At 70.8% G+C, this 97,899-nt stretch carries 83 protein-coding genes; 33 read left to right on the forward strand and 50 right to left on the reverse strand.

The window, feature by feature from the left end:
• From KBX26_RS25175 to KBX26_RS25200, 6 genes are all read right to left on the reverse strand, one after another.
• Positions 1–852: non-reducing end alpha-L-arabinofuranosidase family hydrolase (locus KBX26_RS25175; RefSeq protein ID WP_210866559.1), on the reverse strand; the 852-nt coding region annotated here is incomplete at its 3' end.
• A gap of 185 nt (positions 853–1,037) precedes the next feature.
• Positions 1,038–2,120 carry a hypothetical protein gene (locus KBX26_RS25180; protein ID WP_210866560.1) on the reverse strand — a complete coding sequence of 361 codons (1,083 nt, stop codon included), beginning with the start codon at positions 2,118–2,120 and terminating at the stop codon, positions 1,038–1,040.
• A gap of 57 nt (positions 2,121–2,177) precedes the next feature.
• A complete protein-coding gene (locus KBX26_RS25185) occupies positions 2,178–2,621 on the reverse strand; it encodes an OsmC family protein (RefSeq protein ID WP_030328221.1) in 444 nt (147 codons plus the stop codon).
• Positions 2,622–2,646: 25 nt separating this feature from the next.
• Positions 2,647–4,389, reverse strand: coding sequence for a multicopper oxidase family protein (locus KBX26_RS25190; protein WP_030328223.1), 1,743 nt, complete (start codon positions 4,387–4,389; stop codon positions 2,647–2,649).
• The gene (locus tag KBX26_RS25195) at positions 4,386–4,835 is read right to left on the reverse strand and encodes a DUF6220 domain-containing protein (RefSeq protein WP_210866561.1); all 450 of its coding nucleotides are present in this window, start codon (positions 4,833–4,835) and stop codon (positions 4,386–4,388) included. The genes KBX26_RS25190 and KBX26_RS25195 overlap by 4 nt, the downstream gene beginning before the upstream one ends.
• A gap of 10 nt (positions 4,836–4,845) precedes the next feature.
• Complete coding sequence (locus tag KBX26_RS25200) at positions 4,846–5,835, reverse strand: carboxymuconolactone decarboxylase family protein (RefSeq protein WP_030328227.1); 990 nt, start codon at positions 5,833–5,835, stop codon at positions 4,846–4,848.
• A gap of 144 nt (positions 5,836–5,979) precedes the next feature.
• Here KBX26_RS25200 and KBX26_RS25205 point away from each other — a divergent pair, with 144 nt between their 5' ends.
• The 3 genes from KBX26_RS25205 (at position 5,980) to KBX26_RS25215 (ending at position 8,663) form a co-directional block, all read left to right on the forward strand.
• Positions 5,980–7,110 (forward strand): sensor histidine kinase, encoded by a 1,131-nt coding sequence (locus KBX26_RS25205; RefSeq protein ID WP_247675502.1) that lies wholly within the window; start codon positions 5,980–5,982, stop codon positions 7,108–7,110.
• Between the two features lie 70 nt (positions 7,111–7,180).
• A complete protein-coding gene (locus tag KBX26_RS25210) occupies positions 7,181–7,843 on the forward strand; it encodes a response regulator transcription factor (RefSeq protein ID WP_030328231.1) in 663 nt (220 codons plus the stop codon).
• A gap of 106 nt (positions 7,844–7,949) precedes the next feature.
• Positions 7,950–8,663: a hypothetical protein gene (locus KBX26_RS25215; protein WP_030328233.1), complete on the forward strand. Its 714-nt coding sequence runs from the start codon at positions 7,950–7,952 to the stop codon at positions 8,661–8,663.
• A 13-nt stretch (positions 8,664–8,676) separates the two neighbouring features.
• Here the strand turns inward: KBX26_RS25215 and KBX26_RS25220 are convergent, their stop codons facing one another.
• Positions 8,677–9,447 (reverse strand): trans-aconitate 2-methyltransferase, encoded by a 771-nt coding sequence (locus KBX26_RS25220; protein WP_030328235.1) that lies wholly within the window; start codon positions 9,445–9,447, stop codon positions 8,677–8,679.
• A gap of 162 nt (positions 9,448–9,609) precedes the next feature.
• On the opposite strand from KBX26_RS25220, the gene KBX26_RS25225 reads away from it, so the two are divergent.
• Positions 9,610–11,133, forward strand: coding sequence for a gluconokinase (locus KBX26_RS25225; protein ID WP_051708140.1), 1,524 nt, complete (start codon positions 9,610–9,612; stop codon positions 11,131–11,133).
• Here KBX26_RS25225 and KBX26_RS25230 read toward each other — a convergent pair.
• Genes KBX26_RS25230 through KBX26_RS25245 form a run of 4 tightly spaced genes read right to left on the reverse strand, consistent with a single transcriptional unit; the run spans position 11,111 to position 15,223 of the window.
• Entirely contained in the window at positions 11,111–12,001 is an 891-nt protein-coding gene (locus tag KBX26_RS25230; protein WP_156057259.1) for an ABC transporter permease, read from the reverse strand. The genes KBX26_RS25225 and KBX26_RS25230 overlap by 23 nt on opposite strands.
• The gene (locus KBX26_RS25235) at positions 12,001–12,894 is read right to left on the reverse strand and encodes an ABC transporter permease (protein ID WP_030328241.1); all 894 of its coding nucleotides are present in this window, start codon (positions 12,892–12,894) and stop codon (positions 12,001–12,003) included. The genes KBX26_RS25230 and KBX26_RS25235 overlap by 1 nt, the downstream gene beginning before the upstream one ends.
• Entirely contained in the window at positions 12,891–14,006 is a 1,116-nt protein-coding gene (locus KBX26_RS25240; RefSeq protein WP_030328244.1) for an ABC transporter ATP-binding protein, read from the reverse strand. The genes KBX26_RS25235 and KBX26_RS25240 overlap by 4 nt, the downstream gene beginning before the upstream one ends.
• Positions 14,003–15,223 (reverse strand): ABC transporter substrate-binding protein, encoded by a 1,221-nt coding sequence (locus tag KBX26_RS25245; RefSeq protein WP_030328246.1) that lies wholly within the window; start codon positions 15,221–15,223, stop codon positions 14,003–14,005. The genes KBX26_RS25240 and KBX26_RS25245 overlap by 4 nt, the downstream gene beginning before the upstream one ends.
• Before the next feature lie 185 nt (positions 15,224–15,408).
• On the opposite strand from KBX26_RS25245, the gene KBX26_RS25250 reads away from it, so the two are divergent.
• Both KBX26_RS25250 and KBX26_RS25255 read left to right on the forward strand, forming a co-directional pair.
• Positions 15,409–16,491 (forward strand): LacI family DNA-binding transcriptional regulator, encoded by a 1,083-nt coding sequence (locus KBX26_RS25250; protein ID WP_036410772.1) that lies wholly within the window; start codon positions 15,409–15,411, stop codon positions 16,489–16,491.
• 145 nt (positions 16,492–16,636) lie between these two features.
• On the forward strand, positions 16,637–20,110 hold the full coding sequence (locus KBX26_RS25255; protein ID WP_210866562.1) for an alpha-glucuronidase family glycosyl hydrolase: 3,474 nt from the start codon (positions 16,637–16,639) through the stop codon (positions 20,108–20,110).
• A 146-nt stretch (positions 20,111–20,256) separates the two neighbouring features.
• Here the strand turns inward: KBX26_RS25255 and KBX26_RS25260 are convergent, their stop codons facing one another.
• On the reverse strand, positions 20,257–23,256 hold the full coding sequence (locus tag KBX26_RS25260) for a glycoside hydrolase N-terminal domain-containing protein (protein WP_210866563.1): 3,000 nt from the start codon (positions 23,254–23,256) through the stop codon (positions 20,257–20,259).
• A 449-nt stretch (positions 23,257–23,705) separates the two neighbouring features.
• Here KBX26_RS25260 and KBX26_RS25265 point away from each other — a divergent pair, with 449 nt between their 5' ends.
• The 3 genes from KBX26_RS25265 to KBX26_RS25275 all read left to right on the forward strand — a co-directional run bounded on the left by KBX26_RS25265 (position 23,706) and on the right by KBX26_RS25275 (position 26,139).
• On the forward strand, positions 23,706–24,719 hold the full coding sequence (locus KBX26_RS25265; RefSeq protein WP_210866564.1) for a hypothetical protein: 1,014 nt from the start codon (positions 23,706–23,708) through the stop codon (positions 24,717–24,719).
• A gap of 9 nt (positions 24,720–24,728) precedes the next feature.
• On the forward strand, positions 24,729–25,604 hold the full coding sequence (locus KBX26_RS25270; RefSeq protein ID WP_210866565.1) for an alpha/beta fold hydrolase: 876 nt from the start codon (positions 24,729–24,731) through the stop codon (positions 25,602–25,604).
• A gap of 136 nt (positions 25,605–25,740) precedes the next feature.
• Positions 25,741–26,139: a hypothetical protein gene (locus KBX26_RS25275; protein WP_036410719.1), complete on the forward strand. Its 399-nt coding sequence runs from the start codon at positions 25,741–25,743 to the stop codon at positions 26,137–26,139.
• Between the two features lie 11 nt (positions 26,140–26,150).
• Here KBX26_RS25275 and KBX26_RS25280 read toward each other — a convergent pair whose 3' ends face one another.
• From KBX26_RS25280 to KBX26_RS25295, 4 genes are all read right to left on the reverse strand, one after another.
• Positions 26,151–26,534: a hypothetical protein gene (locus tag KBX26_RS25280; protein WP_245233524.1), complete on the reverse strand. Its 384-nt coding sequence runs from the start codon at positions 26,532–26,534 to the stop codon at positions 26,151–26,153.
• A 134-nt stretch (positions 26,535–26,668) separates the two neighbouring features.
• Positions 26,669–27,838, reverse strand: a complete 1,170-nt coding sequence (locus tag KBX26_RS25285; protein ID WP_210866566.1) for a hypothetical protein — start codon at positions 27,836–27,838, stop codon at positions 26,669–26,671.
• Positions 27,835–28,350 carry a SigE family RNA polymerase sigma factor gene (locus KBX26_RS25290; RefSeq protein ID WP_307857901.1) on the reverse strand — a complete coding sequence of 172 codons (516 nt, stop codon included), beginning with the start codon at positions 28,348–28,350 and terminating at the stop codon, positions 27,835–27,837. Before KBX26_RS25290 ends, KBX26_RS25285 begins: the two co-directional genes overlap by 4 nt.
• Before the next feature lie 208 nt (positions 28,351–28,558).
• Complete coding sequence (locus KBX26_RS25295; protein ID WP_210866567.1) at positions 28,559–29,737, reverse strand: MalY/PatB family protein; 1,179 nt, start codon at positions 29,735–29,737, stop codon at positions 28,559–28,561.
• Between the two features lie 285 nt (positions 29,738–30,022).
• On the opposite strand from KBX26_RS25295, the gene KBX26_RS25300 reads away from it, so the two are divergent.
• The 3 genes from KBX26_RS25300 (at position 30,023) to KBX26_RS25310 (ending at position 32,851) form a co-directional block, all read left to right on the forward strand.
• Positions 30,023–31,069, forward strand: coding sequence for an SMP-30/gluconolactonase/LRE family protein (locus KBX26_RS25300; RefSeq protein WP_210866568.1), 1,047 nt, complete (start codon positions 30,023–30,025; stop codon positions 31,067–31,069).
• A gap of 145 nt (positions 31,070–31,214) precedes the next feature.
• On the forward strand, positions 31,215–31,925 hold the full coding sequence (locus KBX26_RS25305; protein WP_210866569.1) for a haloacid dehalogenase-like hydrolase: 711 nt from the start codon (positions 31,215–31,217) through the stop codon (positions 31,923–31,925).
• Complete coding sequence (locus KBX26_RS25310; RefSeq protein ID WP_245233505.1) at positions 31,922–32,851, forward strand: oxygenase MpaB family protein; 930 nt, start codon at positions 31,922–31,924, stop codon at positions 32,849–32,851. The genes KBX26_RS25305 and KBX26_RS25310 overlap by 4 nt, the downstream gene beginning before the upstream one ends.
• A 45-nt stretch (positions 32,852–32,896) precedes the next feature.
• Here KBX26_RS25310 and KBX26_RS25315 read toward each other — a convergent pair whose 3' ends face one another.
• From KBX26_RS25315 to KBX26_RS25330, 4 genes are all read right to left on the reverse strand, one after another.
• Positions 32,897–35,107 carry a glycoside hydrolase family 3 N-terminal domain-containing protein gene (locus KBX26_RS25315; RefSeq protein ID WP_247681053.1) on the reverse strand — a complete coding sequence of 737 codons (2,211 nt, stop codon included), beginning with the start codon at positions 35,105–35,107 and terminating at the stop codon, positions 32,897–32,899.
• A 150-nt stretch (positions 35,108–35,257) separates the two neighbouring features.
• A complete protein-coding gene (locus KBX26_RS25320; protein ID WP_036410721.1) occupies positions 35,258–36,124 on the reverse strand; it encodes a carbohydrate ABC transporter permease in 867 nt (288 codons plus the stop codon).
• Positions 36,121–37,119, reverse strand: a complete 999-nt coding sequence (locus KBX26_RS25325) for a carbohydrate ABC transporter permease (RefSeq protein WP_030328275.1) — start codon at positions 37,117–37,119, stop codon at positions 36,121–36,123. The genes KBX26_RS25320 and KBX26_RS25325 overlap by 4 nt, the downstream gene beginning before the upstream one ends.
• On the reverse strand, positions 37,116–38,300 hold the full coding sequence (locus KBX26_RS25330) for an extracellular solute-binding protein (protein WP_245233506.1): 1,185 nt from the start codon (positions 38,298–38,300) through the stop codon (positions 37,116–37,118). The genes KBX26_RS25325 and KBX26_RS25330 overlap by 4 nt, the downstream gene beginning before the upstream one ends.
• Positions 38,301–38,587: 287 nt before the next feature.
• Between KBX26_RS25330 and KBX26_RS25335 the strand changes: the two genes are divergently transcribed.
• Entirely contained in the window at positions 38,588–39,568 is a 981-nt protein-coding gene (locus tag KBX26_RS25335) for a LacI family DNA-binding transcriptional regulator (protein ID WP_030328278.1), read from the forward strand.
• Positions 39,569–39,658: 90 nt separating this feature from the next.
• Here the strand turns inward: KBX26_RS25335 and KBX26_RS25340 are convergent, their stop codons facing one another.
• Positions 39,659–40,036, reverse strand: a complete 378-nt coding sequence (locus tag KBX26_RS25340; protein ID WP_030328280.1) for a DUF4267 domain-containing protein — start codon at positions 40,034–40,036, stop codon at positions 39,659–39,661.
• A gap of 96 nt (positions 40,037–40,132) precedes the next feature.
• On the opposite strand from KBX26_RS25340, the gene KBX26_RS25345 reads away from it, so the two are divergent.
• The 4 genes from KBX26_RS25345 (at position 40,133) to KBX26_RS25360 (ending at position 45,797) form a co-directional block, all read left to right on the forward strand.
• Positions 40,133–40,726: a TetR/AcrR family transcriptional regulator gene (locus tag KBX26_RS25345; protein WP_036410724.1), complete on the forward strand. Its 594-nt coding sequence runs from the start codon at positions 40,133–40,135 to the stop codon at positions 40,724–40,726.
• 149 nt (positions 40,727–40,875) lie between these two features.
• Positions 40,876–42,723: a glycoside hydrolase family 15 protein gene (locus KBX26_RS25350; RefSeq protein ID WP_030328284.1), complete on the forward strand. Its 1,848-nt coding sequence runs from the start codon at positions 40,876–40,878 to the stop codon at positions 42,721–42,723.
• Between the two features lie 120 nt (positions 42,724–42,843).
• Complete coding sequence (locus KBX26_RS25355; protein ID WP_210862431.1) at positions 42,844–43,395, forward strand: hypothetical protein; 552 nt, start codon at positions 42,844–42,846, stop codon at positions 43,393–43,395.
• Positions 43,396–43,625: 230 nt separating this feature from the next.
• Complete coding sequence (locus KBX26_RS25360) at positions 43,626–45,797, forward strand: UvrD-helicase domain-containing protein (protein WP_210866570.1); 2,172 nt, start codon at positions 43,626–43,628, stop codon at positions 45,795–45,797.
• 155 nt (positions 45,798–45,952) lie between these two features.
• On the opposite strand, the gene KBX26_RS25365 is transcribed toward KBX26_RS25360, so the two are convergent.
• The gene (locus KBX26_RS25365; RefSeq protein WP_210862966.1) at positions 45,953–46,633 is read right to left on the reverse strand and encodes a lytic polysaccharide monooxygenase; all 681 of its coding nucleotides are present in this window, start codon (positions 46,631–46,633) and stop codon (positions 45,953–45,955) included.
• 393 nt (positions 46,634–47,026) lie between these two features.
• Positions 47,027–47,605 (reverse strand): hypothetical protein, encoded by a 579-nt coding sequence (locus KBX26_RS25370; RefSeq protein ID WP_210866571.1) that lies wholly within the window; start codon positions 47,603–47,605, stop codon positions 47,027–47,029.
• Between the two features lie 450 nt (positions 47,606–48,055).
• On the opposite strand from KBX26_RS25370, the gene KBX26_RS25375 reads away from it, so the two are divergent.
• Positions 48,056–49,273, forward strand: coding sequence for a sorbosone dehydrogenase family protein (locus KBX26_RS25375; protein ID WP_210866572.1), 1,218 nt, complete (start codon positions 48,056–48,058; stop codon positions 49,271–49,273).
• 85 nt (positions 49,274–49,358) lie between these two features.
• Here KBX26_RS25375 and KBX26_RS25380 read toward each other — a convergent pair whose 3' ends face one another.
• A complete protein-coding gene (locus KBX26_RS25380) occupies positions 49,359–50,108 on the reverse strand; it encodes an alpha/beta fold hydrolase (RefSeq protein WP_245233507.1) in 750 nt (249 codons plus the stop codon).
• Between the two features lie 218 nt (positions 50,109–50,326).
• Between KBX26_RS25380 and KBX26_RS25385 the strand changes: the two genes are divergently transcribed.
• Positions 50,327–50,926, forward strand: coding sequence for a TetR/AcrR family transcriptional regulator (locus tag KBX26_RS25385; protein ID WP_030328295.1), 600 nt, complete (start codon positions 50,327–50,329; stop codon positions 50,924–50,926).
• 64 nt (positions 50,927–50,990) lie between these two features.
• Here the strand turns inward: KBX26_RS25385 and KBX26_RS25390 are convergent, their stop codons facing one another.
• The 6 genes from KBX26_RS25390 to KBX26_RS25415 all read right to left on the reverse strand — a co-directional run bounded on the left by KBX26_RS25390 (position 50,991) and on the right by KBX26_RS25415 (position 56,699).
• Complete coding sequence (locus tag KBX26_RS25390) at positions 50,991–52,430, reverse strand: NAD(P)/FAD-dependent oxidoreductase (RefSeq protein WP_210859320.1); 1,440 nt, start codon at positions 52,428–52,430, stop codon at positions 50,991–50,993.
• A gap of 1 nt (position 52,431) precedes the next feature.
• A complete protein-coding gene (locus KBX26_RS25395) occupies positions 52,432–52,989 on the reverse strand; it encodes a hypothetical protein (RefSeq protein WP_030328299.1) in 558 nt (185 codons plus the stop codon).
• Positions 52,990–53,057: 68 nt separating this feature from the next.
• Complete coding sequence (locus KBX26_RS25400; protein WP_030328301.1) at positions 53,058–53,357, reverse strand: hypothetical protein; 300 nt, start codon at positions 53,355–53,357, stop codon at positions 53,058–53,060.
• A 188-nt stretch (positions 53,358–53,545) separates the two neighbouring features.
• Positions 53,546–54,721 (reverse strand): GDSL-type esterase/lipase family protein, encoded by a 1,176-nt coding sequence (locus KBX26_RS25405; RefSeq protein ID WP_210866573.1) that lies wholly within the window; start codon positions 54,719–54,721, stop codon positions 53,546–53,548.
• Positions 54,722–54,804: 83 nt separating this feature from the next.
• Positions 54,805–55,374, reverse strand: a complete 570-nt coding sequence (locus tag KBX26_RS25410) for a TetR/AcrR family transcriptional regulator (RefSeq protein WP_210866574.1) — start codon at positions 55,372–55,374, stop codon at positions 54,805–54,807.
• Positions 55,375–55,463: 89 nt separating this feature from the next.
• The gene (locus KBX26_RS25415; RefSeq protein WP_210866575.1) at positions 55,464–56,699 is read right to left on the reverse strand and encodes a low temperature requirement protein A; all 1,236 of its coding nucleotides are present in this window, start codon (positions 56,697–56,699) and stop codon (positions 55,464–55,466) included.
• 236 nt (positions 56,700–56,935) lie between these two features.
• Between KBX26_RS25415 and KBX26_RS25420 the strand changes: the two genes are divergently transcribed.
• Positions 56,936–57,463 carry a cupin domain-containing protein gene (locus KBX26_RS25420; protein WP_030328307.1) on the forward strand — a complete coding sequence of 176 codons (528 nt, stop codon included), beginning with the start codon at positions 56,936–56,938 and terminating at the stop codon, positions 57,461–57,463.
• Positions 57,464–57,467: 4 nt separating this feature from the next.
• Here KBX26_RS25420 and KBX26_RS25425 read toward each other — a convergent pair whose 3' ends face one another.
• The gene (locus tag KBX26_RS25425; protein ID WP_247681054.1) at positions 57,468–57,977 is read right to left on the reverse strand and encodes a hypothetical protein; all 510 of its coding nucleotides are present in this window, start codon (positions 57,975–57,977) and stop codon (positions 57,468–57,470) included.
• Positions 57,974–58,486 carry a DUF1772 domain-containing protein gene (locus tag KBX26_RS25430; protein WP_036410727.1) on the reverse strand — a complete coding sequence of 171 codons (513 nt, stop codon included), beginning with the start codon at positions 58,484–58,486 and terminating at the stop codon, positions 57,974–57,976. The genes KBX26_RS25425 and KBX26_RS25430 overlap by 4 nt, the downstream gene beginning before the upstream one ends.
• A 195-nt stretch (positions 58,487–58,681) precedes the next feature.
• Here KBX26_RS25430 and KBX26_RS25435 point away from each other — a divergent pair, with 195 nt between their 5' ends.
• Together KBX26_RS25435 and KBX26_RS25440 are read left to right on the forward strand one after the other, a co-directional pair.
• Positions 58,682–59,830, forward strand: a complete 1,149-nt coding sequence (locus KBX26_RS25435; protein WP_210866576.1) for a sensor histidine kinase — start codon at positions 58,682–58,684, stop codon at positions 59,828–59,830.
• Positions 59,827–60,489 (forward strand): response regulator transcription factor, encoded by a 663-nt coding sequence (locus KBX26_RS25440; RefSeq protein WP_210866577.1) that lies wholly within the window; start codon positions 59,827–59,829, stop codon positions 60,487–60,489. Before KBX26_RS25435 ends, KBX26_RS25440 begins: the two co-directional genes overlap by 4 nt.
• Before the next feature lie 33 nt (positions 60,490–60,522).
• On the opposite strand, the gene KBX26_RS25445 is transcribed toward KBX26_RS25440, so the two are convergent.
• Positions 60,523–61,455 (reverse strand): helix-turn-helix transcriptional regulator, encoded by a 933-nt coding sequence (locus KBX26_RS25445; protein ID WP_210858259.1) that lies wholly within the window; start codon positions 61,453–61,455, stop codon positions 60,523–60,525.
• 181 nt (positions 61,456–61,636) lie between these two features.
• On the opposite strand from KBX26_RS25445, the gene KBX26_RS25450 reads away from it, so the two are divergent.
• Positions 61,637–62,011 carry a CU044_2847 family protein gene (locus KBX26_RS25450; RefSeq protein ID WP_051708143.1) on the forward strand — a complete coding sequence of 125 codons (375 nt, stop codon included), beginning with the start codon at positions 61,637–61,639 and terminating at the stop codon, positions 62,009–62,011.
• On the opposite strand, the gene KBX26_RS25455 is transcribed toward KBX26_RS25450, so the two are convergent.
• Complete coding sequence (locus KBX26_RS25455) at positions 61,944–63,908, reverse strand: peptide deformylase (protein ID WP_210866578.1); 1,965 nt, start codon at positions 63,906–63,908, stop codon at positions 61,944–61,946. The two genes, KBX26_RS25450 and KBX26_RS25455, sit on opposite strands and share 68 nt — an antisense overlap.
• Positions 63,909–64,008: 100 nt before the next feature.
• On the opposite strand from KBX26_RS25455, the gene KBX26_RS25460 reads away from it, so the two are divergent.
• Positions 64,009–64,722 carry an HAD family phosphatase gene (locus tag KBX26_RS25460; RefSeq protein WP_210866579.1) on the forward strand — a complete coding sequence of 238 codons (714 nt, stop codon included), beginning with the start codon at positions 64,009–64,011 and terminating at the stop codon, positions 64,720–64,722.
• 47 nt (positions 64,723–64,769) lie between these two features.
• Here the strand turns inward: KBX26_RS25460 and KBX26_RS25465 are convergent, their stop codons facing one another.
• From KBX26_RS25465 to KBX26_RS25475, 3 genes are read right to left on the reverse strand one after another with little or no spacing between them, the layout of a single operon-like run.
• Positions 64,770–65,756, reverse strand: coding sequence for a hypothetical protein (locus KBX26_RS25465; protein WP_030328324.1), 987 nt, complete (start codon positions 65,754–65,756; stop codon positions 64,770–64,772).
• A gap of 5 nt (positions 65,757–65,761) precedes the next feature.
• On the reverse strand, positions 65,762–66,772 hold the full coding sequence (locus KBX26_RS25470) for a serine protease (protein WP_030328326.1): 1,011 nt from the start codon (positions 66,770–66,772) through the stop codon (positions 65,762–65,764).
• Complete coding sequence (locus KBX26_RS25475; RefSeq protein WP_210866580.1) at positions 66,769–67,113, reverse strand: CU044_2847 family protein; 345 nt, start codon at positions 67,111–67,113, stop codon at positions 66,769–66,771. The genes KBX26_RS25470 and KBX26_RS25475 overlap by 4 nt, the downstream gene beginning before the upstream one ends.
• 645 nt (positions 67,114–67,758) lie before the next feature.
• On the opposite strand from KBX26_RS25475, the gene KBX26_RS25480 reads away from it, so the two are divergent.
• Entirely contained in the window at positions 67,759–70,215 is a 2,457-nt protein-coding gene (locus KBX26_RS25480) for a hypothetical protein (RefSeq protein WP_210866581.1), read from the forward strand.
• 86 nt (positions 70,216–70,301) lie between these two features.
• On the opposite strand, the gene KBX26_RS25485 is transcribed toward KBX26_RS25480, so the two are convergent.
• The 5 genes from KBX26_RS25485 to KBX26_RS25505 form a co-directional block, all read right to left on the reverse strand.
• Positions 70,302–72,428, reverse strand: a complete 2,127-nt coding sequence (locus KBX26_RS25485) for a radical SAM protein (protein ID WP_051708146.1) — start codon at positions 72,426–72,428, stop codon at positions 70,302–70,304.
• Positions 72,429–72,438: 10 nt separating this feature from the next.
• Positions 72,439–73,836, reverse strand: coding sequence for a TfuA-like protein (locus KBX26_RS25490; protein WP_210866582.1), 1,398 nt, complete (start codon positions 73,834–73,836; stop codon positions 72,439–72,441).
• Positions 73,829–74,995 (reverse strand): YcaO-like family protein, encoded by a 1,167-nt coding sequence (locus KBX26_RS25495; protein WP_210866583.1) that lies wholly within the window; start codon positions 74,993–74,995, stop codon positions 73,829–73,831. The genes KBX26_RS25490 and KBX26_RS25495 overlap by 8 nt, the downstream gene beginning before the upstream one ends.
• 27 nt (positions 74,996–75,022) lie before the next feature.
• A complete protein-coding gene (locus KBX26_RS25500) occupies positions 75,023–75,397 on the reverse strand; it encodes a class IIb bacteriocin, lactobin A/cerein 7B family (protein ID WP_030328340.1) in 375 nt (124 codons plus the stop codon).
• Between the two features lie 147 nt (positions 75,398–75,544).
• Positions 75,545–75,907, reverse strand: a complete 363-nt coding sequence (locus tag KBX26_RS25505; protein ID WP_156057267.1) for a hypothetical protein — start codon at positions 75,905–75,907, stop codon at positions 75,545–75,547.
• Between the two features lie 323 nt (positions 75,908–76,230).
• Between KBX26_RS25505 and KBX26_RS25510 the strand changes: the two genes are divergently transcribed.
• Positions 76,231–77,010, forward strand: coding sequence for a MerR family transcriptional regulator (locus KBX26_RS25510; RefSeq protein ID WP_210866584.1), 780 nt, complete (start codon positions 76,231–76,233; stop codon positions 77,008–77,010).
• An 8-nt stretch (positions 77,011–77,018) separates the two neighbouring features.
• Here KBX26_RS25510 and KBX26_RS25515 read toward each other — a convergent pair whose 3' ends face one another.
• The 7 genes from KBX26_RS25515 to KBX26_RS25545 form a co-directional block, all read right to left on the reverse strand.
• Complete coding sequence (locus KBX26_RS25515) at positions 77,019–80,060, reverse strand: ATP-binding cassette domain-containing protein (RefSeq protein ID WP_210866585.1); 3,042 nt, start codon at positions 80,058–80,060, stop codon at positions 77,019–77,021.
• 24 nt (positions 80,061–80,084) lie between these two features.
• Complete coding sequence (locus KBX26_RS25520) at positions 80,085–82,268, reverse strand: NHLP family bacteriocin export ABC transporter peptidase/permease/ATPase subunit (RefSeq protein WP_210862668.1); 2,184 nt, start codon at positions 82,266–82,268, stop codon at positions 80,085–80,087.
• Positions 82,265–83,074, reverse strand: a complete 810-nt coding sequence (locus tag KBX26_RS25525) for an HlyD family efflux transporter periplasmic adaptor subunit (protein WP_030328351.1) — start codon at positions 83,072–83,074, stop codon at positions 82,265–82,267. Before KBX26_RS25525 ends, KBX26_RS25520 begins: the two co-directional genes overlap by 4 nt.
• The gene (locus KBX26_RS25530) at positions 83,071–84,534 is read right to left on the reverse strand and encodes a SagB family peptide dehydrogenase (protein WP_051708149.1); all 1,464 of its coding nucleotides are present in this window, start codon (positions 84,532–84,534) and stop codon (positions 83,071–83,073) included. Before KBX26_RS25530 ends, KBX26_RS25525 begins: the two co-directional genes overlap by 4 nt.
• An 81-nt stretch (positions 84,535–84,615) precedes the next feature.
• Positions 84,616–86,886 (reverse strand): TOMM precursor leader peptide-binding protein, encoded by a 2,271-nt coding sequence (locus KBX26_RS25535; RefSeq protein ID WP_210866586.1) that lies wholly within the window; start codon positions 86,884–86,886, stop codon positions 84,616–84,618.
• Between the two features lie 146 nt (positions 86,887–87,032).
• Positions 87,033–88,058 carry a hypothetical protein gene (locus KBX26_RS25540; RefSeq protein WP_210866587.1) on the reverse strand — a complete coding sequence of 342 codons (1,026 nt, stop codon included), beginning with the start codon at positions 88,056–88,058 and terminating at the stop codon, positions 87,033–87,035.
• 151 nt (positions 88,059–88,209) lie between these two features.
• A complete protein-coding gene (locus KBX26_RS25545) occupies positions 88,210–91,089 on the reverse strand; it encodes a LuxR family transcriptional regulator (RefSeq protein WP_247681056.1) in 2,880 nt (959 codons plus the stop codon).
• Between the two features lie 742 nt (positions 91,090–91,831).
• On the opposite strand from KBX26_RS25545, the gene KBX26_RS25550 reads away from it, so the two are divergent.
• The 5 genes from KBX26_RS25550 (at position 91,832) to KBX26_RS25570 (ending at position 95,467) form a co-directional block, all read left to right on the forward strand.
• Complete coding sequence (locus KBX26_RS25550; RefSeq protein WP_210866589.1) at positions 91,832–93,136, forward strand: hypothetical protein; 1,305 nt, start codon at positions 91,832–91,834, stop codon at positions 93,134–93,136.
• Positions 93,137–93,419: 283 nt separating this feature from the next.
• Entirely contained in the window at positions 93,420–94,016 is a 597-nt protein-coding gene (locus KBX26_RS25555; RefSeq protein ID WP_210866590.1) for a sulfite oxidase-like oxidoreductase, read from the forward strand.
• Positions 93,986–94,726 carry a ferredoxin reductase gene (locus tag KBX26_RS25560; RefSeq protein ID WP_307857903.1) on the forward strand — a complete coding sequence of 247 codons (741 nt, stop codon included), beginning with the start codon at positions 93,986–93,988 and terminating at the stop codon, positions 94,724–94,726. Before KBX26_RS25555 ends, KBX26_RS25560 begins: the two co-directional genes overlap by 31 nt.
• Positions 94,727–94,728: 2 nt before the next feature.
• Positions 94,729–95,022, forward strand: a complete 294-nt coding sequence (locus tag KBX26_RS25565) for a DUF6510 family protein (protein ID WP_051708151.1) — start codon at positions 94,729–94,731, stop codon at positions 95,020–95,022.
• A 46-nt stretch (positions 95,023–95,068) separates the two neighbouring features.
• On the forward strand, positions 95,069–95,467 hold the full coding sequence (locus KBX26_RS25570; protein WP_210866591.1) for a GNAT family N-acetyltransferase: 399 nt from the start codon (positions 95,069–95,071) through the stop codon (positions 95,465–95,467).
• 49 nt (positions 95,468–95,516) lie between these two features.
• Here KBX26_RS25570 and KBX26_RS25575 read toward each other — a convergent pair whose 3' ends face one another.
• A complete protein-coding gene (locus tag KBX26_RS25575; RefSeq protein WP_210866593.1) occupies positions 95,517–96,434 on the reverse strand; it encodes an NADP-dependent oxidoreductase in 918 nt (305 codons plus the stop codon).
• A 444-nt stretch (positions 96,435–96,878) separates the two neighbouring features.
• On the opposite strand from KBX26_RS25575, the gene msrB reads away from it, so the two are divergent.
• Together msrB and msrA are read left to right on the forward strand one after the other, a co-directional pair.
• Positions 96,879–97,370 carry a peptide-methionine (R)-S-oxide reductase MsrB gene (gene msrB / locus KBX26_RS25580; protein ID WP_210857672.1) on the forward strand — a complete coding sequence of 164 codons (492 nt, stop codon included), beginning with the start codon at positions 96,879–96,881 and terminating at the stop codon, positions 97,368–97,370.
• Positions 97,371–97,411: 41 nt separating this feature from the next.
• Positions 97,412–97,873, forward strand: a complete 462-nt coding sequence (gene msrA / locus KBX26_RS25585) for a peptide-methionine (S)-S-oxide reductase MsrA (RefSeq protein WP_051708179.1) — start codon at positions 97,412–97,414, stop codon at positions 97,871–97,873.
• The last annotated feature ends 26 nt before the right edge of the window (positions 97,874–97,899 follow it).

A 97,899-nucleotide genomic window follows, 5' to 3' on the forward strand; every position in this document is an offset into this window, starting at 1 on the left:
CGACGACCACCCATTCGGGTTCGTCGGATCCGACGACGTCCGGTACGAGAACGCCGGCCCACCCCACTGATACGCCAACACCCAGATGTTGCGCGGCGCGAAGTAGAACAACGACGGCGCCACCGTCGCCGAATTCATCGCGTTCTGACTCGCCGAACCCATCTGCGAGTAATTCGAGAAAAGGCCGAAGTTCATTGAGCCCCACCGGGTCCCGGTGTCGTGGGTGGTGGCGTACACGAGCTGCTGGCCGTTGTAGGGGGCGACGGTGAAGTCCTTCAACGACACCCAACCCGACCTCGGCTGCGCCAACGCACCCGTGGACGACCACCGGTACGTCGAGGGCAGGTCACACGTCTGGGTCGGCGGTGGAGTCGTCGGCGGCGGGTCGGTGGGTGGCGGGGTGGTCGGCGGCGGGGTGGTCGGCGGGGTCGTCGTGCCACCGGTGCAGGTGACGCCGTTGAGAGCGAAGCTCGTCGGGTTGGGGTTGCTGCTCGTCCAGGACCCGTTGAACCCGAACGACACAGTGCCGTTGGTCGGGACCGACCCGTTGTAGCTCACGTTCCTCGCCGTCACCGCTGACCCGCTCTGCGTCAGCGATGTGTTCCAGGCCTGCGTCACCGTCTGCCCGGCACCGTAGGACCAGGTCAACGTCCAGCTGCTCAACGGATCACCCAGGTTGGTGATCGCCACGTTGGCGCCGAAGCCGCCCTGCCACTGCGACGACACGGCGTAGCTCACCGAACAACCCTCGGCCGCAGCGCCGGCCGGCAGCGCGGCGACGACTGTCGACGACACCAGTAAACCGACGCCGGCCACAACCAGACCGGCATTGGTGGCTCTGGATCTGGTCATATTGCACCCTCCTCGCGGGACGGCGGCCTACCCGGTGGTGATGGTCGCTGCTCAGTAACTGAATGTGAGCGTTAACAGGCCGCGTCGGGTATGTTACGGGAGCGCTCCCATACCATCAACAACATCTATGCCTGCTTCTCGTTCACCGCCGACTTTCCCGTTGCGCGGACCCGGAGCGGCGCTCCTCAGCCGACAGTGAGGGTGAGCACCCCGAACTGACCGCTGCGCTGCACGTAGTGCGGCAGATAGAACTTCCACGTCACCGTCAGCTCGCGCCCGGCCCGCATCGAGGCCGGCACCTCGGCGACCATCTCGAACACCGCTGTGCCGCCGGCCGGGATCTGCGTGAGCGGGCGGCAGTTCAGCCGGTACAGCTGGGCCGAGTTCACCGCGTCGTTCGTCGCGTCGCCGAGCGAGAACCGTTCCATCAGGTAGGCCGGGCAGGGGTCCAACGCGAGGGGACCGTCGGTCGGGTTGCCGAGGGTCACCCGGAAGGAGACCCGCGAACCGGCGGCGGCGGTTGGCGGCCCCTGAACAGCGACGGTGAGCTGGTCGAGCGGCGAGGATGGAGGCTTCGACATCGCCACCGGCTCGGTGAACCCACTGGCGGACAACGTCGCCCGGGCGCGAGGGTTGACCCCCTCCCCCTGCGGACAGCCCGGGCGCTCATCGGCGGTGACCGGCGCGCGCAGGGTGCCTCCGTCGTGCGGCAGCTCGATCGCGAGCTCGAACAGCCCGAGGGGCTGGCAGAACGGCCCGGACCAGTCCAGGCGCAGGCTGGCGTGGCCACCGGGCGGCACGGCAACGACCCGGGAGCGGCCCTCCTCGTTGATGCCGTGGGTGTAGAGCATCGGGACCTCGCGGCCGCCGACGAGCATCCTGGTGGGCACCTCGCCCTGCAGCGTGCACTCCTTCTTCGACGCGTTCCGCACGTCCACTTCGCCGATGAGCTTGCCGATGGCGGCGTCGAAGCCGCGAGGCTTCTCACCGCCGGTGCCCGGCCGGGTCCAGCTGGTGAGCCGGCCGGTCAGCTGCTCCGCACGGCACGGCTCGCTGCCGCGGGCCGGCCTCCTCGGCTCGGCGGGGCGGCCGTTGAGGTCCTCGTCGGTGATCTTCAGGTCGGCCCAGGGGACGCTGCCGTCGGCGAGCAGTTCGGTGGGCACCGGCTCCGCCTCCGTCGGGTCCGGCTGCCCCGGCCGGGCGTTCGGCTCGGCGCAGGCCACCGCCGCGGCGAGGACGATCAGCAGTGGCACAAGTAGTCGACGCATCCCGTCACCCTCACACGAACGACCGCACCGGACCTGAGTAGCCGGGCTCAGTGACGATCACTCCGCGGTGGGCGCGGACGACTCGACGATGGACACGGCAGTGCCGAGCTCGACGGTACGGGAGACGGTGCACAACCGGTCGTGCGACTGCTGCAGCGACCGGGGCAGCGCCGCACGGGCCTGGTCGCCGTCCGCGCCCTCCGGAAACGTCACGGTGAACTCGACCCGCAGGTTCTGCATCCGGTTGCCGCCCGCCTCGTCGCGGATCTTGTCACCGGTGACGGCGACGGTGAAACCGGTCGGCTCCGCACGGCGGCTGGTGATGTGGTCCACGTCCACAGCGGTGCAGCCGCCGATGGCGGCCAACAGCAGCTCCACCGGCGTGAAACTGCCGTCCTTACCCGTGCCCAGCGACACCGACCCGCCACGGACGTTCCGCACGACGTAGTTGCCCAGGCTGGAGCGCTCGATCGCCACCGAGCGGAAGGTGTCCTCAGTCATGGCTGAAACCTACCGGCATCCGTGATCAGGAGTACATGAGATGCAGCGTCATCCCGGCATCGGCGTGCGCCAGGTTGTGGCAGTGGTTGGCCCACATCCCGGGGTTGTCGGCCCGGAACGCCACCTTCCACACCTCGCCCGGACGGACGTCGAACGAGTCCAGCCACAGCGGGCTGCCGACCGCCGGCTCGCCGTCGCGGGCCAGCACCAGGACGTGGTGGCCGTGCAGGTGCCACGGGTGCACCACCTGCGACCGGTTGACGATGGTGAACAGCACGACGTCGCCCCGGCGTACGACCTGCGGTGGGATGTCCGGGTCGGCCGCGCCGTTGACGGTGTGGGCGTAGCGCGGCAGCAATCCGCGCAGGTCGAGGCCGCGGTCGAGAACGAGGGTGAACGTCCGGTCGAACCGGGGCCAGGGCACCGCCGCGGTAGCGCCGTAGCCGAGCGGATCGAGCACCGGCCAGGCGCCGGTCGCCGTCGACACCGGGCCGGTCGAGTAGACCGCCCGTCCGTCGACGAACAGCGACACCGGGGTCGCCGGCGCGGTGAAGACCAGGTCGTAGCGGCCCCCGGCGGGGATCAGCACGGCGGTGTCCACCAGCGGTGTCGGGCCCCGCAGGTCGACGCCGTCGATCGCGGCCACCAGGAACGCGGTCCCCGCCAGGGCGTACCGGTGCGTGGTGCTGTCGGTGTTGATCAGCCGCAACCGCACCGGCACGCCGGCCTCCACCCGCTGCACTGTCGGCGCGGGCAGCGGACGCCCCGCCAGGGTGTGCACCGGCACCGTGACGTCGAGGCCGCTGACCGACCCCGGTCGCACCACCAGCACACCGTAGAGACCCATCCGGACGCCGACATCGGAGGCCGAGTGCGTGTGGTACCAGTACGTTCCGGCCTGGTCGGCGCGGAACCGGTAGACGAACTCCTGCCCGGGTCGCACCGCCGCCTGGGTCACCCCGGGCACCCCGTCCTGGTCGTTCGGCACGTCGTACCCGTGCCAGTGCAGCGTGACGCCGCGCCCGATGTCCCGGTTGCGCAGCGTCACCTCCAGGATGTCGCCGACGGTGGCGGTCAACTCCGGTCCGGGTACCTGCGCGTTGAACGCCCACGCCGCCACGTCCCGGCCGCCCGCGTTCACAGTGGCGGTCCCGGCCGTCAGGGTGAACCGTCTGGTGGGTTCGGCGGAGATCCGGGTCGCCGCCGGAAAGCCATGATCGTGCGGTACGGCGGGGGCGGTCTCCGGGGCGACGGTCAGCCCGGTTCCGGTGACCAGCGCCGCGACCGCCACCGCGACCGCCACCCGGGACACCGGCCGCGACGGGCGCGCGCCGAGGGCACGCCCCGAGATCACCGTCGCCGCGACGACCCCGGCGACCGCGAGCAGCCCCGCCCCCGCCGACGCCGGATAACCGTGCAGGACCGTCACGAGCAGGGCGCTGCCCGTGGCGTACCCGGCGAAGAGCAGCGCAAGCGCGACGGCCCGGACGTCACCCCGGGCCCGCAACAGCCGCGGACCGGCGACGGCCACCGCCGCGAGCGACAGGGGGGCGGCGATGAGAACCTTCTCCGCGGCGAACCACCAGCCGGCGCGGGCCAGGGCGGTGATCGTGATCGCGCGGGCGAGCGTCGCGACCAGCGCGACCGCCGCCAGTCCCAGTGCGAGCGGGCGGCGTCGCGCGACGGACGCGGCACCACCACCCAACCAGGCGCCGGCCGCGAGGACCGCGATCACGAGGTCGACCGCGAGCAGCGACCCGGTGCTCACGCCGGCTCCACTTCCCGGGCGGGCACCCCGGCCTCGGCCGGCACCAGGCCGGCCAGCTTCCGGGCCGCCCGGTGGACGCCGACCACGACGTGCACCGCGATGATTCCGTTGAGCGCGTGCAGCCCGCCGATGGTGAGGCCGAGCGGAGTGCTGACGCCCGACGCGTCGGCGAACCCGTTGGCGAGCATGGCGATGAGCGGTTGGAGGACGACGAGGCCGACCGGCAGCACCGCCAGCCCGATGAGCCGTCCCGGCGCCTTCGCCAGCGCGGCGAACAGGACGGTGAGCAGTGTGAGAACCGGGATGACCGCCATGCCGTTGACGCTGTGCAACGCGTACGCGCCGTCGCCGGCCGGTTTCGTGAACCCGCCCACCGCGGCGAAGATGAACTGAAGGGCGAACGCGACGAGCGTCAGCGCGCTGACGACGACGAGAGCCTTGCGCATGGAATACCTCCTAGAGGTGCGCCGAGGCGAGAGCCCGGGCGACATGATCGGTGGCCGTGATCGCCCCGTACGCGACCAGCCGCACGAGGTCGGCGTCGGCCGGGTGGGAGAGCCGCCACAGCGCGACGTCGCCCGGGCTGATCGCGCTGGGAGCGAACGCCGCCAGCAACGCGATCCGCGTCCCGATGCGGTCCGTGCCCGGCACGTCCCGCACCAGGTCGACGGCCCAGTCCGCGGGCCGGGCCGGGAACCGCCCGTCCTCCCAGCGCACGGTCGCCGTGACGGTCTCGCGCGCCACCTCGCCCAGCAGCTCCCCACCACGGTTGGCGGCGTCGCGCAACGACGCGTAGGCGACACCCACCGGGCTGTCCCCCGCCCAGGCCGGCGCCGCCGTCGCGTCGGCGTCGAGCAGCGGGAGGCTCCGGCCGGGTTCCTTCGGCTCCCGGGCCGCCCTGGCGTAGAGCCGGCCTCCGACCGAGCGCACCAGTGGGGAGCGTTGCAGGCCGCCGGGGAGCAGATCGGGGTCGAGCAACGCCGAGACGACCCGGTTGATGAAGTGGAACACCAGCAGGGTGCCGGTGATCTCCACCCGGTACGGGCTGGTCCAGTCGGCGGCTCTGGGACTGCGGCTGGCCTGTGCCCACTCGACGAGCCGGGCGTGTTCCGGCTCGGGTGGCGTCTCACCCCGGGCAACGGCCTCGGCGAGCTTCGACGCGCCCAGCGCGTGCAGCAGCAGCACGTGGGCGTCGACGCAGAACTGACAGCGGTTGGCCCGGGACACGACGGTCGCGACGAGTTCCCGTTCGACCCGGGAAGCGTCGCCGGCGAGCAGCGCCTCCCGCATCAACGCCCAGGTCGCGGCCAGCACCTCCGGCACCGCCGACAGCGCCTGGAAGGTCGGCAACGGCCCGAGGAAGTCGTCGCGCAACTGTTGGTAGACCGCCGCGGTGAGGCCGGTGGCCGCCCTCGTCGGCGTGGGGGTGAAGAAGCGGTATGTCATGGGCTCGATGCTTGTTGCGGCAGACCGGGAAAGCGTCGTTCCGGCGCAGACACTTGCCGGGTCGCCGATACCGCGTCCGTGGTACGCGGCAGGTACCACGCTCGCGGGATGCTGCACCGGCGGCGGCCGTTCTACAGTGCGACAATGCGCCGCGACCTCCCGTACGCCCTCGGCGGTCTCGCCCTCGGCGTCCTCCTGCTCGGCAACGCCGCGCTCACCCCGGACGCCGCGACGGTCGAGGTGCTCGACGTCGCCCTGGTCCTGGCCATGGCGGTGGCCCTGGCGGCGTGCCGGCGCTACCCGGTGGTGGCGCTGGGCGTGGTCACCGTCGCCATGCTGGCCGTTCACCTCCGGGTGCACCCCGGGGTGTCCGCCGCGTTCCCCGTTCTCGGCGCGGTGTACCTCGCCGCCTGGCAGGGGCACCGGTCGGCCGCCGTCCTGGCCAGCGTCGTCTTCCTCGGTGGCTTCCTGGCCCGCGACGTCTCGGTGGCACCGCCCGGCCAGCCGGGGCAGGTGATCCTCGAACGGACGGCCCTGCTGTTCGGCTGGTTCGTGGCCGCCAACGTCGCCGGGCTCGTCGGACGGCAGCGTCGGGCGTACCTGGAGCAGGTCGAGCAGCGGGCGGTCGAAGCCGAACGCACCCGCGAGGAGATGGCGTTGCGGCGTGCCGGGGAGGAGCGGCTGCGCATCGCCCGCGACCTGCACGACTCGCTGACCCACAGCATCTCGGTGATCAAGGTGCAGGCCGGGATCGCCGTGCACCTGGCCCGCAAACACGGCGAGGCGCCGTCGGCCGCCCTGCTGGCGATCCAGGAGGCCAGCGGCGCTGCCATGCGGGAACTCCGGACCACCCTCGACGTCCTGCGCGCGCCCACCGACGCCGATCGCGTCGGGCTGGCCCGGGTGGACGAGCTGGCCCAGCGGACCCGGGCGGTCGGCGTACCGGTGCAGGTGACCGTCACCGGTCAGCGCGGGGACCTGCCCGACGAGGTCGACCAGGCCGGATACCGGGTCATCCAGGAGGCACTGACCAACGTGGCCCGCCACGCCGGCCCCGCGACCGCGCACATCCAGGTGGAGTACGCCCCGGCGGGGCTCACCGTCGCGGTCACCGACGACGGTCGGGCGTCACCGGGCCAGCCGCTGACCCCGGGCGTGGGTCTGCGGGGCATGCGGGAGCGGGTCAGCGCACTGGGCGGCACCCTGCGGGCCGCCGCGCACGACGACCACGGGTTCACCGTGCGGGCCACCTTCCCGTTGGACGGCCCGCGGTGACCGGCCGATCGAGCCAGGCCCGAGCGAGCCGGGCCGGAGCGCGCGGCACCCGCCGGCCGCCGGGGCCGCGATGATCAGGGTGCTGCTCGCCGACGACCAGGCGCTGATGCGAGCCGGCTTCCGGGCACTGCTCGACGCCGAGGACCACCTGGAGGTCGTCGGCGAGGCGACCGACGGCAGCTCGGCCGTCCACCTGTCGCGACGCCTGCGCCCGGACGTCGTCCTGATGGACGTGCAGATGCCCGGTCTCGACGGCATCGAGGCCACCCGGCGCATCGCCGCCGATCCCGACCTCGCCGGCATCCGGGTTCTCATCCTGACCAACTACGGGCTCGACTCCTACGTCTTCGCCGCCCTGCGGGCGGGCGCCAGCGGCTTCCTCCTCAAGGACGCCGACCCCGCCGACCTGCTGCACGCCGTCGCCGTCGTCGCGCGCGGGGACGCGCTGCTCGCGCCGACCGTCACCCGCACGCTGATCAGTGAGTTCGTGGCCGGCCCACCGCCGGCCGAGCCGACGGCCGGCCGCGACGTGCTGACCGCCCGGGAGCAGGAGATCGTCGAGCTGGTCGCCCGTGGGTTGACCAACGACGAGATCGCCGCGCGCATGGTGATCAGTCCGCTGACCGCCAAGACACACGTCAACCGGGCGATGACGAAGCTGCACTGCCGCGACCGGGCCCAACTGGTCGTGTGGGCGTACGAGTCAGGGCTGATCACGCCCCGTCGCCGGTGAGCGCCGCCCCGGACAGCGGAGTCGATCAACCCCCTTGGCGACACCGGGAAGAGGCGACGCACTAGCATTGCCGCCGTCCGCGACGGCTCTGCTGAATCGAGGCGACATGCGTTGGCTCCGTCGGTTGCTGGGCGGTAGGCGGGTCCAGCTCGACCCGGGACGCCAGCAGGCGCTGCTGCACGACGTCCAGTCCCGGTACGGCTCCCACGCGCGGATCCGGTTCAACGACCAGGTCGAGGCGCTCACCGGTTCGCTGGACAGCGACGACGGCCTGGTGGTGGCGACCCGGATCGTGAGTCAGGTAGCCGACGAGGCCCATGTGGACCTGCAGGCCCAGGCCCAGGAGATCCACCGGCGGACGGGCCGGCGGCTGCTGGTGCACCGCCGCAACTACCGGCCGCTGTGGAAGGAGGCCGGCCCGGCCCTGCGCTGGCCGCTGTTCGCGCTGCCGTGCGGCTTCCACCCGTACGCGCAGGTGGCGGCCGCCGTCACGGTGGTCGGCAGCCGGGCGCCCCGGCTCGACCGGGTGACCGACCCGAACCCGTTGCTGACCCGCGTGTTCGAGGTGCTCGACCTCACCACCTCCGGCTGGGAGTACGGCCGGGTGCGGGTGGACACCGACGCCGCCGCCCTGGCCGATCGACTGATCTCCAGCGCCGGGCGGGTCCTGGTGGCCATGGACGACCCGCCGCGACTGCCACCTGCCGTCCGTGAGCTGATGCGTCGCAACAACACCGTCGCCGTGCACGATCCGGCCGGTCCACGGACGGTCGGCGGGATCAACCTGGGTGCGCGGATGCGCGAGGAGTTCCTGGTCTGACCGCCCGGTGGTGCTACCGCTCGGTGCGTCGACGCGCGAGGTGCACGACGATGTCGGCGCTGAGCTCGACAGTCTCGGGCAGGATCTGCTCGATCTGGCGGAAGAGCCGCCCCTGCGCCTCGCTCGGCAGTTCGAGGTACGCCGAGACCGTCGACAGGTAGCCGACGTAGTCGCGCGCGCTCATCGTCAGACGCCGCTCGATCACGCTCTGCTGGACATCGGTGAACCATTCGGAGCGGCGCAGTTCGGTGCCCGGCCACTGCATGGCCTCTTCCGGGGGCGTGCCGTCGGGAGACGGGATCTCGTCGCTGTCCCGGAACGGTGCCCGGACGGCGCGGACGGCGTCCGCCACGGCCGGGTCGGTCAGCTGGACCGGTCCGCCGAACGAGGCGAACACGCCGCCCGGTTCCAGCAGCGCCGCCATCCGCGACCAGCGACCCGCCGGTCTCGTCCAGTGCAGTGCCGCCGCCACGTAGACCAGGTCGTACCTCGCCGCGCCCGGCCGTAGGTCCTCGAACGCGGCGGGTACGGTCCGAACGTCGGCGGGCACGTGCTGGCGCAGCTCGGCGAGCATGGCCCCGTCCGGCTCGGTCGCGGTGACAGTGACCTCCCGGGCGGTGAACAGCCGGGTCGCCTTGCCGGTGCCGGCACCGATCTCCAGGGCCGTTCGGATCGGCCGACCCGCGTACGTCGACACCAGGTCGACAAGCTCGACGGGGTACCCCGGTCGGTACCGCTCGTACCGTTTCGCCACCATCCCGAAGCTCAGCGCCCGAGCAGACATGCCGACGATCCTGTCACGACCCGTGTCGGCGGTGCCCGGTCTTTCCGAGCCCGACCCTTCCGAGCCCGACCCTTCCGAGCCCGACCGGCGGCTGCCACCGCCGTGACGACAACTGCGCGCAACCGCTTGCCGGCCCGCGCAGCGCCGCTCGACCATGTGCGGATGCAGCCGGAGCGTCGGGTGATCGTCGGAGTCGACGTGGGCACCACCGCCGCGCGGGCGGTCGCGTTCACGTTGGACGGCACCGCCCGACACGTCGCTACCCGGGCGTACCCGGTGGTGGAGCCGGTGCCCGGCTGGCGGGTACAGGAGCCGGACGTGCTCGTGGCGGCCACCCTGGCGGCCACCTCCGCGTGCGTGGCCGGCACCGCCGGGGCGGAGGTGGTCGCCCTCGCGCTGAGTTCCGCCAGGTACGGCCTCATCGGGTTGGACGCGGCGATGACGCCGGTGACACCGCTGCTGACCGGGCGTGACACGCGGTCGGCGGAGGCGGCCCGCGAACTGCTGTCGTCCGGTCAGAGCCGGGAGCTGCACCGGTCGACAGGTACGCCGGTGCACCCGAGAAACCCGCTCTGCAAGCTCCTGTGGTTCGCCCGGCACGAGCCGTACCTCTGCACGGCGACCCGGTGGTGGGTCGGCCTCAAGGACTATGTGGTCCATCGGCTCACCGGGATGTTGGTGACCGAGTTGTCCTCGGCATCCGGCACCGGGATGTTCGACGTGCACCGTCGGGCGTGGAGTTCCGCGGTCCTCGACCTCGCCGGAGTGTCCGAGAGCCAACTGCCTCCGGTGCTGCCCACCACGGCGGTGCTGCGGCTGTCGCCGGCGGCCGGGCGCGCGGTCGGTCTGCCGCCGGGCACACCCGTCGTGGTGGGTGCGGGTGACGGTCCGTTGCGGAGCCTGGGCGCGGCGGCGACCGAGCACACCGTCGGCGGCCTGACGCTCGGGGCCACCGGGGCGCTGCGGACCGTCGTCAGGGCACCCCGCACCGACGCGGCCGAGACCTTCTCCTGTGCGGCGCTGACCGAGGACGCGTGGGTCGTCCGCGGGTCGGTCGGCAACGGCGGCAACGTGGTGCGGTGGGCGGCACGGGTTCTCGGCGACGACAACGCCACCCCCGCGCTGCTGGATCTCGCCGCGCGGATCGCACCGGGCAGCGACGGAGTCGTGATGCTGCCGTACCTGTGGGCCGACCCGGCCGCGCCGGAGGGCTGCGCGCCGCCCGGCGCGTTCCTGGGGCTGCGCGGCGAGCACTCACGCGCTCACCTGGTCCGGGCCGCCGTGGAGGGCGTCTGCCTGCAACTCGGCGGTGTCCGTGACCGGCTGGCCGAGCTGACGCCGATCGGCAGCGTACGGCTGACCGGGGGCGCCTTCCGGTCTCCGCTGTGGCGCGAGGTGATGGCGGCGGTCCTGGACTGCCCCGTCCAGGTGGCGGGCGCGGCCGACCAGGTCACCCTCGGCGCGGCGGCGCTCGGGCTCTTCGCGATCGGCCACACCGCCGACCTCCAGGCGGCGGTCACCCAGCTCGACCCGGGGGCCGGCGGCGACCGCGTCACTGTCGACCCGGCGCTCGCCACGGCCTACCGCGGTCTGCGGACCAGGCTGCCCACGCTCGTCACGGTGGCGGGTCGTCTGGGTGAGATCCTCGACGCCGGCACCGGGCTCAGTGCTCCGGCTCGTCCTTGACCTGCGCCACGAGCTGGGTCGGGTTCACGTAGCGCAGTGCGACGACGAGCAGGACCAGCATCATCGAGGTGTAGATGACCGCCATGGCGTCGACCGACTGCTGGGCCCGGATCCCGGACGCGGACATCGAGTAGTACAGCGCCACCACCAGGGTCTGCGAGTCGGGCCCGGCGGTCAGGAAGGTCAGCTCGAACATCCCCACGGTCCGGACCAGCACGAGGATCGCGGAGGCGAGGATGCCCGGCACCAGCAGCGGAGTGAGGACCCGGAGGAACACCGTGCGCAGGCCGGCGCCGCACATGCGCGCGGCGCTCTCGATCCGCGGGTCGATCTGCTCGATGAACGGGGTCATGGTCAGGATGACGAACGGCACCGACGGTACGAGGTTGGCCAACACCACCCCGGACAGGTGCCCGGCCAGGCCGAACTTGTAGAGGACTGTCGCCAGCGGGATGCCGTACGTGATCGGGGGCATCAGGATGGGCAGCAGGAACACCAGGAAGATCAGCCGCTTGCCCGGGAACGAGCGTCGCGCGAGGGCATAGGCGGCCGGCACGCCGATCAGCAGCGAGAGGCCCACGACGAGAACGGAGACCTCCAGGGTCACGACGATGACCTGGAGCAGCGCGAACTCGTCCCAGGCCCGGACGTACCAGTCGGTGGTGTAGCCGTCCGGGAGCCAGGTGTCGAACCATCGCCTGCCGAACGAGCTGACCAGCACGGACGCCACGACGCCCAGCAGGTTGAGGAAGAAGAAGATGACGACGCCCCACACGATCCAGGCGGCCGGCCGCGCGGCGATGCGCCGCCGCCGGTCGGTGCTGGTGGCGGGGGGCCGCGCCGGTGGGGCCTGGGTGGTCGTTGCCATCAGCCCTTGCCTCCGGTGGAGCCGGTGTAGAAGCGGCTGCGGGCGGCGAGCACCACAGCGATGACGACCAGCTCGACGAAGCCCATGATCATGGCGATCGCCGACGCGTACGGATAGTCGTACTGCTCGTACGCGGCCTGGTAGGCGGCGAGGGAGATGACCCGGGTCTCACCGGCCGGGTTGCCGACCAGAACCGCCGACGGGAACACGCTGAACGCCAGGACGAACGTCAGGCAGAAGGTCGTGGCCAGGCCGGGCATCAGCAGCGGCAGGGTGATCCGGGTGAACCGGTGACGCCAGTCCGCGCCCAGCGTCGCGGCGGCCCGTTCCAGGGTCGGGTCGATGCCGGACAGGTACGAGAGCACCAGCAGGAACGCGAACGGAAAGCCGGTGATCACCAGCGAGAGGAACACACCCCAGTAGTTGTGGGTCAGCCGCACCGGCTCGTCGACGAGGTTGGTGGCCAGCAGGACACGGTTGAACCAGCCGGTCGGGCCGAGGAAGTTCAACAACCCCTGGGCGGTGAGGACGGTGCCGAGCGTGATCGGCACGACCAGCAGGGTGGTGACCAACCGCTTGCCCCGGAACCGGCCGCGCATCCGGTAGGCGATCGGCACCGCGGCGAGCACGTTCAGGAGCGCGGCGGGCAACGCGATCCGCAGTGTGATGCCGATCGTTCCCCGCTCGTAGGAGTCGGAGAAGAACCGGGCGTAGTCGCTGAACGGCCCGCCGGTGGTCGGCTGGAACGAGAGCGTCAGCCCGTAGAAGAACGGGTAGAGGAACAGGGCGATGACGAAGACCAGCGCCGGGACCAGCAACCAGAGCTGACGGTCGACGCCCCGCTCGGCGAGGCGGTGCTGCCAGTGCGTCAGCGGCCGCCCGGACCGGCTCACCGCGTCGCCCCCGAGGCCTGCGGGACGCGGTTGGTCTGCGCCGCCGCCGCGTCGGCGGGATAGACGAGCAGCCGCTGCGGGTCGACCCCGAGCCTGACCTGGTCGCCCGGGGCGATCCGCCGCTCGGTGCGCAGGTGCAGCAGCAGCCCGGTGTCGGTGCGGGCCTCGGCCGCCAACTCGCGGCCCTGATACTCCACCACCTCGACGGTCGCCGACAGGGCGTTGTGGGCCTCGCCGGGCCCGTCGACGCGGATGTCCTCGGGGCGCACCGCGAGCACTGCCTCCGCCTCGGCCTGGACGTCGCCCACCACCTCGCCGAGCAGACGGTGCCCGGACGACTCGACGGTGGCCCGCGCGCCGTCCCGCCGCTCCACCCGCCCCCGCCACAGGTTGCGGTAGCCCATGAAGTCGGCGACGTGCCAGTTCGCCGGTCGGGTGTGCAGCTCGCGCGGCGAGCCGATCTGCTGCACCCGCCCCTCCCGCAGCACCACCAGCCGGTCGGCCAGGGAGAGCGCCTCCTCCTGGTCGTGGGTCACGTAGACGGTGGTGAGCCCCAGCGACTGGTGCAGCCGGCGGATCTCGGTCCGCATCTCCAGGCGCAGCTTCGCGTCGAGGTTGCTCAGCGGCTCGTCCATCAGCACCAGGGACGGCTCGAACACGACGGCGCGGGCGATGGCGACGCGCTGCTGCTGTCCACCCGAGAGCTGACCGGGCAGTTTGTCGACGTGGTCCTCCAGTCGCACCAGCCGCACCGCCTCGTCCGTACGCCGGCGCGTCTCCTCCTTGGGCAGCCGCCGCATACGCAGCCCGAAGGCGATGTTCGCCCGGACGGTCAGGTGCGGGAAGAGGGCGTAGCTCTGGAACACCATGCCGAAGCCGCGCCGCTCCGGCGGCAGTGTGTCGATGCGGCGCTCGTCCTGCCAGATGCTCCCCGCCGTCAACGGCAGCAGCCCGGCCAGGCAGTTCAACGCCGTCGACTTGCCACAGCCGGACGGGCCGAGCAGGGCGATGAACTCCCCCGCCCCGATCGTCAGGTCCAGCTCGGTGAGCGCGGCCTGGCCGCCGAACCGTCGGGACACCCCGTCCAGCCGCAGCTGGGAGAAGGCGCTCATCCCTGCTTGACCTTCCCGCCGCCGATCTCACGGTCCCAGCGGCTGAACGCCGCCACCAGGCTCTTCGCGTCGAGCGGAACCTCGGTCGGGTTTCCGGCGATCAGCGCGTCGTACTCCGGGCGACCGAACTCCCGGATCGCGTCCTGACTCTTCTGCGGGGCCGAGGAGAGCTGGACCTCCTTGATCGCCGGGCCCGGGTAGAAGTAACCCTCGTCGTACGCCTTCGCCTGCTGTTCGGGGGTGAGCATGAACGCCAACAGGGCCAGCACCGCGGCCTGGGTGTCGGTCGACACGCCCTTGGGCATGACGGCGTAGTGCGCGTCGGTGACCCAGTGGAAGCCGTCGATCGGGGTGATCCTGGCCTCCTTGGGCACGGTGCCGAGCACCCGCGGGTTGATGTCCCAACCGGTCGTGCTGACGATGAGGTGCGCGGTGCCGTTGGCGAGGTTCTTCATCGTCTCTGTGGTGCCGGACGGGTAGTAGTCGACGTACTGGCCCAGCTCCTTGAGGAAGGCCCACGTCTTGTCCCATCCCGCGGTGGGGTCCTTGGGGTTCGAGTCGCCCAGGATGTAGGGCAGCCCCATCAGGAAGGTCCGGCCTGGGCCCGAGTTGGCCGGGCGGGCGTACTGGAATTTCCTGGGGTTGGCCTTGGCCCAGGCGAGCAGCGCGTCCGCGCTGGTGGGTGGCGTCGGAAGGCGCGACGGCAGGTATTCGAGCAGCGGGCCGGACGGGTAGTAGGTGACGGTGACCCCCGCGTTGCCGGCGAGCTGCTGCATCGCGGCGGCCGGTGCCAGGTAGTCGCGCATGCCGCCGAGGCGGTCCTGGAAGGTCGGCAACACGTCGATCCAGAGCCCCTGCTCGATCCCGGCGGCCAGGCCGTCGACGCCGGTCAGCACGAGACCGATGTCCACCCGGTCCGCCCCCTGCTGGGCCTTGATCTTTCCGGCCAGCTCGGGTGCCGGTGCCTTCGAATACGTCACCCGGGAGATCACGTCGGGGTTCTTCGAGACGAACTCGTCGATCATCCCCTGGGTCAACTGGAGGTTGCCCGCCACGTCCAGGACGTTGAGGGTGACGGCCTTGCCGGGCCGCTGTGGCACCTCGCCAGTGGTGTCGCCGGTGGTGTCACCGGGAGCCTCGGGTGCTCCACACCCGACCGCGCCCACCAGCAGCGACGATGCCGTGACCAGGAGAGCGCCGCGCCGCGTCATACCCATGAGCCGTTCCCTCCGCCAGGTGTCATCGGTGCTGATTGATTCAGCCGGCGCGCCACGGCGGCAACGGGTTGCCATGTATTGCCTCGTGCGAATGCGATCGGGCGGCCGGATTGTTGCGGGGGCATTGCCGAGTATTCACGGCCGCCATACCATGATCACTGCGCGTAGCCGGGAGGAGCATGCAGATGCCCGACCACACCAGGCCGCCGGAAAAGAGAGTCACGATCTACGACGTCGCTGCCGAGGCGGACGTCTCACCCTCGACGGTGTCCCGCGCGTTCTCGCGACCGAGTCGCGTCAACTCCGAGACCGCCGATCGGATCCGACGGGTCGCCGAGCGGTTGGGCTACCGGACCAACCCCCTCGCCCGCGCCCTCACCACGTCCCGCACGCGGATGATCGCGCTGGTCATCGCCGACATCACCAACCCGGTGTACGCGGAGATCGTGCGCGGCGCGCAGGAGGCGGCGACCGACGGCGAGTACACCACAGTGCTGATCGACGCCCAGGAGTCCGACCGGTTGGAACGGGCGGCTGTCGAACGCACCATGTCGACTGTCGACGGCATCGTGCTGGCCAGCAGCCGGATGTCCGACTCGGCCATCCGGATGGTCGCCAAACAGCGGCCGGTGGTGGTCCTCAACCGCGCTCTCGCCGACGTGCCGTGCGTCGTCACCGACGACCCCCGTGGGGTGCGGCGGGCCGCCGAGCACCTCGGCGAGCTGGGGCACGATCACATCACCTACGTCGCGGGGCCGCAGGCGTCCTGGCCCAACGGCATCCGCTGGCGTTCGCTGCTCGAGGCGGGCATGGAGCTGGAGATCAAGGTCCGTCAGATCGGGCCGTTCAGCCCCACCATGGCCGGCGGTGAGCGGGCCGCGCGGGAGCTGTGCGCCCGCCCGGCGACGGCGGTCCTCGCCTTCAACGACCAGATGGCCATCGGGATCATCCGTGGCCTCAGCCGGATGGGCGTCAACGTTCCGGGTGACGTCAGCGTCGTGGGTTTCGACAACATCCTCGCCGCCGACATCGTCACGCCCGGGCTCACCACCGTCGCGGCGCCGCTCTACGCGGAGGGCTCGGCCGCGACCCGGCACCTGCTCACGATGATCGCGGGGGCACCCGGGCATACCGGCCGGCCGATGGTCCTGCCGGTACGCCTCGTGGTCCGCGACTCGACGGCCACGCGTAACCCGGGCCCGGGTCGCGCCCGCCGGCAGTGGGCGCGGAACCGGTCCGCACCGGACCCGGCGGCCCACCGGCCGTGAGGCCGCCCGGCCCACGACAAGAAACGACAACTCGTTGCCGAGGCGCGGCGGCGGCGACCAGGATCGACGCGCATCCATCCGTCAACGTCGGGCGCTCGCGGGACGGGCGCGACGGCGCCCCCAGCGGACGAACGAGGAGATGGCGATGATCCGAGGCTCGACGCCCAGGTTACGACGGACCTTCATCGTGCTGGGCACGGTGCTCGCCACCGTCGCGGCCACCCTCACTGTCACCTCGACACCGGTCGCCGCGACACCGGTCACCGCGGTCGCGTCGCCCGACGACTACAACGGCTCTGACCTGTGGCTGCGGTACGTGCCGGTCGACGACGCGAAGTTGCTGCGCGACTACCGCCGCGCGGCCACGGCGATCGTGGTCGAGAACGCCGACGCCACGAAGGTGCACCGGCACACCACGGACCTGGCCATGGCACCCGGTTCCGCCGAGAAGCTCGTCGAGACCACGCTGGGCGCCGCTCGGGACGAGCTGGTACGCGGCCTGAACGGGCTGCTCGACCAGTCGACACCGACGCTGCCGGCCGACAACGGCACGGTCCCGGACGGCGCGGTGGTGGTGGGCACACCGGCGAGCTCACCGCTGGTGGGCCGCACCATCGCGACCCGCGACCTGGCCACTGTGGGCGACGAGGGCTACCTTGTCCGCTCGGTGTCGAAGGGCGGGGCACGGTTCACCGTCATCGCCGGCAACACCGACCTCGGCGCGCTGTACGGCACGTTCGCCTTCCTCCGGCTCCTCCAGACCCGGAAACCGATCGACCACCTCCGGGTCGCGGAGTCACCGAAGATCAAGCACCGGTTGCTGAACAACTGGGAGACCGAGCGTCTCTACGCGGGCAACAACGCCTCCGGGCTGGGCGGGCTGAACGGGGAGAGCGGGGCGATCTTCAACTTCGCCGCGACCGGTGCCAGCGCCGGCCGGAACCTGCCCGTCATCCTCGACCGCTACCTCGTCATGGCCCGGGCGCTGGCGTCACTGGGCATCAACGGCATCACCATCAACAACGTCAACGCCGACAACGCGTACCTGACGAGCGCCCGCATCGCGCAGGAGGCGGCCCTCGCCGACGCGTTGCGGCCGTACGGCATCAGGTTGGGCCTGTCGATCCGGTACACCGCGCCCACCGACAGCCGGTTCGCGCCGGACACGCTGACCAACAGCCAGCTCGACCCGTACGGTGCGGATTTCCGGGGCTGGTGGCACCGCCGGGCCCAGCAGATCCAGGCCGCGATCCCGGACTTCATGGGACTCACCGTCAAGGCCAACTCCGAGGGCCAGCCGGGGCCACAGGACTTCGGGTACGACCACGGTGACGGTGCCAACGCCATCGCCGCCGCGGTGGCGCCACTCGGGATGACTGTGCACTGGCGGACGTTCGTCTACAACGCCGACGTCGACAACGACCGGCTCAAGCGGGCCTACCTGGAGTTCGGGCCGATCGACGACGAGGTCCAGCCGGACGGCAGCCGGGGACGCTTCGCCGACAACGTGTTCCTGCAGACCAAGAACGGGCCACTGGACTTCCAGGCCCGCGAGCCCATCCACCCGATGTTCGGCCGGATGGAGAACACCAACCAGGCCCTGGAACTCCAGATCACGCAGGAGTACACCGGCCAGAACTGGATGCTGGCCTACCTCGGTCCGATGTACGAGGAGATCCTCAAGACCGACACGTACGCGACCGACGCGAACGGCAAGCTGCTCAAGGAGCGGCGGGTCGGCGACATCGTCGACGGGACCGCGCAGCATCACTCGGACACCGCCATCGTGGGTGTCGCGAACCTCGGCAACGCCGACAACCTGACCGGGCACCACTTCGCCCAGGCGAACCTCTTCGCCTTCGGACGTCAGGCCTGGGACTGGACGCTCGACTCGGCGGACATCGCGACCGACTGGACGCGGATGACCTGGAGCAACGACCGGCGTGTCGTCGACACCATCCGGAAGATGATGATGGGCTCGTGGGAGTCGCTGGTCAGCTACCAGACGCCGCTGGGCATCGGCCACCAGTTCGCCGAGGGCGCCCACTACCGTCCCGACCCCGCCGACTGGGCGGGCCGCGACGACTGGAGCCCGGTCTACTACAACAAGGCCGACAGCGTCGGTCTGGGCTTCGACCGCTCCCCCACCGGCAGCAACCTGGCCGCCCAGTACTTCCCCCGCTTGCAGCAGCGCTACGGCACCATCGACTCGATCCCGGAGAACCTGCTGATGTGGTTCCACCACGTGCCGTGGGGCCATCGGATGGACAGCGGGCGGACGTTCTGGGCAGAGCTGGTCTACCGCTACCAGATGGGCGTGCAGTACGTGACCTGGATGCGGGAGACCTGGGACGCACTCCAGCCCGACATCGACGCGCGCCGGTTCGCCGAGGTGCGTGCCAAGCTGGCGGTCCACGAGGCGGACGCCGCCGACTGGCGGGACACCTCGGTGAACTACTGGAAGGAGTTCAGCGGGCGGGACATCCCGGTCGACGACGCGCCACTGTCGGCGACGATCGTCGTGAACGGGAAGACGTTCGGCGGCTTCAACCTCTCGGACGCCTCGTACACCATCCCGCTGCCGGCCGGGGCCTCGCCGACCATCACGAAGGTGCGGACCGCCGACCGCAAGGCCCGTTACGAGATCATCTCCCAGGCGGCCGGCGTACCCGGGCAGGCGGTCGTCAAGGTCACGACCGAGAGTTTCTTCGGGCCTCTCGTGAAGAACTACGTCTTCAACCTGGTGCCCGACACCACGCTGACGGCGCTGCGCGTCGACGGCAGGCGCCTGACGTCCTTCGCGCCGACGGTGCTGCGCTACAACGCCCTCACGCCGGCCGGCGCCACGACAGTGCCGACGGTCACCGCCAGCGCCGCCGACCCCGCCGCCTCGGTCGCGGTGGAGCAGGCGGCCAACGCCACCGGGCAGGCCCGGGTCACCGTCACGAACGGCGCGGCGTCGTCGGTCTACACGGTGGACCTGAACACCACCCTCACCGGCAGCGACGAGTTCGAGTCGACCCCGCTCGGCCCGCAGTGGCAGTGGGTCCGGCCGGACGAGAGCAGGCAACGACTGGCCGACGGGTCCCTGGTCGTCACCGCCCAGCAGGGCGACCTCCAGGGCAACGTCAACACCGCCAGGAACCTGGCCCTGCAGGACGTCGACGGCGACTGGACGGCCGAGTCCCGGGTGGTCTTCTCCCGTCCCCTCGCCGGCAACAACGAGCAGGGCGGTGTTCTCGGGTACGCGGACGACAACAACTACGTGAAGCTCGCCTGGGAGATGGGCAACGCGACTGCGGCCATCAACAAGACCCGGATCGTCTTCCTGCGCGAGCAGAACGGCACGGCGTCGACGCTGGAGATCACCGGTGCGGACGCCCAGCGCATCGTCGGGGCCGACGGGGCCATCTGGCTGCGCCTGACCAAGGTCGGGGACCGCTACCGCGCCTACTACTCCAGCGACGGGAGCGTCTACCGCTACATCGGCTCGCAGACGCTGAACGTCGAGCCGACGAAGGCCGGGCTGCTGGCCTTCAACCGGGCCGGCACCTCCACCGACCTCGACGTCGCCTTCGACTACTTCCGCATCGAGAGCCACGGGGAACGCGCCCGCTGACCGTGCGCTCCGGCTGGCCCGGCATGTCGATGTGCTGATGAGCGGCATACCGCATCCACCCCGACAGCGCCCCCGAAATCCGTGACCGGGCCCGTCCCAGCTGGGACGGACCCGGTCACGCTCCCCCGAGGCTGCGGCCCCTGCCGTCAGCCCCCGATCGCGATGGCGAAGATGTGCATGGTCGGCACGTTCGTCGCCGGTCGGGCGCTGATGTTGGGCAACACGACCGAGGCCACCGCCTTGTTCTGCAACCCGACACCGACGTAGTAGATGCACGCGGCGGTGTTCTGGCGGACGTTGTTGGGCCGGTTCTGGTACGCGGACACGATGGCCGCCGTTCCCCCGGAGTGCGGCCCGCCGTACCAGTCGGGCGAGCTGAGCGTGAACGTCTGGCGGGTGCCGTCGGCGTAGACCACGGTGCCGGTGCCGGACACCGAGCCGTAGGTGCCGGTGAGCAGGAAGCCCAGCGTGCTGCCGGTGCCGCTGATGCCGATGGTCTGGCCCGAGGCGATGGCGTTGTCGGAGGCCCCGGAACTGACGTTGGGCCAGCGGAAGGTGACCCCGTTGCGGCTGATCGTGCCTCCCGGGCTGGCACCGGCCTGCGCCAGCGCCTGCGCGGAGAGCGACGCCCCGCCGCCGTCGAAGTTGCCGACGTTGGTGTTGCTGTCGCTGGTGATGCCGACGTTGCTGAAGCTCTGCTCCAACGTCGGTGTGGTGGCCCCGGAGCTGGTGACCCGGTAGGTGCGCCCGGCCTGCACGGTGACCTCGATCAGGTCGGACTCGATCCGGGTGGTGCGGGCCGCCGTACCGTCGGCGGTGTCGACGACAGTGACGGTGCCGGTCAGGATCCGGGAGCGCAGGCGGACGGTGCCGGCCCGGTCCGGTCGGACGAGGATCTCGGTGGCCTGACCGCTCGCCCAGGTGATGCCGACCGTGTGCCCGCCCCGACCGCGCAGGCCGGTCACCCGCCCGCTCGGCCAGGCCGGCGGCAGCGCGGGCAGGATGTGCAGCTCGCCGATGTGGCTCTGCAGCAGCATCTCGGCGATGCCCGCGGTGGCCCCGAAGTTGCCGTCGATCTGGAAGGGCGGGTGCAGGTCGAACATGTTGGGCGCGAGTCGCGCGGTGGTGGCGAGGTAGCGGATCAGGTCGTGGGCCCGCTTGCCCTCCTCCATCCGAGCCCAGAAGTTGATTTTCCAGGCCAGCGACCAGCCCGTGCCGTCGTCGCCGCGCAGGGCGAGGGTCCGCCGGGCCGCCTCGAACAGCTGCGGGGTGCCGCGCTTGGTGATCTGGTTGCTCGGGGCCAGCCCGTACAGGTGCGAGATGTGCCGGTGGTTGGGCTCGGTCTCCACCCAGTCGTAGAGCCACTCCATGATGTTGCCCCGCGACCCGACCTTCATCGGCGGGAGCCGGTCCCGGGTGGCACGAACCTGGGCGCGGAACGTGCTGTCCACGTTGAGGATCTCGCTCGCCCGGGCGCAGGCGTCGAACAGGTCCCGCAGGATCTGGTTGTCCATGGTGGGGCCGGCGCAGACGCTGGCGTTCGAGTGGTGGCTCAGCTCCGGCGAGTTCGACGGGTTGGTCACCAGGTAGCCGAGGGTCGGCTCGGTGACCAGGGTGTTGAGGAAGAACTGTGCCGCGCCCTTCATGGCCGGGTAGTTCGTCCGCAGGAACTCGATGTCGCCGTTGAACAGGTAGTGGTCCCAGATCAACGTGGACAGCCAGGCCCCACCGGTCTGCCACATGCCCCAGAACGCGCCGTCCACCACGGCGGTGGCCCGCCAGGCGTCGGTGTTGTGGTGGGTGACCCAGCCACTGGCGGCGCCGTACTGCACCTGGGCGGTCCGCGCTCCGGCGACCGCAAGGTCTCTGACCATGTCGAAGACCGGGTTGTGACACTCGGCCAGGTTGGTGGTGTTGGCCGGCCAGTAGTTCATCGGCAGGTTGGCGTTGATCGTGTACTTCGAGTCCCACGCCGGGGCCAGTGAGTCGTTCCAGATGCCCTGGAGGTTCGCCGGCTGGGTGCCGGGCCGCGACGACGAGATCAGCAGGTACCGGCCGTACTGGAACAGCAGCGTGGAGAACTGCGGGTCGTTGACGCTGTTGTGCTGGGCGATCCTGACATCCGTCGTCTGGTCGGCAGCGGACGTGCGCCCCAGATCCAGGGTGACCCGGCCGAACAGCGCCTGATAGTCGGCGACGTGCCGGCTGCGCAACTGGTCGTAGCTGCTGGCCCGCGCGGCGGTGAGGCGCTGCCGGGCGATGCCCTGGTAGTCGCCGCCGACATTGCGGTAGTTGACGTAGCTGGAGCCGATGGAGATCAGCAGGACCACGCTGTTGGCGTTGGTCACCCGCAGGGTGCCGCCGGAGCTGGACACGCTGCCGCCGCTGACTGTCGCGTTGGCCAGGGCGAGGAAGCGGACCTGGCCGGTGATGCCCTCCATGTTCCCGGAGATGCCGTCCAGGCCGATCGTGGTGCCGTCCGGGCTGGACACGGTGGTGCGCTGCGGGCTGTCGAAGGTGGCGGTGAAGCTGATCGAGCCGCTGCGGTCGGCGGTCAGTCGCATCGCGATGACCTGATCCGGCGCGCTGGCGAACACCTCCCGCTGGTGACGAACGCCGTTGAGCACGTACGTCGTCGTGACGGTGGCGGTGGTGAGGTCGAGCGTCCGGTCGTACTGGGACGCTCCGCTGGCGGATCCGAAGGCCAGCCGGAGGTTACCGACGGTCTGGTAGGCCAGCTGACCGCCGGGGTTGCCCATCATGGTCTGGTTGATCAGATCCTGGGCCTGGGTCCACTGGTTGGCGTTGACCAGCCGCCGGATCTCCGCGATCGCGCCCGCGCCTCTGGTGTTGCTGGGATCATGCGGGCCGCCGGCCCAGACGGTGTCCTCGTTGAGCTGAAGGCGCTCGGTGTCGACGTTGCCGAAGACCATGGCGCCGAGTCGGCCGTTGCCGATCGGCAACGCCCGCAGCCAGTCGGTGCCGGCCCCCTCGTCGTACCAGAGCGCGAGGTCACCGGCGGCCAGCACCTGCGGCGGCGCCACCGAGTCCGCACGTGCCACGGCGGTCCAGGGCACCGGCAGGAGAGCGCCACCCGCGCCGGCCGCGCCGATCTTGAGGGCTTGCCGTCGGGTCAGGTCTGACATCGATCCTCCAAACGGTGACCAGTCCGGCCACCCCGAAGCGTGACAACTGTGGGACTCGACATGGGGATCCGCTTGGTGGGGCCAACCGGGACCCTGCCTGAGCAGGCCGACGCCCGGCAGTGACGCGCCAGACATCTGATGTGTTTCGGGAAGGTTACTCCGGGGCCACAGAATAGGCAACGGTCGATCAATGCGTGGACACCGCGCCCCTGTGCCCGGTCAGCAAGATGCACGGGAGGGTGAGCAGCGAGGCAGCGAGGCGGCAGCGCCGGGCAATGGGCCACGATGCTGCCGCCGACGACCCACCCGGGAGGACATACATCAGATGTACGGCGATCCGGCTGCGCCCCGCGCCAAGCACCGGCACCGCCCAGCGTTCTCGCCTCCACAATCGGGTTGTTCTCCGCCGGATCACGGGTGACCATGGGCGGCATGGCAGGAGGACGGCGGTGAGATCGCCCCTCCAAGGCGGACTACCGCCGGGCGGCGCGGTGGTGGTCGGGGCCGTCGTGCGGATCGCCTGCGACGAGTCGGGATTCTCGGGTACGAACCTGCTGCACTCGACCGCCCCGGTGATCACGCACGCGAGCGTCGACCTGGCCGCCGACGAGGCGGTCGCGATCATCACCGCCCTACGGTCCGGGTTCCGGTTCGCGCCGCACGAGCTCAAGTCCGGCCGGTTCCTGCGCGGCTCCGGCGCGCAGGAGGCACTGGAGTGGTTCCTGGCGACGCTGGCCGGCCGCGCGCACGTCCACCTCATCGACAAGGAGTTCTTCCTCGTCACCCGGATCGTGGACTTCCTGCTGACCGAGCCGTCGTACGCGGCAGGCACCTGCCTGGCTCGCGAGCACCATCCGGCCGCTCTCGCCCTGTACGCGGCCGGGCGCTCGACCGGAAGCGACTGGACTGCCTTCCTGTCGGCGTTCGTCGATCTGGTCCGCATGAAGCGGCGGCTTCCGGTCGACCAGACGGTGCGGCGGTTCTTCCAGGCCCGGGACGCGCTGCGGCGACACGGCCTCGGCACGGTGGCCGACGCCGTCCTCGGCGGGCTCCGCCCGAACCAGGTGCGGACCGTGGTGGCCAGGCTCGACGCCGACGACCGCACGGTCCCTCCCCCGCTGGAGCCGCTGCTGCCGGCGCTGGCCGAAACGGTCCTTTCCTGGAGCGGCGGCCAGCGGCAGGTGCTGGTGACCCACGACGAGCAGAGTGCCCTGACGGCCGACCGGCTGACCCGGCTTCAGCGGGTGTTGGCCGCCAACGGCGACGCGTCGGCGGCCGGCGGCAACCGGGCTGCCGCGTTGCCGACCGGGGTGTCACCCCTGGCGGGGCTGGTGATGGTCGACTCCCGCGACGACCCGCGCGTCCAGGTCGCGGACCTCCTCGCGGGAGTGGCCCGGCGGATGCCCGGCATCATCGACGACGCGCTCCGCCAGCCGCCGCCAATTTCCCCTGGCCGGCCGTAGTCTCATCGGATGCAGGACATCCAGACACACACCCTGGACATTCCCGGCGTCGACCTGGTCTACGACGTCCGCGGCCCGCTACCTCCCACCGGCGTCCATCGTGCGCTGCTCCTGATCGGCCAGCCGATGACGGCGGAGGGCTTCACCGCCCTCGCCCCGCACTTCACGGACCGCACGGTCCTCACCTACGACCCGCGTGGCCTGGGCCGCAGCGTCCGCACTGACGGTCGGTCCGACCACACGCCGCAGCAGCAGGCGGCCGACCTGCACGCGCTCGTCGAGGCGCTCGACGTCGGTCCGGTCGACCTCTTCGCCAGCAGCGGCGGCGCGGTGACCGCCCTCGAACTGGTCGCCACCCATCCCGGCGACGTCGCCACCCTGGTGGCGCACGAACCGCCGATCAACGCCGTGCTCCCCGACGCCACGGCCGCCGAGCGCGCCCGGGCCGGCTTCTACGAGGCGTACCAGGCGAAGGGCTCGGGCGCGGGGATGGCCGCGTTCATCGCGATGACCTCCTGGCAGGGCGAGTTCACCGACGCCTACTTCGCCCAGCCCACCCCTGACCCTGCGATGTTCGGCATGACCGCCGACGACGACGGCAGCCGCGACGATCCGCTGCTGTCGCAGAACTCGTGGGCGATCACCGACTACCGGCCCGACGCGGAGGTGCTCACCGCCGCGCCCACCCGGATCGTGGTCGCGGTCGGCGAAGAGTCGGCCGGGACGTACACCGCGCGCACCGCACTGGGCCTCGCGGCGCTGCTCGGCCAGGAGGCCGTGGTGTTCCCGAGTCACCACGGCGGGTTCCTCGGCGGCGAGTTCGGCTACGCGGGCAAACCCGAGGAGTTCGCCGCGCGGCTGCGGGAGGTGCTGGACGCCGGCTGACACCGCCCAGACCCGGCACGGACGCGCCTGATGTTCTGACCTCGTGCCGGTGGCCGGGGCAGCCGTATGGTGGACGCAGAGACGACGATCCGCCGTCTTCGATGAGACACCACCTGCGGCGGTCGAGGAGAGCATCATGATCGGTGTGGTGAGCGTCGGGGCCGTCGTGGGCGTCCTGCTCGTCGGTCTCGTGGTCCTGCTCCGCAGGCCGGCCGACACCCGGTCGGTGCTCCGCTGGTCGGCCCTGGCGATCACCGTGCTGGTGGCCGCCGCGTTGGCTCCGTTCACAGTGGATGACTCGGGCGCCGCGGCCGGTTATCTGCTCGGCGTCCCCGTCGTCGCGGCGGTGCTGCCCGTCCTCGCGCAGCGGTTCGGTCGGCTGACAGTGGCCGCCGACCTGGTGGCCGCGCTCGTCATCACCGGCTGGGGGCTGCTGCTCGGGCTGGGCATCGGTGGCGCGTTCCTCCCAGCGGTGGCGCTTCTGCTCGCCAGCGCCGTGGTCACCAGGGCACCGCGACCGTCCACCATCGCCTGAGCCGGTGAGCCTCAGCCGTCCGGGGTGAACAGTCCCTGGACGCCGACGACGATCGCGATGAGGCCGAAGATCGCGAGCAACAGCCGGACTCCGGTGGCGCCGTCCGACTGCCCGTCGCGCGGCGTCGGCCGACCGGTCAGCCGGCTCCACAGCAGGGCGAGCCCCACCCCGATGCCCACCACCTCGAAGTGGAACACCCGGGGCCCGGAGACCAGGTGGACGATGAGGTAGTAGCCGCCGGTCACCAACGCCACGACGCCGACCACCCACGCGATCGGGGCGGCCCGACCGGCGAGGCGGCCCAGGTCGTCGCCGACCCGCGGCAGCAGCCGCAGCAGCGCCACGGCGAGCAGGAAGCCACCGACGATGTTGGCGAGGTCGAGCAGCAGCGCCATAATCACGAGGAGTCTCCGTCGATCGGGTGATCAGCCGGGTGGGAGCGTACCCACGGGCCCGGTCGGTTGAAACGACCCGGAGGCACGCTCCCCGGCAGTCCCCCACCGTGCGGTGAACGGGGCCGCTCGATCCGTCAACGTCCGCAGCGCCACACCAGCGGCCGGTACGCCTGGTTCTCGTAGACGGCCCCGACCACCGTCAGACCGTCGTCGCTGATCCCCTCCGCCGTGTACGTGCCCGGCTCGGTCGCGCGGACCTCGGGTCGGCCCGGCAGCCGGCGGGAGGTGCCGTCCGGGGCGACGATCAGCGGCGCGCCGTCGCCGATGAGCACCTCACCCTCGCCGGAGATGCCGCTCGCCCCGGGGAAGGGCAACAGGCTCACCGCCGCGGTGGTGAGGTTCCACCGCACCGGCAGCATCTGCACGGCGCCGCCGTTGCTGCCGCCCGGAACCATCCCGATCGCCCACTCACCCCGCGCCGATTCGACCGACGCCCGGGGGTAGCCCTCGGGCACCGCCAGCGCCGCACCGACACCCTGCGGCGTCCACCGGTAGGGCTGCTGGTCCAGCTCGCCGACGATCGTGCCGTCGTCGGTGATCCCGGTCGCGGTCGACCCCCGCTGGCCGATCAGCCGGTACGTCTGGGGCTGCGCCGTCGACCACCGCACGGCCTGGTGCGAGTCGTCCGACCTGCGGGCCGTCCCGACGATGTCACCCCGGGCGTTGACCGCGTGCACGAGCACCGCGTCAAAGCCGGGCGGGGTGGCCAGGGGACGCAGCTTCCCGTCCCGGTACACCCAGCCGGTGCCGTCGCCGTCGGTGCCCACCACATGGCCGCTGGCGTTGACCGCTGCCGCGTGCCGCGCGGTCTTCGGCAGGACGACCGGCCTGCCGTCGGTCCACAGCACAACCCGCCCGTCCTCCTGCCCGGTGCCGATGTCGCCGACGACGTACCGCCCGGTGGGGTCGACTCCGACGGCCACCGCGACCGGACCGTCGATCGGCTGCGACAACCACGACGCCTGGCAGGTGACTGGCGGGCGGGGGGCGGCCGACCCGGTAGCGGCCGGCGACACCGCGAGTGCCGGCGTGGTCGGCGCCGGCGAGCTGGCGGTCCCGCCGACCTGAACGGCACCCACGACACCGACCCCGGCCAGCACCGTCAGGGCGGCGACTCCGGCGACGCGGCGCCGCTGGCGGCGGCGCCGGCCGTCGCGGACGGCCCGGCTCACGTCGACCCGCGGCTCGGGAACCGACACCGACCGCAGCAGCGCGGCGAACCGCTGATCGTCCACGGTGGTCATCTCGGACTCCTCACTGACATCTCGGCGACGTCGAGCACCTGGCGAACAGCCGCCAGAGCCCGGGCCGTCTGCGCCTTCACGTTGCCTTCGGAGCAGCCCATCGCGGCGGCCGTGTCGGCCAGCGACAGGTCGCACAGGAACCGCAGGACCAGCACTGTGCGCTGGCCGCGCGGCAGACGGGCGAGCGCCGCGAGCAGGCTGTCCCGCTCGGCCAGGTCGTCATGCGGGGTCGCCGGTGAGCGCTCCGGCACCGGCGCAGACCCCAACAACCGGACCTTCGCCCAGCTCAGGCGCTTCTCATCGACGAGCTTGTGCACCAGCATCCGATGGACGTACGCGTCGACGTTGTCGGCCCGGCTGACCCGGCGCCAGTTCACGTAGAGCGACGTGATCGTCTGCTGCACCACGTCGTCGGCCAGATGGGCGTCACCGCACATCAGGAACGCGGTCCGATGCAGGCGCGGCAGTCGCGCGGAGACGTACTCCACGAACTCACCCTCGGCATCCACCATCAAGGCTCCCTCCTCCGCAAGCTCGACGGGGCCGGACGACCATCAGGTTGCGTCCCCCGCGAAGTACGGTCGGAAGGCGGACCACTCGGCCGGGCCGGGGGTGTCCCGGCCCGGCGGAACGCGGATCAGTGGGTCGGCCGGCCAGTGCGGTGGTAAGCCTGCGGGCCCCGCTGGCCCGTAGAGCGACCTACCGACATCCGTGCCGGTCTCAGCCGACGACGCCGGCCATCCGGCGTACCGCCTCGGTGATGAGCTCCGGCGCGGTGGCCAGGTTCAGTCGGACGTGCCCATCACCGCCGGTGCCGAACGCCAACCCGGAGTTGAGCGCCACCCGGGCACTGTCGAGGAACACGGTGGCCGGGTCGTCGCCGAGGCCCAGCGCCCGGCAGTCGAGCCAGGCCAGGTAGGTGCCCTGACCGGGTTGGTAGCGGACGGCCGGCAGGTGCTCGGCGAGCAGGTCGGCAAGCAGCCGACGGTTGTCGTCCAGGCCGGTCAGCAGGGAATCGAGCCATTCGCCGCCGTCGCGGAAGGCCGCGGTGTGGGCGATCACGCCGAGGTGGCTGGTGCTGACGCTGACCCCGAACGGGACGCGAGCGAGGTCCCCGGCCGCGGCCGGGCCGGCGACGAGGAGCCCGCCGCGCAGGCCGGACAGGTTCCATCCCTTGGAGGCGGACATCAGCGACAGGCCGTTCTCCGCGCCGGGCACCGAGAGGTACGGCACGAACCGCGCTCCGCCGGCCACCACCGGCGCGTGGATCTCGTCGGCGACCACCCGCACCCCGTGCCGCTCGGCGAGGTCGGCGACGGCGGTCAACTCGGCCGCGGTGTGCACGACGCCGGTCGGGTTGTGCGGGCTGCACAGCAGGTACGCCGCCGGCCGTCCACCGGCGCGGGCCCGCCGGAACGCTTCCTCCAGCGTGCCGAGGTCGATCCGCAGGGTCTCGCCGAGCGGCGCCTCCACGATCCGGCGGTCGGCGTGCGCCACGGACTCGTAGAACGGCGGGTAGACCGGGCAGTTGACGACCACCGCGTCCCCCGGTTCGGTGACCAGGCGTAGCGCCTCGACGACGCCGTGCATCACGTCGGGCACCAGTGCGGTGCGCTCCACGGCCAGCCCGTCCCAGCCCCACCGCCGCCGAGCGAACTCCGCCAACGCCTGCGGGTACGCCGTGCCGGCGGTGTAGCCGGTGTCGCCGCGCGCGACGGCGTCGGTGATCGCCAGTGCGACCGGCTCGGCCAGGGGCACGTCCATCTCGGCCACCCAGAGCGGCAGCACGTCGTCGGGGTGTTCCCGCCACTTGAGGCTGGTCCGCTGCCGGAGCTGGTCGATCGTGAGCTGACGGAGCGGATTGGCTGCGGTTCGGGCACCACTGAGCAGGCCGGTCATGGCCCAACCCTATTGCGCCACGTCCCGGCCCGGTGTCCGGACCACCGCCGGACACTCCACTGTGGTCCGCTCGGAACTATTCCACGGCCACCTTTTCGCATTGACCAGCGCCTTTGTCTACAAACCGGATCCGCTTCGAAATATCTGACGACAAAACCGCTGCGGACCACTGCTTCATGATTTAGGCTCCCGAATATTCACGTCGACGGCCCCGTCCTCACGCCGTGCCAGCCCCCGACCTTGCACGCCGGCCATCGCCACCCTCGACGCCGATTGGAGTGTTCGATGACCTGGCGTCCCACCCTTGCCGCGCTGGCTGGCCTGTGCCTCGCGGTCACCACCACCACAGTGCCCGCCGGTGCTGCCGTCCACGCCGCGCAGGCCAGCGCGCACGCCGCACTCGCCGGTCCGCCCGGCGCACCGCCCGGGGCCTGCCCAACCGGCGTCAGTTACGGTCCGCCGCTGCCGGCGAGCACCGTGACGGCTCCGCGGATCCGGGGCGGGTTCACCTTCCTCGAAGGGCCGGTCTGGGTCGCTGACGGTGGCTACCTGCTGATGTCCGACATGACCGCCGGCACCGGGCCGTACAACGTCCAGCCGTCGACGATCCGCCGGTTCACCCCGCCGGCGACCTTCGACACGTTCATCGCCAACGCCGGCAGCAACGGGCTCGCGCTCACCGCCGACGCCCAGGAGCTCGTCGCGGCCACCCACGACCAGCGCAGCGTCTCCGCGTACCGGCTGAGCGACCGGACCCGCAGCACCGTCGCGGCCAACTACCAGGGCCGGGCGTTCAACTCGCCGAACGACGTCGCGGTCCGATCGGACGGCGTCGTCTACTTCACCGACCCGAACTTCCAGCGCGGCAACCGGCCCGACCAGATGAGCGGGCGCACCAGCGTCTTCCGCGTCTCCGGCGGGCAGGTGTCGCTGGTGGACGACACGTTGCGCCAACCCAACGGGATCTCGCTGTCGCCGGACGGGAGCGCACTGTACGTGGGCGCCTACGCCGAGAACAAGATCTACAAGTACGTCGTCCAGCCCGATGGCAGCGTCGGCGCCCGCAGCGTCTTCGTGAACTACATCGGCGGTCCGGACGGCGGCACCATCGACTGCGCCGGCAACGTCTACTGGACCTCGGGTCGGGACTCGCTGGTGCACGTCTACTCCCCGGCCGGCACCCCGCTCGGCACGATCCGGCCCGGTAACACCGGCACGACAAACGTCGCGTTCGGCGGTCCCGACCGGCAGACCCTCTTCATCACGTCGGCCCCGTGGGGCGACTCCGGGCTGTACAGCGTGCGACTCAACATTCCCGGATATCCGTACTGAGCGTCGCTGGCGGGTTCACCGTCGAGTGCCGGGCGGTCGGACACCGCCGCCGACGCCGGCCGCCCGTACACTCGACTGATGGCGAACCGCCGGTGGCACAGTGGTCGGTAGTGCGACAGGGGCGTCGACCGCCGGCACGGTGATCGTGGACTTTGACGGTGTGCTGCTGCGCGGCGACGCATTCGGCCTGTTCCTGCGCCGCACTGCTTTCGCCGGCGCCCGGCTGCCGCTCGCCGTCGCGCTACTGGTCCTCCTCGCGCCCGTCGCCGCCGTTCCCGCGGCGCGTCCGTGGGCGGCGCGGTGGGTGAGCCGGATCGGCTTGTCGGGCCGCAACGCCGACGAGTTGACCGCAGAGCTCGCACGCTTCGGCGCGGACCTCGGCGAAGAGCCGGGGCGGATCATCGGGCCCGGCCTGCGCACTGTCCGGTCCCACCTCGACGCGGGCGACCGGGTCATCGTGGTGACCGCCTGCGAGCACACCCTGGCGCGCGCGGTGCTCGACGTGATCGGCCTCGCCGAGGTCGAGCTCGTGGCCTCGCGCATTCGCGGGCCGAAGCTGATCGTGCACAACCACGGGTCGGCCAAGGTAACGCAGCTCGCCGCCCACGGGGTGACGCCACCGTGGCGGGTGGCCTACAGCGACTCGCTGTCGGATCTCCCCATCCTCAGCGCCGCGCAGCAGCCGGTGCTGGTCAACGCGAACGCCCGGCAGACCGCCCGGGCACGGCGGCTACTCGGCGCCCGGCTGGCCACCGTCACCTGGACGGGTGCTCACCTCCCGGAGGAGGAACCGGCACCGGGAGGGGCCCCGAACCGCCGGTCACCAGGGCCGACCATGGGAGACGCCCACCGATGAGAGGCCGCTACGACAACCTGACCCGTACCCGTGCTCTCGATCCGGAGCGCGACTACCTGGACATCTACCAGACGATGCTGCGCCACGAGTTCCCGTGGGACATGAAGCTCGGGCTCAACCTCGCCTTCAACCGGTCCTTCTCCGTCCCCGCCATCGCCACTGTGCACGCCGCCACCGGTGAGCTGACCGAACGCACCCAGAAGCGGATCGACGACACCGGCCTGCTGATGTACGAGATGGTGCTCAACGGCTTCGAGCAGCCCCGGGGCCGTGACGCGTTGCGGCGCGTCAACCAGATCCACCGCCCGTACGACATCAGCAACGACGACTTCCGCTACGTCCTCGGCTGCCTGGTCGTGATCCCCACCCGGTGGTTGCAGGCGTACGGTTGGCGCCCGCCCTGCTGCCACGAACGGCACGCCACGTACCTGTTCTACCGGGAACTCGGCCGACGGATGGGCATCACCGACATCCCCGCGTCGTACGACGAGTTCGAGACCTGGTTCGACGCGCACGACGCGGCTCACCTGCAACCCAACGACGACGCGGCGGCCATCGAACGGGCCACCCGCATGCTGATGCTCGCCCGGCTCCCCCGGATGCTCGCGCCGCTGGGAGACGCACTGGTCAGTGCCCTGTACGACGCGCCGCTGCGGCGCGCGACGCGGGTGGACACGCCGGCCTGGCCGGTCCGGGCGGGGTTGCACCTGGCCCTGAAGACGCGCTCACTGTCGCAGCGGTGGTTCGGCGCGCCACGGGCGACGGCCTTGTTCGCCGACGGCATCCGGGCCAGGAGCTACCCCGACGGGTACGAGATCAGCCAGCTCGGCCCGCGGCACGACCGCCGCGACGGCGGGGTCGCCGGCACCGGCGTGACCGAACCGGCCGGGCGAGATCGGCGAAGCCGCGAGCCGGCACCCGAGTGACCGCGGTCCGCCGGCCGACCTGGAGGGACGGCCGGCGGACCGGTCTCAGCGGATGGTGGTGACGGTCCAGCGTGGGGAGGCGTTGGTGACCGGGACGGTGTCACCGACCAGTGTGGTCACCGCCTGGGTGTCGCGCTGCACGCTGGTGCCGACCCAGAGCTCGACCTCGCCGGGCTCCACGACCCGGGTGTACGTGCGGTCGGAGAAGGCCAGACGGGTGGTGGGGACGGTCAGCTCGACAGTGACGGACTGACCCGGCTCCAAGTGGACCCGCTGGTAGCCGAGCAGCTGCGCCAACGGCCTGGTCACCGAGGCGACCACGTCGCGACCGTAGAGCTGGACCACGTCGTCGCCGGCGACAGCGCCGGTGTTCGTCACCCGCACGCTCACCCCGATCGCCCCGTCGGTCGGCACCGTGCCGGACACGGTGAGATCGGTGTGCGCGAACGTCGTGTAGGACAGCCCGTGGCCGAACGGCGCCACGGGTATCGCCGGCAGGCTGGTCACCTCGTTGCCCTGACCGAGGGTGGGGTGCAGGTACGAGTAGGGCTGCGCCCCGGCCGGCCCGGGCATGGTGATCGGCAGCTTGCCCGACGGGTTGACCCGCCCGGAGAGCACTCCCGCGATCGCCCCGGCGCCCTCCTCGCCCGGGAAGAACGCCTGCACCACCGCCGCGCAGCGCGTCAGCGCCCAACCGATCGTGTACGGCCGCCCGGTGAGCAGCACCAGGACCACCGGCGTGCCGGTGGCCAGCACCGCCTCGACCAGTTCGCGCTGGACGCCGGGCAGTTCCAGGTCGTCCCGGTCGCACCCTTCGCCGACCGTGCCGCGTCCGAAGAGGCCGGCGTGGTCGCCGACGACCAGGACGGCGACGTCCGCGGCGGACGCCGTGGCGACCGCCTCGTCGAAGCCGGACCGGTCGTCACTGTCCACGTCGCAGCCCCGGGCCCAGGTGACGAGGTCGTCGCCGAACTCGACCCGCACGGCGTCGAGCACTGTCGGCACCTCAATGCCGGTCTCCACGCCGGGATGCTGGACGAGGACGTGGTTGAGGAACGAGTAGCACCCGAAGAGCGCACTCTGCCGATCGGCGTTGGGGCCGATGACGGCCATCCGCCGACCCGCCGGCAGTGGCAGCGCGTCCCGGTTGGCGACCAGCACGATCGATTCCTCGGCGAGCCGGCGGGCGATCGACCGGTGCTCGGGTGAGTCGAGGTCGATAGCCTGCGGCGGCTCGTCGCTGAAGGTCGCGTCGAGCAGGCCCAGGTCCAGCTTCTGGCGCAGCACCCGCAGCACCGCGCGATCGATGATCGCCTCGTCGATCCTGCCGGTCCGTACCGACTCCCGCAGGGTCAGATAGGCGTCGCCGGTCGGCAGCTCGACGTCGAGACCGGCCGTCAACGCCTGCCCGGCCGCCTCCGCGTGGTCGCTCGCCACGTGATGCAGCAGGTTCAGGAACGCGACCCCGTAGTAGTCGGCGACCACGGTGCCGTCGAAGCCCCACTGGTCGCGCAGGATGCCGGTCAGCATCGTCGGGTCGGCGGCGACGGGCACCCCGTCGATGTCGGTGTAGGAGTGCATGACGCTCCGCGCGTCGCCGTCGATGATCGCCATCTCGAACGGCAGCATCAGCACGTCGGCCAGTTCCCGTCGGCCGGCGTGCACCGGGGCGAAGTTGCGCCCGGCGCGCGAGGCGGAGTAGCCGACGAAGTGCTTGAGGGTGGCGTGCACCCCCTGCGACTGCAGGCCGCGCACGTACGACGTGCCGATGGTGCCGACCAGGTACGGGTCTTCAGCGATGCACTCGTCCACCCGACCCCAGCGGGGGTCGCGGATCACGTCGAGCACCGGGGAGAGCCCCTGGTGGACGCCGAGAGTCCGCATCGAGGCGCCGATCGCCGCGGCCATCTCGGTGACCAGTTCGGGGTTGAACGCGGCACCCCAGGCCAGCGGGGTGGGGAAGGTGGCGGCCTTCCACACCGACAGCCCGGTGAGACACTCCTCGTGGACGATTGCCGGGATGCCCAGCCGGGTCCCGGTGACCAGGTCCCGCTGGAACTTCCACAGCCAGGACGCGCGTTGCGCCGGATCCTGGGGACGGGTGCCGTAGGCGCGGGTGAGATGACCGAGCCCGTGCCGGGAGAAGTCCTCAAGCTTGGAGTTGTCGCCGAACTCCCCCTGCAGTGGTGCGACCGCCTCGCCGTCCTCCTTCTCCCAGAAGCCGACGAGCTGGGCGATCTTCTCCTCGATCGTCATCCGGCCGAGGAGGTCGTGGAGGCGATCCCCTCCGTCGCGCCCGCCCTGTCGGCTGTGGTTCGGATCTGCCTGAGCCGGCGCCGGCCCGCCCACCACCTCGTGGACCTCAGTCATGCTGTGCCTCTCTGGTTGTGCTCGTACCGCTGCCGCTCAGCCCTTGACCGCACCTTGCAGGCCACCGACGATCTGCTTCTCCGCGAGCGTGAAGAACAGCAGTGCCGGCAGCATCGCCAGCGAGGTGAAGGCGAGGACGCCTGCCGTGTCGGTGGTGTACTGGCTGGAGAAGTTCTGCACGCCCAGCGGCAGGGTGTGCAGGTCGACGTCGCTGAGGACGAGCAGCGGCAGCAGGAACGAGTTCCAGCTCGCCACGAACGCCAGCACGCCAACGGTGACGAGCGCGGGCCGCGACAGCGGCATCGCGACACGCCAGAGGAAACCGAGCCGACTCGCACCGTCGATGGCGGCGGCGTCCTCCAGCTCTCTCGGGATGGCCGAGAGGAAGGGACGCAGGATCACGATCGTCAGTGGTAGCGAGAAGGCGACCTGCGGCAGGATCACCGCGTAGTAGGAGTTGATCAGGTTCAGGTCCCGCAGCATGAGGTAGAGCGGCAGGATCGCCGCCCCGGCCGGAAACAGCAGACCGAGGGTGAAGAAGGTGTAGAGCCCCTCCCGCCCGCGGAAGCGGTAGCGGGCGAGCACGAACGCGGCGGCCAGGCCGAACACGACCACGGCCAGCGTGGTGCCGAGGGCGATGACTGCACTGTTGAACGCCTGCCGCCAGAAGTTGCTCTGGGTCAGCACCCGGGCGTAGTTGTCCCAGACGAACGGGTCGGGCAGGCCGGCCGGGTCCGCGACGATCTGCGGGGTGGTGCGAAAACCGCCGATGACCACGTAGATGACCGGGGCGATCGACACCGCAGCGATCGCGAGGGCTATCGCGTAGGTGAGCGGCGTGCCCCAGGAAATCTGACGACGCCCGTTGGACTGGGGGAGAACGCTGTTCACGGCCATCGTCACTTCGCCCTTCCGGTGATGGCGCCCTCGATGTCGCGGCGGAGCAGGAACCGCTGGAACAGCAGCGCCGCCACGAAGGAGATGACGAATAGGATTACCGCCACGGCGTTGCCGTAGCCCCACAGCCGGGCGAAGAAGCCGTTGTCGACCATGTAGGTCGCCATGGTGGCCGATGCGCCGAGGGACCGCACCGCGGGCACCGAGGTCACCCAGATCATGTCGAAGATCTGCAGTGAACCGATCATGGACAGGAACATCCAGATCCGGATCGTCGGGCCGAGCAGCGGGATCGTGACGTGCCGTTGGATCTGCCACCAGCTCGCGCCGTCGATGGACGCCGCCTCGGTCAGCTCGTCGGGCACATTGGACAGACCGGCGAGGAGCAGGATGATGGCGAAGCCGACGTACTTCCAGGTGAGGACGGCCAGCAGGGTCCAGATGACCACGTCCAGGTCCGCGAGCCAGGCCTGCACCAGCCCGCCCATGCCCAGGGACCGCAGCAGCGCGTCAACGGTGCCGTCGCCGGTCAGGAGCAGTTTCCACATGATGCCGACGGTGACTTCGGCGAGCACGTACGGCACGAACACCAGCAGGCGGAACACGGCGCGCCCACGGAAGCGACGGTTGAGCAGCAGGGCGACGCCCAGGGCGATCGGGCCCTGGATCAGCAGCGACCCGAACACGATGATGGCGTTGTTGCGCAACGCGTCGAGGAAGATCGGATCCTGGAAGGCGAGGGTGTAGTTCCTCAGGCCGACGAACTCGGTGGGCGGCCCGACCCCGCGCCAGCGGAACAGGCTGTAGTAGACCGCGAAGCCCATCGGCACCAGCACGAACATCACGTAGATGAGGATCGCTGGCGTGGTGAGGCCGATGATCTCGTACCACTTGCGGCGGTTGTCGGCGCGGCGGGCGGACGCGCGCCCAGCCTGGCGGGGGCCCGCCGGCGACGCGGAAGCGCCGCCGGCGGGCATACGGATCTGGTTGGCGGAGGTCACTTGCTTGCGGCCGCCTTCATCGCCGAGACGACCTTCTCAGGCGTCCCGTTGCCGGCGAAGATGGCGACGACCGCGTCGTTCATCGCGGTCCCGACGGTGCTGCCGTAGGCCGTGTCCAACCAGAGCTGGACGTAGCTCGATCCGGAGGTGGCCTGCAGGATGGACGTCAGCGCGGGATCCTTCACGGCGCCCTCCGCACCCTTGGCCACCGGCAGGCCGGTGCCGGTCTCGGCATAGCCCTTCTGCACCTCGGGGCTCACGATGTACTTGAGGAACTCGACGCACTCGGCGGGCGCGTTCTTGGAGCAGGAGAACCCGTCGCCACCACCGAGGGCCGCCTTCGGGTCACCCGGCGAACCGGAGATCGCCGGCACCGGGAACCAGCCGAGGAACGAGGCGAGCTTGGTCTTGTCCGTGGCGACGGTGTCCAGCGTGCCGCGGTTCCAGTCACCCATCAGCTCCATCGCGGCCTTGCCGTTGGCGAGCATGCCGTTGGCGCTGGTCGGGTCGTTCTGGCCCGGCGTGGCGATGAAGTTGGGCTGGAACGGCTTGGTGTCGATGAACGCCTTCAGGTCCTGGCCGGCCTTCACGAAGCACGGATCGTCGAAGGTCTTCTCCGCGGCCGCCTTCTTGAGGGTGTCGACCGAGCAGGCGCGCAGCGCCATGTTGTACCACCAGTGCGCGGCCGGCCACTTGTCACCGGCACCCACGGCGATCGGAACGACGTTGATCGCCTTGAGCTTGGTGACAGCTGCGTTGAGCTCCTCGAACGTGGTCGGCGGAGCCGAGATGCCCGCCTGCGCGAACATGTCCTTGTTGTACCAGATGCCCTCGATGCCCATCCGGAACGGCAGGCCGTACTGCTTGCCCTTCACCTGCCAGATCTCTGCGGCGCTGCCGATGTTGGCGACCTCGGCCTTGACCTGGTCGGTGACCTCCTTGAGGTAGTCGGCCTCCACCTGCTCGGTCATCTCACCGCCGCCCCAGGTCATGAAGATGTCCGGCGGGTCGCTGCTCAGCAGCGCGGCGGGGATCCTGGTGCGCTGCAGCTGGTTGGTCTCGATCGCCTCAATCTCGATCTTGACCGTGGGGTGGAGTGCGGAGAAGTCCTTGGCGACCTTCTCCCAGTAGGTCTTGCCGGGCCCGTCCTGCGAGGCGTTGTGCCACCAGGTCAGGGTCACCGGGTCCTTGTAGAGCTCCCCCTGAGGGGCTGCCTCTTCGCCGCCGCCGCTGCACCCGGCGGCAACGAGAACACCTGTCATCAACAGTGCCAGGACGGCACTTCTACGTCGCTTAGTTGCCATCGATGTCTCCTCGACTACTCAGTCGCGGTACTCGGCCTGCGGCGAAGTTTTACAGTCATGTAACTTGATGTCAATCGGTATCGATAACGTTTTCGAATCGGCGGCGACACCTCGTCGACTGCGGCCCTATCATCATCGACGTGGTGTTTCAGCAGCGCGTCAAGATGTCCGATGTCGCACGCACTGCCGGCGTCTCGGTCGCGACCGTATCGAAGGTCGTCAATGGCAGATACGGCGTGGCCCGAGCGACGGTGGAGCGCGTCCAGCAGGTCATCCACGACCTCGGCTACGAGGCGAGCCTGGGGGCGCAGAGCCTGCGCAGCCACCGGACCAACGTGCTCGGCATCCTGTTGGCCGAGTTCGAGCCGTTCTCGACCGAGCTTCTCAAGGGCGCGTCCCAGGAGGTCGCGGGCAGTGGGTACCAGCTACTGGCCTACTCCAGCGGGGACGGCGAGGGCGCGGCAGTCGGATGGGAGCGGCGCTCGCTCGCCCGGCTCTCCGGCACTCTCATCGACGGCGCCGTGATCGTCACGCCGACAGTGGTCGAGACCGAGAACAACTTCCACGTCGTGGCCGTCGACCCGCACACCGGTCCGTCCCACCTACCCACCGTCGACTCGGACAACTTCGCCGGTGCGGTGCTGGCGACCAACTACCTGCTCTCCCTCGGCCACACCCGGATCGGGCACATCAGCGGACGCACCGACCTGATGTCGGCGCAGCTGCGCGAGGCCGGCTTTCGCAGTGCGATGGCCGAAGCCGGCGTGCCGGTGGACGAGCGGCTCGTCCGCCCCGGTGGGTTCCGGATCGAGACCGCGGCCGGCCCGGCCGCGGAGCTTCTCGGCCTCGCGGACCGGCCGACCGCGATCTTCGCGGGTAACGACCTCTCGGCGATATCCACGATGGCCGTGGCCCGCGACATGGGCCTGTGCGTGCCCGACGACCTCTCGGTGATCGGCTTCGACAACGTGCCGGAGTCGGCGCTCGTCAACCCGCCGCTGACGACCATCATGCAGCCGCTGCAGCGGATGGGCGCCGAGGCGTTGCGCCTGCTCGTCGACCTGATCGCCGGCGTCGAGCGCGACACCCACATCCGGCTCCCGACGGAGCTGGTCATCCGCTCCTCCTGCCGCCCGCACCGCTGACGCCCAGTCGGCCAGACGGCCGGCGCTTCGTCCTGCGCCACGCGGGGGGCGAGCCGGCGCGGGGCGCGCGGACCCGTCGCCAGGCAGTGGTCAGGCGACGAGCAGAAGAACGCTGACCGCCAGCATCACCACGGCCGTGGCCCCGTGGACGCCGAAGACGATCGCCTTGGGGCCGTTGCTGCGCCACACGATCAGGGCGTCGCCGACAGGTATGCCGGCGGCGGCCAGCATGAACCAGCCCAGCAGCTCGGGTGTCGCTCCCGCCACCAGGATGAAGACGAAGAGCCCGGACGCTATGTCACGCACGGCCTTGACGGTCAGCCATGCCTGGAAGCTGCGGTCCTCGGTGGGCGTGCCGGGGATGCCGAAGCCGACTGCGGCCTGTGGCGCCCAGAAGGCGCGCACCCCGATGACGATGATGCCCGCGCCGATCAGGCCGGCGAGCACGGTGGCGATGGTGGTGAGCATGAGCATCTCCTCCTGGACGGATATCTAGCGTCGCTAGATTCGATAGCGAAGATAGTTTGCCTTCGGCAGGATGTCTAGCGTTGCTAGAATTCGCTCATGTCCGCCATCAGCGAGCGCCGTGAACGTGAACGCGCGCACCGCCACCAGCTGATCATCACGGCCGCGCGGGAGCTCGCCGAGACCGAAGGCTGGGAGGCGGTGACGACACGACGGCTGGCGGACCGGGTCGAGTACAGCCAGCCGGTGCTGTACAGCCACTTCAACGGCAAGGACGCCATCGTCAGCGCCGTCGCCCTGGACGGGTTCGGCGAACTCGCCACCCACCTGCGCCGCGCACGGCAGGCCGCCCCCGGGCCCGCGCACGCCCTGCGCGCCGTCTGCCGCGCCTACCTTGACTTCGCGACCGAACGCCCCGCCCTCTACCAGGCCATGTTCATCCTGCCCACCGAACTGACGTTCGCGAGCGCCGAGACACCGGCCCCGCTGCGAGCCTGCTTCGACGAGTTCGTCAGCTGCTTTCCCCCGGCCAACGAGCGCCGCGAGCTGTTCGCCGAAGTCCTCTGGGGCGCCCTGCACGGCATCGCCGTCCTGTCGGAGAGCGGTCGCATCCCCCCAGCCGGCCAGGAGGAACGAATCGACCTCCTCGTCACCAGGTTCGCCGACTCCCCGGCGAGCCCGGGCACTCCGTAAGAGCCTGCGCTCCGATGATCGTCACGGGCCGCCCGGACGGCCGGCGCACGCCGGCGCACGCGACAGGGTGGCAGAACGTGAATCTCACCTAAGTCGACAATCTTTTCCCTAGGTTCGATGCGCAGGACGCCGCCGAACCGGGGAGAGACGTGGACAGCTATCCGGCGATCGAGGATCACGGGCTCATCGGCGATCTGCAGACCGCCGCGCTGGTGACGTGTGACGGAACTGTCGACTGGTTCTGCGCGCCGCGATTCGACTCGCCGAGCATCTTCGCCGCGCTGCTGGACAAGGAGAAGGGCGGCTACTTCCAGATCGCGCCGCACGACGTGCGGTACGTGACCAAGCAGCTCTACCTCCCCGGCACGCCCATCCTGATCACCCGGTTCATCAGCGCCGACGGTGTGGCCGAGGTGATGGACTTCATGCCGGTCACCGGCGAGCGGGTCACCGACGCGCACCGCCTGGTCCGCCTCGTCACCATGGTCCGGGGCAGCATGCGCTTCCGGGTGGAGTGCCGACCGCGGTTCAACTACGCCCGCGACGAGCATCAACTGGAGCGCCACCACGACGGCTACGTCTTCCGCAGCCGGTCGGCGACGTTGACGTTCAACCCGGTCGACCCCGTGCGGCGGTTGATCTCCGAGCAGGGTGACATCCACCTTGAGGGCGGCGACCTGGTCGCGTACGGCACGCTGAACGAAGGTGACACGGGAGGGGTGGTCCTGGAGACGGGCGGCAGCGAACCGCGCATTTTCCCGCCCGAAGAGATCCAGGGGATGTTCGAGTGGACCCAGGACTACTGGCGGCGCTGGCTCGAGCGTTCCCGCTACACCGGCCGCTGGCGGGAGATGGTCGAGCGCTCGGCCATCACGCTGAAACTCATGACGTACGCGCCGACCGGCGCGATGATCGCCGCGCCCACCGCCGCGCTGCCCGAGCTGGTCGGCGGAACCCGTAACTGGGACTACCGCTACACCTGGGTACGCGACACGTCCTTCTCCGTGCACGCGCTGCTCGGCCTCGGCTTCACCGAGGAGGTCAGCCGGTACATGAACTGGCTGGACGAGCGGATCCGCGAGGCCGGCGACCACCAGGATCCACTGAAGATCATGTATCGGGTGGACGGATCCTCCGACCTGCACGAGGAGGTGCTGGACCATCTGGAGGGCTACCGCGGATCACGCCCGGTGCGGATCGGCAACGGCGCCGCCGACCAGCTCCAGCTCGACATCCACGGCGAGGCGCTCTACGCCATGCACCTCGCCGACGAGCAGGGCATCCGTGTCTCGCACCAGGTGTGGAAGAGCACCGTCCGGCTGGTCGACTGGCTCTGCCGCAACTGGGACCAGCCCGACGCCGGCATCTGGGAGAGCCGGCACCATCCCCGCAACTACACCTTCGGCCGGGTGATGTCCTGGGTGGCACTGGACCGGGCGATCCGACTGGCCACCCGCACCGGCCGCCCCGGGGACATGGCCTGCTGGACCGAACAACGCAACCGCATCTACGACCAGGTCATGGCCCGCGGATACCACCGGGGCCGGGGCACGTTCGTGCAGGCGTACGACGAAAGCGTGCTGGACGCGGCGCTGCTCGCCATGCCGGCGGTCGGTTTCGTGACGCCGAGCGACCCCCTGTGGCAGTCCACCCTGCTGGCGATCGAACGCGAGCTGGTCTCCGACAGCCTGGTCCACCGGTACGACCCGGTCCACTCCCCCGACGGCCTCCCCGGCCACGAGGGCACCTTCAACATGTGCACCTTCTGGTACGTCGAGGCGCTGGCCCGTTCCGGCCGCCTCGACGACGCCCGACTCACCTTCGAGAAGATGTTCACCTTCAGCAACCACCTCGGCCTCTATGCCGAGGAGATCGCCGCCACCGGGGAGCAGATCGGCAACTATCCGCAGGCGTTCAGCCACCTCTCCCTGATCAACTCCGCGCTGACCCTCAACGACCTGCTCGACACCGAGGCTGACGCCCGCCGCCGCCGGTAGCGCCGGTCGCCCGTCACCCCGCGTGCGAGCCCACCTCGGGAAGGGCTTGACGCGCCCACGTCCATCGCGCATCGTCGATACATATCGACCATCTCGAATGTGTTCACGCGGGGAGACCTGATGAAAGCCTTCGTCACCACCGCAGTGGCCGCGGCCCTGCTCCTGACCACGGGCAGCGCATCCCACGGCCAGCCGGTCGCCGACCCGCCCTGCGCCGGGCAGATCCACCCGAACCCGGGGTTCGAGCGCGGCGCGACAGGCTGGAGCGCCGGCCCCCGCATCGTCGTCTTCGGCGACGCGACCCGGCCCGCACACACCGGGCGCGGGTACGCCACCTTCGCGGGGCTGGACGTGACGCGCAGCGACCTGCTGCGTACCACCGTCACCGTGCCGGCCAACTGCGACCTGACGGTCAGCTTCTGGGTGCGGACCACCACCACGGAGATCAGCCGGGGCGACTACCTGAACGTCGGAATGGCGGTCACCGGAATACCGCCGAAGACGAGGTTCTCGCTGGCCTTCGACGGCGGGGCGCTGTGGCGGCAGTACACCATGTCGAGTGGGACGGCGACGACCGAGCGCACCGCGACGGTCAGCTTCCTCGGCAGCGAGACGGCCGGCAACGGCGTCACCGCCTTCGACGTCGACGACGTGACCTTCACGTTGGGCTGACCACAGCGGCGAACGCTGATCGACTCACCTCGCTCGGGCGGGCCAGTCCACCGTCTCCAGAGCGGGGTGGTTATTGACGGAGGCCACCTGAGCCCCGGGACCCGCAAGGGATTGAGATTCCCGTCTCTGCGGGCGGAGTTCCTGGGCGGTGATGGCCATCGACTCTATGCTTGCCGCCGAATGCACGGCGGCCCGTCCGGGCCGAGGGGGACCGATACGGGGATTCGCGAATGCGCCGCAAGTCTGCTCCGAGCAACAGCACCGCCGGCGTCAACGACGAGACGCCGGACGGCCACCTGACCGCCGCCGCAGAGGGTGCCGCGCTGCGATCCGCGGTCGCCGAGGAACAGACGTTTCTGGACCTGGCCACGGCCCGGCGGGACAGGCTGGCCGACCACCTGCGGGTCGAGCTTTCGACAGCGGCAGTGGACCCGATGGAGCAGGCCCGGCAGCGCATGCTCCGCCAACAGTACGACGAGCTACGGCGAGCAGAGGACGGGCTGGTCTTCGGTCGCCTCGACAGCCTTGACGGCACGGTGCGGCACGTCGGCCGGATCGGTCTCCGCGACGAGGGCGAGGGCGGTGAGCCACTGCTGGTGGACTGGCGCGCCCCGGCGGCTCGGCCGTTCTACACCGCGACGGCCGGCGACCCACAGGGTCAGGCACGGCGCCGGCACATCCGCACCACGGGATCAACAGTCGTCGGCGTGGACGACGAGCCGCTGGACGGGAGCATGACCGGCGAACTCGTCGGCGAAGGCGCCCTCCTGGCTGCTCTCGACCAGCGGCGCACGGGCCGTATGTCGACGGCGATCTCCACACTGCAACGGGAACAGGACGACATCATCCGGGCTGAGGCGACCGGCCCGCTGATCGTTCAGGGTGGCCCCGGCACGGGCAAGACGGTGGTTGCCCTGCACCGCGTCGCGTACCTGCTGTTCACGTACCGGAAGATGGCCGAACAGGCGGTCCTGGTCCTGGGCCCCTCGCCGCGGTTCCTCCAGTACATCGCCCAGGTGCTGCCCGCGCTCGGTGAGACCGCCGTCGTCTCGGCGACCTGCGACACCCTGCTGGCCGACGTCCAGGTGGGTCGCGACGAGAGCCGGCTTCTCGCCGAGATCAAGGGCCGCGCGCTCTGGCAGGCCACGCTCGAAAGCTACGTCGCGTCACTACTCCCCCGGCCCCGCGAGCTGACGTTGCGCTGGGATGGCGAGTTCTACGTCATCGCGGCCGCGACGGTGGCACAGGCGCTCGCCTCGGCGACACAGGGACGCCCGTACCACCGCGCCCGCGCGGCGTTCGCCGAGCAGGTGCATCACCTCCTCGCCGATGTCGTCGCCGAGCAGCGCGAGGCGCTGATGGACGAGATGGAGGAGGGCTTCGAGGACATCCTCGCCCGCGTCGACAAGAGCATGGAGCATGACCACCACGCCCCCCGGACGTCCACCGGCAGCGACGTCGACGGGCTGCTCTCCGAGGAGGAGGTCGAGCATCTGCGGTCCCGCATCGCCGAGAACGCCGCTGTCGCCCGGTTCATCGAGGCATGGTGGCCCACCCTCGATGCCGAGACCCTGCTGGCTGGTCTGCTGACCGATCCCGCCCTGCTGGCCCGGTTCGCCCCACAGCTGTCCCCCGAGGAGATCGCCGCCGTCTCGGCCGAGCCGGCCGGATGGGCACCAAGCGACATCCCTCTGCTCGACGCCCTCGCTGAACTGCTCGGCGAGGTCGACACCCCGCAACCGCAGGGCGAGTTCGTCGCCGACCGCGCCCGGCGACAGCGTGGCTGGGTGTACGGCCACGTCGTCGTCGACGAGGCGCAGGAGCTGTCCGAGATGCAGTGGCAGATGGTTCTGCGGCGGTGCCCCAGCCGCTCCATCACCGCCGTGGGCGACATCGACCAGGCCGAGGCAGCGCACCGGCACACCAGTTGGGCACAAGCGGTGCGGGCCGTCTTCGGAGACCGCTGGACCGCTGCCGAACTCACCATCTGCTACCGGACCCCGCGCGAGGTCATGGACCTCACCGGACCGGTCCTGGCGAAGGCTGGCAGCCACGGCACGCCACCCCGAGCGGTCCGCTCCTCCGGCATCGCCCCCTGGGAACTCACGATCACACCTGCCGAGCTCTCCGGTGCCGTCGTCGAGGCAGTGCGGCGGTTGCGGCAACGGTGGCAGGGCGGCACTGTCGGCGTCATCGCCCCAGCGGACCGCGTCGCCGAACTCCTCGCCGTGGTCAGCGATGTGCCGGTGCTCACCGCAACCCAGTCCAAGGGATTGGAATGGGACGCGACGCTACTGGTCGACCCGCAGGGCATCGCCGCTGAACCGCGCGGCTGGAACGGCCTGTACGTCGCGCTCACCCGGTGCACCCAGGAACTCGGCCAACTGGTCCTCACGCCGTAGTCGCCCGCGCCGCCGATCTGCGGCTGAACACCGGCCGGGTCGACGTCTTCACGCCGCACGTTCGATCGTCGGCGCCGGACTCTGGCCCAGGAACAATCCGGCCCAGGACGTCACCGTCCTGGGCCGGATTGTGTTGCGGTTGCCGATCTCGCCGATCAGGTGATGTTGATGTCGCTGCACCACATGTAGGCCTGGTCCAGGTGCGACGCCTGCCAGATCACGAACAGCACGTGGCTTCCGGAGCGCCCGGAGGCCGAAACGTTGAACGAGATGTTCTGCGCTGGCGCGTAGCGCCCGGTCGTCGCGATCAGGTCGAGATTGCCCCACCCGACCTTCTGGGTGCTCGGGTTGAACCCCTGCTTGGTGATGTAGACCCGGAAGAAGTCAGCACCGTGGCTGGCCTGGTCGTACAGCTGGACCGTGAAGTTGGAGCTGACGTTGGTCGCCTTCCACGCTCCGGGCTGGTTCACCGAGTCGTTCCGGGAGAGGCCGTTGCTGCACAGTTGCCCGTCCGGGGTACGGGCCTGGTACTGGCCGCCGAGGCCGTCCCGCAGCTGGCTCATCCAGTTCCACATGGTGTCGGGGTTGGCCTGGAACGCCCGCCAGCACATCGGGTCCTGCTGCTGCATGGCTGGGTTCATGTGCTGGTTGCCCCAGGTCTTCCAGCACTGATAGGCCCGGCTGGCCGGGTTGATGATGGTGCCGTGGGCCTGGGCCGCGCCGGTCCAGGGCAGTGTGCCGACCACCATGGCGAACAGCAGGACGACCGCCCGGATGGACTGACGGACGGGTGACCGAGATCGCCCACCGGATTGATCGGGCTTGTGTGAACGCACTGTTCATCCTCCGCTCTTCGGTACGAGAGATCACAATGGGAACGCTCCCAAACCAACTGTTACATCCGTGACCGTAAATATCAATACGGATCCATAAATGGTCGAATGTGGATCAAGCCGGCGGGGCCCACCGGTCGGGCACGCTGAAGGACAAGCCGCCCACCAGGGCCGGATCACCGCCACCCGCCGTGCACTGTGGCACTGACCGCTGACCCGACGACGCGCCAACGACGGTCCGGCACACCGAGATCCGCAGCACCGTCGAACGGATCGCGCGTGACGGCGCCCCCTCGGCTCGCCGCTACCGCAGGACCCGCGAAGGAGACATCCAGCCGCAGGTTCGGAACCGGCGGCCCCGCGGGTACGACCACCCCGCCCGACCGTCCGGCATGGTCACAGCCCGGCCGCGGCGTCGTACCGGCGGCGCTGCTCGGCCATCTCCGATTCGGTGAGCGCCTCCTTGAGCGCCACCTCCTCGTACTTGTCCGGGAACATCTCCCGCAGCCGGTCGACGAACATGACGTCGGCGGTCGCCTCGACCACCTGGATCCCGGGAGGCTGGGTGGACATGTCCATGATCACGGGCCCGGCCAGCTTGACCGCCACGTCCCAGGGCCGCTTCTGCTCGGCGACGCCGCAGAGGTGGAAGCCGTACACCGTGCGCACGTCGGCGAGCGCCGTGACGTCGGACGGCTCGTAGCCGTAGACGCGGACCCCGCAGATCACCGGCGGCTTCTCCGTGGTGGCCGCCTGCTGGGCACCGTGCCCCGCGTGGTTGTGCTGCCCTGGGTCCGCCTGTTCGAGCGTGGTACGCATCCGGGCCGTGATCTGCCCCTGCAGATCCACCGGCTCCGTCGTCGACTCGGCCCGGTTGACCAGTACGACCGCGCCGATCGACACCGCCAGCACGATCACCGCCACCCACACGAAGCGGTTCCGGTACCAGCCCGCGAAACTCTCTCGGGAAATCATGATTGCTTCTCACCTCGTCGCCGCTTCTGGTGCGCTGGCAGACCACATCGGACGCCCCTGGCAGGTCAGACGTCGAGCACGTCAACCGCCGGGGACAGGGACCGGAGATGGGCACGGGCGGGCGAGGGGTGCCTGCCCGGCACGTGCCCGTCGACAGGGAGATGGCCCGGCGATGCGCCATGCGAGCGCCCGCCAAAGCGACGCCCTGCTGGCACTGCGATGCTCCCGTGCTGGCCGCTCCCAGCGCGGTTGCCCCCGCGCTGCGGCGATATGAGCCATTCCAACACGTCTGATCCGCTCGTGCAACATCGACGGTATTCAACGTGGACTCGTCCGGCCACCCAGCCCGAGGCGGCGCGAGCACGGGCTTGAGATTGGTGCGAATCGATGTATCGTGGGAACGCTCCCAGATTGCGTCCCGTACCTCCACCCTGCTTGAGGAGCTGAAACATGTCGCGACGGCGTCGTCGCCCGGCCACCATGCTGGCCGGGCTGCTCATTCTGGCCCTGTGTGCGTTGTTGTTACCACCGGCGCCCGTAGCCGGCGCGGCCGGCCCATCCCGCACCCGCGCGGTGCCCCTCGCCGAGCTGACCGTGGTCTCCGAACAGGTGGCCTTCGGTCTGCAACGGCCAATCGCGATCACCGGGCTGCCGGACGGCCGGATGCTGATCGCGGAGAAGAACGGCACCGTCCGCGCCTATCACCCCGACACGGGCCTGGCGGCCGAGCCGGTGCTCGACCTGACCTCCCGGATCGACACCTCGGACAACGAGCGCGGCCTGCTCGGCATCACGCCGGCACCGAACTTCGCGCGGACCGGAATCCTCTACGTGGCCTACACGAGCCTGCCGGCCGGGGCGTTGACCCTGGCGCGAGTGCCCATCGGGGCCCCTGACCGGGTGCAGGTGCTGCTCACCCAGGAGCACGCCGAATACGGCAACCACAACGGCGGACAGGTGGCGTTCGACCGCGACGGCTACCTCTACTGGTCCCTCGGCGACGGCGGTCACGCGAACGACCCGTTCAAGTCCGGTCAGAACCTCGGCACCCTGCTCGGCAAGATCGTGCGGATCGACGTCAACCGCGCCTGCGGCGGGAAGCCGTACTGCGTGCCCTCCGACAACCCGTTCGTCCGCACGCCAGGTGCACGGCCGGAGATCTGGGTCTTCGGGCTACGCAACCCGTGGCGGTTCTCCATCGACCCGGTCGACAACTCGCTGTGGATCGGTGATGTCGGCCAGGGCCTGGTCGAGGAGATCAACCACATCCGGCCGTGGCAGCGTGGGGCGAACCTCGGCTGGTCCTGCCGAGAGGGCACTCCGGTCTTCGACCAGACGCAGTGCCGGCCGGGCACGCGGTACACCGACCCGGTCTTCGAGTACGAGCACTACCTCACGGAGAACTGTTCGGTGACCGGCGGCGTGGTGTACCGAGGGTCCGCCACCCCGGAGGCGCGGGGTGTCTACGTGGCGAGCGACTACTGCTCGACCCTCGCGTTCGCCGTGCGTCCCAAGCCCACCGGCGGGTACGAGTCCGCGACGATCGGCAACTTCCCCATCCAACCCACCGCGATCGGCACCGACGTGAACGGCGAACTGTACGTGCTCAGTGACCTTCCCGGCTGGCTGAGCCGGGTGCGGTTCGAGCGGGTCCAGCCAGCCCGCTGACGGCAGGGCGTGGTCGGCGGTCCCTGAGTGGCACGGGCGCGGACGGCGTCGGTATCCGGCAACTGGCTACCGACGCCGTCCACCCCTAACTCATGGTGGCGCGGGCGGCGCTGTCGATGAGGTCGGCGACCGCGCCGGGTCGGGAGACCGCCACAGCGTGGGAGGCGGCGATCTCCACCGTCGTGGACCCCGCCCGATCGGCGAGAAAACGCTGCAGGTCCGGCGGGATGCCCTGATCCTCGGTGGTGACCATGGTCCACGAGGGGATGGTCTTCCAGGCGGCCCTGGTGACGCTCTCCTCCTGGGCGCTCGCCGAGGCCGGTCGCTGCGTCGCCGCCATGATCTCGGCGGTGCCGCGGTCGACGTCGGCGGCGAACACCTCCGGGAACTTGTCCTGCAGGATGTACTGATCCATTGTCGTGCCGCCCCCGTCGGCGGGGATCTCGACCATCGCGATGCTCGTTGCGAGCTGACTTCCGGGGTACTTGCCGAGCAACCCGATCACACTCTCGCCCACCTCCGGGCTCACGCTGGCGACGTACACCAGAGCCTTGACGTTGGCGGCACCGTCCGCGGCCTCGGTCATGACCAGCCCGCCGTAGGAATGGGCGGCCATCACGACCGGACCGGGCAAGCTGTCCAGGAGAGCCCGAACGTACGCGGCGTCCTTCTGCACACCGCGCAGCGGGTTGGCGACGGCGATGACCGGATAGCCCCGACGCTTGAGGTCGGCGATCACCCCGTTCCAACTCGACGAGCCGGCGAATGCCCCGTGGACCAGCACCACTGTCGGCATCCCCGCACCCTGGGCAGACATGTCAGGAGCAATGCTCATCTGGGATTCCTTTCGAGGTGCCTCGCCGTTCGCCAGGGCTGGCGCGAAGAGCCGAATCGACCGGGCCGCGCGCATCAGCCGCGCATCCCGGATCCGGCGGATTGCCGCATTCAGAATCCAGCATTGTCTGGCCACTGTCGCCGAGATCGAGGAATTGAGCGGCGGCGGTCTACACGTCACGCGGCGCGACCGAACGTTCTATTCGCTAAGATGGGTGGATGACGCGCGAAGAACCCGAGGCCCGGCCCTCTGAGGCACGACTCAGGCTGCTCCGCACGGCGACCAGGATCTTCTACACGGAGGGCATCCACTCCGTCGGCGTCGACCGGATCATCGCCGAGGCGAAGGTGACCAGGGCCACCTTCTATCGACATTTTCCCAGCAAGGACGACCTCATTCTGGCCTATCTGCGTGAGGTGCAGCAGATGGAGCGCGGCATGGTGGACGAGGCTCTCGCCGCCAACCGGTCGCCGGTCGATCCGCTGCTGGCCATCGCCGGTTCCATCGCGCAGAACATCCAGTCCCCCGGGTTCCGGGGGTGCGCGTTCCTGAACGCCGCGGCGGAATATCCCGACGCGAACCATCCCGTGCACCAGGAACTCATGGCCCACCGGCAGTGGTTCCTGGACACCATCACCATGCTCATGGCGCAGGTCGACAAAGAAACGGCGGATCCTGCGGCGCGTCACTTCGTCATGCTCCGCGACGGCGCCATGGCGGCCGGATGCCTCTCCGACCCGACGATGGTGTCCGAGACGTTCCTGAGTGGCATCCAAGGGCTCCTCAGGATCAACGCGCAGCGTCAGGCGGCACGGTAGCCGCCAAGAGTCCGCCGCGGTCGTGCGCGGCCGGTGACGGCGCGCACGACCGCGACGGCTCAGCTCAGCGGCCGTACGCCTCCAGCAGGCGCAGCCAGACCTCGCTGACGGTCGGGTACGCGGGCACGGCGTGCCACAGCCGGTCCAGTGGGACCTCGCCGACGATGGCGATCGTCGCGGCATGCAGCAGTTCCGCGACGTCCGGGCCGACGAGGGTGAAGCCGACGATCACCCGCCGCTCCTCGTCCACGACCATGCGGGCGTGCCCCTGGTAGCCCTCGGCATGCAGCGTGGACCCGGCGACGGCGGCCAGGTCGTAGTCGACGACCCGGATCCGCAGCCCGGCCGCCTTGGCGGCGGCTGCGGTCAGCCCCACCGACGCGACCTCCGGGTCGGTGAAGACGACCTGCGGCACGGCGCGCGCGTCGGCCGTGGCGACGTGCCGACCCCACGGGCGGTCGTCCACCGCCTCGCCGGTGGCCCGCGCCACGATGACGTCACCCACCGCGCGAGCCTGGTACTTGCCCTGGTGGGTCAGCAGCACCCGCCGGTTGACGTCGCCGGCCGCGTACAGCCACCCGTCGCCGATCAACGCCCCGGCGTCGTCGAGCACCCGCAGGGTGTCGTCGACAGTGAGCCAGGCACCCGGCTTCAGGCCGATCCGGTCGAGGCCGACGTCCTGGGTGTTCGGCGTACGGCCGATCGCGACGAGGACCTCGTCGGCGTCGACCTGTTCGCCGTCGGTGAGCGTGATGTGCACGGTGCCGTCGCCGTCGCGGCTCACCGACGCGGCCTCGGCAGCCAGACGCACCGACACGCCGGCTTCCCGCAGGGACTGCGCGACCTGCTCGCCGACGAACGGCTCCGCCCGCGTGAGCAGTCCGTCCCGGGCGAGCACCGTCACCGCCGAGCCGAGGCCCGCGTACGCGGTCGCCATCTCCGTGGCCACCACGCCACCACCGATGATGGCGAGCCGCCCGGGCACCTGGCTCGCGGCGGCTGCCTCCCGGCTGGTCCACGGTGCCGCCTCGCCCAGACCGGAGACGTCCGGCAGCAGGGCGCTACTGCCGGTCGCGATGACCACAGCGTGTCGGGCGGTGAGCAAGGTCGGGGCGGTGTCCGCGCCGGTCACCTCGACGGTCCGGTCGGAGCTGATCCGTCCCTGGCCGCGATACAGCGTGATCCCCGCCGAGTTGAGCCAGGACACCTGCCCGTCGTCCGTCCAGTGCGACACGATGGAGTCCCGGCGGCGCAGCACGGCCGCCGCGTCCAGTTCGCCGGTCACCGCCTCGCGCGCACCCGGCAGCTGGCGGGCCGCCCGCAGCGCGGTCTGGCTGCGCAGCAACGCCTTGGTCGGCATGCAGGCCCAGTAGGAGCATTCGCCACCCACCAGTTCCCGCTCGACGATCGCGGCGGTCAGGCCGCCCTGCACGACGCGGTCGGCGACGTTCTCCCCCACCGGTCCCGCGCCGATGACAACGACGTCGTAGGTGGCGCTCTCCATGTCAGTTGCCCTTCGCGGTGCGGCCGAGGCGGATGGCTGCGATGAGGAAGAAGATGGCGCCGGGGATGGCGTAGCCGATCGCGTTGGTCAGGGCCGGGTTGTCCGCCGAGGCCGCCGCGATGAACGATCCACCGGCGAGTACGGAGAGACCACCGCTGATGATCATCGGCCACTGGCCGCCCATCTTACGGCGGGTGACACCGACGATCAGCTGCACCAGCCCGGCCACGACCGCCCAGGCACCCCAGACCCGCAGGACCGCCGGGACGCCGGACGTACCGGCGATGCCCAGGCCGACCGCGGCGAGCAGGCTGATCGCGACGTTCACGTACAGCAGGGTGGGCGATCCGGTGGCCCGCGACGCGCGGACGTCGACGATGGCGGCGGCCACGTCGAACAGCGGGTAGAGCACGAGCAGCGTGGCGGTGAGGGGGTTGAGGTGCTTCGCGAGGGGGAAGGTCACGGCAGCCCAGACGATGGCGAAGGCGAAGCGGCCGAAGTACAACCGCCGCAGGGCGGCGGCCGTCGTCGAGATGCCGGGAACGGCAACGGTGGTCATGTCATCCTCTCGAGGATTCCGGAGCGAACTGACGTTCAGCGGGGTGCGGGGCCCCTGGAGGGGCGGGGCTACTCGACGTCCGAGAACAGCCCCGTGATCTCCACCTGAGCGCCCTGGAGCCCACCGAAGACGGCGCCGGCGGCGGGCGTCGCGACCGCGGCGGAGGCGTCCTCGTAGCTGGCGAAGTAGAGGTCGAGCGTCCGGTACGCGGGGGTGGGCGTGCCGTCCTCCTTCGGCCACACCTTGGCCGACTCGACCCGCTGAAGCTTCGGGAACGTCTCCGCGGCCCGGCGTACGTCGGCGTAGACCTTCTCGAACTCGTCCGGGTTGGCGGGATTCCCGATGATCAGAGTGATCTTGGTGGGCATGGCGCTCTCCTTCGGTCACCGCCGCACAGTCAACTGCCGCTAGGCGGAACGAACGTTCTGTCTCTGGGAACGGTAGCGAACGGCACCCCGATCGTCAAGACCGATCGTTCTGTTCACCCAGAGTCGACCCGCGTCCGGGCCGGCACGTCGCGGGCCTGGGCCGGCTGCTGTCCGCGTACTCGAAGGGTTTATCGGGTCTTCGTGGCGAAGGGCCCGCCGTCGCCGAACGCGAGCCGCGCGAAGTTCTCCGCGATGCGGCGATGTCCGGCACCGTCGGGGTGGACCTCGTCGGGGAGGGGAAATTCGGCGTAGTCGGCCTCGCCGTAGAGGTCACGTCCGTCGAGGTAGTGCAGGTTCGGGTCGTCGACGGCCCGCTGTTGGACGATCCTGGCGAGTTCGTCCCGGATGATGGTGAGGGTCAGCCGCCCGGCGCTGCGTTCGGCCGGATCTCCGGTGGCCGTGAACCGCAGCCTCCCGCCGTCGAGGTCCGGTGCGAGAGGGCCGGGCGTGTCTTCCTGGACCGGGCACAGGATGGCGGACACGACCAGCAGTGGCGTGCTCGGGTGCCCCTCCCGGATGGTGTCGAGGAAACCGTGGACCGCGGGGGTGAAGGCGCGCAGCCGCATCGCGTCGCTGTTGACGATGTTGATGCCGATCTTGACGCTGATCAGGTCCGCCGGAATGTCCCGCATGGCGCGGGCGGTGAACGGGTCGAGCAGCGCGCTCCCCCCGAACCCCAGGTTGACCAGCTCCACGCCGCCCGCTGCGGCGGCCAGCGCCGGCCAGATGGCGCTGGGACGACCGGCGTTCGAGCCGTGGCTGATGGAACTGCCGTGGTGCAGCCACGTCCTGCGTCGGCTGGGCGGGCTCTGCTCGACGGGCGCGTCGGTGCGCAGCGCGATCAACTCGGTGATCTCCGTGTGCGGGAGCCAGATCTCGACGTCCTTCTCACCTGCGGGCAGATCGGCGAAGCGAGCGGTGCCGGCCGGTCCTTCGGCGAGCACCGACGTCTGGGTGAACATGTCGGTGACGGTCCGGACGTTGCCGCCGGACACCGAGGCCTGCGCGGCCAGACGGCCGTCGATCAGCAGGTCGTAGACGCCGTCCGCGGGCGGCGGGAAGCCCTGGTAGACCCGTTTGGTGGGCAGCGTGTCCAGTTCGATGGCGGTGGCCCGGGTCCGGAAGACCAGTCGCACACCGGAGGGCTGGGCCTCGGCCATGGCCAACTGGTCGTCGGGGATCTGCCGGCGCGCCCGCGCGGTCAGCCGATGCGGCAGCAGACCGCGCGTGGTCGTCTCCAGGTCGACGACGCCGCGCAGCAGGTCCGCAGTGATCGGGGTGGTCCATCGATGATCGGTGGTCATTGCCTCAAGCCTTTCGAGGGATGTCGGTGTTCGTCGGCGCGCCGCGCCGCGAACCACGCGCGGACGGGCGGCCCTTCACCCCGTCAGGAACCGCTGCGGCTGCGCAGCAGCGCGTCGAGTGAATCCACGATCCAGTCCCAGGATTCCCGCTCGTCGGGGGCGCTGTGCGCGAAACCGCCGGCCAGTTCCAAGCTGACGAAGCCGTGGAAGACGCTGCCCAGCAGGCGGACCGCGTGCGTCGCGTCCGGCTCGTTCAACCCGTAGCCCCGCAGGATCGCCCGGGCCATCTGCGCGTGCCGGACGCCGGCGCTCACGGCTGCCGTCTTCGGATCGAGCCGGAGCCGAGCGGCGGCATAACGGCCCGGGTGTTCCCTGGCGTAGTCGCGGTAGGCCTCGGCGAACGCGGCCAGGGCATCCCGGCCGGCACGACCGGCGACGGCATCGGCCACCCGGTCGGCGAGTTCGTCCAGCGCGAACAGCGCGATGCGGACCCTGAGGTCATGTGAGTTCTTCAGGTGCGAGTACAGGCTGGGGAGCTTGACGCCGCACCGCCGGGCGAGCGCCGAGACGGTGACCTCGTCGAAGCCGACCTCGTCGGCCAGCTCCGCCCCCGCTCGGGTCAGACGCTCCGGCGTGAGCCCTCGCTTCTCCATGACCCCTCCCCCAGCTGCCTAGCACTATCAGGTTATTGCCTAATAGTACTAGGACAGCTGCCGGGGCCCGGCGGGGGCCCGCTGCCGCGTCACGCCTCGGAATCGCCGACGTCGGGCTTCTCCCCTCCGGTCGGTGACCCGGGAGCCTCCATCGGTCGCCCCCGCCGCCACCACGCGTCGACAAGCGCGACCAGGGCCAGCACCCCGGCCACCACGCTCAGCCCGACCATCGGCGCCCAGTGGGCCAGCGCCGGCGTGCACAGCAGCAGAGCGACCAGTCCGATCGGCTGGGACCGGGACACCCTCCCGAAGATCTCGTACTCCAACCGGACACGGGAGACGAGGAAGAGCATCGGACCGCCGACCACGAACGGCAGCCAACTGGGCCTCGGCCGCCCGAACGGATCATCGATCACCAACTCGTAGCCGACCGCCGTGACGAGCACGCTGAGCACGAGCAACAGGTGCGTCCGTTCCAACGCCGTGCCCAGCCGAGCGGGCATGGCCACCCGGTCCAACGCATCGGTCAGGAGCAGACCCGCGCAGTGGAAATAGATTCGCCAGAGCAGCGCGCTGGTCGCGAACGCGACAGCGAAGGCGGCTGCCCGGTCCGCCGCATAGTCCGTGCCACTGAAAACCACGCCGATGACCAGAATCGACTCACCGAGTGCGATGAGGAACATCTGCTGATACCGGTCAGCGAGGTGCGTCCCGGCGATCCGCCACCGGGCCACCTTCGAGGCCCCGAGCCAGGGCAGCGGCCAACCCAGGGCCCACGCGACGTAGTCGACAGCGACAGCGGCAACCCACAGCGGCAGGCGGAGGTCGTCCGGACCCAGCGCGCCGGCCAACCACAGTGGCGCGCTCGCCGATGCCCACACGGCAAGCCGGAACGGCACCAGCCGTCGCGGATGGCCACGCAGCGCGGCGGCGATCACCAACGGCCGCACCACCATCACCAACAGGTACGCGGCAGCGAACGGCAGCGCCCGCTCCTCCATCGCCCTCGGCAACGTCACCGCCATGATCAGACCGGCGAACATGGTGCCGACCACGACGGCCTGAATGACCGGTTGCTCCGGTTCGTAACGGCTGGTGATCCAGGCGGTGTGCGACCAGATCAGCCAGAGCGCCAGAAAGAGCAGGAGCGTCCGCCCGAACCCCAGCACCAGCGTCCAGCCGGTGTCCTCGCCGAGTCCGGCGAACCGTTGCGAGACCCGGGTGAGGGCCACCACGAACGCCAGATCGAAGAACAGCTCCAGGAACGTCGCACGGCCCGAACTCGTCGGCGGACGCAGCAGCCCGGCACCCCGCCCCGCCGCCATCGACCGCCTCCATCCGCCCCTGGTCGCACCAACGACGCGGCAGCGGAAGGAGTTGCGTCAGCGGACGCGCACCGGATTGGCCTCACCCCCGACAATCGAACGAGCCGTCGCCGCGAGGCCGGTTCATCACCTCGTGAGGAGAGAAGTCCCCGGATCCGGGGTAAGGGCCAGGCAGCGCGGCGACGAGGGAACACGCGCCGTTCACCTCGCGCAGCCACACCAGGAGGGACAGCCGCATGACCGACCGCAACCGGGCCACCCCGACCATCCCGGACGACGATCCGAACCGAACGCTGACGGTGGCCGACCCCGACGACCCCGCGACCACCTACCTCTCCCTCGCCGGAGGCACCTACGCCATGCTGGTCACCGGCGAGCAGACCCACGGGCAGTACTGCCTGATCGACATGCGGATCCCCGACGGCGGAGGACCGCCACCGCACCGCCACGACTTCGAGGAGATGTTCACCATCCTCGAAGGCGAGATCGAGTTCACCTTCCGCGGGGAGAGGCACCTCGTCCGCGCCGGTTCCACAGTGAACATCCCGGCCAACGCGCCGCACAACTTCCGCAACAGCTCCGGCGCGCCCGCCCGCATGTTGTGCGTCTGCACCCCTGCGGGACAGGACGAATACTTCCTCCGCGTCGGCGACGTGGTTGCCGGTAAAGACGCACCGCCGCCGCAGCTCACCGATGACGAGCTGGCAGAGCGCCGGCGACGCGCGGCCGACCTGGCTCCCGAATACCGCACCGAGATGCTCTGACCGGTCAGCAGTGCGGTGGCCGAGTCCCCCGCGCGTCGTCCGGCCCGCCCCACGTCTGCTCGACCGGCTGCTCGGCGGCTCGCCGCGACCCCATGACGAAGCGACTCAGCGCCGCCGCCACCGCCCCGGCCACCACCCCGGTGAGCACCCCGGTGACGAGACTGGAGAACACCGCCGCCACCCGAAGGATCGCTTCCTGCGCCCGAGGGTCGACGGTGCCGAGTCTCGGCTCGGTCGCGCCGAACGCCTCGTCCCACAGCACCTGGTGACCAACCGCGAGAAGAACACCGTGGACCGCCCCGATCACCACCACCGTCAGGAACGGACGCGGCGGACGCCGCCACAGCACGACGGCCACCCAACAGATCAGGGGTACGACCGCGAGCAGCACGGCGGCTGGCCGCCCTCCCTCCACGACGCGCAGGTCGTGCAGGATCACCCGCGGTACGGCCAACGCGGCGAGCCCGACCAGGGCCGGCCACGAGAACCCGAGAGTACGCCGCGCGGCGCTCATCGCTCGCCCCGTACCGGTGCCGTCTCCCGGGCGAAACGCAGCAGGGCGGTGAACGCCAGCGCGGAGGTCACCGCGCCACCGGCGAGGCGTACCCAGTGGCCGGCGACGAACTCCTCGGCGACCTGGCGCAGATACTCCGGGGAGTGCGTGCCGACCGGGTCGACGAACATGATCTCGTTGCGCGGCCAGAAGAACACCACGGAGAACAGGAACTCGCAGGCGATGAAGACCACCGCGGCTGCCGCGACGTACCACCGCAGTCGCCGATTGCGCCAGGTGAGGGCGGTCGCGGCGAGGCTGGTCAGCACGACCGAGGCGCCCAGCGGTGGGAAGTAGTCGCTCGGGCCGCCGGCGACCAGGAACTCGCGGGCCCGGTCCAGCGAGGCGGGCGCGTCACCGAAGATGTTCGGGTAGAGCATCACGGTCTCGGCCGCGACCCCACCAAAGGACATCATCGCCGCCCAGACGAGCACGATGAGCACGATCCACGTCAGCTTGATACGGGACACAGCGGCACTTCTCCGTCATTTCCGGGCCCTGGTGGGCACGATCGGTGATGTCGCCCTCGACGCTAGGTCGCCGACTCGGCACCGTCTGCCGCGCAGCCGCGCGAGCTGGCATCGCTTCTCGACGTACCTGGCGGGGTGGGGGTGTTGCCTGCGGACGGCAGCGGCGCGGGTCCGCACCGACTTAGGCTCACGGACGTGCCGGCCACCTCACCCACCCGAACCGAGGCGCTGCTCGCTGTCGCCATCCTGAGCCTGGTGACGGCGGCGGTGGTGACCGAGGACGCGTCCGCCGCCCAGGCGGCGTTGGCCGGCGGATTCGGGGCCGGGTGGGCCACCCTGCTGCTGGTGGCCCGGCGTTGGACGGTTCCGGCGCTGCTGGCGACCGCAGCCGGCATCCTCGGCTACTACGCGCTGGAGCTGCCGCCGGTCGGCGTGGCCGCCCCGGCCGCCGCCATCCTCTACCTGGCCGCCCAGCGGGGTCGGGTGCAGCCGGCCGCCGCTGTCGGCGGGGGCCTGCTGGCCGTCTCGGTGGCCGCCCGGCTCATCGAGGGAGACGACATCTCCGTCGTGATCGGTGCTGGTCTCGGCTCCGAGGCGGCCCTGATGCTCGCCGTCATCGCTCTCGGTGACGCCGTGCGCAACCGGCGTTCGCTACGGGCCGCGTTGGCCCGGCAGGCCGCCTCGGCGGCCGAGGAACGCCGTCGGGAGGCCGCCCGGCAGGTCGAGGCCGAGCGGCTGCGCATCGCCCGGGAGGTGCACGACACGCTCGGACACACGATGTCGGTGGTCACCCTGCAGTCGGCGGTGGCCCGGGAGGCCCTTGCCGATGCCGAGCCCGGACAGGCCGAGGCCGCTCTGGCCGCGATCCACGCGGTGAGTGGCAGCGCCATGGCCGAGCTGCGGGCCACGCTGGGCACGCTGCGCCGCGAACCCGGACCGCGCGAGCCGGCCCCCGGTCTCACCCAGTTGGGCCCGCTCGTCGAGGGCGTGCGCAGTGGTGGGCTGGCGGTCGAGCTGCGTCTCGACGGTCCTGTCGACGCCCTGCCCACGGTGGTCGGCAGCACCGTCTACCGGATCGTGCAGGAGGCCCTGACCAATGTGCTGCGCCACGCCCACGCCACCCGCGCCACGGTGACGATCCGGGCCACCCCGGCCCGGCTGTCGGCGGAGGTCGTCGACGACGGCCGGGGATCTCCCGGCGCCGCCGGGGTGGAGACGGGTCAGGGGCTGCGCGGCATGTCGGAGCGGGTTGCCCTGCTCGGCGGAACCTTCGCCGCCGGCGAGACCGCCGAGGGCGGCTTCCGCGTCTCGGTCCACCTACCGCTGGCCGGGGTCCCCGCATGAGCGACGTACGCGTCGTCCTCGTCGATGACCAGCACCTGGTGCGCACCGGGCTCCGCGCGTTGCTGGAACGCGCCGCGGACATCACCGTGGTCGGCGAAGCCGGCGACGGCCGAGTGGGCCTGGCGGTCGTTCGCGAGCACCGGCCCGACGTGGTGCTGATGGACGTCCGGATGCCCGGCGGCGACGGTATCGAGGCAACCCGGCGCATCCTCACCGACCCGACGCTGGCCGACGTCCGGGTGGTCATGTTGACCACCTTCGACGACGACGAGTACCTCTTCGAGGCCATTCGCGCCGGCGCGGCCGGCTTCCTGCTCAAGGACACCCCGCCCGACGCCCTGCGGGACGCGGTCCGCGTGGTGGCCGGCGGGGACGCGCTGCTGTCACCGGCGGTGACCCGGCGGGTGATCGCCGCGGCGGCCCGCACCCCCGTCGCGGACCCGGCCCGGCTGACCGGGCTCACCGGGCGGGAACGCGACGTGCTGGCACAGGTCGGCACCGGCCGGTCGAATGTGGAGATCGGGGCGGCCCTGCACCTCAGCCCGGACACCGCCCGCACCTACGTGAGTCGCCTGCTGCACAAGCTGAACGCCCGTGACCGCGCCCAGCTCGTGGTCATCGCGTACGAGAGCGGGTTGGTCCGCCCCGGCGAGGGCTGACCCCGCGCATTGCGCGCGGGCGCGTCGCTCCGGTCACCGCAGACTCAGATCGGGGTAGCGCCAGTTCAGCCGGTACTGGGCGCGTAGTCGGGGCCGGGGCACCTCCCACTCGTACTCGACCAGACCGTCGCGCTCTCGGGAAGACGGAGTCACGTCGGTCGTCACATCGGTGGTGAAGGATGTCTCGCTGCCCCAGACCGCAGGATGGCTGGAGGAGGGGAACGAGAGCCTGATGTTCAGTCGCCGCGTGGGCAGCCGGATGTCGCGCTGGAGCCAGTCGCCGAACTTCCACTCCGGCACCCGGTAGGCGTAGTGGATCAACGTGCGCTGACCAGGATAGAGCGGGTAGGGAACCCCGTCGCTGCCGAACAGAAGAACGATCTTCAGGAAGGCGTTTCGGCTGCGGGTGACCTTCCACTTCATGGGTTCCGGCTGGTCGACGCCGATCGAGGCCCGGAAGTCGACCTCGTCGGTGCTGAGCGGATGGCGGGCGTGAAACGCCATGGATCGTTCGGGGTCGTCGGGGAACCGGTCGATGTCGATCTGCACCGTGTGCCGGGTGATCGGCTCGGTGCCGACGCTGTGCAGGTGCCGCCAGATCCGGCACTCGTACCAGCCGTCGACGAGGGCGAGGGAGGCCAACTCTTCCTCGATCACCAGGTGCGGGCCAGCCGGCGGCGCGATCGCGGTAGGAGCGGGAGCCAGGCTCAGACCACGCTGCCGTCTGGTGCCGGCGAAGACGACGTACCGCTGCCACACGCGGTTCCCGGTCTCCAACACCGCCTCGACACGGCGGGCGAACTCCTCTGTGGGCTGATGCCGCCCGCTCTCCATGTGGCTGACGTACGAGGGGTCGAACCCGATCCGGCCGGCGAGCGTCTTCTTGGACATCGCGCGGTAGCGGCGCCAGTACGCGAGCTCCCGGACGAACGCCGCAGCGGCCTCGTCCTGAGCGGAGGTGTCCATCGCCCGTCCCCCCATCGAGCTCAAGTCTGACCAACGCGGTGCGTCCGCGCCAGCACCGTGGACCGGGATCGCCCCCGGCGCACCGGCCGCGACCCGTTCGCCTTCCGCTGACGGGCGATCAACTGCTACACATTGCTCAGACGACAGACACGGTTCGTGACATCAAACCCGGGGAGAGTGCATGAGCACTGTGCTGCTCAAGGTTCCGGTCGCCGAGGGTAGCGATGAATACGTGGAGGTGGAGGTGGACCGCCGCGACCTCGCGGGGATCGAACTCGCCGCGGCGGACGACGGCCGGGGCCAGTGGGCGGCGACCACGTTGACCGCGTCGCTGGAGAGGGTGCTGCCCGCGTTGCGTACCGTCATCGGCCGGCTGCGGTCGGCGGCGGCGCCGGATGAGATCTCCGTCGAACTCGGCCTGGCCATCGGCGGAGAGACCGGTCTCATCTTCACCAAGGGAACCACCGAGGCGACGTTCACCGTGAACGTCACCTGGCGGCGGAGTGAGCCCCTGGCTGCTGCCACCTCAACTGCGTCGGGGGCACCGGCGCGGTGAACGCGCCCTCCTCCCGCAGCCGACGGTAACGGGGGACGTCGACAGGCTCCTCGCCCTCGGGCATGCGGTCAGCGTCGGTGTAGACCTTGCCGTTCAGGTGGTCGATCTCGTGAGCGACGCTGCGGGCGAGCCCTCCCGTGAGTACGACGTCTCGCAGGTCGCCCGCTGCGGTCCGATGGCGTACGCGAAGACCGTAGGGCCGTTGAACGATGCCGCGGACGTCGAAGAAGCTCAGGCATCCCTCGTAGTCGCGGACCTCCTCGTCGGTCCGCTCCAGCACGCTCGGGTTGATCAGCTCGATGTAGTCCCGTGAACCTGGCACCTTGACGATCGCGATGGCGTAGGCCATGCCGAGCTGAGGGGCGGCGATCCCCATACTCACCTCGGGCTTGAACGAGTGGTACCGGTTGACCCATCCGGCGACGCGGCGCAGGTGCGCGAGCACCCGCCCGGCCAGTAGCCGGTCGCTCGGTGAGTCGAAGTTGATCTCCCGCGTCTTGACCGGCAGCTCCGACGCCCGTCGCCCGCGTGCCGCGCCCCGCAGCTGCCTGATGCCGAACTGCCGAAGGACGCTCGGCGCGTCGGCGCAGACACTGCTGTCCGGGATGCGCTTCCAGAAGAACCAGTCCAGCCGGATGCGACGCTCCTCGGCGAGGTCGTCCTCCTCTGCGGTTCGGTCCCAGGAGTAGATGGTGTGGTCATCCTCGACCCGTATCTGGACGTCCGGCAACGGTTCGAGGTCCGTCTCCGACGGCAGCGAGGTCACGCCCCAGCACTCCGGCTCCAACTCGGTCGGCAGGTGCGCCTCCACCGACAGCCGGTCGGTGTTCGGCTTGATGTTGCGCTTGTACCACTGCCCCCAGATCTCGTCACTGACGCGGTACGTGTACTCGACGACAACCTGCTGCCCCGGGGTCAGCAGTTTCGACGCCGGAAAACAGAGGTCGAAGTTGATCTCCTCGTGCCGCACCTTTGTCGGCTTGGCATCCATCGGATGGGATTCACCGTCGAAAACGCACCAGGCCCGTAGGCCGATGTCACGAACAGGGTCGTCAACACTGAGTGGGTGCTGCGCGTGGTGGCGCAGATTACGAACGGCCTCGTCGTTGAGAAAGCGCTGCACTGACACTTTCATCTCGTACTTCGCGCGCGGGGCGGTGCCGCCGTGGTGCAGCACACGCCGTTGGCGCAGGGTGTATTGCGTGCCGTCGTAATGGACCTCGCCGTGGTCGTGTATCAGCACCAGACCGGGTCGCGCGGTGGCGACCGCTGCCAACGCTCGCTCCAGCAAGGCGCCGTCGAGCACGAGCACCTCGGCCGAGTCGTCGGTGGTGATCGCCTGGAGCATGCCGAACACCGCGGAGGTGGCGGGATCCCAGACCGGCCCTCCGCTGAACCCGCGCTGAACCCGAAAGACCCGGTGCACCACCTCGTCGACCTGCAACCGGTGTCTGCCGACCGCGCCGAGCAACCGGCCCTGCACATGCCTGCCCAGGTCACGCCCCTGGCCGGGCCCCCACATCTGCACCGGCACGTTGTAACGGTCCTTCAGGTCCGCCCGGATGCGAAGCGGTTCCGCGCCACTGCCGGCAAGGCCCTCGCCGAGCCTGAGCACCGCGACGTCAGCGACGTCGAAGTCGTCACCGGTCGGCAACCACGCCACCACCTCGGCGCTGCGTTCGATCCAACTGTTCGACGCCCCCAGCAGAGCGAAATGCAGCGAGACGCGGCTGTTCTTCGGAACTCTTTCCACCTGTCGGGCGGGACGGCCCAGCGCCACATTCACCACGTGCGCGCAGGTCAGCATCAACCGCTCCCCGACCAGGAAGGCAAGTCCGACGGGGTCGGCCTTCGCCCGGTCGAGAACGAAGGCGATCGCTTGCTCGACCCGGTACATCAGCACATCCTCCGTCGGGAAAGCGGTTCGCCGATCGTATCGGCCAGCATCCTGGCCCAGCCAGGATGGCGCGTTGATTCGTGGCCTACCGAGGAGCAGCATGACCGGCATGGATGAGTGGGCAGTGCTGTTCGACCTCGACGGCACCCTGGTCGATACCGCGCCAATCTGGCGGTCCGCTTTCGTAGCCCTGATCGACGGGCGACAGCCCGTTCCGGCGGGGGCGACAGACGGCCTGCTCGGCCTCACCGCGCTGGAGGCCATCACGACGATCCACCGCCGGATCGGCTGGTCCGGGTGGGACCCGGCGGCAGATGTGGCGGAGGTCGAGGCGGCGGTGCGGCAGCTCTACCGTGACCGGGCGACGAGCTGGCAGGCCGACGGCGTACGCCTGATCACGGCGCTGCGGGCGGACGGTGTGCCCGTCGGGCTCGTCACGTCGAGCAGCCGGTACATCCTCGACGCTCTGCTTGGTCATCCCGGTGCTCCCCGCTTCGACGTGGTGGTCTGCGGCGACGACGTGAAGCGGACGAAGCCCGCCCCCGACCCGTACCTGTTGGCGGCACGGCGGCTGGGTCTGCCGCCCGGCCGTTGCGCCGTCGTCGAGGACTCCCCCACGGGTGTTGCCAGCGCGGTCGCCGCCGGATGCCCGGTGGTGCTGGTCGGTGACCAGGGGCAGCTCGGGGCGGTCCAGGTGCCGAGCCTCGGTCAGCTCACCGTGTCCGCGCTGCGTCAGGTGGTGTCTCCCGCGACCCACGGCGCATCGGGCGATGCCCACACGACACCGGGACCAGCGCGCCACCGGCACGGCTGACCCCAGCGTCGTCGCCCTTCGTGGTCACCGCGCCGACGTCGTCGGCGTCACTCCGGGCCGAGCGGTGGCAGCGGCGGGAGGCTGCTGGGCATGCTCGTCTGCCCCGAGATGCCGCCGTTGTGACGGCGTAGGTATTCCCGAAGGGTATGGATCATGCCCTCGGTGGTCGAGCCCGAGACACCCTCGATGTGGAGCTGGTCGGTGGCGGAGATACCCATCACCAGCTCGATGGCGGGTCGTCCGGCGACCATGAGCCGCAGCGTCTGCCTGCCGGTCACGTGCACGATGCTCCCGGTGGCGGTGGCGATCGGGATCGCCGTCGGGTTCTGCGGCATCGGCTGGCCGGGGGGCGGCGCCTGGTTCGCCGGCGGGAGGAAGAAGTTCACCCGGTCACTGGCGGTCTCCAGGCCGTCCACACTCTGCAGGTGGTATTCCTTCGTCGCGTCGCTGACCGTCGCGCCGGTCCGCATGTCGAGGATGGACTCGTAGGTCAGGAGCCGATAGTTCGACAGGTAGACCACCAGGATCTTGTAGAGCGAGGCGCGCAGGACGCCGTCAGCACCACGAGCGATCTGGTACGGGATCTCCGGCGGCAGACCGTGGAAGACCAGGAGGTTCTCGCCCCACTTGAGGGTGACTTCGCCCGGGTGCCGGTTCAACCGCCGACGACCGGCGTCCGCCGCGTAGTTCTCACCCTCCTGCAGCCAGCCGTCCATCTGGCTGTCGGTGGCGCGAGGATAGGCCGCGGCGACCGCCGAGTTGTAGGCCGAGTACGTCCCGGCGAGCTTGATCCCACCGAAGACGACGGCGGCACCACCGCCGAGGATGCCCAGGCAGCCAAGGCATGCCAGACCAGCCAGGCCGCTGTCGGCGGAGGCACCGACGAGCGACAACAGGCCGACGACCAGGAGCAGGCCGCCGCCGCCGAGCGCGATCAGGGCCCCGACGTACGAGGGCTTCTGCGGCACCAGGTTGAAGTACTTGTGTACCAACTCTTGCCGGGTGGGGTTCTGCGTCGTGTGGTTCTGCGTCATGCCACTCATCCCATGGATCGCCGATAGAGGTTGCGCCAGGTCAGACACTCCGTCGCCGGGACGTGGCTGACGATTTCGATCGCGTGGCCGGTCGACACGTGGCTTGTGGCCGGGTCGTAGTGGCCGTCGCGACCTGACACCGGCAGGCTGCGCAGGCCGTAGTAGTCCTCACGGACCAGCGCCAGGAGCGCCTTCGCGTGTGCCGAGCCCGGGTCGAGGCGGCACGCCTCGCCCAGCAGCCGCTCGATGCCGTCGATGACCTCGCCGGAGTGGTTCGCCGGGCGGACACCTTGGAGCAGCACGAGTGCCCAGTAGTAGTACAGATCCGAGCTGCGGCGGTGCCTGCTGTGCAGATCGGGGAGGCGGTCGAGAGCCGCGGTGTAGCGCCGGGCGTCGAGGGACCGCAGCACGGCGACGTGGTCGGGGTCTCCGGCGAGCGGGTCGGCGAGCACAGCGGCGAGCCACGGCGCGCTCCCGACGATGGTGTCGTTGGGAATGATCCAGGCGGATCGCTCCGCGAGCGACCTGTCCGCGCTGACGACCATGCCGACGACGAGTCCCGTGGCAGCGTCCGTGGCGGCACCGCCACTGAACCCGGGCTCGACCCATGCCGTGTGGCCGTGGACGGCGTCGATCTGGAGCCATTCGCCGGTGCGACTCGGGCCTGAGACGCGCGCCTGACTGCGGCGGCCTTCCTGGCCGCGGTCCGGAAGCCCGAAGAGGTCGAGGATCGTTCCCGGAGCGGGTCGGGTTGCCGGCCCCATCGGCGCGACGGCGTCCGCCGGATGACCAGTGATGTCGATCGTGGCAACGTCCGGAACCGGGTTGACGCCGCTGTCAAAGGCACTGGGCACGTCCACCGCACGGATGCCGGGCAGCGAGGCGACCCGGCACTGCCGTTGGCCGGGTGCGATGAGGTGGGCGCAGGTGAGCGCGCGGGTCGGAGTGACGGCGAAGCCGCACCCCGTGCTGGCGCCGGTCACCTCCAAGCGCCACGCCTCATCCACACCGGTCATGGCGTGCGGGTGTCCGTGGAGTCGTCGCGGCGCCAGAGCAGCTCAACCGAGATGTTGCCCTCCACCGCGGAACGGGCGATCACCGCGCCCACCTCGGTCGTCAACTTCACCCCGAATCCGATCTTGATCTCGTCGGGGCTGGACGCTCTGCGCAGGTCGGCGAGGACGGCTTCGGCCGCATCGCGGATATGGGTCAGATTCGCCTCGAAGAATTCCCGCGCCTCCCGGACGCCATTCACCCGCCTGCCGGCGGGAGTCGAGCCCCGGCGCTCCTCCTCCACCTCGACAATGACCGAGGTGCCGTCACGGACAACAAATCTGACAAGTTCGGTTTCCGGCATCGTTCCCCCCAGGATTGGGCTCGACCATACCAAGATGGACAGTCGGCAAAGACATCCGAACGTTCACCGTCAATCAACGCACGGTTGTCGCGTCCGAGCCGAGTTACCACATCGGACGGATGGGTGGTAGGAGCTTCACCCGACGCTTCGGGCATGACGTACGCCGATCGACGATGGTGGCCTGGACGGCCCTTGTGGACGACGAAGCCCAGCTCGGCCCGGATGTCTCCGGCGTCTGTCCTCAGTGACCGGCCGAGGCGCCCGATGGGAAGATGACGCCTTCCGCCAGGCCGGCATCGCGCTGCTCCGGTACGCCAATCAATACGTCGGCCAACCGATTTCCGCTCAGCTCGCCGGGGCCGATGTTCGTGTGTCTTGTTTACGACAGAGGCATTCCGTCGTGCGAGAAGAACGCGACGATGTCGCGGCCGTTGTTGACACCGTCCGGGAAGAGCGGAAGCAGATACCGCAGCTGTCGCGGCGGCACGACGGAAGCCCACGGACCTCGCTGCGCCGGCACACGGACGTGTCTGCCATCGGATCCTCGCAGCGATTCGGCGAACAGTGACCTCGGCCAGCGCCACGAGGTTGACGTGCCCCGACCCCCCGCAGCTTCCTTGATCATCCCTGGCATCATTCGCTCTCGTGTCAGCAGCGATCACGTTCAGCGCCGAGCACGGCCTGTGGATGCTCCCCCATGGGCAGCGCCGAGTCGACTTCGCGACGTGGGTGAGAGCACGGTTCACCGAGTTCGTCGAAATCGAGCTGCTGCGCCACGGCGGCGGGAGTCGGGACGAGTGGATCGACGTCGTCGTGGCGCTCGTCCCCCGACCGGACAACGACTACAACCCCAAGGCGATCTCGATCGCCCAGCCGATCACGTACGGCGGGTCGTACCGGGACCGGCACATGGCCTTCCTGTACGACGCCGACCAGCGCTTCGTCGGAGGAGACCGCTTCCACGATCTGGCGGAGTGGGCGCAGCCGGCGGAGATCGGTTGCCATGCCCAGGTGAAGGCCGGTCGGTCCGAGGGCGAGTTGCAGCTGTGGGTGCCCGGACCCGAGGAGGCGCTCGTGCTCATAGACGACTTCCTGAGCCGTGGCGGGACCCCGGCGGGTCGTGCAACGGACCGCACTCTCGTCACGTCCGTGCTGGCCGCGCAGGCAAGGGAGCACGTTCCGCCGGCACGGGTCGAGCAGGCCGTGCTGCTCGAAGCGCAAGCCGAGGGCCACGTACGCCAGTGGCGGACCACACCCGCCGACGTCTCCCCCACACCGCTGCACGTACAGCAACGGTCCGTGTTCGGCAACCACCTGGTCTACGTCGTCAACCAGGCCGGAGGCCGCCTCGGGCAGCTCAAGCACGGGGTGCTGTTCCTCGACGACGAGCGCCACCGGCGGACGGCTCTGGACGCGCTCGAACGCGCGGGCATTCCCCAACACAATGCGGTTGTCGGGGACTGGTTTCCCGACGCGGTGCTGGTGCACCGGGGTGCGCGGTGGCTTCTCACGCCGCGTGGCACCGGTCCTTCAATGGGCTGGTACGACCCCGGGACCGAGGTTCTTCACGTCCACGCCGACGCGTACCGGGAGCCCGCCGAGATCCTCCTGCGGCGGCACGGCATCCTCCCCGTCGCCACTCGCTGGGCCGCACCCGATCCCGAGCAGTTTCTCCGTCACCTCGGTGTCACCGACCGGTACGCGACCGAGTCACGCCGCGCGTCGGACCTGGCCGAGCAGCAGGTGTGGCGGATGTGGGCCCGGCACCGGAACGTGTTTCCCAACGGGCTGGGCGAGCTGTCGCCCCTGCGGTGGACCGACGAGAAGCAAGACCGGATCTTCGCTGAGAACGACACCTACTGGCTCCACCACGACAGCTACTACCTGCGTGACCTGGAGTCCCTGTTCGGTCCGCACGACCACGGCGAGTACCAGCACGGTCAGCAGCCCGTTCCCTGTCGCCTCTGCGGCCGAGACGCACTGACCGCAACTCGTCGCGACGAGCCGGGAGCCCGGCCGCTCGCGTACTGCTCCGGGTGCGCCCGGAAGGCGGTGAAGGGGTTCCTGGTCGACCGGGGCGCGGACGAGTCGTGGGAACCACTGGCCCTGTGGTGCCTGCAGCAGCTCGCCGTGGAGTTGGGCGGCCCGCCCAGCCAGGCGCAGATCCCCCGGTTGGTGTCGACTGTGGAACCGGCCGCCACCGATCGCGCCATGCTCGTCCGTATGCACGTCCCCCGGGCCCGGGTCCGCCGTGCGGCCGCCAGCGCCGAGCAGCGCGCTCCGCTCATCTGGGCGGACTGGCTGAAGCGGGCGGGGCTGCTCGGAGACGGTGTGCAGTTGGCCCGTGGCACCGTCACCGTCGCCTCGGACGGCCACCTGTGCCGGTCCCTCCTGGAGCGGCACATCGACGACTTCCTGACCGTGAACGGCATCGCCCACGAGGTCGAGCCCTACTGGCCCTATGATCCCGACCTCAACACCACGGGCCTGCGGGCCGACTGGCTGCTCGACGACGGCACCTACGTCGAGGCCTGGGGTCTCCCGGACGAGCCGGCCTACGCGCACAAGATGACGCGGAAGATCGAACTCGCGGCCCGCACGGGAATCCGCCTCGTCGGGGTGACCTCGGCGGACCTCGGCAACCTGCACGACGTCTTCTCGTCGTGGATCATCGGTGAGGCACGGCCGGTGCCGAATGTCCTGGTCGGCGGGCCAACCGATCCACGGCTCCAGCGGCCCAGGAAGCCCGGTTCACCCGCACCCCGCACCACCAACCCCGACGCGAACGCCGCGACACGTGCCGCACGGCTTGAGCGCTGCCGGCGAGCGGTCGCCCTTCAGGAGGAGGGGATGAGCCGCGCCGCGATCTGTGAGGAGCTGGGGATGGGACCGGATGCGGTGAAGGCCCTTCTGCGGGACGGGAAGTTCTACGCGACCCCCGACTCCGATCCCCCACGCCGTCAACTGGCCCTCGACGCCTACCAGGCCCGGAGCAGCGGCATGACCAAGGACCAGTTCCGGCAGGCGCGGGCTCTCGCGCCTCCGAAGGCGCACGAGTGCTGGAAGGACGCCGACGTTCTGTTCGAGCGCCACGCGGGCTGACGCGTGCGGGGGCCGAGCGGGTGGGCAGGCCGGGCCGCCACCCGCAGCCGGTGTCCAGCCGGACGACGACCGGCCGGGCGGTCAGCTCACCGCGCCGGCTCGGCGGGGAGCCGATGCCGGCGGATCAGCCGCTGCCCGATGAAGGTGCGCCAGACCCGGTCCGCGACTGTCGGTTCGACGATCCAGAGCCGACGCTGCGCCTCGGCGAGGGTGAGCGGCGCGCTGAAGAGGTCCAGGAACAGCCGGCTGCTGCGGTTGAGTGCGAACACCTGACCGTCGATCCGGCGGAACAGGTGCCGGTCGGCCGGCAGCTCGCCGGGGACGCCGTCCTGCTCGTCGGAGCGGATCCGCCGGTACGCCTCCCAGACCTGTTCGTCGTCGCGGTCGACGAAGGAGCCGTTGGCGAGGAACTCGGTCTGGTCGTCGGTGTCGTGCCGGACCCGGTCGTTGGCGAGGACGCCACGCACCGCAGTGCCGTACCGGTCGTGGTAGAAGAACGTGTGCGGGGTGTCGGTGCTGCCCAGCCACGGGCGGTGGTAGTGCCCCGGGTTCAGGCCCGCCTTGGCCTGGGCGACCTCGGCCTGGGCCGCCTCGGTCACCGGCTCGTCGTACTTGAGCATCCGGACGATGTCGGAGCCTTCCACCGGCCGCACGTTGGTGATGCCGAACCGTTCGGGTTCCTTGGCGACGATGGCGCCCGGGGTCAGCATGAAGTCACCGAGCCCGCCGAGGGTCCACAGGTCCGGGTTGTCGCGCAGGAAGGTGACGCTGTCCAGCGCCTCTTCGCGGGTCTCGGTGGGGAAACCGGTGAAGCCCATCATCTGCACGCCGATGTTGGCCTTGGTCATCGCGGTCATGGTGCGGCGTACCTGTTCGGGTTTGGTGCCCTTGTCGATCAGGTCGAGGATGCGTTGGTTACCGGACTCGAAGCCGACCGAGATGGCCACGCAGCCGCTGCGCCGCAGCAGTTCGCAGCGCTCGTCGGACCAGTACTTCTCCAGCCGGATCTCAGCGCCCCAGCGGAAGTCCAGCCCTCGCTCGACGACCTGCTCGGCGAAGCGCAGGATGGTCGCGGGGGCGAGCACGTCGACCGAGAAGTAGATGAACTTGGCGAACTTCGACAACTCGGTGACGTCCGCGACCATGGTGGCCACCGTGTCCTGCCGCCATGGGCTGGTGGGGCCGTCGGTGTTCAGTCCGTAGTCGCAGAACGTGCACTTGTTCCAGTAGCAGCCCCGGGTCGGCGAGTAGTAGACGAACCGCTCCGGGCTGAGGTAGAGGTCCCAGGGCAGGCCGGAGAAGTCCGGCACCGGCACCTGCGCCAGGCGTTCGTAGCGCAGCGGCAGGTGACGTTGGCGGCCGTACTTGGGGTGCAGCCGGACGTTGGGGTGCCCGGCCGGCAGGGTGCCGGCCGCCACCGCGTCCAGGATCTCCGTGTACGCGCTCTCCCCCTCGCCGACCACTATCGCGTCGAAGTCGGCGAGCACCTGGAAGACGTACTCGGGTTTGCTGGCGCACTTCCAGACGTCGGAGATCTCCGTGCCCCCCGCGATGAGGAAGACGTCCGGGCAGGCCTGCCGGACGAGTCGGGCGATCCACAGCGCGAACGGCAGCTGCCACTGGTAGGTGGCGCTGATGCCGATCACCTGGTGCCCGCCCGCGGCGAGCCGGGGAATCAGCACGTCCTCGTAGTACGGCAGGAAGGGCCGGTTGAGCCGGGCGAGCAGCGCCTCGTCGGTCAGCGCGGCCACCGAACCGATCGAGATCATCGGCGGTGGGTGAAGCCGGAAGCCGGCGTGGAACTGCCCGGGAAACCCGACCGAGCCGAGCGCGTCCATCCAGGAGATCACGCCCTCGACGGCGTCCTGGTAGTGCCGGTAGTCGTAGAACAGGGTCGGATCCTGCAGCACGCCGATCGACCGACGCAGCCGCTCCGGATCCGGGTCGGGCAGGCCGAGCTGGTTGGCCCGGGCCATCAGCGCGTCCGGGCCGCTGAGGTCGTCGATCGAGAGCCGGGACAGTTCCCGCCGCAGCCAGTCGTACGCCGACGGGGTGTACGAGTGGTGGAACGCCTCGATGTTGGCGTCGATGATCTCCGCCGGCTGGTGCCCCTGGGCCCGGGCGTACGAGTCGAGGTAGTTCAGGGAGTGGTATCCCGAGGTGGGATCGGTCAGCGGGGGGTAGATCAGTGCCGCCTTCACCGTGCCGCTCATCGACGCCTCCTCAGCCGACCCGGGCCGCTGGACCGGCCAGGGTGCCCTCCTGCGCCCGCGTGCCCACGGTGGGCAGTCGCGGGGAACCGAACGCCTTGACGTACGCGACCAACGGTTCGGCGGCGTACCGGAACGCCGCGAGGTCGACGAAGCCCCGGTCCCACGCCGCCGCTTCCAGCTCGTCGACGGCACAGCCCCACAGCCGGGCGAAGCACGCGTCGACGATCTCGGTGCGGAAGTGCAGCCGCCCACCCGGGCGGCGACGCCCCGTGGTCCGCGGGACGAGCGTCTCGTTCAGCGACGCCGCGGTTGCCGCGACCTGCCGCGCCGCGGTGAGCAACGCGGGGGTACGCAGCGGCGCCGCGACCATCCACAGCGCCAGGCTGCGGTATGGCGTGGTGCCGAACGCGCGCACCAGCACCCGCAGCACCGCCTCGCGGTCGTCGAGATCCCGTTCCCGGTCGGTCAACCAGTCCCACCCGCTCGCCGGGGCACCGGTCAGCCCGCGTCGGCGGGCCACCTCGCTGGCGCGTTCCTCGACCGCCGGGTCGGTGATGTCGACCTCGGCCAGCCCGGCCAGCACTCCCCGCCGGTGCCAGGTCGGCGACTCGGGATGCAGCAGCATCAGTACCGCGGCGGCCTCCCGGTCGCTGGTCCAGTGACCGCCGACCGATTCGCCGGCGAACCGGGAGCGCCAGCTGTCGAGAAAGCGGGTGTGCAGGTTGTCGATCGGTTGGTCGCCGGGGTGCGCCGGGCACAACTCGGGGGCGTTGTCCGCCGCCATCGACAGCAGCAGCCGCGCGTCGGCGCCCTTGGCGTCGCTGGGGTCCTGCCGGTGCCATGTGAGGAACCGGTCCACCACGTCTTTCGCCTCGGGTGGCGCGCTGCGCTCCAGCGCCCGGTACGACCGTCGGCGGAAGGGCAGGTCCCGGCCGATGTTCAGCAGCAGCACCGCCTCGGTGTCGCTGAGCACGCCCGCCGCGACGGCGCGGCGCAGCGCGACCCGGATGTTCACCAGCGGAACGCTCAGGGCGCGGTGGCCGTCCTCGGCGGGGCCGTGCACCACGGCCACCTCGTCGTCGCCCGTGACGACCCCGCCGCGGTAGAGCTGGAAGACCTCGCCCACGCCACGCATGCCGAACGGCCACAGCTCGGCGGCGCGCAGTGCGCCCATGCTGGCCGCGCCGGCCACTGTCACGCCACGGTCGAGCAGGTCGAGGATCTCCCGGTGGCGGACCGGCGGGTGTTGCAGGAAGAACCCGTCGATGACGAGGACCCGGTCGCCGGGGGCGACGTCCAGGCGGAGCAGGTCGCCGTGCGCGACGGGGGGCAGCACCACCGCGTCGGGCAGCAGCCGACCGACCTCGTCGGCGGGCAGGCTCGGGCCGATGAAGACGACGTCAGTCACGGGGCACCCCCGGTCGGGTACTCAGCGCCCGCTCGTCGAACATCCGCAGGCCGGGGGCGAACACCTTGCTCACCGCGATGCCGATGTCGTCGTGGGTCAGGTCGACGCTGAACGGCTCGACGCCGGTGACCCGCTGCACCCGGGACGCCAGCTCGCGCAGCACCTGGGTCACGTCCCCGGCCGGTGGTGGATTCCGGCGGACCGGCCGGACTGGCCGGTCGACGGTGGGCGGCGGCACCGGCGGCGCGCCGACATCGTGGTACGCGGTGGCGTCGATGTCGTCGCGGGCTCCGGAGACCATGACGAGGCGCGACTGTGCCGCCTCCGCCATGGCTCGACCGACGGCGATCTCCGGGTCCACGTGGCAGCCGAAGCCGCCGAAGGTGACCGGCAGGTCCTCCGACCAGATCGAGGCGGCGTAGCAGGGCACGTCGACGGCGTTGGTGATGTCGCAGACCTCCACCCAGCAACCGGCGCGTACCAGCGCGTCGTGCACCGTGCGGGTCATCGCGTTGGTGGCGGTGCCCGGGTCGGCGTAGGTGCGCTCGGCCAGCGGCGCGGTGCAGTACGGGGCGATGCAGTCGCGTTCGACGACCTCCAGCAGGGCGTGCAGGCTGGCCTCGGCGAAGGTGTTCCCGGTGGCCAGCCCGTTGCTGCTGGGGGTGAACAGGGCGCGGTCCCAGCCACGCCGGATGGTGAAGTCCAGTTCGATGGTGGCGCGCGGCACCAGGCAGTGCGCCCCGGTCACCAGCCCACGGCCGGCCACCCAGTCGAGTTCGACGGCGGGGGTCACTGGTGACCGTTCCGCCAGGTGCAGCCACCGGACGTCGTAGGGCAGGTCGAGCGCCTCGGCCGGGGACCGGACGACGGTCCCCGGCCGGAGGTTCTCGGCATGCCAGGACTCGATGCTCTCCATGACCGCGCTGACCCGGGCCTGCATCGCCGTGGCGCCGGTGCCGACGCTCACCGCCATGGTGGCTCCCACCGGCCGGTAGGCGACGTGCACCGGTAGGCCGATCTCGTCGAGCCGGGTGATGTCGGCGACCCGGGTGATCCGGAACCGGTCGAGCAGGTGTCCGACCCGCTCCCAGGTCTGCTCCACGGTGGCCGTCCGGTAGGTGCCGGATCGGAAGGCGATGGTCTCGGTCGTGTCAGTCATCGAGGCTCCCGGCGGGGGGTGGGGAACTCAGAGGATGAGGACGGCGATGATGTTGACGTTGTTGTCGGCGATGGGGGCCACGCCGCCGGCGACCGTCTCCAGCTCGGCCTCGGTGAGCTCGTTGAGGTCGACCAGCGGCACCTCGGGCACGTGCAGGATGTGCAGGCCGGGCGTGCCGGCCCAGTCGGCGACGATCTGGTCCTTGGTGTAGAGGGTGGCGGGCTGGGCGCGGTCGACCTCGACCCGGGCGCCGGGGGTGACCGGCAGGCCGGCCGCGGTCGCGTAGCCGGTCGGGTCGGCGAGCAGGCGCTGCAGTTCCTCGTCGCTGCGCCACACTGCGGTGACCAGTTCCGAGTATTTGGTCACGAACCTCGCGCCATATTCCTGTTCGTCGTTGCTCATCGTTCGGTCCTTTCCTCGGGTGGCTGCAAGACGGGGTGTGATCGTCGTGGCGAGAACGCTACGAAGATCGAGCTTCGACAATCAATGTTTCTCGGCTGTCTGCCATCAGAATCTGCCGTGGCGGAGAATGGGCGGCAGACTTCGGTGTCAGGTGCAGCAGCACGGGCAGCAGCAGGCGCAACTGGGGTCCAGGCCGGCGACGACGCTGTCCAGTTCGTCCTCGGCCAATTCCGCCTGAGCCACCGGCAGCAGCGACGGCACGAAGAGCACGAACGTGCCGGTGCTGCCGGCCTGTTGCCAGGACTCGACCTGCACCTCCAGGTCCGGATCGGCGTCGGTGATGTCCCGGACGACCCGGACCTGCACGTCCTCGGACAGTTGGAGCCCGTAGCCGGCGAGGAAGCCGCGCGGGTCGCGGTCGAGCGCCTGCTCCTTGGCCGGGTCGGCCCAGACGTCGGCGACCAGCCGGCTGTACGCGGCCACGAAGACCGCTCGATCGACAGGTGTCACACCCTGCTCCCTTCGATGGTCGGCCGCCGATGGCGGCGACAGGCAGCGCGGGAGGGTCCGGGCCGCCGGTTTCGCTTCATCGTGGGTCACCGGTGGATCCGGTCGGCTCAGCGAGCGGGAATTTCACCGAATGTGGCCGCGAAAAGGTCGCGCTGCGGCGAAAGCCGGGTAATTGGGAATCAGCGAGTTGCGGCGGATGGTGATCCTAATGATTGTCACCACTGTGGACAAGTAGTAATTCCTCGCCTTTCACCCGCCCGGTGCCCGCACTTACGCTGCGAGCGGCGGACCGCCCAGCGTGACAGCGGTTCGACGGGGTTGCCGTGTTCCGTCACCGAGTGCTGCCGGAGGCCACCGTGACCATCGACGAGCTGACGACGACGTCCGGCGCTCCGGTCGGGTACAGCGTGGAGGAGCTGGCCCGCAAGGTGGGGATGTCGCCGCGCAACATCCGAGCCCACCAGGCCCGGCGGCTGCTGCCCCCGCCGGTGCGCCGCGGTCGGGCCGCGCTCTACGACGACACCCACGTCCGCCGGCTGGACGCGATCCTGGCCCTGCAACGACAGGGTTTCAACCTGGTGTCCATCGAGGCGATGCTCGGGGTCCGGGCCAGTGACGACGCGCCCGACGGGCTCACCGCGATGCTGCAACGGCTGACCGCCGACCGTCCCGCGTTGGCCCACGCGTTGACCCGGCACGGCGTGATCGGCCGGACCACCGACGGCACCGTCCGCACCGTCCGGCCGCGTCCGCTGCGCGCCGCCCTGGACCTGCACCGGGTACGGGTGGGCACGGTACCGGCACTGCAGACCCTCAGCGAGGTGCTGGACAGCCTCCGACCGGTCGCCGACGAGCTGGTCGCCGCCGTCACCGCCCGGCTGCTGACCCTCGCTCCGGAGCTGGTACGCAGCGACGCCCGGTCGTCCTGGGCCGATCTCGACCGGGAGACCCTGTTGCTCACCCAGGGCGTGGTCAACGTGCTCACCGAGGCGTTCCGACTGGCGGTGGAGAACCAGTCGGAGGCACACATCGCCGAACTGCTGGAGAACCACCTCGACGCGGACGTGTGCCTGGAGGACAGCACCGTCATCGACAACGGCTGACCGGACCGTCAGCCGGTCGCGGGCTGACCGTCCGCCTGTCGGCTCTCCGGCACCGCGGGGGAGCGTTCCGGTTCGGTGAGCAGTTGCCGCCGCGCCAACCGGTGGAACAGCCCGTCCTTGTCGCCCATCAACTCGTCGAAGGTGCCCCGCTGGACGATCCGCCCCGCTTCGAGGACCACTATGGTGTCCGCCGCGCGGACCGTGGACAACCGGTGGGCGATGACCACCCGGGTCGCGGCCAGCGCCGCGGTGCTGCGGCTGACCACCTCCTGGGTGCGGTTGTCGAGGGCGCTCGTCGCCTCGTCGAGGAAGATGATCCGGGGTAGCGGGGCCAGCGCGCGGGCGATCAGCACCCGCTGACGTTGCCCGACGGAGAGCGTCCCGCCGCCGAACGGCACCATCGTGCTCATCCCCATCGGCAGCGCCTCCAGGTCGTCGGCGAGGCCGGCCATTCGCGCCGCCTCCCAGACCTGGTCGAGTCCGAAGCTGCCGGCGCCGCAGATGTTGTCGCGTACCGAACCGGCGAAGAGCTGACCGTCCTGCAGGACCACTCCACACTGCCTGCGGACCGCGTGCACGTCGAGTTCGGAGAGGTCCTGCCCGTCGTAGAGCACGGCGCCCTGCTGCTGGCGTTCAAAACCGAGCAGTAACCGCAGCAGTGTGGACTTCCCGCAGCCGCTCGGCCCGACGATGGCGACGAACTCACCCGGGCGGATGTGCAGGTCGATGTCGACGAGCACCGGCGGCTCGTCCGGCTGGTAGGCGAAGGTGAGCCGGCGCAGCGCGATCTCGCCGCGCAACTCGCCCGGGTCCACCCGGTCCGGCCGCGCCTCGGGGTCAGCGCGCAGGATCTCCCGCAGGCTGCCCAGCCGGGGCACCGCCGCGATCACTTCGACCCCGGCCGACACCAGCACCAGCAGCCCGCCCAGCAGCATCGCGAAGCCGACGTTGAGGATGAAGAAGTCGGCCGGCGCGACCCGGCCGGCGAGCGGCCCCATCAGCACGGCGAACAGGACCAGTTGACCGGCGACCGGCAGCACGGTGCCGAAGGCGACCAGGCCCGCCTGACTCTGCCGGACCCGTTGCAGCGCCGCTCGGGCCGTCGCGGCCACCTCCGACCAGCGCGCGTGGGCACGGGTTTCGGCGGCCGCCAGTTTGATCTTGACGATGCCGCCGAGCAGTTGGTTGGTCATCGCCGCCGCCCGGTGCTCGGCCGGCAGCGCGGACCGTTGCTGGTGGACGATCAACACGGCGAACCCGCCGAAGGTCAGCATGGTGACGGCGACGATCCCCGCTGCCCAGAGCCCGAGCACCGGCTCGACCACCAGGAGCATTCCGAGGGTCACCGCGACTGTCGCCGCCGCCGTGACGAGCTGCGGCAGCAACGCGCTCAACGCCTCACCGACGAACGAGATCCCCAGCATCGAGTTGGCGATCTCGCCGCTGCTGCGACCGGCGAAGAACCGGGCCGGTAGCCGCATCAGCCGGTCCCAGATCGCCAGCTGCGCCCCCGACTGCATCCGGCCGTCCAACCGCAGCAGACGCAGGTTCTGCACCACACCCACCAGCCCCGCGACCACCGCGGCGCTGAGCATCAGCGCGAGGAAACCGACAAGGCCGGTCACCTCGCCCTGCCGGGCCAGTTGACCGAGCACCTCGCCGGTGGCCAGCGGCACGCCCAGGCCCAGCACCGCCACGCAGGTGGCGGCGAACACCAGTCCCCGTACGTCGCCGGACGCACCGACCAGCCCGGCCCGAAGCAGGTGGCGCATCCGAGCGGTCGACGGCAGCGGCGCCTGCACCTCGGTGGCCTCCGCGGCGAACGTGGCGGCCACCGTCGCGTCGACCGGGCCGTACGCCCTGGTGTCCGGGTCGACGTGGTGGTAGCGGCCACGGCGGAACACCAGCGGCACCGCGACCGCGCGCTGCGGGTCGTCGCCGGGCCGCCACCCCACCAGCGGCCCCAGGTCCCGCCGCCACCACCGCTCCGGCAGCCGCACCTCCCGCAGGAACAGGCTGGACGCGCGGGTCACCGCGTGCACCGCCGCCCGGTCGTCCAGCGGCGCACGGCTGCGGTCGGCCGGCTCGTTGATCGGGCTGCCCATCCCCTCGGTGACCACCCGGAGCACCGAGGCCGCCCGTCCGTACCGGTCGAAGCCGGCCTCGCCGTCGGGAAGCGGAACCACACCGCCCGCACCGCCGGCGCCGATCACCCCGATCGACCGGCGGGCCGCCGCGGCGAGCACCGCGGCGTCGGCCTCCCGACGCCGATGCACGGCACCCAGCACCGCCGCGTCGGCCTCCTCGATCCGGATCTCCACCATTCGCAGCAACCGGGCCACATGCTGGTCCACCGCCGACCGGAGCTGACCGTTGACCAGCAGGTCCCAGCTGCCGTGGCTCTCCACCGCGCACGCCGACTCGGCCACCACCCAGTCCCGCTCGGCGACCAGCAGCAGCTCCCGCTCCCCCGACATCTCCGCCGGACCACCGTCGTTGCGTCGCAGTTGCCCACCGGCGCTGCGCAGCCACCACGCCCCGCCGGTGGAGGTGACAGCACTCCCCTGCGCCAACGAAATGATCTCGCGTCCCTGGAGGGTGGACGCCTGCCGGGGCGCCTGCCCGCGACGCAGCGCGTCAGCGACGGCGACCAGCACCAGATCCACCGCCGCCACCAGCTCCGTCGCGGCGACCCGCGCCCGCAGCGACGCCCCCTCGTCCGCCACCCGGCCGAGGCGAACATGCCGTTCCAGCACCGACAGGTGACGTCGGGACAACCCGCGCAGCTCCGTTCCGGGCAACGGCACCAGGATCAACTGCCACGCACCGATCGCGGTGGACGTCGGCACCAGGCCACCCGCCGGCAGCCGGGCCACGTGGTGCCGACGCGAGGGGCTCATCCCGGCCCGGCGTACCGCGAAGAGGTCGGCCTCACCGCCGGTGATCAGCCAGCCCGCCGCCGGGCCGTCCAGGCGACACACCTGGCGTACGCCGTCCGAGCAGAAAGCGCTCAGGCCACCGGCCGGGGCATCCTCCACCGCGCCACTCATCAGCGTCTCCTCGGATCGTCGTGGTCAGTGGTCGCGGACGAGGCGCGCGTACGCCCCGTCCTGGGCGACGAGCTGCTCGTGGGTGCCGCGCTCCACTTCCCGGCCGCCGTCCAGCACGACGATCAGGTCGCAGTCGCGGACCGTGGACAGGCGGTGGGCCACGATCAGGCAGGTGGCCCCGCGCCGACGCAGGTGCAGGTCGATCCGGCGTTCGGTCTCGGCGTCCAGCGCGCTGGTGGCCTCGTCCAGCACCAGCACCCGGGGGTTGCGCACGAGCGCTCGGGCGATCTCCAGCCGCTGCCGCTGCCCACCCGAGAAGTTGCGGGCGTTCTCCCGCACCGGGCTGCCGAGACCACCTGGGCGGGCCGCAACCTCGTCGTAGAGGCACGCGTCGGTCAGCGCGGTGACGACGTCGTCGTCGGCGACAGTGAGGTCCCACATGGTGACGTTGTCCCGCACCGTCCCCTCGAACAGGCGTTGGTCCTGGTCCACCATGGCGACGGTGGCCGCCCAGAGACCGTCGTCGGCGGCGGCCCGCTCCAGACCGTCCACCGTGACCCGCCCGGTCCAGGGCCGGTAGAGCCCGGCGACCAGCCTGCCGACCGTCGACTTGCCGCTGCCCGACCGCCCGACGAGCGCCACCCGGGCGCCCGGCGGCAGGTCCAGGCTGAAGTTCTCCAGCAGTGGACGGCCCAACGGGTTGTAGCCGAAGGTGACCCCGTCGATGCGCAGGTGCCCCTCCATCGGGGCCACCGGACCGGCGGGTCGGTCCTGGACCGTGGGCAGTGGGTAGCGCTCCACGTCACGCAGCCGGTTGAGGTCGGCGCTCATGTCCTGCAACCGGGAACCCAGCGCGGTCAGATTGCCCAGCGGGCGGTTCATCGCCGCCGCCAGGCTCTGCATGCCGACCAGCACACCGACGCTCATCGACTCGGCCACCACCTGCCGGCTGCCCAACCCCAACAGCACCGCCGTGGTCGCCGAGGCGAGCAGCGCCGGCAGGACCGAGAGCACCGCGGTGGGCACCCCCAGCCGTTGCTGACGGGTGGCGACGGTGGCATGGCGCGCGGCGAACCGGGCCACCGCCCGTTCCTCCTCGCCGCCGGCCTTCACCGTTTCGATCATCTGAACCGTGGTGTACACGGTGGTGACCAGCTTGCTGCGGTCCGCCTGCAGGCCGACGACGGCGGTGGACCGGGTCGAGGCGACGTAGCGCAGCACGCTGACGTTCAGCCCGGCGAGGACCACCGCGCACAGTCCGAGCAGCAGGTCGTACTGGCAGAGCAGAGCCCCGTACGCCAGCACCAGGCCGGTGTCCACCACGGTGGTGGCCGTCCGGCGGGTGAGCACCTCGGCGACCACCTCGTTGCCGCGGACCCGCTGGCTGAGGTCGGCGGCCTGCCGCTGGTCGAAGAAGGTCGGCGGCAGCCGCAGCAGATGTCGGAAGAACCTGGCGGCGCTGGCGAGGGCGAGCGCCGTCTCCGCGCGTACGGTCAGGCGTTGCTGCAGCAGGCTGGCCAGGAAGGTCAGCACGGTGGCCACCGCCACCGCCGCCACCAGGCCGGCGAAGGCGGCCCGATCCTCCTGCAGCAGCACCCGGTCGACGAAGACCTTGGCCATCACCGGGATGGTCAGACCGACCACGGCGATCAGCAGGCCCAGCAGCAGCATCTGCGCGATCGCCGAACCCGGGCCGCGCCACCGCTGCGCCAGCGCCCGCACCAGCCGGTAGCGGGTGCCGCCGGGCTGGAACTGCGGGCCAGGCTCCATGGTGAGCACGATGCCGGTGAAGGCGCCGTCGAACTCCTCCCAGCTCACCGCGCGGGGGCCGGTGGCCGGATCGTTGATGTGGACCTTACGGCCGAGCCCTTCCAGCACCACGAAGTGCTCGAACCGCCAGAACAGCACCGCCGGCAGCGCCACGGTGGCCAAGCCGGCCAGGTCCATCTGGAAACCCTTGGCCACCATCCCGTACCGGCGGGCCCCCTTGAGCACGGTGGCCGCGGTGGAGCCGTCCCGGCTGACCCCGCACACCCGGCGCAGCTCCTCCAGGGGCACGTGCCGACCGTGGTGCGCGAGCAGGATTCCCAGCGCGGCGGCACCGCACTCCACCGCCTCCATCTGGATCAGGGCGGGCGTGCGGACCCGGCGACGCCGGATCCTGGGCAGCTGCGGTGTGCCGCTGGCGGCTGTCGTCGGCGCGCTCATCGCCGCAGCAACCAGTCGATCGGGTGCTCCCGGTCCACTGTGAACCAGGCGGTGACCTCGCTGGCCGAGTTGAGCTGGAACGGCGGTGGGGACTTGGTCCAGCGCAGGCCGCCCGGGGCCGCCGGGTCCGGTTCCAGGGCCACCGTCACCCGTACCACGCTGCCGCGGGCGAGCAGTCGCCGGACGTCCGGCCCGGTGCCCAGAAAGGCGCGCAGCGAGGCCTCGGTCTCCGGGAAGGCACCGACAGTGGTGACCTGGCCGGCCAGGGTGCCGAACACGTTGCGCGGCGCGGCCGCGGCGGCCACCTCGACGGAGACGCCGGGTTGCAGCAGCGGCGCGGCGACGGCGGGGGCGTAGACGACGGCCTGCAACGCGTCCCCGGCGGCGTCGAGCCGTTCCAGGTCGGCCAGGTGAGTCCCGGGGGTGACGATCTCGCCTTCGGAGACCAGCCAGGCGACGACGTACGCGTCACCCGGCGCCGTCTCCACCCGTACCTTGCCGTCGGCCGTGCGCAGGCTGTAGAGAGGCGTGCCCTTCGGCACCCGCTGGTGCGGTGCCGCCCACACCTTGGTCACCTGGCCGGCGTCGAGCGCGTCGAGCGCGGAGATCCCGTTCGAGTGGATCAGCACCCCGGCCGCCTCGACGGTCCGGGGCACCACAGTGCGTACCGACCAGACACCCGCGGCGACCACGACGATGACCAGAGCGGTGGTGGCCAGCCAGTTCGGCACCGTGGTCAGCCGGACCGCCCGGTCCAGTTGCTCGGGCGCCTCCAACTGGCGCAGCGCCTGCCGCCGGAACTTCATGGCCGGCCCTCCCCGGCGGCCGGGCCGGTGGCGCGACGCGAGCCGAGCAGGAAGTCGGCCACGCTGGGCTCGACCAGCGGGTCGAGCCCGGACAGCTCGGCGAAGGCCTGCGAGTCCCCGGCGCCGAGGGCGCACGGCGCCAGCCCCATGGCGGTGGCGACGAGATACATCTGCTGGGTCAGCACACCCGCGTCCTTGAGAATCATGGCGTAGCTCATCCCTTCGTACTTCCACATGAGCCGCTGCACGCGGGCGGTGACGACCAGGACCGTCTGCGGCGGCCGGGGCAGGGCCCCGGACGCCCGGGCGTACGCCAGCAGCCGGTCGGCGGCCGTCCCCCAGGCGGCGACCGGCTCCAGCCGGTGCCCCACCGGGTCGTAGTGGTAGAGCCCGGGATCGAGCCCGGCGCAGCGCGCCACCAGCGGATAGATCTCCAGTTCGTAGACGCCCCCACCACCCGGGTAGGGCCGGTGGCCGACCTCCTGCCCGCCGGCCTCGCCGACGGCGGTGGTGTGCTGCGACCGGTACAGGAACTCCGCCAGCCGTTCCAGCGGCAGCGGTGCCGCGTCGTCGTGTTCGCGCACGCTGCGCCGGTCCGCGACGACCTGACTGAACGAGGGTTCCTCCTTGGCGATCGTCGCCAGGTCCGGCAGCGGCAGCTCGACCGCCCGACTCCCGTCGTACGGGCGGCGCAGCGGTTGCGGGGTGAAGCGCTCCCGCATCCGGTAGGTGCCGCCCACCGGCAGCGCGTGCCGGCCGGCGCGGGAGCGGTGGTGCAGCCGCAGCTCCTCCGGCGACCAGTAGGCCAGCGGCGCCTCGTCGCATTCCGCCTCGAACTCGGCGTCGGTGACCAGGACCCGGGCGGTGGTCAACTCGTCGAGCACCCGGCCGGCGACATCCGGCGGCACGCCGAGCGTACGGGCCACCACGTCGGGTCCGACGCCCGGCGCGGCGGCGGCCAGCACCGCGCCGAGGGCGGCGTCGGCGCAGCCGACGACGAGGGTGCTCAGCGCCGACGCGGCCACCAGCATGTCCCGGTCGTGCTGGAGGGTGGCGAAGCGGGAGAGCCGGTAGCGGACCCCCGGGGTGTGCGGGCGCGTCTCCGGCAGACTGCCCCGGCCCAGGCCGGTGGGCACCAGGTCGAGCAGCGGCCGATCGTCGACCTGGACGCGGCGCTCCAACCAGGAGTGGGCGAGCAACCGGCGCAGCAGCAGCTGCGCGGGCAACACCCGGTTCTCCCCCTCCAGGCCGCTGATCAGCCGACCGACCTCGACGTCGTTGACCCAGTCGGCGGCGAGCCGCAGCAGCAGCGCCCGCCGGCCCATGCCCGGTTGCTCCAGGCTGAGCTGGAAACGGGTCTGCCGCAGCGTCAGCGCGCCGTCCGCACCGATCCGCAGCTCCGCGTCACGGCGCAGCCGGTACGACTCCTGTATCGGCGGACCGCCGACGGAGCCGCTCATGACGGTCGCCGACCGACCGGGTCCATGACGGTGGTCATCCCCACATCCTTCCCGCGGTCCCGGTGGGCCCGGGATCACCGGCTAGAAGAAGACGTTCAGCGGATTGGCCGACGTCTCGTCGACGGCCAGTGGGCTCCGGGCAAGGTGGGCCGGCACGTCCCACAGCCGGCCGGGACCGAGTCGACGCCAGAAGTGCCGCAGGCCCGGAACGACGACTTTCACCACCGCCAGATCGACGTCCGGTCGGGACTGGTCGACGACGATCACCTCCAGGCCGGCCTGCTCGGCCCGGCGTACGCACCACCGCACGTCGTCCCCGACGTCGCCGGTGGTCAGCGGCGGGTGGTCCGCCGCGGTGCGCGGCGGCCGGCTGGGATCCGGGGCCAGCCACTGCTGCTCGGCCACCCGTACGGTGCCGAACCAGCGCGCGGTGTCCGGGTCGTCGACGCCGTACCGGTTGCGCCCGGGGCCGGCGACGGCGGGCAGGAACTGGTTCACCTCGGTCAGCGCCCGGGTCAGCGCGACCCGCGCGTCCAGGTGCGCGCCGAAGCCGACCAGGACGTCCTCCGGCCCCCGGTCGACGCGACGGGACACCGCCGCGAACGTGGGTACGCCCAGGTCGGCGGTCAGGTCGAGGGCCCACAGTTCGCGGCCGAGGGCGGTGGCGTGATGGTCGACGCAGGCGGCCGTCCACGGGTCGGCGAACGAGGTCAGGTCCACCCCGGGCATCCGGGAGCGGTGGTACCACCACAGGGCCACGCTGTCTCGCTCCACGAGTTCGCAGAAGCCCTGCAGGATCGCGTCGGACAGGTTGCCGCCGGCCGCGCAGCCGTTCGAGTCGGCCGAGCACACCCCCAGCCCGGTCAGCTCCGGATGCCCGTACCAGCAGTGCGCTGCGGGCAGCTCGCGCGGTGTCTGACGGGTCAGCGACCAACCCGTGGTCCAGTCCAGCTCCACCTCGTCGGGCAGCGGGCGGGGAACACGGTGCAGGTGCCCCAGGTCGCGGTTGAGCCGCTCCCGGTCGGCGTACTGGCGTTCCGAGAACAGCAGCAGCTCCCGCAGGTGCACCGCGCGTTCCGGGCCGAGCTGCCGGTAGGTCGCCCGGTGTACGGGCCGGTCGCCGCGCCACACCCCGCAGTAGCGCTCCACCGCCTCCCCGAGCGCGCTCATCCGGGCCTGCAGGTCGGTCCGGCCCTTGCCGCCGCTCTGCCCGCGCAGGTTGCGGCGCAACGCGGCGAGCTGGCGGGGCTGGGCGAAGTTGTGCCCGGCCGAGTAGGTGTGGGTGACGCCGTTGTCGGTCGCCTCCAGCGGGGTCAGCCGGCTGACCACGCCCAGGTACCGGCTGACGTGGTGGACGAGCGCGGCGTACGCCTCGGCGGGTTGCCCGGTGCGGGAGTCGACGGTCCGGCTGGGCTGGGCGCCGCTCGGTGGCAGGTCGATCCGCGCATCGGCCTTGCGGACGAGGTCCGGGTCGCCGCAGGCGGGGCACTGCGGCTGGCGTACCAGTTGGTGGCTCTCCGTGCTCAGGTCCCGGGTGTCCAGGGCGACCATCCGGCCGGTGAGGCGGGGCGACGCGCCCCGGACGGCGAGCACCGCGAGTTCGGCGGCGAGCAGCCCGGCCGCCATGGTGGCCAGACCGGGCAGGACCGCACGGCCGGGCTGCGGCAGCGGACCGGCCAGGTCCTGCCCGTCGAGGAAGGCGTTCACCTGCTCGTTCTCCTGCCAGCGTTGCCGCAGGCAGGCCCAGCAGCCGGTGCGGCCCGGCACGAGGTGCGGGCCGAGGAAGACGACGTTGCCGTGTGGCCGGGCCAGGGTCCACGCGCGACCGGCGGCGAGGTGCCGGTCGTTGATCAGCGCCAGCCGCGGGTCGAGCATCGACGACGGCAGCACCAACACCTGGTCGGTGGCCGCGCCGGGGTCCGGCGCGTCCGGCCCGACGACCGTCGGGGCGAGCCCGAGGGCGCGCAGGGCGTCGGCGGTCTCGGCCACCCGGGGCGCGCCCAGGTCCACGATGGTGACCGCTCCCCCGGCCATCCACCGTCGTGCGGCGTCGGGCGGGACACCCCGGGCGTCCCAGCCTGCGGCCTCGGCCGGCGTGGTGTGCGTCGGACCGGACACCAGCAGGCCGTGGTCGCGCAGCCGGGCGAGGGCCGCGGCGACGGCGGCGACCGGGTGCCGGGTGGCCAACCGGGCCACCACGTCGGCCAGCGGCGCGGCACCGTCGAGCTGGTCCGCCAGGTCCGCGGCGACCGGGTCGTCGATGAGCAGGCTGCGGGTCTCCCCCAGCACCACCAGCGGGCCGTCGGGCAGCCGCACCGGCACGTAGTCCGTTCGGAAGCGCGGACGCCACATCTGGGTTCCTCCCGGGCCTGGTGACCGGACCGAGCGGGGCCCGCTCTGATCACGGCTGCTGCCATCGTCGCGGTCCGGCGCGCCCCGATCCGAGCGATGCCACCGGTTTCTGCCGTCGCCGGTGCCGTGGCAGCGGGGCGGCGGGGTCAGCCGGCGGTGACTGTCAACGCGGTGTCGTTGAGCCCCAGCACCGAGGTGCCGACGGTCTGCGCCGGCACGAGCAGCGCGAAGGTCTCCACCCGGGAGACCCGGATCGACTTTCCGCTGACCGCCGTGCGATGACCGGTGGCGATCAGGTCCGGGCTCTGCGGCTCCAGTCGGACGGTCGCCGGGCCGCCCGGCGCCGGACGCAGCGTGTCGGTGGCGTGGATCGTCAGAAAGGTGAGCGTGCCGGTCGGCACGGCGACCGCGCAGTCGGACCACTCGGCCCGGTCCATCGTCCGTCGCACCGCCCCGCCGACACCGGCGAGCTGCTGCCCGTACACCTCCCAACCGCCGGCGAACTGGCCGTCGAGCAGCGGACTCGACGCGACGAGGGAACGGTTGCCCGTCGTGGACCCGATGCTGCGGGCGAACACCTCGGCGGCGAGGGCCCGGCGACTGGTCTCGTCCAGGGCGGCGCCGCCCGCGGTGGCCGGTCGGCCGTCAAGGCTGCGGGCCACCACCAGCGAGGGTTGGGTGACCTGAACGTTGTGGCTGAGCTTCCACTGGCCATCGGCACCGCGCACGAACTGGCTCACATCGGTGGGAGCCAGCTCCGATCCGGTCAGCCGCAGCGTGGCGGTGGCGAGGAAACAGGACGGTTCGCCGGGTGGCACCGCGAAGGCCGGGTTGATGTGCTGAAAGGACGGTTGCGGACGCTGGTTGTACTCGGCCCGCCGCACCGCGGCGATGCTGAGGTCCAGCGAGGGCGACACCTCCTGGGTCCGCAGCGCCTCGACGTCACCGGCCACCGAGGCGGCCGAGTCTGCCTGGTCGAAGGCGGTGAGCACCAGCGCGGCCCGGTCCCGACCGAACGCGGCCGAGCCGTGGGGCGCCGGGGTGGCCGCGTCCACCGGCTCGCCACCACAGCCGGTCAGCACCAGCAGCGCCACCGTGGCGGCGGCGAACGGGATCGCCGGCACCGGCGCGGCGAGGGTACGCGGGTTCCTGACGGACCTTCTGCGCAGCATCTCGTCCTCCATCCACCACCGGCGCACGGGAATCGCACCGGATGCAGTCGAGTATGTGAGCGGCTGTCGGGCTACGACGGCGGCGGCGCTGCCTCGTGCTGCCCGGCCTGTCGACGTTGCACGAAACGACGTCATCCGGCCCGGGTCGTGGTCACCGATCGGTGTCATCGAGCCGAGCGACCCAGGCGACCAGAGCCGATCGGGAGGCGACGCCCGCCTTGCGGTAGATGCGGGTCAGGTGCGCCTCCACCGTGCGGGGGCTGATGTTCAGCTGCCGACCGATCAGTCGGCTGGTGGCCCCGGTCGCCGCCAGCCGGGCGATGTGCCACTCCCGGTCGGTCAGGGCGGCGACCTCGCGCGGACCGACCGGACGGGCCAGTCGCAGGCCGACCCGTTCCGTTGCGCACCACCCGGCCAGTTCCAACGCCCGGCGGCGGGCCCGCGCCGCCAGGCCGGTCTGGTCGGCGGCTTCCGCCGCCCGGGCCAGGGAGGCCAGCGCAAGGCTGCGCCGCAGCACCATGCCGCCGGTACGGAACAGGTCGGCAGCGGTCTGCAGGTGCGGCAACGCCGCCCGGAACTCGCCGCGGGCGAGCAGCACCTCGCCGTACGCCGACTCGGCGAAGCCCCGCTGCCCACGCAGACCCACCTGGTCCGCCTCGGCCATTGCCAGCCGCGCCTGCCGCTCGGCGTCGGCCATCTCGCCGGCGGCGAGCGCGGCGGCGCACAGCAGTTCGTACCACCGGGGCCGCAGGGACGTCTGGAGCCGGCTGAGTCGGCTGTCGCCGCCGGCCGAGAGCACCAGCTCGGCACAGGTCGCCGGATCACCCGACAGCAGCGCCGCGGTCGCCAACGCCGTCGCGGCGGTACGACCACACCAGGTGCTGAGGTCGGTGGCGATGCCGACGGCGCTTCGGGCCAGCGCCACCGCCCGGTCGTCGTCCCGAAGCCCACCCCGCCACGCCGTCGCCTCGGCCTCGAACGCCAGGGCGAAGCTCAGCAGGTGGTGACTGCCGATGCGCCGGGCAACGATGCCGGCCTCGGTGGCCAGTGCGATGGCGGTGGTCAGCTGCCCGCCGTGGTAGGCCACCTGGCTACGTCCGAGCAGCAGCTGGCACAGCCCGTCGTCGCGGTGCGAGGCGCGGACGAGCGTCAGCCCGCGGTCGAGGTGTCGTGCGGCATCGGCCTGCCGTTCGAGGTACAGCTCGCTCAGACCGAGCGCGGTGAAGCAGTCGGGGTGGTCGCGCATGTCCCGGTCCGGCAGCGCGTCGACGATCCGGGCACCGGCATCGAGCAGGCCCCGGGCGTCGTCGAGCGCGCCGTCGTGGGCGGCGGCCAGACTGCTGACGGCCAGCAGGCTGGCCCGGTCCGCTCCGGAACCGCCGAGGTCTCCACTGAGCATGTCGGGCAGCCCGGTCACGGGGTGCCCGGCCAGGATGCCGGCGACGCCGATCTCGGTGGCGAGTCGGTAACCGCCGGCGGGTCCGGCACCGGCTGGCAGGGCGGCCAGTTCCCGCCGACTGATGGCCGCCGCCTCCGCATAGTTGCCGAGCAGACGTTCCACCCGCGCCCAGAGAGCCACCGCCCGCGCCCGCCGCCCGTCCGCGTCGACGGGGAACAGCGGCACGATCTCCTGGAGCAGGGCCCTGCTCTCGGCCAGATCGCCCGCCTCCCCGGTGATCTGGGCCAGCGCGAGCGACACGTCCTGACGACGTTGGGTGAGCCCGGCCGTCGGCCGTAACGCACACAGCGCCAGCCGCAGCCAGCGGATGGCCAGGTCCGGCGTCTCGCGCCGGACCTCCTGCGCGGCCCGGCAGAGCACGGTGACGCAGCGGTCGACCCAGCCACCGTTCGGCAGGGAGAGCAGGCGTTCCGCGTAGCGGGCCCGGTCCGTTGGTGGCGCGCCCAGTTCGACGAGCGCGGTGAGCGCGCGCACACACGCCTTCACCTGCCACGCCGGGTCGGTGTCCTGAGCGACCGCCATCCGCAGCACCGGGTGTCGGAAGGCGAACCGTCCCGTTCCGGGTACGCGGCGGATCAGGTCCAGCCGGGCCAACCGCCAGCTGGCCTCGACCGCCACTGGCGGCGGGACCTGCGCGACCTCGGCGAGCAGGTCCGTGGTGAAGGGCGCGTCGACGATCGCCCCGGCCCGCAGGCAGGTCAGCTCGACGGGGGGCAGGTCCACCCACTCGCGGCGCAGCACGGCCACCGCCGCGTCGGCCAGCCGGGCGCCCTGTGCTTCCCGGATCGGGTCCGCGCTGGTCGAGGTGGGGCCGCTGGGCAGCACCGCGAGGTAACCGGGGTTGCCACCGCTCAGGTCGTACCGGGCGCGCAGCTCCACCTGGTCGACGTGGGGGTGCAGGAGCCCGACCTCGGCGACGCTGAGCGGGTGCAGTTCGATCCGATCGTGTGACGTCGGTTCCGCGTCGGCGTGCTCGGCGGGAACCGGTGGCCCGAAAGGCATCGGCGTCGCCATCTGCCGCGGTCGGTAGACCAGGACGAGCAGCAGCGGGGCGGGCACCGGGTATCGCAGCAGGTGGGCGATCAGACCGGTGGAGGAGGCATCCGCCCAGTGCAGGTCGTCGAGGACCAGCACGAGACCGTCCCGGGCGGCCAGACCGATCAGCCGGCGGGCCAGCTGGTACGTCCGGAACCGCCGGGCGTCCGACGCCCGCGCCGGCGCGGCCGGCACCGCCGCGACCGACTCCGCCCAGGTCGCCTCGGTGGGCTGCCCGGCACGCACCTCGTGGCGAAGTGACTGCCCCTCGGTGAAGGCGTGTCGGAACACGTGGAACGGAACTCCTCGTTCGTCCGGCGAACAGGTCCCGACGGCCCAGGGGATGGTGGGCCCGCACCGCTGCAGAGCCTCGTGGACGAACCGGGTCTTGCCGATGCCCGGCTCTCCGACCACCTCGCACACCATTTGCCACCGTCGGCTCAGCACAGTCGCCTGGGCTCTCCCGATACGCGCCAACTGTGGTCGCCGCCCAACGAAGCGCGGGCTCAATGATGCGCTTTCCAGCCCAGGTGTCATCACGCAGACCAGACGCCTTCCGGCACACTCAAGGGGAATTGATCGCACTATACCGAAGCACCGCCGAATGTCGAAACATACCGATGCCAGCCACTCCCATTCCAACAGTTGGCGTCGCGGTGCAGGTTCTTTCCGACATCACCTCACAAGCCGCAGAAAAGGACCGGTGGCCAGAAGCGCGGAACAATATCCCGGAAACCCCTACATCGCCCGCGACCTGCCGGTCTCGGGCTACGACCGTCAACGACCCGCGACGGCTGCCGGACTGCGCTGTGACCACCCGGGCACCTGGTCAATCCCGCGTACGGCCACGTCTAATCTGATATCACCACGATCATGGCCGGCTATGGTGAATCACCCTAAGCGGTCATATTCCTGCCTTCGCCTTCACCCTGACGCCCGTCCCACTTGGTGAACCATCGGCGCGGGTTCCCACTGCGGACAAATGGCCGCAATGCCGCGCCCAGAATTGACCGGCGGTCGTCGGCGTTCAACATGCGATCCGCAACATGCAGACGCGGCACGAACGGAGGGAAAGTCGCAGGCGATCCCGCCCACGAAAAACGCACCGCGCACCTCTTCACTGCGCCACCTTCACCGCCGCTGAACGAACTGGCCACCGGACGGGCGGCGGTACGACATCCTCCGATCCCGAGATCATCGAGACGAGCGGACCATGGTGAGGCCGACGACGCCGGCGGTAGCGTGAGGCCAATCCGTGCCACGCCTCAAGGAGCCGACGGTGGACAACGCCATCCAACTGATCAGCGACGGCGATGGCCTGGCGGTCATCGGGCATCCGGCGGCTGTCGATCGTTTCCTCACCGCGGAGCGACTGCCGTCGAAAGACCTCGGGCTGCAGCGACTCAGCTCCACCCTCCGTACCGGATCCACCATCGCCAAGGGCGGCGCCGAGATCGCCGACCATTCCGGCCGCTGGGTCCGGTTGACCGCGGAGTCCGCCGAGGCGATGAAGAAGTACAACCTCATGACGGGCTCGGAGAGCGGTGTCAGCCGGGCCGTACTGACCGACCACGGCAAGATCACCGGTCTGCTCGAAGTGGTTCGGACCCCCAGCGCGATGCTGACCAACCCGGCGATCCTGACCGGCGCCGCCGGACTCATGGCGCAGCTCGCGATGCAACAGACCATGGAGGAGATCACCGACTATCTCGCCGTGATCGACGCGAAGGTCGACGCCGTGCTGCGCGCGCAGACCGACGCCGTGGTGGCGGACATGATCGGGGTGGAGTTCGTCATCGACGAAGCCCTGACCATCCGCGAGCAGGTGGGCCGGGTCTCCGAGGTCACCTGGTCGAAGGTGCAGGCCACGCCGGTGCCGCTGGCCCGGACCCAGGTGTACGCGTTGCGGCAGCTCGACGCCATCGCCGAGAAGCTGGAGACCCAGACCAAGGTTGGCGACCTGGCCAAGACGGCCAAGGAGGCCGAGAGCAAGGTTCAGGAGTGGCTCGCCGTTTTGGCCCGCTGCTTCCAACTCCAGGACGCGGTCGCCGTGCTCGAACTCGACCGAGTGCTGGACACGTCCCCGGGAGAGCTGGAGGAGCATCGCGTCGCCATCCGGGCCGCCCGCCGCAACCGCCTCGACCTCATCTCGCGCAGCACCTCGCGCCTGTTGTCCCGGATGGACGCTGCCGCCGGCACCGCCAACGCGAAGGTGCTGCTGAACCCGAGCACATCCCGTGCCGTGGTGCACTCGACCAACCACGTGGCGACCACCGTCGTCGACTTTCACGGGCGGCTCGGCCTCGAACGCGACCGACGGTCGTGGGATGCCAGGCGGTGGCTGGACGCCGCCGTGGAAGTGCGTGACAAGGTCCTCGAAACGGGGACCGAGGTACGCGACAAGGTCCTCGACACCGGAACCGGGATGGGAGAGAAGGTTCTGGAGACCGGGGCGGAGGGTGTGGGCGTCGCCAGCCGGTTCGGTGTGGCGGCCTTCGGCCGGGCCAGGTCGATGATGGGCAGGGCCTCCGGCGAGATCGCCGAGCGGGCGCAGCGCCAGTTGGGCAGCAGAGAGGAATCCTGATCGGCCGGCGTCGTCCCTGGTGCGAGCATTCCGCGCACCCCCGCCGCCGCTTGACTTCTTCTGCCGACCGGCCGCGAGCACATGGACGGTCTGGTCCATCAAGTCGCCAGTGCGGCGAGGCCCGTCGGACCACCTGCGCCGCCGTGTCGGACGGCAATCGCTGCTGGGCGCACTCGCCGACGGTGAGCAACGTTTGCCGCCAGCCAGCACATCGGCTTACCATGGACGAGATGGTCCAATTACTGATGTCGCGATCATGCGGCCGCTGCTCTGGGAGGGGCGCATGGCAGTGATTTCACGCGGTTTCGGTGGCCGCCGACGCGACGACACCGATCTTCCGCCCGGCCAGTACCGCACTGACGACTTTCCGGTGCTGTCGGCGGGGCCCACGCCCCGCATCGGGCTCGACACGTGGGAGCTCGCCGTCATCACCGAGATCGGCGAGCGGAGCACGTGGTCATGGGCGGAGTTCACCGCCCTTCCTGCCGACGAGACAACCGTCGACATCCACTGCGTCACGCACTGGTCGAAGCTCGGCACGCGCTGGCGGGGCGTCTCGGTGGACACGTTGCTGGCCGATGTCGAATCCTCGGCCGAGTACGTCGTCGCCCACTCCTACGGCGGCTACACCACGAACATTCCGCTTGAGGACCTTCTCGACGGCCAGGCCTGGGTGGCGTACGAGTTCGACGGCGAGCCGCTGACTGCGGTGCACGGCGGTCCGGCCCGCCTCCTCGTTCCGCACCTGTACTTCTGGAAGAGCGCGAAGTGGCTGCGCGCCCTGGAACTACGTCACGACGATGAGCCTGGGTTCTGGGAGACGGCCGGCTACCACAACTACGGTGACCCGTGGCGCGAGCAACGCTACCTGGCGGACTGACCTGGCGGCCGGCGACCGTCGCGGGCACCAGGGCGGAGACCGCGACGGCGCGGACGGTGGTCCTCGACGTCGACGGCTGGGTGGGTCACGTGCCGGGCCAGCACGTCGACGTCCGGTTGACGGCTCCCGACGGTTACACGGCGCAGCGCAGCTACTCGATCTCATCCGCCCCGCTGGCCGACCGGTTTGAGGTGACAGTTCAGACGGTGGCCGACGGTGAGGTCTCGCCGTACCTCGTCGATGCCGCGGAACCGGGTGACCAGCTTGAGATCCGTGGGCCGCTCGGCGGCTGGTTCGTGCGCCGACCCACCGATCCGCGCCCGGCGTTGTTGATCGGCGGCGGATCCGGCGTGGCGCCGCTGATGTCGATGGTGCGGGCGGCGACGGCTCCGACCAGGCTGCTCTACTCGACCCGGTCCCCGTCGGACGCGCTGTTCACGGCTGATCTCGCGAGTGCAGAAGCCGCAGGAGGCGGTCTTGTCGCCGTCACCCACGTCTACACCCGGGTGGCGCCCGCCGGCTGGCCGGCCCCACCTCGACGACTGGACGCGGACACCCTGGCCCGCGTCGCGTGGCCCCACGACGCCGACGCCGTCGCGTTCGTCTGCGGGCCCACCGGATTCGTCGAGACCGTGGCCGACCTTCTCGTCACCATCGGCCACAACCCGGCGACCATCCGCACCGAACGCTTCGGACCCACCAAAGGATGATCATGTCGACCACCACCGTCGGAGCAGACGACCCACACTGGGTGGACGGTAACGCCCTCGCCGGCCCGCTCGGCGAGATCATGGGGGCCGACCTCACCGTTGCCGACCTCACCTGCGCCGGCTGCCGGATGACCCGTCCGCTGGCCGCGATGCGCGTCTTCGACCGGGCGCCCGGCCTGGTGGCCCGCTGCCCCGGCTGCGGGGACGTCGTCATGCGCCTGGTACGCACTACCGCGCGGGCCCTGGTAGACCTGCGTGGATCGCTCGTGGTCAGCCTCCCGCTGCCGCGGGTCTGAGCACGAGATTCGAACAATCGCGATGAAGCGGGATTCAGGAGACAGTGTGGCGAACAACGCCGAAGACATGATCGCGTTGACCAGCGCCGAGCAGGACTCGACCCTGCCGCCCGCCGGCCCGGTTGACGCGGAGGACTTCGTCATCACCAACAACAGCGCGGACGGCATCTACGAGGCCACGGTGGGGGGCCGGACAGCGGCAGGGCTCGTCTACAGCACGGCCGGGGACCGCGTCATCCTGTCGGCGACATCCGTGTTCCCCGAGTTCCGGGGGAAGGGAGTGGCGAGCAGGCTTCTCGGCGGCGTCCTCGACGAGCTGCGCGGGCAGGGAAAGACCGCTGCCGTGACGTGTCCGTTCGCGGCAGCGTTCGTTGATGCTCATCCCGAGTACGCCGACGTGCTGGACCCGACATTCCGGTCACACCCCGGCCAGCGAGGGCACTGAGCACCCGTCGGCACGCCTGAACGCGCCCCGACCGCTCTCCCCCGAGTCCTTACGAGCGAACGCGGATGATCGTCTTGCCGGTGGCCCGTTCGGTCGGGTTGAGGGCGGCGACGGCGTCGTCGAGGTCCGCGACCTTGCCGATGTTCGTCAGCAGTCGCCCGTCCCGTACCCGCTGGACGATTTCACCCAGTTGGGCGCGATCAGACGTCACGACGAAGTCGATCGTCAGGGCGTCCGCGGGTCGCACCTCGGGCGGCCCGACGACGGACACCAGGCTTCCGCCGGCGCGAATCAGGCCTGCCGACCGCTTTCCGATGTCACCGCCGATGACGTCGAAAACCAGATCGATTCCACCGACGTCTTCCAGGACGTCGTTCTCGAGGTCGACGAACTCCTGCGCGCCGAAGTCGAGCGCCCGCTGCCGGTCGGCGGCGCGCCCGGTACCGATGACGTAGGCGCCGAACTCATGGGCGAGCTGCGTCACCATCGAACCGACAGCGCCGGCCGCGCCGTGCACGAGGACGCTCTGCCCCGCCCGGAGGCGGCCGTGCTCGAAGAGTCCCTGCCAAGCGGTCAGGCCAGAGATCGGCAGGCTCGCGCCCACCGTGAAGTCGACGTCGCCGGGCAGCGGTGCGAGGTTGCGCGCCTCGACCGCCACGTACTCCGCCAGGGTGCCGTCTCGGCTCCAGTCAGTGAGGCCGAAGACCCGCTGCCCCACTGACAGCCCCGTCGTGCCGTACCCGAGTGCGCTGACCACTCCGGCCAGTTCGTGCCCGGGTACCGACGGCGTCCGGTCCCGACCGAGGCGATCGGTCCAGGTCGAGGGCCACGTCAGCTCGGTCGGCACAAATCCCGACGCGTGAACCTGGACAACGACGTCGTTGATGGCAGGTTCCGGCGCAGGCCGGTCCACCAACGTCATTCCGGCCGTTCCGGCGGCCTCGTCGGTCACCACGATCGCCTTCATCAGATACCTCCTGGATTCCGCCCTCGCCGCACTGCCACGAGAAGCACTGTTCGTTCCCAACACCGGCGGCGCCACGCCTCGGCGCCGTGCCACACCACGCCGACCGGTAGCGACCGGAGTGCGGTGGGGTGTCGGCGGGAACGCCTGTCGACCTCGATGCCGACGGGCGAGTCGGCCAGCTCGTCGGCCGTCCCGAACCTAGCCATGGCAAAAGTGGTCTGTCAAGTCCAGTATGCGACCGTCCAGTCATCGCCGCAGCCGCAGTAATTGCAGTTCAGGACCGTTATAGCGAGACCTCTTCGGGCGAGGATGGACTTCTGCTTGGACTTTGGCGTCCAGGTGTGACGACGGCTGCGGGAATACGGCCGGCCCGGAGATTGTCTGTACCTGCGAGTCCAGGTGCGCTCCGCCTGGCTCCGCAGCTGAGGCCACGAAGGGAGAGCTGTGCACCAGCAGACCCAGTACCACAGGAACCCGGAGGCCGTTTCGCGGCTCAACCCGGAGCAGTACCGGGTAACCCAGCAGGACGGCACCGAGCGACCGTTCGCCAACGCCTACTGGGACAACCATGAGCCCGGCATCTACGTCGACGTCGTGTCCGGCGAGCCGCTGTTCGCGTCCGTCGACAAGTACGACAGCAACTCCGGCTGGCCGAGCTTCACCAGGCCGATCGCCAGGACGAACGTCGTGGAGCGCCAAGACTCGAGCCACGGAATGATCCGGACCGAGGCCCGCTCGTTGCACGGAAACAGCCACCTCGGCCACGTCTTCAATGACGGTCCCCCCGAGGAGGGCGGACTGCGTTACTGCATCAACTCGGCGTCGCTGCGGTTCATCCACCGCGACGACCTGGAAAACGCTGGGTACGGCGAATACCGCACCCTGTTCACGAGTGACACCAACACGGGCACGACATCAGCCAAGGAGACGATGTGAACACCGAGAAGGCAATCCTCGCCGGCGGCTGCTTCTGGGGCATGGAGGAGTTGTTCCGCCGCCAGCCCGGCGTCGTGTCGACGCGCGTCGGGTACAGCGGCGGCGACGTCCCGAACGCCACCTACCGCAACCACGGCACCCACGCGGAGTCCATCGAGGTCGTCTACGACACCGACAAGACCGACTTCCGCGCGCTGCTCGAGTTCTTCTTCCAGATCCACGACCCGTCGACGAAGAACCGCCAGGGTAACGACATCGGCCTCAGTTACCGCTCGGCGATCTTCTACACCAGCGACGAGCAGAAGCGGGTCGCCGAGGACACGATCGCCGATGTCGACGCCTCGGGCCTGTGGCCCGGCAAGGTCGTCACCGAGGTCACCGCGGCAGGAGACTTCTGGGAGGCCGAGCCGGAGCACCAGAACTACCTGCAGACGTACCCCAACGGATACACCTGCCACTTCCCCCGCCCGGGATGGAAGCTGCCGAAGCGGGCGACTGCCTGACACCCCTGGCGCGCGGGCCGCACGGG

Origin of the sequence: Micromonospora sp. C97, from assembly GCF_018070385.1 — a bacterium.
In the GTDB taxonomy this organism is placed as follows: domain Bacteria; phylum Actinomycetota; class Actinomycetes; order Mycobacteriales; family Micromonosporaceae; genus Micromonospora; species Micromonospora parva.

Bases quoted from the DNA above. Each gene is read 5' to 3' on its own strand.
- KBX26_RS25180 (WP_210866560.1), bottom strand. From the start codon at position 2,120: ATGCGTCGACTACTTGTGCCACTGCTGATCGTCCTCGCCGCGGCGGTG.
- KBX26_RS25185 (WP_030328221.1), bottom strand. From the start codon at position 2,621: ATGACTGAGGACACCTTCCGCTCGGTGGCGATCGAGCGCTCCAGCCTG.
- KBX26_RS25195 (WP_210866561.1), bottom strand. From the start codon at position 4,835: ATGCGCAAGGCTCTCGTCGTCGTCAGCGCGCTGACGCTCGTCGCGTTC.
- KBX26_RS25200 (WP_030328227.1), bottom strand. From the start codon at position 5,835: ATGACATACCGCTTCTTCACCCCCACGCCGACGAGGGCGGCCACCGGC.
- KBX26_RS25205 (WP_247675502.1), top strand. From the start codon at position 5,980: ATGCGCCGCGACCTCCCGTACGCCCTCGGCGGTCTCGCCCTCGGCGTC.
- KBX26_RS25210 (WP_030328231.1), top strand. From the start codon at position 7,181: ATGATCAGGGTGCTGCTCGCCGACGACCAGGCGCTGATGCGAGCCGGC.
- KBX26_RS25215 (WP_030328233.1), top strand. From the start codon at position 7,950: ATGCGTTGGCTCCGTCGGTTGCTGGGCGGTAGGCGGGTCCAGCTCGAC.
- KBX26_RS25220 (WP_030328235.1), bottom strand. From the start codon at position 9,447: ATGTCTGCTCGGGCGCTGAGCTTCGGGATGGTGGCGAAACGGTACGAG.
- KBX26_RS25225 (WP_051708140.1), top strand. From the start codon at position 9,610: ATGCAGCCGGAGCGTCGGGTGATCGTCGGAGTCGACGTGGGCACCACC.
- KBX26_RS25230 (WP_156057259.1), bottom strand. From the start codon at position 12,001: ATGGCAACGACCACCCAGGCCCCACCGGCGCGGCCCCCCGCCACCAGC.
- KBX26_RS25240 (WP_030328244.1), bottom strand. From the start codon at position 14,006: ATGAGCGCCTTCTCCCAGCTGCGGCTGGACGGGGTGTCCCGACGGTTC.
- KBX26_RS25245 (WP_030328246.1), bottom strand. From the start codon at position 15,223: ATGGGTATGACGCGGCGCGGCGCTCTCCTGGTCACGGCATCGTCGCTG.
- KBX26_RS25250 (WP_036410772.1), top strand. From the start codon at position 15,409: ATGCCCGACCACACCAGGCCGCCGGAAAAGAGAGTCACGATCTACGAC.
- KBX26_RS25255 (WP_210866562.1), top strand. From the start codon at position 16,637: ATGATCCGAGGCTCGACGCCCAGGTTACGACGGACCTTCATCGTGCTG.
- KBX26_RS25260 (WP_210866563.1), bottom strand. From the start codon at position 23,256: ATGTCAGACCTGACCCGACGGCAAGCCCTCAAGATCGGCGCGGCCGGC.
- KBX26_RS25270 (WP_210866565.1), top strand. From the start codon at position 24,729: ATGCAGGACATCCAGACACACACCCTGGACATTCCCGGCGTCGACCTG.
- KBX26_RS25275 (WP_036410719.1), top strand. From the start codon at position 25,741: ATGATCGGTGTGGTGAGCGTCGGGGCCGTCGTGGGCGTCCTGCTCGTC.
- KBX26_RS25280 (WP_245233524.1), bottom strand. From the start codon at position 26,534: ATGGCGCTGCTGCTCGACCTCGCCAACATCGTCGGTGGCTTCCTGCTC.
- KBX26_RS25285 (WP_210866566.1), bottom strand. From the start codon at position 27,838: ATGACCACCGTGGACGATCAGCGGTTCGCCGCGCTGCTGCGGTCGGTG.
- KBX26_RS25290 (WP_307857901.1), bottom strand. From the start codon at position 28,350: ATGGTGGATGCCGAGGGTGAGTTCGTGGAGTACGTCTCCGCGCGACTG.
- KBX26_RS25295 (WP_210866567.1), bottom strand. From the start codon at position 29,737: ATGACCGGCCTGCTCAGTGGTGCCCGAACCGCAGCCAATCCGCTCCGT.
- KBX26_RS25300 (WP_210866568.1), top strand. From the start codon at position 30,023: ATGACCTGGCGTCCCACCCTTGCCGCGCTGGCTGGCCTGTGCCTCGCG.
- KBX26_RS25310 (WP_245233505.1), top strand. From the start codon at position 31,922: ATGAGAGGCCGCTACGACAACCTGACCCGTACCCGTGCTCTCGATCCG.
- KBX26_RS25315 (WP_247681053.1), bottom strand. From the start codon at position 35,107: ATGACGATCGAGGAGAAGATCGCCCAGCTCGTCGGCTTCTGGGAGAAG.
- KBX26_RS25335 (WP_030328278.1), top strand. From the start codon at position 38,588: ATGTCCGATGTCGCACGCACTGCCGGCGTCTCGGTCGCGACCGTATCG.
- KBX26_RS25340 (WP_030328280.1), bottom strand. From the start codon at position 40,036: ATGCTCACCACCATCGCCACCGTGCTCGCCGGCCTGATCGGCGCGGGC.
- KBX26_RS25345 (WP_036410724.1), top strand. From the start codon at position 40,133: ATGTCCGCCATCAGCGAGCGCCGTGAACGTGAACGCGCGCACCGCCAC.
- KBX26_RS25355 (WP_210862431.1), top strand. From the start codon at position 42,844: ATGAAAGCCTTCGTCACCACCGCAGTGGCCGCGGCCCTGCTCCTGACC.
- KBX26_RS25360 (WP_210866570.1), top strand. From the start codon at position 43,626: ATGCGCCGCAAGTCTGCTCCGAGCAACAGCACCGCCGGCGTCAACGAC.
- KBX26_RS25370 (WP_210866571.1), bottom strand. From the start codon at position 47,605: ATGATTTCCCGAGAGAGTTTCGCGGGCTGGTACCGGAACCGCTTCGTG.
- KBX26_RS25375 (WP_210866572.1), top strand. From the start codon at position 48,056: ATGTCGCGACGGCGTCGTCGCCCGGCCACCATGCTGGCCGGGCTGCTC.
- KBX26_RS25380 (WP_245233507.1), bottom strand. From the start codon at position 50,108: ATGAGCATTGCTCCTGACATGTCTGCCCAGGGTGCGGGGATGCCGACA.
- KBX26_RS25385 (WP_030328295.1), top strand. From the start codon at position 50,327: ATGACGCGCGAAGAACCCGAGGCCCGGCCCTCTGAGGCACGACTCAGG.
- KBX26_RS25390 (WP_210859320.1), bottom strand. From the start codon at position 52,430: ATGGAGAGCGCCACCTACGACGTCGTTGTCATCGGCGCGGGACCGGTG.
- KBX26_RS25395 (WP_030328299.1), bottom strand. From the start codon at position 52,989: ATGACCACCGTTGCCGTTCCCGGCATCTCGACGACGGCCGCCGCCCTG.
- KBX26_RS25400 (WP_030328301.1), bottom strand. From the start codon at position 53,357: ATGCCCACCAAGATCACTCTGATCATCGGGAATCCCGCCAACCCGGAC.
- KBX26_RS25405 (WP_210866573.1), bottom strand. From the start codon at position 54,721: ATGACCACCGATCATCGATGGACCACCCCGATCACTGCGGACCTGCTG.
- KBX26_RS25410 (WP_210866574.1), bottom strand. From the start codon at position 55,374: ATGGAGAAGCGAGGGCTCACGCCGGAGCGTCTGACCCGAGCGGGGGCG.
- KBX26_RS25415 (WP_210866575.1), bottom strand. From the start codon at position 56,699: ATGGCGGCGGGGCGGGGTGCCGGGCTGCTGCGTCCGCCGACGAGTTCG.
- KBX26_RS25420 (WP_030328307.1), top strand. From the start codon at position 56,936: ATGACCGACCGCAACCGGGCCACCCCGACCATCCCGGACGACGATCCG.
- KBX26_RS25425 (WP_247681054.1), bottom strand. From the start codon at position 57,977: ATGAGCGCCGCGCGGCGTACTCTCGGGTTCTCGTGGCCGGCCCTGGTC.
- KBX26_RS25440 (WP_210866577.1), top strand. From the start codon at position 59,827: ATGAGCGACGTACGCGTCGTCCTCGTCGATGACCAGCACCTGGTGCGC.
- KBX26_RS25445 (WP_210858259.1), bottom strand. From the start codon at position 61,455: ATGGACACCTCCGCTCAGGACGAGGCCGCTGCGGCGTTCGTCCGGGAG.
- KBX26_RS25450 (WP_051708143.1), top strand. From the start codon at position 61,637: ATGAGCACTGTGCTGCTCAAGGTTCCGGTCGCCGAGGGTAGCGATGAA.
- KBX26_RS25455 (WP_210866578.1), bottom strand. From the start codon at position 63,908: ATGTACCGGGTCGAGCAAGCGATCGCCTTCGTTCTCGACCGGGCGAAG.
- KBX26_RS25460 (WP_210866579.1), top strand. From the start codon at position 64,009: ATGACCGGCATGGATGAGTGGGCAGTGCTGTTCGACCTCGACGGCACC.
- KBX26_RS25465 (WP_030328324.1), bottom strand. From the start codon at position 65,756: ATGACGCAGAACCACACGACGCAGAACCCCACCCGGCAAGAGTTGGTA.
- KBX26_RS25470 (WP_030328326.1), bottom strand. From the start codon at position 66,772: ATGACCGGTGTGGATGAGGCGTGGCGCTTGGAGGTGACCGGCGCCAGC.
- KBX26_RS25475 (WP_210866580.1), bottom strand. From the start codon at position 67,113: ATGCCGGAAACCGAACTTGTCAGATTTGTTGTCCGTGACGGCACCTCG.
- KBX26_RS25485 (WP_051708146.1), bottom strand. From the start codon at position 72,428: ATGAGCGGCACGGTGAAGGCGGCACTGATCTACCCCCCGCTGACCGAT.
- KBX26_RS25495 (WP_210866583.1), bottom strand. From the start codon at position 74,995: ATGACTGACACGACCGAGACCATCGCCTTCCGATCCGGCACCTACCGG.
- KBX26_RS25500 (WP_030328340.1), bottom strand. From the start codon at position 75,397: ATGAGCAACGACGAACAGGAATATGGCGCGAGGTTCGTGACCAAATAC.
- KBX26_RS25515 (WP_210866585.1), bottom strand. From the start codon at position 80,060: ATGAGTGGCGCGGTGGAGGATGCCCCGGCCGGTGGCCTGAGCGCTTTC.
- KBX26_RS25520 (WP_210862668.1), bottom strand. From the start codon at position 82,268: ATGAGCGCGCCGACGACAGCCGCCAGCGGCACACCGCAGCTGCCCAGG.
- KBX26_RS25525 (WP_030328351.1), bottom strand. From the start codon at position 83,074: ATGAAGTTCCGGCGGCAGGCGCTGCGCCAGTTGGAGGCGCCCGAGCAA.
- KBX26_RS25530 (WP_051708149.1), bottom strand. From the start codon at position 84,534: ATGAGCGGCTCCGTCGGCGGTCCGCCGATACAGGAGTCGTACCGGCTG.
- KBX26_RS25535 (WP_210866586.1), bottom strand. From the start codon at position 86,886: ATGTGGCGTCCGCGCTTCCGAACGGACTACGTGCCGGTGCGGCTGCCC.
- KBX26_RS25540 (WP_210866587.1), bottom strand. From the start codon at position 88,058: ATGCTGCGCAGAAGGTCCGTCAGGAACCCGCGTACCCTCGCCGCGCCG.
- KBX26_RS25545 (WP_247681056.1), bottom strand. From the start codon at position 91,089: ATGACACCTGGGCTGGAAAGCGCATCATTGAGCCCGCGCTTCGTTGGG.
- KBX26_RS25555 (WP_210866590.1), top strand. From the start codon at position 93,420: ATGGCAGTGATTTCACGCGGTTTCGGTGGCCGCCGACGCGACGACACC.
- KBX26_RS25565 (WP_051708151.1), top strand. From the start codon at position 94,729: ATGTCGACCACCACCGTCGGAGCAGACGACCCACACTGGGTGGACGGT.
- KBX26_RS25575 (WP_210866593.1), bottom strand. From the start codon at position 96,434: ATGAAGGCGATCGTGGTGACCGACGAGGCCGCCGGAACGGCCGGAATG.
- msrA (WP_051708179.1), top strand. From the start codon at position 97,412: ATGGAGGAGTTGTTCCGCCGCCAGCCCGGCGTCGTGTCGACGCGCGTC.